Source organism: Microbispora sp. H10836 (assembly GCF_012999525.1).
Lineage (GTDB): Bacteria > Actinomycetota > Actinomycetes > Streptosporangiales > Streptosporangiaceae > Microbispora.
Genome location: NZ_JABBWU010000009.1, coordinates 171290 through 286212, shown reverse-complemented (window position 1 = coordinate 286212; position 114923 = coordinate 171290). Strand labels below are relative to the sequence as shown.

The 114923-nt window shown below is 71.3% G+C and carries 93 protein-coding genes, 8 tRNA genes, 3 pseudogenes and 1 riboswitch (2 of these 105 running past the window's edge); of the genes and pseudogenes, 55 read left to right on the top strand and 49 right to left on the bottom strand.

What is annotated here, in order from left to right; translation table 11 throughout:
* Positions 1-1856, bottom strand: partial view of a LuxR family transcriptional regulator gene (locus tag HHX30_RS19000; RefSeq protein ID WP_169983298.1) — the 5' portion only. Its footprint begins 1078 nt before the window's first position; 1856 of the gene's 2934 nt are visible here — the first part of the coding sequence; its start codon is at positions 1854-1856; its stop codon lies beyond the left edge, outside the window.
* Positions 1857-2085: 229 nt separating this feature from the next.
* Between HHX30_RS19000 and HHX30_RS18995 the strand changes: the two genes are divergently transcribed.
* Both HHX30_RS18995 and HHX30_RS18990 read left to right on the top strand, forming a co-directional pair.
* The gene (locus tag HHX30_RS18995; RefSeq protein ID WP_169983297.1) at positions 2086-4554 is read left to right on the top strand and encodes a molybdopterin oxidoreductase family protein; all 2469 of its coding nucleotides are present in this window, start codon (positions 2086-2088) and stop codon (positions 4552-4554) included.
* 115 nt (positions 4555-4669) lie between these two features.
* Positions 4670-5389 (top strand): hypothetical protein, encoded by a 720-nt coding sequence (locus HHX30_RS18990; RefSeq protein WP_169983296.1) that lies wholly within the window; start codon positions 4670-4672, stop codon positions 5387-5389.
* Positions 5390-5799: 410 nt separating this feature from the next.
* On the opposite strand, the gene HHX30_RS18985 is transcribed toward HHX30_RS18990, so the two are convergent.
* Together HHX30_RS18985 and HHX30_RS18980 are read right to left on the bottom strand one after the other, a co-directional pair.
* Positions 5800-5874 (bottom strand) — tRNA-Val (locus tag HHX30_RS18985).
* 25 nt (positions 5875-5899) lie between these two features.
* Positions 5900-5971, bottom strand: a tRNA-Gly gene (locus tag HHX30_RS18980).
* Between the two features lie 187 nt (positions 5972-6158).
* On the opposite strand from HHX30_RS18980, the gene HHX30_RS18975 reads away from it, so the two are divergent.
* Positions 6159-6722 (top strand): DJ-1/PfpI family protein, encoded by a 564-nt coding sequence (locus HHX30_RS18975; RefSeq protein ID WP_169983295.1) that lies wholly within the window; start codon positions 6159-6161, stop codon positions 6720-6722.
* Positions 6723-6897: 175 nt separating this feature from the next.
* The gene (locus HHX30_RS18970; protein WP_169983294.1) at positions 6898-7536 is read left to right on the top strand and encodes a class I SAM-dependent methyltransferase; all 639 of its coding nucleotides are present in this window, start codon (positions 6898-6900) and stop codon (positions 7534-7536) included.
* A gap of 69 nt (positions 7537-7605) precedes the next feature.
* On the opposite strand, the pseudogene HHX30_RS18965 reads toward HHX30_RS18970, so the two are convergent.
* Positions 7606-8446: pseudogene (locus tag HHX30_RS18965) on the bottom strand (IS5 family transposase).
* Positions 8447-8974: 528 nt separating this feature from the next.
* Between HHX30_RS18965 and HHX30_RS18960 the strand changes: the two are divergent.
* From HHX30_RS18960 to HHX30_RS18925, 8 genes are all read left to right on the top strand, one after another.
* Positions 8975-14134 carry a LamG-like jellyroll fold domain-containing protein gene (locus HHX30_RS18960; RefSeq protein WP_211592189.1) on the top strand — a complete coding sequence of 1720 codons (5160 nt, stop codon included), beginning with the start codon at positions 8975-8977 and terminating at the stop codon, positions 14132-14134.
* A gap of 583 nt (positions 14135-14717) precedes the next feature.
* Entirely contained in the window at positions 14718-15077 is a 360-nt protein-coding gene (locus tag HHX30_RS18955; RefSeq protein WP_169983292.1) for a hypothetical protein, read from the top strand.
* A 1306-nt stretch (positions 15078-16383) separates the two neighbouring features.
* Positions 16384-16659: a hypothetical protein gene (locus HHX30_RS18950; RefSeq protein WP_169983291.1), complete on the top strand. Its 276-nt coding sequence runs from the start codon at positions 16384-16386 to the stop codon at positions 16657-16659.
* Between the two features lie 8 nt (positions 16660-16667).
* Entirely contained in the window at positions 16668-18485 is a 1818-nt protein-coding gene (glmS, locus tag HHX30_RS18945) for a glutamine--fructose-6-phosphate transaminase (isomerizing) (protein WP_169983290.1), read from the top strand.
* Between the two features lie 180 nt (positions 18486-18665).
* Positions 18666-19604 (top strand): tripartite tricarboxylate transporter substrate binding protein, encoded by a 939-nt coding sequence (locus HHX30_RS18940; RefSeq protein WP_169983289.1) that lies wholly within the window; start codon positions 18666-18668, stop codon positions 19602-19604.
* 45 nt (positions 19605-19649) lie between these two features.
* Positions 19650-19890, top strand: a riboswitch (cobalamin riboswitch).
* Between the two features lie 141 nt (positions 19891-20031).
* The gene (locus tag HHX30_RS18935) at positions 20032-22284 is read left to right on the top strand and encodes a ribonucleoside-diphosphate reductase subunit alpha (protein WP_169983288.1); all 2253 of its coding nucleotides are present in this window, start codon (positions 20032-20034) and stop codon (positions 22282-22284) included.
* Positions 22281-23285 (top strand): ribonucleotide-diphosphate reductase subunit beta, encoded by a 1005-nt coding sequence (locus HHX30_RS18930; protein WP_249350183.1) that lies wholly within the window; start codon positions 22281-22283, stop codon positions 23283-23285. The genes HHX30_RS18935 and HHX30_RS18930 overlap by 4 nt, the downstream gene beginning before the upstream one ends.
* A gap of 43 nt (positions 23286-23328) precedes the next feature.
* Entirely contained in the window at positions 23329-24384 is a 1056-nt protein-coding gene (locus tag HHX30_RS18925) for a mechanosensitive ion channel family protein (RefSeq protein ID WP_169983287.1), read from the top strand.
* 47 nt (positions 24385-24431) lie between these two features.
* On the opposite strand, the gene HHX30_RS18920 is transcribed toward HHX30_RS18925, so the two are convergent.
* A complete protein-coding gene (locus tag HHX30_RS18920) occupies positions 24432-26000 on the bottom strand; it encodes a hypothetical protein (RefSeq protein WP_169983286.1) in 1569 nt (522 codons plus the stop codon).
* A gap of 95 nt (positions 26001-26095) precedes the next feature.
* On the opposite strand from HHX30_RS18920, the gene HHX30_RS18915 reads away from it, so the two are divergent.
* Positions 26096-27136: a P1 family peptidase gene (locus HHX30_RS18915; RefSeq protein ID WP_169983285.1), complete on the top strand. Its 1041-nt coding sequence runs from the start codon at positions 26096-26098 to the stop codon at positions 27134-27136.
* 28 nt (positions 27137-27164) lie between these two features.
* On the opposite strand, the gene HHX30_RS18910 is transcribed toward HHX30_RS18915, so the two are convergent.
* Positions 27165-28415, bottom strand: coding sequence for a DUF5685 family protein (locus HHX30_RS18910; RefSeq protein ID WP_169983284.1), 1251 nt, complete (start codon positions 28413-28415; stop codon positions 27165-27167).
* A gap of 114 nt (positions 28416-28529) precedes the next feature.
* Here HHX30_RS18910 and HHX30_RS18905 point away from each other — a divergent pair, with 114 nt between their 5' ends.
* The 3 genes from HHX30_RS18905 (at position 28530) to HHX30_RS18895 (ending at position 35723) form a co-directional block, all read left to right on the top strand.
* Positions 28530-29294 (top strand): enoyl-CoA hydratase/isomerase family protein, encoded by a 765-nt coding sequence (locus HHX30_RS18905; protein ID WP_169983283.1) that lies wholly within the window; start codon positions 28530-28532, stop codon positions 29292-29294.
* 44 nt (positions 29295-29338) lie between these two features.
* The gene (locus tag HHX30_RS18900; protein ID WP_169983282.1) at positions 29339-29929 is read left to right on the top strand and encodes a hypothetical protein; all 591 of its coding nucleotides are present in this window, start codon (positions 29339-29341) and stop codon (positions 29927-29929) included.
* Positions 29930-30416: 487 nt separating this feature from the next.
* Positions 30417-35723 carry a non-ribosomal peptide synthetase/MFS transporter gene (locus tag HHX30_RS18895; protein WP_169983281.1) on the top strand — a complete coding sequence of 1769 codons (5307 nt, stop codon included), beginning with the start codon at positions 30417-30419 and terminating at the stop codon, positions 35721-35723.
* A gap of 55 nt (positions 35724-35778) precedes the next feature.
* Here HHX30_RS18895 and HHX30_RS18890 read toward each other — a convergent pair whose 3' ends face one another.
* Both HHX30_RS18890 and glgC read right to left on the bottom strand, forming a co-directional pair.
* Positions 35779-36633 (bottom strand): phosphotransferase, encoded by an 855-nt coding sequence (locus HHX30_RS18890; protein WP_169983280.1) that lies wholly within the window; start codon positions 36631-36633, stop codon positions 35779-35781.
* A 94-nt stretch (positions 36634-36727) separates the two neighbouring features.
* On the bottom strand, positions 36728-38035 hold the full coding sequence (gene glgC / locus HHX30_RS18885; RefSeq protein ID WP_310741920.1) for a glucose-1-phosphate adenylyltransferase: 1308 nt from the start codon (positions 38033-38035) through the stop codon (positions 36728-36730).
* A gap of 4 nt (positions 38036-38039) precedes the next feature.
* On the opposite strand from glgC, the gene glgA reads away from it, so the two are divergent.
* The gene (gene glgA / locus HHX30_RS18880) at positions 38040-39224 is read left to right on the top strand and encodes a glycogen synthase (protein ID WP_169983278.1); all 1185 of its coding nucleotides are present in this window, start codon (positions 38040-38042) and stop codon (positions 39222-39224) included.
* On the opposite strand, the gene HHX30_RS18875 is transcribed toward glgA, so the two are convergent.
* Positions 39208-40248, bottom strand: coding sequence for a zinc-dependent alcohol dehydrogenase family protein (locus tag HHX30_RS18875; protein ID WP_169983277.1), 1041 nt, complete (start codon positions 40246-40248; stop codon positions 39208-39210). The two genes, glgA and HHX30_RS18875, sit on opposite strands and share 17 nt — an antisense overlap.
* A gap of 58 nt (positions 40249-40306) precedes the next feature.
* Between HHX30_RS18875 and pgeF the strand changes: the two genes are divergently transcribed.
* Both pgeF and HHX30_RS18865 read left to right on the top strand, forming a co-directional pair.
* Entirely contained in the window at positions 40307-40996 is a 690-nt protein-coding gene (gene pgeF, locus HHX30_RS18870) for a peptidoglycan editing factor PgeF (protein ID WP_169983338.1), read from the top strand.
* A gap of 31 nt (positions 40997-41027) precedes the next feature.
* Positions 41028-41309: pseudogene (locus HHX30_RS18865) on the top strand (VOC family protein); the annotation flags it as partial.
* Here HHX30_RS18865 and HHX30_RS18860 read toward each other — a convergent pair.
* The gene (locus HHX30_RS18860) at positions 41303-42226 is read right to left on the bottom strand and encodes an LLM class F420-dependent oxidoreductase (protein ID WP_169983276.1); all 924 of its coding nucleotides are present in this window, start codon (positions 42224-42226) and stop codon (positions 41303-41305) included. The pseudogene HHX30_RS18865 and the gene HHX30_RS18860 sit on opposite strands and share 7 nt — an antisense overlap.
* A gap of 87 nt (positions 42227-42313) precedes the next feature.
* On the opposite strand from HHX30_RS18860, the gene HHX30_RS18855 reads away from it, so the two are divergent.
* The 5 genes from HHX30_RS18855 (at position 42314) to HHX30_RS18835 (ending at position 46509) form a co-directional block, all read left to right on the top strand.
* Positions 42314-42862 carry a TetR/AcrR family transcriptional regulator gene (locus HHX30_RS18855; protein ID WP_169983275.1) on the top strand — a complete coding sequence of 183 codons (549 nt, stop codon included), beginning with the start codon at positions 42314-42316 and terminating at the stop codon, positions 42860-42862.
* A 167-nt stretch (positions 42863-43029) separates the two neighbouring features.
* Positions 43030-43752 carry a hypothetical protein gene (locus tag HHX30_RS18850; RefSeq protein ID WP_169983274.1) on the top strand — a complete coding sequence of 241 codons (723 nt, stop codon included), beginning with the start codon at positions 43030-43032 and terminating at the stop codon, positions 43750-43752.
* Between the two features lie 234 nt (positions 43753-43986).
* Complete coding sequence (locus tag HHX30_RS18845; protein WP_169983273.1) at positions 43987-44991, top strand: YihY/virulence factor BrkB family protein; 1005 nt, start codon at positions 43987-43989, stop codon at positions 44989-44991.
* Complete coding sequence (locus HHX30_RS18840) at positions 44988-45761, top strand: phosphatase PAP2 family protein (protein WP_169983272.1); 774 nt, start codon at positions 44988-44990, stop codon at positions 45759-45761. The genes HHX30_RS18845 and HHX30_RS18840 overlap by 4 nt, the downstream gene beginning before the upstream one ends.
* Positions 45745-46509 (top strand): phosphatase PAP2 family protein, encoded by a 765-nt coding sequence (locus HHX30_RS18835; RefSeq protein WP_169983271.1) that lies wholly within the window; start codon positions 45745-45747, stop codon positions 46507-46509. The genes HHX30_RS18840 and HHX30_RS18835 overlap by 17 nt, the downstream gene beginning before the upstream one ends.
* Positions 46510-46570: 61 nt before the next feature.
* Here the strand turns inward: HHX30_RS18835 and HHX30_RS18830 are convergent, their stop codons facing one another.
* The 5 genes from HHX30_RS18830 to HHX30_RS18810 all read right to left on the bottom strand — a co-directional run bounded on the left by HHX30_RS18830 (position 46571) and on the right by HHX30_RS18810 (position 49869).
* A complete protein-coding gene (locus tag HHX30_RS18830) occupies positions 46571-47332 on the bottom strand; it encodes a hypothetical protein (protein ID WP_211592188.1) in 762 nt (253 codons plus the stop codon).
* 206 nt (positions 47333-47538) lie between these two features.
* Positions 47539-48786, bottom strand: a complete 1248-nt coding sequence (locus tag HHX30_RS18825) for a serine hydrolase (protein ID WP_169983270.1) — start codon at positions 48784-48786, stop codon at positions 47539-47541.
* Between the two features lie 193 nt (positions 48787-48979).
* Positions 48980-49050, bottom strand: a tRNA-Cys gene (locus HHX30_RS18820).
* A gap of 30 nt (positions 49051-49080) precedes the next feature.
* Positions 49081-49152 (bottom strand) — tRNA-Gly (locus tag HHX30_RS18815).
* Positions 49153-49206: 54 nt separating this feature from the next.
* On the bottom strand, positions 49207-49869 hold the full coding sequence (locus HHX30_RS18810; protein WP_169983269.1) for an ACT domain-containing protein: 663 nt from the start codon (positions 49867-49869) through the stop codon (positions 49207-49209).
* Between the two features lie 102 nt (positions 49870-49971).
* Here HHX30_RS18810 and dusB point away from each other — a divergent pair, with 102 nt between their 5' ends.
* The 6 genes from dusB to HHX30_RS18780 all read left to right on the top strand — a co-directional run bounded on the left by dusB (position 49972) and on the right by HHX30_RS18780 (position 56575).
* Complete coding sequence (gene dusB / locus HHX30_RS18805; protein ID WP_169983268.1) at positions 49972-51084, top strand: tRNA dihydrouridine synthase DusB; 1113 nt, start codon at positions 49972-49974, stop codon at positions 51082-51084.
* A gap of 3 nt (positions 51085-51087) precedes the next feature.
* Entirely contained in the window at positions 51088-51225 is a 138-nt protein-coding gene (locus HHX30_RS18800; RefSeq protein ID WP_169983267.1) for a hypothetical protein, read from the top strand.
* Positions 51226-51292: 67 nt separating this feature from the next.
* Complete coding sequence (gene ccmA / locus HHX30_RS18795; RefSeq protein WP_169983266.1) at positions 51293-51919, top strand: heme ABC exporter ATP-binding protein CcmA; 627 nt, start codon at positions 51293-51295, stop codon at positions 51917-51919.
* Positions 51916-53433, top strand: coding sequence for a DUF6297 family protein (locus tag HHX30_RS18790; RefSeq protein ID WP_311922580.1), 1518 nt, complete (start codon positions 51916-51918; stop codon positions 53431-53433). Before ccmA ends, HHX30_RS18790 begins: the two co-directional genes overlap by 4 nt.
* A 257-nt stretch (positions 53434-53690) precedes the next feature.
* Positions 53691-55622: a TRAP transporter fused permease subunit gene (locus HHX30_RS18785; protein ID WP_169983265.1), complete on the top strand. Its 1932-nt coding sequence runs from the start codon at positions 53691-53693 to the stop codon at positions 55620-55622.
* Positions 55619-56575, top strand: coding sequence for a TAXI family TRAP transporter solute-binding subunit (locus HHX30_RS18780; protein WP_211592187.1), 957 nt, complete (start codon positions 55619-55621; stop codon positions 56573-56575). The genes HHX30_RS18785 and HHX30_RS18780 overlap by 4 nt, the downstream gene beginning before the upstream one ends.
* 88 nt (positions 56576-56663) lie before the next feature.
* On the opposite strand, the gene HHX30_RS18775 is transcribed toward HHX30_RS18780, so the two are convergent.
* Complete coding sequence (locus HHX30_RS18775; RefSeq protein WP_169983335.1) at positions 56664-59153, bottom strand: RNA helicase; 2490 nt, start codon at positions 59151-59153, stop codon at positions 56664-56666.
* A 138-nt stretch (positions 59154-59291) separates the two neighbouring features.
* Between HHX30_RS18775 and HHX30_RS18770 the strand changes: the two genes are divergently transcribed.
* On the top strand, positions 59292-60440 hold the full coding sequence (locus tag HHX30_RS18770) for a sensor histidine kinase (protein ID WP_169983264.1): 1149 nt from the start codon (positions 59292-59294) through the stop codon (positions 60438-60440).
* A gap of 75 nt (positions 60441-60515) precedes the next feature.
* Here the strand turns inward: HHX30_RS18770 and HHX30_RS43300 are convergent, their stop codons facing one another.
* The 4 genes from HHX30_RS43300 to HHX30_RS18750 form a co-directional block, all read right to left on the bottom strand.
* Positions 60516-60938, bottom strand: a complete 423-nt coding sequence (locus tag HHX30_RS43300; RefSeq protein WP_310741922.1) for a M15 family metallopeptidase — start codon at positions 60936-60938, stop codon at positions 60516-60518.
* Between the two features lie 401 nt (positions 60939-61339).
* Positions 61340-62014 (bottom strand): rhomboid family intramembrane serine protease, encoded by a 675-nt coding sequence (locus tag HHX30_RS18760; protein WP_211592186.1) that lies wholly within the window; start codon positions 62012-62014, stop codon positions 61340-61342.
* Between the two features lie 246 nt (positions 62015-62260).
* Positions 62261-62662 (bottom strand): nitroreductase family deazaflavin-dependent oxidoreductase, encoded by a 402-nt coding sequence (locus HHX30_RS18755; RefSeq protein ID WP_169983262.1) that lies wholly within the window; start codon positions 62660-62662, stop codon positions 62261-62263.
* A gap of 27 nt (positions 62663-62689) precedes the next feature.
* A complete protein-coding gene (locus HHX30_RS18750; protein WP_169983261.1) occupies positions 62690-63250 on the bottom strand; it encodes a TetR/AcrR family transcriptional regulator in 561 nt (186 codons plus the stop codon).
* Positions 63251-63355: 105 nt separating this feature from the next.
* On the opposite strand from HHX30_RS18750, the gene HHX30_RS18745 reads away from it, so the two are divergent.
* Positions 63356-64951 (top strand): MDR family MFS transporter, encoded by a 1596-nt coding sequence (locus HHX30_RS18745; protein WP_169983260.1) that lies wholly within the window; start codon positions 63356-63358, stop codon positions 64949-64951.
* Between the two features lie 75 nt (positions 64952-65026).
* Here HHX30_RS18745 and gndA read toward each other — a convergent pair whose 3' ends face one another.
* Positions 65027-66448 (bottom strand): NADP-dependent phosphogluconate dehydrogenase, encoded by a 1422-nt coding sequence (gndA, locus tag HHX30_RS18740; protein WP_169983259.1) that lies wholly within the window; start codon positions 66446-66448, stop codon positions 65027-65029.
* An 827-nt stretch (positions 66449-67275) separates the two neighbouring features.
* On the opposite strand from gndA, the gene HHX30_RS18735 reads away from it, so the two are divergent.
* On the top strand, positions 67276-68064 hold the full coding sequence (locus HHX30_RS18735) for a hypothetical protein (protein WP_311922566.1): 789 nt from the start codon (positions 67276-67278) through the stop codon (positions 68062-68064).
* Positions 68065-68182: 118 nt separating this feature from the next.
* Here HHX30_RS18735 and HHX30_RS18730 read toward each other — a convergent pair whose 3' ends face one another.
* The 5 genes from HHX30_RS18730 to HHX30_RS18710 form a co-directional block, all read right to left on the bottom strand.
* Positions 68183-69232, bottom strand: a complete 1050-nt coding sequence (locus HHX30_RS18730; RefSeq protein WP_169983257.1) for a sulfotransferase — start codon at positions 69230-69232, stop codon at positions 68183-68185.
* 96 nt (positions 69233-69328) lie between these two features.
* Complete coding sequence (locus HHX30_RS18725; protein WP_169983256.1) at positions 69329-69823, bottom strand: ATP-binding protein; 495 nt, start codon at positions 69821-69823, stop codon at positions 69329-69331.
* Between the two features lie 339 nt (positions 69824-70162).
* Positions 70163-71338 carry a hypothetical protein gene (locus tag HHX30_RS18720; protein ID WP_249350182.1) on the bottom strand — a complete coding sequence of 392 codons (1176 nt, stop codon included), beginning with the start codon at positions 71336-71338 and terminating at the stop codon, positions 70163-70165.
* 201 nt (positions 71339-71539) lie between these two features.
* On the bottom strand, positions 71540-72532 hold the full coding sequence (gene add, locus HHX30_RS18715) for an adenosine deaminase (protein WP_169983254.1): 993 nt from the start codon (positions 72530-72532) through the stop codon (positions 71540-71542).
* A gap of 50 nt (positions 72533-72582) precedes the next feature.
* A complete protein-coding gene (locus HHX30_RS18710) occupies positions 72583-74073 on the bottom strand; it encodes an LLM class flavin-dependent oxidoreductase (RefSeq protein WP_169983253.1) in 1491 nt (496 codons plus the stop codon).
* Positions 74074-74116: 43 nt separating this feature from the next.
* Here HHX30_RS18710 and HHX30_RS18705 point away from each other — a divergent pair, with 43 nt between their 5' ends.
* The 3 genes from HHX30_RS18705 to HHX30_RS18695 all read left to right on the top strand — a co-directional run bounded on the left by HHX30_RS18705 (position 74117) and on the right by HHX30_RS18695 (position 75927).
* The gene (locus HHX30_RS18705) at positions 74117-74812 is read left to right on the top strand and encodes a DNA polymerase beta superfamily protein (protein ID WP_311922562.1); all 696 of its coding nucleotides are present in this window, start codon (positions 74117-74119) and stop codon (positions 74810-74812) included.
* 203 nt (positions 74813-75015) lie between these two features.
* Complete coding sequence (locus HHX30_RS18700; protein ID WP_169983252.1) at positions 75016-75249, top strand: hypothetical protein; 234 nt, start codon at positions 75016-75018, stop codon at positions 75247-75249.
* 102 nt (positions 75250-75351) lie between these two features.
* Positions 75352-75927: a DUF488 family protein gene (locus tag HHX30_RS18695; RefSeq protein ID WP_169983251.1), complete on the top strand. Its 576-nt coding sequence runs from the start codon at positions 75352-75354 to the stop codon at positions 75925-75927.
* Between the two features lie 65 nt (positions 75928-75992).
* On the opposite strand, the gene HHX30_RS18690 is transcribed toward HHX30_RS18695, so the two are convergent.
* The 3 genes from HHX30_RS18690 to HHX30_RS18680 form a co-directional block, all read right to left on the bottom strand.
* Positions 75993-76067: transfer RNA gene (locus HHX30_RS18690), tRNA-Val, on the bottom strand.
* 14 nt (positions 76068-76081) lie between these two features.
* Positions 76082-76152: transfer RNA gene (locus HHX30_RS18685), tRNA-Cys, on the bottom strand.
* Positions 76153-76194: 42 nt separating this feature from the next.
* A tRNA-Gly gene (locus HHX30_RS18680) sits at positions 76195-76266 on the bottom strand.
* A 145-nt stretch (positions 76267-76411) separates the two neighbouring features.
* Between HHX30_RS18680 and HHX30_RS18675 the strand changes: the two genes are divergently transcribed.
* Both HHX30_RS18675 and hutH read left to right on the top strand, forming a co-directional pair.
* Positions 76412-77182, top strand: a complete 771-nt coding sequence (locus HHX30_RS18675; RefSeq protein ID WP_169983250.1) for a helix-turn-helix transcriptional regulator — start codon at positions 76412-76414, stop codon at positions 77180-77182.
* Positions 77183-77241: 59 nt separating this feature from the next.
* On the top strand, positions 77242-78789 hold the full coding sequence (gene hutH, locus HHX30_RS18670) for a histidine ammonia-lyase (RefSeq protein WP_169983249.1): 1548 nt from the start codon (positions 77242-77244) through the stop codon (positions 78787-78789).
* A gap of 14 nt (positions 78790-78803) precedes the next feature.
* Here hutH and HHX30_RS18665 read toward each other — a convergent pair whose 3' ends face one another.
* Complete coding sequence (locus HHX30_RS18665; RefSeq protein ID WP_169983248.1) at positions 78804-80024, bottom strand: NAD(P)-binding domain-containing protein; 1221 nt, start codon at positions 80022-80024, stop codon at positions 78804-78806.
* Between the two features lie 85 nt (positions 80025-80109).
* Here HHX30_RS18665 and HHX30_RS18660 point away from each other — a divergent pair, with 85 nt between their 5' ends.
* From HHX30_RS18660 to HHX30_RS18650, 3 genes are read left to right on the top strand one after another with little or no spacing between them, the layout of a single operon-like run.
* Positions 80110-81000: a LysR family transcriptional regulator gene (locus HHX30_RS18660; RefSeq protein ID WP_169983247.1), complete on the top strand. Its 891-nt coding sequence runs from the start codon at positions 80110-80112 to the stop codon at positions 80998-81000.
* Between the two features lie 35 nt (positions 81001-81035).
* Complete coding sequence (locus HHX30_RS18655; RefSeq protein WP_169983246.1) at positions 81036-82049, top strand: chorismate-binding protein; 1014 nt, start codon at positions 81036-81038, stop codon at positions 82047-82049.
* A gap of 15 nt (positions 82050-82064) precedes the next feature.
* Positions 82065-82895: an aminotransferase class IV gene (locus HHX30_RS18650; protein ID WP_169983245.1), complete on the top strand. Its 831-nt coding sequence runs from the start codon at positions 82065-82067 to the stop codon at positions 82893-82895.
* A gap of 3 nt (positions 82896-82898) precedes the next feature.
* Here the strand turns inward: HHX30_RS18650 and HHX30_RS18645 are convergent, their stop codons facing one another.
* Complete coding sequence (locus tag HHX30_RS18645) at positions 82899-84278, bottom strand: hypothetical protein (protein ID WP_311922557.1); 1380 nt, start codon at positions 84276-84278, stop codon at positions 82899-82901.
* 83 nt (positions 84279-84361) lie between these two features.
* On the opposite strand from HHX30_RS18645, the gene HHX30_RS18640 reads away from it, so the two are divergent.
* Positions 84362-84970 carry a DUF305 domain-containing protein gene (locus HHX30_RS18640; protein WP_311922555.1) on the top strand — a complete coding sequence of 203 codons (609 nt, stop codon included), beginning with the start codon at positions 84362-84364 and terminating at the stop codon, positions 84968-84970.
* 3 nt (positions 84971-84973) lie between these two features.
* Here the strand turns inward: HHX30_RS18640 and HHX30_RS18635 are convergent, their stop codons facing one another.
* A complete protein-coding gene (locus HHX30_RS18635; protein WP_139575157.1) occupies positions 84974-85390 on the bottom strand; it encodes an SsgA family sporulation/cell division regulator in 417 nt (138 codons plus the stop codon).
* A 465-nt stretch (positions 85391-85855) separates the two neighbouring features.
* Between HHX30_RS18635 and HHX30_RS18630 the strand changes: the two genes are divergently transcribed.
* Positions 85856-85927: transfer RNA gene (locus HHX30_RS18630), tRNA-Val, on the top strand.
* Here HHX30_RS18630 and HHX30_RS18625 read toward each other — a convergent pair.
* From HHX30_RS18625 to HHX30_RS18615, 3 genes are read right to left on the bottom strand one after another with little or no spacing between them, the layout of a single operon-like run.
* Complete coding sequence (locus HHX30_RS18625) at positions 85901-87256, bottom strand: site-specific integrase (protein WP_169983242.1); 1356 nt, start codon at positions 87254-87256, stop codon at positions 85901-85903. The genes HHX30_RS18630 and HHX30_RS18625 overlap by 27 nt on opposite strands.
* A gap of 1 nt (position 87257) precedes the next feature.
* Positions 87258-87500: a helix-turn-helix domain-containing protein gene (locus tag HHX30_RS18620; RefSeq protein ID WP_169983241.1), complete on the bottom strand. Its 243-nt coding sequence runs from the start codon at positions 87498-87500 to the stop codon at positions 87258-87260.
* On the bottom strand, positions 87497-88153 hold the full coding sequence (locus HHX30_RS18615; protein WP_311922602.1) for a replication initiator: 657 nt from the start codon (positions 88151-88153) through the stop codon (positions 87497-87499). Before HHX30_RS18615 ends, HHX30_RS18620 begins: the two co-directional genes overlap by 4 nt.
* A gap of 669 nt (positions 88154-88822) precedes the next feature.
* On the opposite strand from HHX30_RS18615, the gene HHX30_RS18610 reads away from it, so the two are divergent.
* Positions 88823-89335: a hypothetical protein gene (locus HHX30_RS18610; protein WP_169983239.1), complete on the top strand. Its 513-nt coding sequence runs from the start codon at positions 88823-88825 to the stop codon at positions 89333-89335.
* 657 nt (positions 89336-89992) lie between these two features.
* Positions 89993-90319: a hypothetical protein gene (locus HHX30_RS40700; protein ID WP_211592185.1), complete on the top strand. Its 327-nt coding sequence runs from the start codon at positions 89993-89995 to the stop codon at positions 90317-90319.
* 206 nt (positions 90320-90525) lie between these two features.
* Here the strand turns inward: HHX30_RS40700 and HHX30_RS18600 are convergent, their stop codons facing one another.
* The 9 genes from HHX30_RS18600 to accB are packed head-to-tail and all read right to left on the bottom strand — an operon-like array spanning position 90526 to position 101389.
* Positions 90526-91308, bottom strand: coding sequence for an IclR family transcriptional regulator (locus HHX30_RS18600; protein ID WP_169983238.1), 783 nt, complete (start codon positions 91306-91308; stop codon positions 90526-90528).
* Positions 91309-91316: 8 nt separating this feature from the next.
* A complete protein-coding gene (locus HHX30_RS18595; protein ID WP_169983237.1) occupies positions 91317-92213 on the bottom strand; it encodes an amidohydrolase family protein in 897 nt (298 codons plus the stop codon).
* Complete coding sequence (locus HHX30_RS18590) at positions 92210-94234, bottom strand: acetoacetate--CoA ligase (RefSeq protein ID WP_169983236.1); 2025 nt, start codon at positions 94232-94234, stop codon at positions 92210-92212. The genes HHX30_RS18595 and HHX30_RS18590 overlap by 4 nt, the downstream gene beginning before the upstream one ends.
* Complete coding sequence (locus HHX30_RS18585) at positions 94227-95330, bottom strand: PEP/pyruvate-binding domain-containing protein (RefSeq protein WP_169983235.1); 1104 nt, start codon at positions 95328-95330, stop codon at positions 94227-94229. Before HHX30_RS18585 ends, HHX30_RS18590 begins: the two co-directional genes overlap by 8 nt.
* Positions 95327-97171 (bottom strand): PEP-utilizing enzyme, encoded by a 1845-nt coding sequence (locus HHX30_RS18580; protein WP_169983234.1) that lies wholly within the window; start codon positions 97169-97171, stop codon positions 95327-95329. Before HHX30_RS18580 ends, HHX30_RS18585 begins: the two co-directional genes overlap by 4 nt.
* Positions 97168-98019: an HAD-IIA family hydrolase gene (locus HHX30_RS18575; RefSeq protein WP_169983233.1), complete on the bottom strand. Its 852-nt coding sequence runs from the start codon at positions 98017-98019 to the stop codon at positions 97168-97170. The genes HHX30_RS18580 and HHX30_RS18575 overlap by 4 nt, the downstream gene beginning before the upstream one ends.
* Positions 98016-99488: a pyruvate/oxaloacetate carboxyltransferase gene (locus HHX30_RS18570; protein ID WP_169983232.1), complete on the bottom strand. Its 1473-nt coding sequence runs from the start codon at positions 99486-99488 to the stop codon at positions 98016-98018. Before HHX30_RS18570 ends, HHX30_RS18575 begins: the two co-directional genes overlap by 4 nt.
* Positions 99489-100871 (bottom strand): acetyl/propionyl/methylcrotonyl-CoA carboxylase subunit alpha, encoded by a 1383-nt coding sequence (locus tag HHX30_RS18565; protein ID WP_169983231.1) that lies wholly within the window; start codon positions 100869-100871, stop codon positions 99489-99491.
* Positions 100868-101389 carry an acetyl-CoA carboxylase biotin carboxyl carrier protein gene (gene accB / locus HHX30_RS18560; RefSeq protein WP_169983230.1) on the bottom strand — a complete coding sequence of 174 codons (522 nt, stop codon included), beginning with the start codon at positions 101387-101389 and terminating at the stop codon, positions 100868-100870. The genes HHX30_RS18565 and accB overlap by 4 nt, the downstream gene beginning before the upstream one ends.
* A 210-nt stretch (positions 101390-101599) precedes the next feature.
* On the opposite strand from accB, the pseudogene HHX30_RS18555 reads away from it, so the two are divergent.
* Positions 101600-101962 (top strand): annotated as a pseudogene (locus HHX30_RS18555) (transposase); the annotation flags it as partial.
* Between the two features lie 399 nt (positions 101963-102361).
* Here HHX30_RS18555 and HHX30_RS18550 read toward each other — a convergent pair.
* Positions 102362-102658, bottom strand: a complete 297-nt coding sequence (locus HHX30_RS18550; RefSeq protein ID WP_169983229.1) for a hypothetical protein — start codon at positions 102656-102658, stop codon at positions 102362-102364.
* A 166-nt stretch (positions 102659-102824) separates the two neighbouring features.
* On the opposite strand from HHX30_RS18550, the gene HHX30_RS18545 reads away from it, so the two are divergent.
* The 3 genes from HHX30_RS18545 (at position 102825) to HHX30_RS18535 (ending at position 104117) form a co-directional block, all read left to right on the top strand.
* Complete coding sequence (locus HHX30_RS18545) at positions 102825-103046, top strand: type II toxin-antitoxin system HicB family antitoxin (protein WP_169983228.1); 222 nt, start codon at positions 102825-102827, stop codon at positions 103044-103046.
* Complete coding sequence (locus tag HHX30_RS18540; RefSeq protein ID WP_169983227.1) at positions 103043-103276, top strand: type II toxin-antitoxin system HicA family toxin; 234 nt, start codon at positions 103043-103045, stop codon at positions 103274-103276. The genes HHX30_RS18545 and HHX30_RS18540 overlap by 4 nt, the downstream gene beginning before the upstream one ends.
* A gap of 274 nt (positions 103277-103550) precedes the next feature.
* Entirely contained in the window at positions 103551-104117 is a 567-nt protein-coding gene (locus HHX30_RS18535; RefSeq protein ID WP_169983226.1) for an SMI1/KNR4 family protein, read from the top strand.
* Positions 104118-104329: 212 nt separating this feature from the next.
* Here the strand turns inward: HHX30_RS18535 and HHX30_RS18530 are convergent, their stop codons facing one another.
* Positions 104330-104860, bottom strand: coding sequence for a YbhB/YbcL family Raf kinase inhibitor-like protein (locus tag HHX30_RS18530; protein WP_169983225.1), 531 nt, complete (start codon positions 104858-104860; stop codon positions 104330-104332).
* A gap of 330 nt (positions 104861-105190) precedes the next feature.
* Between HHX30_RS18530 and HHX30_RS18525 the strand changes: the two genes are divergently transcribed.
* Both HHX30_RS18525 and HHX30_RS18520 read left to right on the top strand, forming a co-directional pair.
* Positions 105191-105457 carry a WGxxGxxG family protein gene (locus HHX30_RS18525; protein ID WP_169983224.1) on the top strand — a complete coding sequence of 89 codons (267 nt, stop codon included), beginning with the start codon at positions 105191-105193 and terminating at the stop codon, positions 105455-105457.
* A gap of 139 nt (positions 105458-105596) precedes the next feature.
* Positions 105597-107858 carry a catalase gene (locus tag HHX30_RS18520; protein WP_169983223.1) on the top strand — a complete coding sequence of 754 codons (2262 nt, stop codon included), beginning with the start codon at positions 105597-105599 and terminating at the stop codon, positions 107856-107858.
* Between the two features lie 253 nt (positions 107859-108111).
* On the opposite strand, the gene HHX30_RS18515 is transcribed toward HHX30_RS18520, so the two are convergent.
* The 3 genes from HHX30_RS18515 to HHX30_RS18505 all read right to left on the bottom strand — a co-directional run bounded on the left by HHX30_RS18515 (position 108112) and on the right by HHX30_RS18505 (position 111565).
* Positions 108112-109293 carry a cytochrome P450 gene (locus HHX30_RS18515; protein WP_249350201.1) on the bottom strand — a complete coding sequence of 394 codons (1182 nt, stop codon included), beginning with the start codon at positions 109291-109293 and terminating at the stop codon, positions 108112-108114.
* A gap of 145 nt (positions 109294-109438) precedes the next feature.
* The gene (locus HHX30_RS18510; protein WP_169983222.1) at positions 109439-110530 is read right to left on the bottom strand and encodes a M20 family metallopeptidase; all 1092 of its coding nucleotides are present in this window, start codon (positions 110528-110530) and stop codon (positions 109439-109441) included.
* Positions 110531-110548: 18 nt separating this feature from the next.
* On the bottom strand, positions 110549-111565 hold the full coding sequence (locus HHX30_RS18505) for a LacI family DNA-binding transcriptional regulator (protein WP_169983221.1): 1017 nt from the start codon (positions 111563-111565) through the stop codon (positions 110549-110551).
* 202 nt (positions 111566-111767) lie between these two features.
* Between HHX30_RS18505 and HHX30_RS18500 the strand changes: the two genes are divergently transcribed.
* The 4 genes in view from HHX30_RS18500 to HHX30_RS18485 are tightly spaced (at most 17 nt apart) and all read left to right on the top strand, a layout consistent with a single transcriptional unit that may run on beyond the window.
* Entirely contained in the window at positions 111768-112748 is a 981-nt protein-coding gene (locus tag HHX30_RS18500) for a substrate-binding domain-containing protein (RefSeq protein ID WP_169983220.1), read from the top strand.
* Between the two features lie 17 nt (positions 112749-112765).
* Positions 112766-113545: an ATP-binding cassette domain-containing protein gene (locus HHX30_RS18495; protein WP_169983219.1), complete on the top strand. Its 780-nt coding sequence runs from the start codon at positions 112766-112768 to the stop codon at positions 113543-113545.
* Entirely contained in the window at positions 113542-114567 is a 1026-nt protein-coding gene (locus tag HHX30_RS18490) for an ABC transporter permease (protein ID WP_310741926.1), read from the top strand. Before HHX30_RS18495 ends, HHX30_RS18490 begins: the two co-directional genes overlap by 4 nt.
* On the top strand, positions 114564-114923 hold the 5' end (the start) of the coding sequence (locus HHX30_RS18485; RefSeq protein WP_169983218.1) for a phosphotriesterase. 699 nt of this gene lie beyond the right edge of the window; 360 of the gene's 1059 nt are visible here — the first part of the coding sequence; it begins with the start codon at positions 114564-114566; the stop codon falls past the right edge of the window. The genes HHX30_RS18490 and HHX30_RS18485 overlap by 4 nt, the downstream gene beginning before the upstream one ends.

The window sequence follows — 114923 nt, the reverse complement described above, 5'->3', positions numbered from 1 at the left end:
CGCAGCGCCTCGCCGTACCGGCCGAGGTGGGACTCGGCCCAGCACAGCCAGGCGATGGCGTCCAGCCATTCGGACAGATGCTCGTCCGGCGCGTCCGCGAGCAGCTTGCCGGCGATCTCGGCGTAGCGCAGCGCGTCGTCCGTACGGCCGGCGGCCAGGGCCGGCATCGGGCGCAGCGCCGCGACCGCGACCGCGAGGCCGGGCTCCCAGTCGTCGGCGTTGTCGGGCATCAGGTCGAGCACGGCCTGCGCGGCCCGGAAGTCCACCCGCATCATGCTCTCGGCGACCAGGCGCATCCGCATCGGCACGGCGGCGGCCGCCCGCGGGTTGGGCATCCGGCTCAGCTCGTCGAGCAGCAGCGCCCGCGCCTCGTGCGGGCGGTCGAGCTGGCGCTCCATCAGCGCGCACACGCGGGCCGCCCGGCCCCGGCGGGGATAGTCGTCCTCGGGCAGCATGCGCAGCAGCTCGCGGGCGGTGTCGCGGCCCTCGGCCAGCCTGCCGCTGATGCCCTGCGCCCAGCTCAGCTCCATCATCAGGGCGAGCCGGCCCTCCCGGGCGGCGGCGTCGTCCGGCATGAGCCGCAGCGCCGCCTGCAGCCAGTGCGCCGAGGTGGCCGGCGCGTGCGCCGTGACCGCGCGGGCCGCCGCCACCAGCACCTCCACCGCCCGCTGGTCGCCGAACGACCCGGAGTGCTCGACGTGGTGGGCCTGCACCGTCGCGGGAGCCCCCAGCCCCGCCAGGTGGGCCACGATCCGCGCGTGCGCGCCCAGGCGCCAGCCCGCCGCCGCGGACTCGTAGACCGCGCGGCGCACGAGGGGGTGGCGGAAGCGGAACCGCCCGCCCGCGCTGCGGACGATGTCACGCTCGACCAGCTCGTCCAGCGCGGCGAGCGTGGCCTCCGGCGGCACCTCGGCGGCCACGGCGGCGATGGCGGGCTCGAACTCGTCGGCGGCCACGGCGGCCGCCTGGGCCACCAGCAGCGCCCCTGGGGACAGGTCGCCCAGCTCGACCTGGAGGGCCGCGAGCATGGTCGGCGGCAGCTCGGTCACGTCGGTGCCGCCCATCCGGGCCAGCGCCTCGAGGTAGAACGGGTTGCCCCCGCTGGCCTCGTACAGCGCCGTGCCCCGCCCCCGGCTGACGCCGGGGCCGAGGAACTGCCGGACCTCCGCCGCGCTGAGCGGGCCGACCGCGAGCTCGTGCCCGCGCGGGCCCGCCGCCGCGGCCAGCCTGGCGACGCGCGGGGCGGCCTGGGCCGGACGGTAGGCCACGGCCATCAGCACCGGCCCGGCGGGCGGATGACGCACGACGTGGTCGAGGAACTCCATCGTGCCGTCGTCGGCCCAGTGGACGTCGTCGAGGACCAGCAGCAAGCCGGAAGGCCCGGCCAGCGCGCCCACGAGGTGACGTACGGCCCGGTAGAGCCGGTAGCGGGCCAGGCCGCTGCGGTCGTCGGCCAGGGCCGGTTCGTCCCCCGGCGGGCCGCCGCCGGAGGCCAGCCCGGGGAAGACGCCGGACAGCAGGGCGGCCTGCCCGGTCCCCACGGCCCGGGTGACCTCGTCGCGGCGGGCGTCGAGGTGGTCGTCGAGCGCGTCCACCAGGGCGCTGTAGGGCAGTATCTGCTCGTATTCCGCGGCGCGTCCCCACAGCGGGGTGAAGCCGTCCCGGCCCGCCATCGCCATCAGCTCGCCGAGCAGCCGCGTCTTGCCCGCACCCGGCTCGCCGACCAGCGCGAGGAACTGGAACCCGTCCCGCCGGCTCGCGGCCATCGCGCCTCTCAGCGCGGTCAGCGCGTCCTGTCGTCCGACGAGCGGCGCGGCAGTGCCCGAGACGACCGGCCCGGCCGCGCGTCCATCCATCCGCACCCCACACGCGAATACGCGGGCCGCCCCTCACCAGCCGCGCGGACAACTCCCAGTAAATGCACTTTACAGATCAACAGAGCGTACAGGGGCGGCAGCTCGGCATTAACCCCTTCTGGAAAGTATTCGAAAAGGAACCGGTCAGTTCGGGCGATTCCGGGATCGGGGGAGCACGGCACCGGGTACGGGACGCGTCGTTCACACATCGCCACCGCGGAGGTGCCAGGTGCTGGACCGGATCGCCGATCCCAGGGGACGGCGCACGCCGTACGGACCTCCCGACGCGGTGGAGCGGCTGGCGGCGGCCCTGCCGAGCCACATGCGCGACGCGCTCCCTTCGGTCATCCGTCTCGGCAGCCCCTGGCCGGTGCGCGTGGACGTGTTCCTGGAGGACGGCCTCGCCGAGCAGCAGGTCGAGCACTGGGTCCGCGCCGTATCGGCGGCGGGCTGGGGCGGTGACGCCATCGACCTGGCGGTACGCGGCGGCCGGGTGGCCGGCGTACGCGGCCGGGCCGGCGACCGCGTCAACCACGGCAGGCTCGACCCCCGGGAGTGGCACGCCTGGCAGCCGCACGCGGAACGCCTGACCCGCCCGTTGGTTCGTGAAGACGGGAGGCTGGTCGAGGCCACGTGGGAGACCGCGATGGACCGCGTGGTCGCGAGGTCGAGGGAGCTGCTCGCCCGCCCCGGTGGCTGGGGCCGTCTCGCCTTCCACACGGGCACACGGCTGTTCCTGGAGGAGCACTACACGCTCGCCGTCATCGGCAAGGCGGGGATCGGCACCCCGCACATGGACGGCGACACCCGCTGGGGCGCGGCGGCCGCCGCGGCCGCGCTCGCGGCGAGCTTCGGCGCCGACGGACAGCCCGGCTCCTACACCGACGTGGACCACTGCGACGCGCTCGCGCTGTGGGGGCACGACTGCACCGCCTCCCATCCCGTGCTGTGGGAGCGGATGCTCGACCGGCGGCTCGGGCCCGGGCCGCCCGCCATGATCGTGGTCGGGCCCGAGGGAACGGCGGCCGCCGGGGAGGCCGACGTCCACCTCGCCGTACGTCCCGGCACCAACGTGGCGCTGCTCAACGGGCTGCTGCACGAACTGATCGCGGGCGGCTGGCACGACGCGGCGTACGTCGCCGCGCACACCGTCGGCTTCGAGCGTCTGTGGCGGGTCGTCGAGGCGTACCCCGCCAAACGGGCGGCGGAGATCTGCGGGGTGCCGGTCGCGCTCATCGAGCAGGCCGCCGAGATCCTGGGCGCGGCCGAGCGGCTGGTGTCGACGGTGGGCCAGGACTTCCTGGGCTCCAACCAGGCCACCGCCGCTGCCTGCCAGGTCAACAACGTCCACCTGCTGCGCGGCATGCTCGGCCGTCCGGGGGCCGGGCTGTTCCAGCTCGGCGGGCCCGGGTGCGACGCGCTGGAGGCGGGCTCGGCCGCGGACCTGCCCGGACTGCGCAACTGGGCCGACACGGGGCACGTGCGCGAGCTGGCGGACCTGTGGAACGTCGACCCCGCCGTCATCCCGCACTGGGGGCCCGCCACGCACGCCGGCCAGATCCTCAGGTACGCCGAGGAGGGGTCGGTCGGGCTGCTGTGGATCACCGCGTCCGATCCGGCGGCCACGACGCCCGGTCTCGACCGGATCCTCGGCCGGGAGGACCTGTTCGTCGTCGTCCAGGATCCGTACCTGACCGAGACCGCGCGGCTGGCCGACGTGGTGCTCCCGGCGGCGGCCTGGGGCGAGAGGACCGGCACCGTCACGGGCGCCGACCGCACGGTGCACCTGTGCGAGAAGGCGGTCGAACCGCCGGGGGAGGCCAGGACGGACCTCGGCATCCTGCTGGACTACGCGCGGCGGATGGACCTGCGCGACCGGGACGGCCGGCCGCTCGTGCACTGGACGGACGCCGAGTCGGCGTTCGAGGCGTGGAAGGCGTGCACCAGGGGCCGTCCGTGCGACCACACCGGGATCACCTACGAGCGGCTGCGGGCCGGCGGCATCCAGTGGCCCTGCGCGCCCTCCAGCTCCCACGGCGTCGAGCGCCTGTACGCCGGAGGGCGCTTCGCCACCAGCCCCGGGCACTGCCAGACGTTCGGGGCCGATCTCGCCACGGGGGCCGAGTACGGCGAGGAGCGGTACCGCACCGGGGACCCCGGGGGACGGGCCTTCCTCCACGCCGCCGAGTTCGAGCCGTCCCCGGAGGTCGCCGACGACCAGCACCCCCTGGTCCTCACCACACGCCGGGCGCCGCGCCGCTTTCCCGCCCGGCTGGCGCGGCTCGGGGACGCCGTGCCCGAGCCGTGTCTGGAGGTCCATCCCGGCGACGCCGCGGTGCTCGGCGTCGAGGACGGCGACCTCGTGCGGGTCGAGTCGCGCCTGGGCGTGCTGGAGGCCGTCGCGCGCCTGTCGGGCGGACGCCCCGGAGCCGTGGTCCTGGTGCTCGACGGGCAGGCTGAGGCCGTGACACGGGCGGCGGAGGAGCTCACGCTCACCGCCTGGGACGCGGTGTCCCGCCGGCCGCTGCGCACGGCCGTGGCGGTCCGGCTGCTGAAGGCCGGGCGGCGCGGGGACGCCTCTCTGGACGAGGGCCTCTGCTCCGCCGCCGCGCACCTCGGCCGCGGTGCGGCCGTGCGGCCCGAGGTGACGGCCGCAGCGGGAGGAGGGGAGGCGCCGGAGCGGTACGAGGAGGTCTGACGTCCGCATTCGCCGGAGACGAGGTGGGTCGGCCTACCGGAAGGAAGCGACGAGAGATGGTCCCTGCGCGCACACGCACCGCTGGGGGGGACGCGGCCCGCGGGTGGGGCGCTCCGTGAGCGAGCATCTGGCGCGCTACCTGGAGACGCTCTCCCGCACGCAGCACGAGCTGTCGTCGGGGTTCCGCGCCCTGCGGCGCGGCCATCCCCGCGAGCCCGACCTGTGCGGCGTGTGCGAGCGGCTGGCCGCGCAGTGCCGCGATCACGCCGAGCGGCTGAAGCCCTTCCTGCGGCGGTACCGTTCCGGCGGACCGCGCGACCCGCGTGCGTTGGGGGCCGAGACGAGGACGGCGGGGCTGAGGCCGCCGGGCTTCGAGGCGCCGCGCCTGGAGACCGCGAGTTTCGACGCCGGGGCTCTCGACGGCGGAGGGTTCGACGCGGGGGGTTTCGATGCCGCGGGTCTGGAGACGGCCGACCTCCAGCGGGTCGTCCGCGCGGCCGCGGAACGGGAGCGGGCGGGCGTCGAGGGCGCGGACCCCGGAACGGCGCGGCGCCCGCGTGTGACACCGGGGCGGGGCGGTGGGGACGGCGGCGGCCTCGTGCTGCTGCGGGACCTGCACGGGCTGTATCTCCTCGCGACGGAGTGCGACCTGTCCTGGAGCGTGCTCGCACAGGCCGCCCGCGGGCTCAGGGACGACGACCTGCTCGACCTGACCCGCCACTGCGCCCCCGAGACGGCCGTTCACCTGCTCTGGCTGCGTACCCGGATGAGCCAGGCCGCGCCACAGGTGCTCGCCGTCCCGCGTTCGGAAAACGACGACAAAGTCCGTCATTAAGAAGAAATCTAGATCTGAGTCGTAAGATTTCCGACGTAAATTGATTGTGCACGCACGGGGCAATTGGTAGAAGATTATCTCGGTGCTGGAACCGGCAGACCGGCCGCGCCCATCGTGACACCGGTGCTCAATGGCGGGGGCCGTACCGGTAGCGGCGGAAAGGTTTTGTCCCGGGAATCGGGCTGCCGCGATTTCGCCGGCGGCGCCGGCCGCATGTCAGCGGCCGGCGCCGCCACAGGTGGAGGCTTCCACGGGAGCGGAGAGGCGGCCGGTCCACGGCTCCATTTCCATCACCCCGCCGGTCTACGGCTCCACTTTCATCACCCGGCCGGGCCGGATCACTTCACGGCCTCAATGGCCCGGAACGCCGAAGGCCGGATCCGCTGATCGCGGATCCGGCCTTCGAGCGGTGGTGGACGATACTGGGATTGAACCAGTGACCTCTTCCGTGTCAGGGAAGCGCTCTCCCGCTGAGCTAATCGTCCGTGCCCGGATATGGTCCGGGCTCCGAGCGGAAGACGGGATTCGAACCCGCGACCCTCACCTTGGCAAGGTGATGCTCTACCACTGAGCCACTTCCGCAGCCATCGCTCGGGTTTCCCCGGCGACGCGTGAACAACTCTAGCGGATTCCCGGGGGTGCCGGTGCCAACCGCCGCCGATTCCGTACGCGGACTCGCGGCTGTGACCGAAGTGGGGCGAGACGTTGACCCGCCGCGGAGGCGGCGCGCAGGATGAGGCCGCGACCGTACACAGGAGGGGGTTCCGTCATGGCGAAGGTGCTCATCGTCACCGGTGACGCGGCCGAGGACCTGGAGGTGATGTATCCGTACCAGCGGCTTCTGGAGGAGGGCTACGAGGCGCACATCGCGGCGCCGTCCGCCAAGAAGCTGCAGTTCGTGGTGCACGACTTCGTCGAGGGCTTCGACACCTACACCGAGAAGCCGGGCCACACCTGGGCGGCCGACGTGGCCTTCGCCGACGTGGACCCCGACGAGTACGCCGCGCTGGTGATCCCGGGCGGGCGCGCCCCCGAGTACATCCGCGGCGACCGGGACGTCCAGGAGATCGTCCGCCACTTCGCCGGCGCAGGTAAGCCGATCGCCGCGCTCTGTCACGGGCCGCTGGTGCTCGCGGCGGCGGGAGTGCTCAAGGGCCGGGAGAGCAGCGCGTACCCCGCCTGCGCGACCGACGTCGAGAGCGGCGGCGGCACGTGGGTCGACAGCGAGGCCCACGTCGACCAGAACCTCGTGACCGGGCGGGCCTGGCCGGACCACCCGGCGTGGATGCGCGAGTTCATGAAAATCCTGCGCGCCGCGGCCCCGGCGACCTGATCAGCGCACCGACCGGCCGAGGGGCGGATCGGGGCTCCTGATCCGCCCCCGGCCGGGCTCGCACCCCGCGACGAGGCGGCGGACGATCACGACCGGGAGCATGGTCGCCGGCGGCTCCGCGGGGCCCCTTCGGCCCGTGCGCGCGGCGTGAGCCGAGGGGCTAGAGTCGCCCGCCGTGACCGAATCCGCTTCCTACCTCACCGCCACGGCGGAGGCGTACGACGCCGTCGCCGTCCTCTACGCCGAGCTCTTCCGGGACTCGCTCGACCGCCTGCCGCTGGACCGCGCGATGCTCGCCGCGTTCGCGGAGTCCGTACGGGCCGCCGGCGCCGGGCCCGTGGCCGAACTCGGCTGCGGCCCCGGCTATGTGACCGAGCACCTGCGGGGCCTGGGACTGGACGTCTTCGGCGTCGACCTGTCGCCCAGGATGATCGAGCTCGCCCGTGAGGCCTATCCCGATCTGCGCTTCGAGGTCGGGTCCATGCACGCGCTGGACCTCGCCGACGGCGAGCTGGCCGGCATCCTGTCCTGGTATTCGGTCATCCACACCCCGCCGCGGGAACTGCCGCCGTACTTCGCCGAGTTCCGCCGCGTCCTGGCCCCCGGCGGCGTCCTCCTGCTCGGCTTCTTCCAGTCCGAGGGCGATCCGGTCTCGGAATTCGACCACAAGGCGGCGCCGGCGTACCGCTGGCCGATCGACGACCTCGCCGAACTGGCCCGCGAGGCGGATTTCCTCGAGATCGGGCGGATGCAGCGTGAGCCTCTAGAAGGCGAGCGCTTCCGCCAGGGCCGTCTGCTGATGCGCCGACGATAGATCCCAGCGGACAGCCGGTGCGGGAGGTCTGAGAGGGTGTTTGATCCCATAGGTTCCGTTTGCTTCGGATTATGCGCCCCGCCAGGTGGGGGTGGATTCGCCGGTGAGGCGGCGGGCCATGAGGTCGATCATGGCGAGGTGGATCATGGCTTCGGAGCGGGCAGGCAGGGCTTCGTAGTCGCGGACCAGGCGGCGGTGGAGCATCAGCCAGCCGAAGGTGCGTTCCACGGTCCAGCGGCGTGGCAGAGGAGTGAATCCTCTGGTGGCGGGGTCTTTGCGGACGACTTCCAGGTCGATGCCGAGGGTGGCGCTGTGTTCGATGACGCTGGTGCGGTAGGCGCTGCCGGCCCAGGTCTTGGTGATCGTGGGGTGGGTGGCGGCGGCCTGGGTGAGCAGGTGGCGGCCGGCGGTGGGATCGGACACGCTGGCGGCGGTGACCAGTACCGCGAGCAGCAGTCCGAGGGTGTCGGTGACGATGCTGCGTTTGCGGCCGACGATCTTCTTGCCCGCGTCGATGCCCTGGGTGGCGGCGGGGACGTTGGTCGAGGTATTGACGCTCTGGGCGTCGATCACGCAGGCGGTCGGTTCGGGATCGCGGCCCTCGGCGCTGCGGACTAATCGCCGTAGCATGCCGCTGAGCTGGGTGAATACGCCGTCTTTCTGCCAGTGGGCGAAGTAGCCGTAGACGGTGGCCCAGGGTGGGTAGTCGTGGGGCAGGTAGCGCCAGGGGATGCCGGTGCGGTCGACATAGAGGATGGCGTTGAAGATGGCGCGCAGGTCGTGCTCGGGTGGGCGGCCGATGTCCAGGCCTCTGCCCCGGCGTTCGGCGCGCCAGGCGGTCAGTACGGGTTCGATCAGCTTCCAGCGGGCGTCGGACAGATCGCTGGGGGTACGGTCGCTGTTCGGTCATGCCCGTGGCGTAGCGCTGCGCGGGGGCTTCGCCCAGATGCGTGGAGGCCAGGTCAGGCAATTGGGGCCGTGGCGGTCAGGTGCCGTCATGCGTACATGGCGGGCGTCTCAGGATCAAACAGAAGAACATGCCCATAAAGGCACTTGAGGATGTCCCATCCGAACCGTGGGGCGCACAGCCGCTCTGACGCCTCGACGGCGGCCGTGGTGGCACTCACAAGAAGTGGTACTTTTCGCCATCTTTCGGGCTGAAACACCCTCTGAGCGCAGAAGCCACGCTGGATCTCTTCGTGGCCCTCGCCTGGCGCGCCGCGCCGCCAGGGCCCGTGAGGCCGAGTTCGCCGCCGTTATGGTGCGGCGTCGGTGTCATCCCGTGCGTGAAGCGCTCTCTGCAAGCCCGCTTGGTGACCATTGTTGACGTCTGTGGGAAATTTAGATTTCCTAATTCGCCGACATTCACCGTCACCTAGAGTCCATCTCGATTATTCGTCAAAACTTTCCACTCGTCGGAGTTGTGTACGTCTTTGCGATGCTGACAGAAGATCACGTGACATCCCACATCCTTTCGAACGGGGTATTTGTGAGAAAGTCACGTAGCGTTCTTCCGGTATCACCGGGGGTTCCCGCGCGATGGCCGGGGAGTAACAACGCCCTGGTGGCGTCCCTGGTTGTGGCGGTGCTGGCGGCGGGGGTACCAGCGGCGGCGGAGGGCAACGAGTCCGAGCCCGGTGCGGCCGCGCAACAGGCGACTCCACCGGTGACGCAGTTTCCGAAACCAAAGGATCCGGACGCCCCTTTACGTGAGGCGATCGCGGAGGCGAAAAAGCAGGGCAAGCCGGTGCCGGTGCCGTCGAAGGACACCGAGACGAGCTGGACCTGGGCATATCCCGACTCTCATCTCACCACGGAGACCTGGGCGGGGCCCGCGCGCGTCAAACAACCGGATGGCACGTTCCGCTGGATCGACACGACGCTTGAGGAGCGCGACGGCGCACTCCGGCCAAAGGTGTCGAAGGCGGACGTACAGATAAGCGACGGCGGTGACACGCACCTGGCGTCGCTGGAACGCGCGGACAAGGGGCAGTCGTTCGCGCTCGACTGGCCGACCATGCTCCCCAAGCCACGTGTCGAGGGCAACAAGGCGATCTACGACATCTCCGCGTCCGGCGTGAAGGCGGATCTGGTCGTCACGGCCCTGGCCACAGGCTTCCGGCACGACGTGGTGCTGCGCGAGCGGCCCACGGGCCCCGTCGAGTTCCGCCTTCCCGTCCGCGTCAAGGGCCTCAAGCTGGGAGAGACGGAGTCGGGCGGGCTGAAGCTCACCGACGCCAAGGGCAAGGTCGTCGCCTCCGCGGCCGAGCCGTTCATGACAGAGGCGCCGAGCACAGACGCGAAGTCCGCACCGAACACGCGCGGCCGGATCGACGCCGAGCTGGTCGGCAAGACCGGCGCCCAGACCCTTGTGATCAAACCGGATGCCGAGTTCCTCGCGGACAAGGACACCACCTACCCCGTCACCGTGGACCCCACGGTCTCCCTAACGCTGGCGAGGGACGTCTCGGTGCAGTCCTCCAGCTCGAGCGCCGGGGACGCGACCGGGTCGACTCTCTACGTTGGCAGCGGCACCTACTTGCAGGCGGAGCGCCGTTGCAGCGGCAGCGTGTGCACCACCACCAACAAGCTCTACCCGGACTTCTTCCGGTCCTATATCGACTTCGGCAGTGACACCGGCGCCCTGGCCGGCAAGTATGTCGACTCCGCGACCCTGCAACTGCTCGGCTCCTACACCGGTCCCTGCACGGGCCGTACTATCACCGCGTCGCCGATTACGTCCTCCTGGCTGTCCGTGTCGTACCTCCGGCGGCCGTCCACCTCGGACACGGGCACGGTCACGGTCACACCGAGCTGCGGGTCGAACGCCGTCACCAGCTTCAACGTCAGCCAGATGGTCAAGGACTGGGTGGCCGGGAGCGGGTTCTACGGCGTGGAGCTGAAGTCGGCGGAGGACTCTCGCAGCAGCTGGCCCGACGACCCGAACCCCATCACGGCCCAGTACTGGTCGTTCAACTCCACGGAGTCGGGTCAGACTCCGCCGAAGCTGAGCGTCAACTACCTGCTGCCGCCGGAGATCCCCACCGTGACAGGGGAGTCGATCGACTCGATCGCCGGCAACGACGCCATCTCGCGCACCAGCGACGTGAAGGTCAACTACTCGTCGACCTCCGTCGACGGTAAGAAGATCGACTACCTCGTGTCGATCTCCGACCCGACCACGCCCATCCCGGTGCCCACGACCAGCCCGTCACCCGACGCCAGTCCCAGCCCGAGCCCCACTCCCTCGCCGTCTCCGTCGACCACGCCCTTCCCCGGCCTGGTCGCGGCGTATGGGATGAACGAGGGCACCGGGACGGCGGTGGGCGACCAGTCGGGCACCGGCAACGCCGGTACGACGAGCGGCACGAGCTGGGCGGCCGGCAAGTTCGGCCAGGCGTTGTCGTTCAACGGCAGTTCCAGCATGGTGACCGTGCCGGACTCCCCCTCCCTGCGCCTCACGAACAAGATGACGATCGAGGCGTGGGTCAAGCCCTCCATCGCCACGAGCTGGCGCTCGGTGCTCATGAAGGAGACGTCCAGCAGCACGTCCTACGGCCTCTACTCCAACACCACCGTCGGCCGCACGTTCGTCGGGCCGACGAGCTACCTGCAGATCGGCGGCAGCGTCACCAGTGTCAGCGGCCCGAGCGCGCTGCCGACCGGCACCTGGAGCCACATCGCCAGCACCTTCGACGGCAGTGTCGTCAAGACCTACCTCAACGGCAGCGTGGTCGCCCAGAGCAACGTCAGCGGCACCCTCGCCACGAGCACCGGGCCCCTGCACATGGGTGGGAACGGCATCTGGGGCGAGTACTACGGCGGGCTGATCGACGAGGTGAGGATCTACAACGGCGTCCTCACCCAGGGGCAGATCCAGTCCGACATGAACACCGCCGTCGGCAACACGTCGACGGTGGACGACCCGCCGTCCGCTCCGGGGACGCTGAACGCAGTCGCCGGTCCCGACACCGTTGATTTGTCCTGGGGCGCGGCCAACGACGACCGCGGTACGGTCACCTACCAGGTGCACCGTTCGACGACCGCTGGCTTCACCCCGTCGGCTGCCACCCGGGTCGCCACGGTGAACGGGCTGACCTACAGCGATAGCGGTATGGTCCAGGGCCAGTACTACTACCGGATCGTGGCGGTGGACGCCGCCGGGCAGGCCGGCGCTCCCTCCAACGAGGCGGCGGGCAGGACGTCGGCGCAGCTCTTCCCGCCCGTCACCGGGTCGCCGTCCGGCCAGGTGGTGAGCAACGAGTTCAAGCTGGGCAGCCCGGACAGCTTCAAGTTCAAGGTCAAGGCCTGTCTGAGCGGCATCACCCCGCGCATGTGCAACGAAACCCCCTATTACCGCATCACCACCGATGCGCCCTACGTGCCCACGGATACGGACACTGGACTGGCGGACCCAGCCAATCCGATCCTCACCGGCATGGTCTCCCGCCCGTCCGGCGGGCCCGTCACCGCGAAGTTCTACCTGTACGAAAACGGGAATCCGGTAGGTGCGAGCCCTATCGGCAAGGTCACAGTCAATGGCGGCAATCGCGCATCGATTCGGCTCGCTGACGGTGTTGTGCAGACGGGTCACACCTACACCTGGCAGATGCAGTCATGCGTTGGTGATGAAACAGCGGCCCCCGTCTGTACCTCTAAAACCTCGCCCCTCAGTCTCGCCCTTCCGGGCGAAGGTCCTCCTCCCACCTACGCCACCACTCCGGTCACTCTTCGGCAGGACCACTTCACGGTCAAGACGGCGAAAATCGCGTCGGACGCCTGCGCTGGAACCGCATGCACGTGGGCGGACGACACCGCCATCCGCGTCGGTGGGACTAGCGGAGACAAAATGGCGAGCGTAATCAAAGTCAATCTCAGCGAAATTCCGGACGCCGCGACGACTATCGAGTCGCTTCTCGATTTCGGCACTCCCGTATGCTCGGGAGGAGTATGTCCCGCAGGCGCCACAGTCAAGATCACTCGCTTGACTGACGGCATATCGAGTGGGAGTAGCACAGCGAGTGTGGTACGTACCGCCAACCCCGCATCGGTGTACAACAAGCCTGCCGCTGACGCACGGGCGGACATCACAGGGGACGAGTATGCCTGGTTGCTCCTTGAGTCGGACATCGACCAGATCATGACCTACGGCGATACGGGACAACTGGCGCTGACGGTGAAATACCTACCGCCTGGGCCGCCCAGCAAGGTGAAGCACCTCAGCGCGCAGGCAGGTGACGGAGGCGTGATCGTCACCTGGGGCCTGCCCGACGAGACCGGATCGTTGTCCATGATTGATGGATACGACATCGAAGCCGTCGACCAGATGGGCCGCACAGTCTGGAGCGGCAAGTCCGACTTCTCGTCTCAGACGATCACAGGCCTGGACAATGGTGCGACATACACAGTTCGCGTGCGCGCTCGTACGCATGTCGGTGCAGGCGATTGGGAGACCGCCATCGCCACCCCCGTCACCCTGACGCCCGTCGGTGGGAACTGTACGGCGACCACTGCGTCACTAGTCAACCGGGTTAAGTCGTACTACAACATTCAGAACTCTGTCCTGCAAGGCGATCAACCGGATGTTTGGTCGGCGGGCGCTACTCCGGATAACCCTCTGAGTGCCAAACTTGCGTTGACCAACTCAACTCTCGTCAATACGAAGGCTGCGATGGATGCGGCGGGGGCGAGCCGGGCCGATGCCGATGTTACTGTCACTGATGCGGTGGCGTACAACGCGGTCGACGGCATGATTCATCTTCGTGCGCACGTTGAGCAGCGCTGGACCACCGTGAACACCGACAACTCCGGGAACGCCAGGGAAAGGCAGGAGAGCAGCGAGGGTGACTACGAATACGTCGGAGGATCATGCGGAGACACCAAGCTCGTCTCGGTCGTGCCCGAGGTAGACCTACAGGCCGGCGACCTGGTGCTGGACGGCGGGTGCAACTATCAGGGCGAGTGCACAAGCGGCGGTAGCCCGCAGGTCGCCGGTGCGGCAGGCGTTTCACCGGAACCGAACGTCCTGGACAGCTACCAGCATAACTGCACCAATAGCTCGTGCTGGATCAGCGTCTATGGCAAGGATACAAAGATCAAGGGTCTGAAAATCGAAGTGGTCGGCAACCTCCGCTGGCACTCCTACGGACAAGGGCAGGGTATGAATCCGCTGCCCGAACGGCTGGATCTCTTCGATCACAATGCGACTGCTATGATCACCGCAACAGAGGCCTTTAAGAAGAACAACAAGGCAATGCTTAAATCTATAGAGCTAGGACTCACGAGTACGGCCAGCTTCCAAATCGTTCAGGGGAGTCTGTCCGTCTCCTGGCCGCCGGGAGGAAGTGCGAGTGAGAGTCGGGACGCGGAGTCCTATTCCGTGTCGAGCTCCCCAGGAAAGCTGATGGTCAGGTTCCCTGCGGTTCCGCCCTACGGCGTGGTGCTCGATTGCGACACGACCGCCGGCATTCAATGCGGATTCTCCAAGGTGATGCAGCTGGTACTGGCCACGGTCACCATAAATGGGAAACAGGACCGTGCAATGCAGCCGGTCCGAGCTCACTCGCCATGGCAGTGGGCCTGGACCGGGTGGGACTGAGATGGTCGGCCGCGCCGGGCGGAGAACCGTCCGGCGCGGCTTCCTGGCCGATTTAGTGAGAGATTTGAACGTAATGACCAATTATGGCGATTCCGGAATATTTATGCCCGATACATCCAATCGCACAGTGCGGCGCCGGGCTCGGGGGCTCCGGCTGGTTGGTGTCCTGATGATCGCTCTGGTCGCCCCTGTGCTCCTTTATTCTATTCAGGATCCAGCACAGATTCGTCTCAGATGGGGAAACGCGTTGCAAGTGGCATATCCGGAGTATCGAGTATGCGTTGACGGAATAGACGACGTCGGTAGATCTCCACTCTCCATGTCACTCACCGCCTACGTTGAACCCGTCTCACCTGTCTTCGGTCCTGGGCGGCCTCATGAGATCACGCAGATCTTCTGGGGTGATGTCGTTGGCGGTTCCGTACTCCCGGGTACCCGCATGACTCCCGCGCTTCGCGGGTTTCGCGGTGGAGACGGTCCCAGTCCAGCGGCGAAGGTTGACTCCAGGGCTAGGCTCCGGGAACTGGCTGAGAAGGGCGATTCCGTCGCTTTGGTTTCACTCACCTATCCACTGACGGAGTCGGTGCTGGAGTCCGAAGTAACGGATTTCTCCGCGCCGGCGGCCAGATCGTTCGTGTTCTCCGGCCTCCCCGCGCCAGGAAGTAAGCCGGTTTTCTGGCGCGCCGGTTTCGTAGGCTGTTTCCCTCCTGGTCTGTCGTCAGCCCAGTCCGGCTCCGTCACCAGTCAGCTTCGCGAATGGGTGGGCAGTCTGGGGAAAGGTGACGAGAGATCCTTGAGCCGCTTTGGTCTCAACCTCACCGCGCTCCAAAATGCCGCCCGCGAAGGAAGGATCTATGGCCTCATCCTCACGGGATGGCGTATGGATCAGTTACTCAGCCTGCTCGACAAACCAAGCGTCCGCAGCATCGATGTCGTCGGCTGATGTCACGGAAAAGGAGGGCGCGGCGACGCGGAAGTTCGGCCTCGCTCCGGGGGATCGGTTACAGGGCCGTTGCGTTCTCGGATCATGAGATGACAGGACGGCATAGCGGGGTCCTGGCCGCTGATTTCGCCTTTTGAACGACAAGTGCGATCCCTGATGATCGTGGGTGCCATCGTCACGATCTATGCCATCACCGACCTGAACCCTGTGAAGGCACCACAGTGCAGATCGCCGCGCTCATCCGCGGCCACTGGTCAGTGGAGGCTCTGCACCACACCCGCGACGCCGCCTACCGTGAAGACCACTCCAAAGTCCGCACCGGTACCGCCCCACGGGCCATGGCGACCTTCCGCAACCTCGCGATCGGCCTGGCCCCGAATGATCGGCTGGGACAACATCGCAGCAGCCGTCGACCACTACCGCGCCCATCCCGACGACAGCCTCCAACTCATCTGTCTCGCCAACCGGGAAGGGGAGAACGCGGGCCTGTCCAATCATCAACGGCTCTGTCTCTTTCGGTGGTGACGGAGCGTTGACAGTTGGAGGACAAGACCCCTGTACTGGCCCAGCGGCGTGACCTGCTATAAGCGTGATCGACCCCAATGTGACGACGACGACCAGCTGTCGCAGTTCCGCAGCTGGGTAGCCGCCCTGAGGGTCGACGATGGCACCATGCTCAAATCGATGGGTCTCGATCTGTCGCGGTTACGATCCGCTGCCTCCGCGGGGCTCGTCGACGGATGGATCGCGTACGGCCAGCCCGAGGTGGTGCGGCCCAGCATCGCGGGGCCGTTGGTGAAGGCCGCCGACATCGCTGACATCACACCTGTTCGCGACAGGGATCAGGTGGTCGTGCGTGCCCGTTGCCGGACCGTCGCTGACCAGCATGTCCCCCGGTTCTTGGAGCGGTGGGACCCCGCTGCCTCTGTGATCGAACGAGGATTTCACGGCCTTCCACCTATCGGAGTTCGGCTAAGTGGCTCGGGGTGAGAACTCCCCGGGCAACGCGGTGGCGACGCCACCGCGTGGCGGGCGCGCCACCACCGTGATGCTGGGCCTGCGGTTCTCGACCGCCGAGGCACGGGCCTCATGCGTCGTCGTCGACCGCGCCCTGCGCACTGGGCGCGGCCTCCTTCGCCCCGCTGCTGAAGGCGTCGACCTGACGTGTGCCGGGTCTTGATGTGGCACTGCCGGTCACCGAGGGGCCGGAAAGACGCCGGTGCAGGGCGGGCTTCGGACTGATCCTGCCCGAAAACGGGCAGGAAACTTGTTAGTCGGCATCAGCACTGCGTTAGGGTCCTGCTCTGTGTCCACGGCACGGAATCCCTTCGAGGATCTGATCGGCCACCTCACCCGGACCACGTCGCTGGGACCGGGGGAGGCGGCCCGCGTGGTGGCCGACGTTCTGGCGTACTTCGGCGAGCCCGCGGAAGAGTACGTGCGGCGCCGCCACGGCGAACTCAAGTCGAGGGGGCTGACCAACGACCAGATCTTCCCCAGAATCTCCGCCGAGCTCGCGGGAAGACGTGTCGCGGCACCGGAGCTGACCCTGCGTCAGCTCCGGCGGATCGTTTACGGATAGGAGCGGTTATGTGCGGAATCGTCGCTTACGTCGGGCCGAAGGATGCGGCGCCCATCCTGCTCGAAGGTCTCCAGCGGCTGGAGTACCGGGGCTACGACTCGGCCGGCCTCGCCGTCGTGAACGCCAAGAGCCTCAAGACGCGCAAGGTCAAGGGCCGGGTCGCCGACCTGGCGGCGGCGGTGCCCGCCAAGTTCAAGGGCACGATCGGCATCGGCCACACCCGCTGGGCCACCCACGGCGCGCCGAGTGACGTGAACGCGCACCCGCACCTCGACCAGGAGCAGCGCATCGCCGTCGTGCACAACGGCATCATCGAGAACGCCGACGAGCTGCGCCGCCGCCTGGAGGGCGAGGGCGTGAAGTTCGAGAGCGAGACCGACAGCGAGGTGCTCTCGCAGCTCATCGGGCGGATGGTCAAGGAGACCGAGTCGCTGCGGGAGGCCGTGCTGCGGGCGCTGAAGAGCGTGGTCGGCACGTACGGCATCGCCGTGATCGACGAGCAGCGCCCCGGCGAGATCGTGGTGGCCCGCAACGGCAGCCCGATCGTGCTCGGCCTCGGCGAGAAGGAGATGTTCGCCGCGTCCGACGTCGCCGCGCTCATCCGCTACACGCGCCAGGTCGTCCACCTGGAGGACGGCGAGCTGGCGGTCATCAAGGCCGACGGGTTCAACACGTTCACCAGTGACGCCAGGGAGACGGCCAAGGAGCCGTTCACGGTCGACTGGGACGCCGGGCACTACGACAACGGTGGCTACGAGCACTACCTGCTCAAGGAGATCTCCGAGCAGCCCGACACGGTCGCCCGCACGCTGCGCGGCCGCATCGACGACCGGTTCCACATCGCCCACCTCGGCGGCCTCAACATGGACGCCCGCGAGATCCGTTCCTTCCGCCGCGTGAAGATCATCGGCTGCGGGTCCGCGTACTACTCGGGGCAGATGGGCGCGCAGCTCATCGAGGAGCTGGCCCGCATCCCCGCCGACGCCGAGCCCGCCTCCGAGTTCCGCTACCGCAGCCCCGTCGTGGAGCCCGACACGCTGTACGTCGCGATCAGCCAGTCGGGTGAGACGTACGACACGCTCGTGGCGGTGCAGGAGCTCAAGCGCAAGGGCGGCCGGGTGCTCGGCATCGTCAACACCGTCGGCAGCGCCATCGCCAGGGAGACCGACGGCGGCATCTACCTGCACGCCGGTCCCGAGGTCTCGGTGGCCTCGACCAAGGCGTTCACCTCCACGGCCGTGGCGTTCGCGCTGCTCGCCCTGCACCTCGGCCGCGTACGCGACCTGTCGCCGGCCGACGGGCGCAGGATCTGCGAGGGCCTGCGCCGGCTGCCCGAGCAGATCAAGGAGATCCTCACGCTGGAGGACCGGATCAGGGAGCTGGCGAAGAAGTACGCCGACTCGCCGGGCATGATGTTCGTCGGCCGGGTGCGCGGCTACCCGGTGGCCCGCGAGGGCGCCCAGAAACTCAAGGAGATCTCCTATGTCCACGCCGAGGCGTACCCGGCGAGCGAGCTCAAGCACGGCCCGCTCGCGCTGATCAGCCCCGAGCTGCCGACGGTCGCGATCGTCCCGGACGACGAGCTGCTGGACAAGAACCTCACCACGCTGGGCGAGATCCGGGCCCGGCACGGGCGCATCCTCATGGTCGGCCACCGCACCTCCGAGGCGGCCGACGACTGCATCGTGGTGCCCAAGAACGAGGTCGAGCTCGACCCCATCCTGCTCACGATCCCGCTGCAGCTGTTCGCCTACCACGCCGCCGTCGCCCTCGGCCGCGACGTCGACCGCCCGCGCAACCTCGCCAAGAGCGTGACGGTCGAGTAGGACCCGTTCATCCCGTACGGCCCGCGCCCGCCCGGCGCGGGCCGTACGGGCGTGCGTGCGCGAGTGTCCGGCGCGGAGGGGTATCGATCGCCGCAGCCCTAACGTCCGTTATGTGGTGACATGGTGTAGTTACTCATAGTCTGTGCGTGTAAGGGACTCTTCGGGCAGGAGGGTGCCGACATGCGACGCCGTACGGTCCTCGCGCTGGGGGTCCTGGCCCTCGCGGGCGCGTGCGGCGTCCAGGCGCCGCCGCGCCGGTGGGGGGAGTTGTCCCTGACCGTCCCCCGTCCGCCGGGCGGGTGCGGGGACGGCGTCGCCGCCGGGTTCAAGGCCCTCGTCGAGGGGCGGGGCTGGGCCCGGGCCGTCCAGATCAGGTGGGAGGCCGGCGGCGGGGCGGCCCTCGCCCGGCCGGCCGGGCCGCGGACCGGCCTGGTGGTCGCCGATTCCGCGTTGCTCGCCGCCTGCGCGCTGGCCCGCGACCCGCTCCTGGTCGCCAGGGCCGTCCCGCTCGCGCGGCTGGCGGGGGAGTGGGAGGTGCTCGTCGCCTCGCCCGAATCGGGCTACCGCACGTTCGAGCAGTTCGCCGCCGCGCTGCTGCGCCACCCGGGCGGCCCCAGGGTGGCCGGCGGCGCCGACCGGGGGCCGGAGCACCTGCTGCTCGGTATGACCGCGCAGGGCCTGGGGGCCGACCCGCGGCTGCTCGACTACGTCGCGTTCGGCAGCAGAGCGCAGGCCGTCGCCGCGGTCCTCGACGGGCGGGTCGCGCTCGGGTTCGGCAGCAGGCGCGAGGTCGCCCCCCACGTCCGCGCCGGACGGCTGCGGCCGCTCGCCGTCTCCTCCGCCGAACGGCTGCCCGGGGTGGACGCGCCGACGCTGTCGGAGTCGGGCGTACGCGTCGTGTACGCCGACTGGACCGGGCTGGTCGCTCCGCGCGGCACGCCCGGGCAGGACGCCCTGCTCGACCTGTGCCGGGCCGTCACCGCCACCCCGGGGTGGCGGAGCCTGTGCGAACGCAACGACTGGACGCCGATGTGGCTCGACGGCGACGACTTCCGGCAATGGCTGACCGGCGAGGCGCGCCGAACGGCCCTGCTGCTCAATGATCTCGGACTCCGCTGAAAAGCACAACTTGTGGGGGCAGTTGCGGGAAGGGCCACAAGATGTAGGATCCATCGCGTCGCTGGTTCACCTTGGTGAGGCAAGAGGGAACCCGGTGCGAATCCGGGACTGCCCCGCAGCGGTGAGCGGGAACGACCGCCGTCACACGGCACGGTGTCTGCATGCACCATGTCGTGAAGCACTGGGCGCCGGCGCGCCCGGGAAGCGACGGCCAGTAGGACCGGCGGGCGCGAGCCCGGCCGGACGCCCGCGAGTCCGAAGACCTGCCGGTGACGCGCGCGCATGGGCGCGCGCCCCGCGCCGGGCCCCGAGGGAGGGCTCGCCGCCGTCCGCCACGGGCCACCTGCTGGCCTCTCGTGCGCGTGCGCCGCGGCATGCCCCTCCTCCGGTCCGGCCGGGCCAGGAGACGACGAGGAGAGGGCATCTGATGACGATCACCGACCCGGTCTCCGCGTCCGCGGACCCCGTGTCAGGGGAAGGCGGCGCGCGGGACGCGGCGGCCGTGTGGCAGGCCATCGAGGAGGCGGCGGCCGGGGTCATCGCCGACCCGGAGAACTCGCGCCGGGCGGCCCGGCTGCTGAGCGGGCTGATCGCGGAGGAGGCGGCGGCCGAGGGGGTGCGCGCGTTCTCCGAGTCGGTCGCGGCCGCCCACGCGGCCGGGCTGCTGGGCGACGCCGTCGCCGCGTTCGTGGCCGACGAGGCCGGGGCGCTCGACGCGTTGATCGACACGGCGGCCGACGACCGGTTCGAGTACTTCGGGCTGCGCACGGTCTACGACCGCTACCTGCTGCGCCACCCGGTCACCCGGCGCGTGCTCGAACGCCCGCAGCACTTCCTGCTGCGGGTCGCCTGCGGCCTGTCGGCCACGGTGGCCGAGGCGGCCGAGCTGTACGGCCTGATGTCCACGCTGGCCTACCTGCCCAGCTCGCCGACGCTGTTCAACTCGGGCGCGCGTCGGCCGCAGTTGTCGTCGTGCTTCCTGCTCGACTCGCCCCGCGACGAGCTGGAGAGCATCTACGAGCGGTACGGCCAGGTGGCCCGGCTGTCGAAATACTCCGGCGGCATCGGCGTCGCCTGGACGCGGGTGCGCTCGCGCGGCTCGCTGATCCGGGGCACCAACGGCCTGTCCAACGGCATCGTCCCCTGGCTGCGCACGCTCGACGCCTCGGTGGCGGCCGTCAACCAGGGCGGCAGGCGCAAGGGCGCCGCCTGCGTCTACCTGGAGACCTGGCACGCCGACATCGAGGAGTTCCTGGAGCTTCGCGACAACACGGGCGAGGAGTCGCGCCGCGCCCACAACCTCAACCTGGCCAACTGGGTGCCCGACGAGTTCATGCGCCGGGTCGAGGCGGACGGCACGTGGTCGCTGTTCGACCCCAAGAAGGCCCCCGAGCTGACCGACCTGTGGGGCGAGGCGTTCGACGCCCGCTACCGCGAGCTGGAGGCCGCCGGGCGATACGTCCGGCAGGTGCCGGCCCGGGCCCTGTACGCCCGGATGATGCGTACGCTCGCCCAGACCGGCAACGGCTGGATGACGTTCAAGGACGCCGCCAACCGCACCTCCAACCAGACCGCGCTGCCCGGCAACGTCATCCACCTGTCCAACCTGTGCACCGAGATCCTGGAGGTCACCAGCGACGGGGAGACGGCCGTGTGCAACCTCGGCTCGGTCAACCTCGCCGCGCACCTGACCCCCGAGGGCGACGCCGTCGACTTCGGCAGGCTGCGCGCCACGGTCCGCACCGCCGTACGGTTCCTGGACCGGACGATCGACCTCGGCTTCTACCCGACGCCGGAGGCGGAGGCGGCCAACCGGAAGTGGCGGCCGGTGGGGCTCGGCGTCATGGGCCTCGCCGACGTGTTCTTCGCGCTGCGCCTGCCGTTCGACTCACCCGGGGCACTGGCGCTGTCCACCCGCGTCGCCGAGGAGATCGCGCTCGCGGCGTACGGCACCTCGGCCGACCTGGCCGTCGAGCGCGGGCGCCACCCGGCGTACGAGCAGACGCGGGCGGCGGGCGGCGTCCTGCACCCGGACCACTACCCGTGCTCCCCGGCGCACCCGGAGGAGTGGGCGGCGCTGCGGGCCAGGATCGCGGAGACCGGGCTGCGCAACTCCCTGCTGGTCGCGATCGCGCCGACGGCCACGATCGCCTCGATCGCCGGCTGCTACGAGTGCGTCGAGCCGCAGGTGTCCAACGTCTTCAAGCGGGAGACGCTGTCGGGAGAGTTCCTCCAGGTCAACCGGTATCTCGTCCGCGACCTCCAGTCGCGGGGCCTGTGGACCCGGCCGACGCGCGACGCGATCAAGCTCAACGACGGCTCGATCCAGGACATCCCCGCCATCCCCGGCGAGCTGAAGACGCTCTACCGCACCGCCTGGGAGCTTCCCCAGAAGGCGCTGATCGACATGGCCGCCGCGCGGCAGCCGTACATCGACCAGTCGCAGTCCCTCAACCTCTTCCTGGCCGCCCCCACCATCGGCAAGCTCTCCTCGATGTACGCCTACGCCTGGCGGTCGGGCCTGAAGACCACCTACTACCTGCGCTCCCGCCCGGCGACGCGGATCGCCCAGACGACCGTGCCGGCCGTCACCCCCGCCGTGCCCGATGAAGGGGCCGTCGCCTGCTCCCTGGAAAACCGCTCCCTTGAGAACCCGGAGATCTGCGAGGCATGCCAATGAGAACGATGCTGCTCGACCCGGGCATGGATCTGACCCTGCGCCCGATGCGCTACCCCGGGTTCTACGAGAGGTACCGCGCGGCGATCAGGAACACCTGGACGGTCGAGGAGGTCGACCTCGCCTCCGACCTCGCCGACCTCGCGACCCTCGACGAGGGGGAGCGGCACCTGATCAACCGGCTCGTGGCGTTCTTCGCGACCGGGGACTCGATCGTGGCCAACAACCTGGTGCTGAACCTCTACCAGCACGTGAACGCCCCGGAGGCGCGGCTCTACCTGAGCCGCCAGCTGTTCGAGGAGGCGGTGCACGTCCAGTTCTACCTGACCCTGCTGGACACCTACCTGCCCGACCACGACGAGCGGGTCAAGGCGTTCGCCGCGGTCGAGCACATCCCGTCGATCCGCGACAAGGCCGAGTTCTGCTTCCGCTGGATCGACTCGATCAGCGAGCTGAGCCGGCTGGAGACCCGGGAGGACCGGCGGGCCTTCCTGCTCAACCTCATCTGCTTCGCCGCCTGCATCGAGGGGCTGTTCTTCTACGGCGCCTTCGCGTACGTCTACTGGTTCCGCTCGCGCGGCCTGCTCGGCGGCCTGGCGACCGGCACGAACTGGGTGTTCCGCGACGAGTCGATGCACATGGAGTTCGCCTTCGACGTGGTGGACACCGTACGCCGCGAGGAGCCGGACCTGTTCGACGACGAGCTGGCGGCCCGGGTGACGCGGATGCTGGAGGAGGCGGTCGCCGCCGAGCTCGCCTTCGCCCGCGACCTGTGCGGCGACGGGCACGGCGTGATGAGCGCCGGCAACATGCGGCGCTACCTGGAGTACGTCGCCGACCGCAGGCTCGCCCGGCTCGGCCTGCCCGTCCGGTACGGCACGGACAACCCCTTCCCGTTCATGGAGTTCCAGGACGTGCAGGAGCTGGCGAACTTCTTCGAGCGCCGGGTCTCGGCCTACCAGGTGGCCGTCGAGGGTGACGTCAGTTTCGACGAGGCCTTCTGATCTGTCTGTTTTCGGCGCTCCCGAAAAGGGCAAAGGGAACCCCATGACGACGACAGGGGGCGCCGTCACAGCGGCAGCGTGGAACTGGGCGACCTTGGCGATCGCCGTGACCGCCGCGATCGTCGCGGTGGAACTGGTCCGGCGGGTGCTGAAATCACGCCTCATAGGGGAGCGATGGGCGCTCGCCGGGCCGTTCGCGCGCCGGTGCACCTGGCCGGGGTTCGCCTCGGCCGTGGTGGGCACCGTCAAGGCCGCCTACGACCCGGACATGCCCGGGTCGGACTCGCGCGGCTTCCAGCAGATGCTCTCGCTGCTGCTGATCGCCTGCGTGACCTGGCTGCTGATCCAGGCGGCGTACGCGGTGACCGACGTCGTCCTCGACCGGCTCACGCGGGTCGAGGGCGAGCGCAACCGCCGCGCCCGGCGCATCCGCACCCAGATCGCGCTGGTGCGCCGGGTGTCGGCGGCGGTCGTCGTGGTGCTCGCGCTGGGGGCGATGCTGTTCACGTTTCCGCAGGTGCGAGCCCTGGGCGCGGGGCTGCTCGCCTCCGCGGGGATCGCCGGCGTGGTGGGAGGCATCGCGGCCCAGTCCACGCTCGGCAACATGCTGGCCGGGCTACAGCTGGCCTTCAGTGACGCGCTGCGGCTCGACGACGTGGTCGTGGTGGAGGACGAGTGGGGCCGCATCGAGGAGCTGACCCTCACCTATGTGGCGCTGCGCCTGTGGGACGAGCGGCGGCTCATCCTGCCGGTGTCCTACTTCACCGCCAACCCCTTCGAGAACTGGACGCGCCACGAGAGCCGCATCCTCGGCAGTGTGTACCTCCGCGTGGACTGGTCGATCCCGGTCGAGGAGGTCCGCACCGAGCTCTACCGGGCGCTGCGGGAGAACCCGCTGTGGGACCAGAAGGACTGGACGCTGCAGGTCACCGACATCACCCCGGAGGGACTGGTCGAGCTGCGCGCGCTGATGAGCGCGGCCGACTCGGCGAGCGCCTTCGACCTGCGCTGCGACATCCGGGAGCACCTGGTGAAGTTCATCCGCGAGAAGTACCCCGAGAGCCTGCCACGCCTGCGCCTCGAAACCCCGGCACGCTGAGCGTCTCGTCCGGTCTCTCGAACCGGGCCGTGCGACTGGCGGCGGTGTCAGGGGGTGCTGGACGGGCGCAGGAGCCTGCTCGCGCCCGCGATGAGCGCGGTCGCGAGGATCCACCCGGCCGCGACCAGCCCGTTCGCCAGCCACTGGGTCCATCCGGCCGGCTCCCAGGCGCCCCGCTGCTCGAACACGCTCACCGGCACGAGCAGGTCGAGCGTGTAGACGAACGCGTTGAAGTGGCGCGACTCGTCCAGCCCGATCTGATGCGGTGGCCACCGCGTGAAGATCGCCGTGCCCGTCGCGAGGAGCAGCGCGGCCCACAGGCCGGCGAGCCAGGGCCGGTAGCCGTACCCGACGAGCCCGTCGAGCAGGCGGCCCCACAGCCGCCCGGGCAGCCGCAGCGTACGCCGCCGCGCCCGCTGCCGGGCCAGCAGCACCCGGCGCGCGTCCGGCTCGTGCCCGATGCGCCGGCAGTAGGCCGCCAGCTGCTCGTACGGCTGGGGCAGGTAGCCTCCGGGGTCGCGCCGCAGCCAGGAGAGCCGGTCCGCGAGGGTCGCGGGCCCGCGCAGCGACTCGTACGTCAGCCCGTTGAGCCGCACGTCGCCCGGGTAACTCTCCGGACGGTCGAACAGCACCCCCAGACGTGAGTAGCCGAGGTTGACCTCGCCCTCGATCGACTCGGGTAACAGGATGAGCTCGTCGGCCTGCATGTGGCTCAGGTGCAGCACCCGGCCCGGCGCCCGCAGCACCGCGCCGTGGAACGACAGGACCCCGCCGATGCGCGCGCCGCGCAGCCGTACGGTGCCGTCGGCGGTGAAACCCGCGCCGAGTTCGGCCGCGGCGGCCTGCAGGTGGTCGGCGTGGACGGCGGGCGTGCCGCCCACCGTCACGACGGCGCCTTGGAGGTAGAGCCCGCTGGAGAAGCGTGCGCCGATCAGCCGCAGCCCGCCGGTGGCCCGCATGTCGCGCAGGAAGGCGCTGCCGTCCACCACGAGCCCGCCGGCCCACAGCGCGACCGACTCCCAGGTCCGCGGCTCCTCCGATCCCTCCGGCCCGTTCCAGCCGCCCAGCTCCCACGGCGCCGCCGCCGGCGCCCGGTACGGCATGGCGCCGGGGGTGCCCAGCCGGGTGCCGGAGAGCCGGAGCTGCCCGGTCACGTGGGCGTTGTCCAGGCGCACCCCCGCGTGGACGACCGATCCGTCGAGGTCGAGGAGCCCGTCGACCGTGGCGCGGCTGGCGCGGAAGTGGAGGACGTCGCAGCGTCGCAGCCGTACGCCCCTGGTCTTGGCGTCGGCGAGCGAGACCGTTCCGGCGATGTGGCAGTCGAGCAGATGGACCTTCGTCTCGATCGTGGCGTCGGACAGGTTGAGATCGCCGGCGATCCGGGCCCCGGCGAGCCGGACACCCGGCACCGAGGACGATCCGCCGGCGGTCCGGTCGAGCACCAGGGCGGAGATCACCTCGGCGCGGACCACCCGGGAGCGGCCCCACGTGCCGCCGGACGAGGAGTCCGTCTCCCGGCCGTGGCGGAGGTCGACCCAGGCGCCGGTGGGGTAGGCGTCCCACAGGCGTCGCTCGGCGGGGGTGAGCCGGCGGAAGGGGGGCCGTGATCTTCCCATGGGCCGACGATACCGTCGATCTTCGCGAGGGCCGGCGCCGCGGCGGACCGGCCCGCCTGCCGCGGAGAGCGTGACACCGGGGAAGAGGGAGCGTCATGGGCAACCATCCGAACGGGCGCGTGCGGGCGCGCTCGCTGGGCGTCGTCGTCGGCCCGTCGCCGACCGGCCCGCTGAACGCGATCACCGACGTCGACGGGGTCCTGGTGGGTCACACCACGATCGACGACGGCGCCGACCTCCACACCGGGGTCACCGCCGTCGTCCCCCACCAGCTGATCGCCGGGCGCCGGGGGCTGCCCGCGGCCGTCTACGCCGGCAACGGGTACGGCAAGCTGGTCGGCTCGACCCAGATCGACGAACTCGGCGTGCTGGAGTCACCCGTCGTCCTGACCGCCACGTTGTCGGTGTTCCGGGCCGCCGACGCGCTGCTCACCTATCTCATGGACCGCCGCCCGGACGGACTCTCCTTCAATCCCCTGGTGGGAGAGACCAACGACGGCTTCCTGTCCGACATCCGGCGCCGCCCGATCACCGAACGGCACGTTCTCGACGCGCTGGAGGGAGCGTCCGGCGGGCTGCCCGGGGAGGGCTGCGTGGGGGCGGGGACCGGGACGACGGCCCTGGGGTTCAAGGCCGGCATCGGCACCTCCTCCCGGCGGCAGGTGGTGGACGGGGCTCAGGTCACGGTCGGCGTGCTCGTCCAGGCCAACTTCGGCGGCGTGCTGACCGTCCGCGGTGTCCCGATGCCGGTCGGCGAACTCATCCCGGGGGCCGTTCGGCACGAGCAGACCGGCGGCTCCTGCATGATCGTGGTGGCCACCGACGCGCCGCTCGACGCGCGCCGGCTCGGCCGCCTCGCCCGCCGGGCGGTCTTCGCGATGGGCCGTGTGGGCGCGTCGTACTCCAACGGCAGCGGCGACTACGCGATCGCCTTCACCACGGCGTCGCCGCGGCTCCCGCTCGTGCCGGACGAGGCGCTGAACCCCGTCTTCGCCGGGGTCATGGACGCGGTCGAGGAGGCACTGCTCAACTCCCTGTTCACCGCGACCACGACCACCGGTTTCCGCGGCCGGACGAGCCATGCGGTCCCCTACGACCGGCTCCCGGGCGCGGCCGGCCGGACCACGCCCGCCTGAGCGCCGCCGGCACGGCCACGCGGAGCGGTTAGGAGCCGCAGTCGCAGCAGCACCCGTCCCCGCAGCAGCAGCCGTCTCCACAGCAACCGTCGCCGGAGCAGCAGTCGGAGCATGCCGAGCAGCCGTCGCAGCATCCCGAGCAGTCGGGGCAGCAGTCGCACCGGTCGCAGAAGCAGCGGTCGTGCCACGGCGCGCTCCGGTAGGTGCTCCACGGAGGGCGGTAGAGCCCGCAGGTCAGGAAGATCGCCGCTCCGGCGGCGGCCGTCAGCGCGATCCCCGGGGGTACGCCCGGCGGCCGCCCGAGGGGTTCGGGCGGCCCGTCGGGCGGGGCGCCGGACGGCGCCGTGGGGGATTCCCCGGCCGGCGCGTGGCGCGTCGAGCAGGCGGCGCCGTGGGCGCGCGTCCCGAAGGCCCGGTCGACGGCACGCCGGGTCTCGCCGCACAGCAGCGCCTCGACCAGGTGCCGCTCCTCCAGATCGAGGTCGCGTACGGCGAGGCGCAGGCCGTGCAGCGCCTCCTCGCACACGCGCCGCGCCTGTGCGGGGGAGGTGCCGGTCGCGTCGAGGGGGTTGTACGCCCCGCGCGCCCGGTCCTCGGCGAGGTCCTCCACCGCGTCGATCACGTGCGCGATCCGGCCGAAGAAGCGCCCGGCCTCGCGCAGGCTCTCGGCGTTGCCGGGCCGGCCCGCGAGCACGGCCGTGTGCGCGAAGGCCGCGGCCACGGCGGTCTCGGTGGGCTCGGTGACGTCGAGCAGGGCGCGCCCGGGGGACGCCTCCAGCAGCGCCTGGCGGGCGGAGACCTCGGTCAGGACGGTCGTGTCGAAGCCGATCGCCTCCGCGCCGCGCCGGGCGGCGGAGGCCCAGGCGGCGGCCGTCGCGCGCATCGGGACGCCGGCCACGCGCCGGGCCGCGATCCCGTCGCCGTCGGACGCGTGGTCGCGGATCTTGCCGGCGGCCAGGGCCAGCGAGACCACGGCGGCCAGGCGGGCGCCCCGGTCGTCCGACCGCACCACCTCCGCCGAGCGGAAGCCGCGCAGCGCGCAGGGCCCGGCGGTCCGCCGGTTCGGCCCGCCCCCCGTCCGTGGCTGTGTTCGTGGTTGGGCCCGCGATTGGGCCTCGGTCAGCACGGACAGGATGAGGCCGTCGTAGTTGGTCGCCATGCGGGCCAGCTGCCCGTGCCGGTCCCGCAACGTCAGGCAGAGCCCGCACAGGTGCGCGCGCCAGGCTTCGTGGACGGACGGGCAGGAGTGGCGGGCACACGGCCGGAGGATCCCGAACACCCAGAGACTCCTTGGGGGTCATGCGTACGGGATCATCCCGTTGCGCGGCGATTATGCCATCAGGGGCCGGGACCCTGCCGGAGGAGCCGGGCGGGCGGCCTGCACAATCGAGGAATGGAAGTTACCGACGGGTTCGAACTGACCATCGAGCAGTACGTCGCCACCCTCACCCTCAACCGGCCCGCCAAGCGCAACGCCGTGACCGCGGCCATGTGGCGGGCCCTGCCGGGCATCCTGGCGGATCTCGCCGCGGACCCGAAGGTACGTGTCCTCGTCCTTACCGGAGCCGGGGAAACTTTCTGTTCTGGTGCCGATATTTCGGAAATTCATGAGCTTGGGGATAACAACGATGACACCGGTCTCACCGTTGTCGCGGAGCGCGCGCTGGTGACCTTTCCCAAACCCGTGATCGCGATGATCGAGGGATACTGCGTCGGCGGCGGATGCCAGCTCGCGCTCGCGTGCGATCTGCGCGTCGCGGCGGCCGGGGCCCGCTTCGGCGTCACCCCGGCCAAGCTCGGGATCGTCTACCCGCTCAGCTCCACGCGGCGGCTCGCCGAGATCGCCGGGCCCGCCACGGCGAAGCTCCTGCTCTTCTCGGCCGAGCTCATCACCGCAGATCACGCCTTGCGTACCGGCCTCGTCGACGAGGTGTGCCCGCCGGAGGATCTGCGCGAGCGCGTGTACGGCCTGGCGGCCACGATGGCCGGCAGGTCCCGGCTCACGCTGGCGGCCGCCAAGCAGATCATCGACGGCCGGGCCGGGGAGGCCGAGGTGCGCGCCTGGCAGCGGGAGGCGCGGGAGAGCGGCGAATTGGCCGAAGGCGTCCGGGCATATCGGGAGGGGCGTTCCCCTGGATTCTCTTGGGATGCAAAATAGGCATAAACGGGACTCGCAGTGGTAATGACCCTGTGAGGTGTGAGATGTCGCAGAATCTATTCGCCAGGCTCGCTCGCTGGCTGGGACTAGACAGGAATCCGCTTCGGCGCCGGTGCGACCGGGTCGAAGCGGTGGTCCGGCTTGCCGCGGTGCTGGGAGTCGTGGTCGCGATCGTGTTCGGCGTGATGCTCGGCATCCGCGAGTACGGCAAGGGCCTGAGGACCGAGGCCCAGCAGGCGCACGACCGGCATCAGGTCGTCGCCACGCTGACGGGCGATGTGACGGCGCCCCGGCTGTCGGTGGCCGGAGCGGCGGTGGGGCACGCCCAGGCCGCCTGGGTGGCCCCCGACGGCACGGCGAAGGCCGGGGTCATCGAGGTCCCTCCCAGCAGGCGGGCGGGCGACACGGTGCGCATCTGGACCGACGACGACGGCGTGATCGCGCCCCGGCCACAGGACCGGGAGACCACGGTGGTCGCCGCGCTGACCGTCGGCACGGGCGTGCCGCTGGCCGCCGCCGCGATCCTCGCGCTGCTGGCCACCTGCACCCGCCTGGTCAACCAGCGCCGGGCCCGCAGGGTGTGGGAGGCCCAGTGGACCGTGGTCGAGCCCATGTGGCGGATCAACGGCCGCTGAGCGCGCTCACGACGCAGGGCCCACGACGCAGGGCCCACGACGCAGGGCCCACGACGCAGGGCCCACGACCGACGCAACGCTTCGTGACGCCCTGGCAGGCGCACGTGATCCTCGTGGGTGACGTGGAAGATGCCGGCCGGGTCTTCGGCCGCCTCGACGGTGCCTGAGCGACCGCTGTGGGGCTCGTATTCCTCCCACCCCCGCACAGGGGTCTCAGCGGGCAGGCCGTAGGTCGCCTCGTAGGCGCGCGCGGCCGGAGGTCCCGCCGGGTGAAAGTTTCAGCGACAAGACGTGCGGCGAGCGCCGATCGTCACCGGAAACCGCTCTGACCACCACCACCTACGCCCGGACACGGTGCCGTCGCCGTACGGTGACGCATAACGCCTGGATCGCCAAACGGGGCCTACGTGATATGAAGCCGAAAATCAAAATCATTTCACTGCGTGCGTGACTTGTCCGCCTGTACGCCATCGAAGGGCCGTGTCACATGTCTGTGGCTGACCTGTCAGACGCCAAGCGAGAACTGCTGCGACGCAGGTTGCGGGCCCGCTCCGCACGCGATCCCATTCCCCGGCGCCCGGAGGGCGTCGAACCCCCGATGTCCCCGGCCCAGGAGCCGCTGTGGTTCATGGAGCAGTTCACGCCGGGCACCACCACCTACACCCTGGTACTCGCCGTACGGTTACGTGAGCCGCTGGACGAGGACCGGCTGGCCCGCGCGCTCGCCGCGCTGCCGGCCCGGCACGAGGGCCTGCGCCAGCGGTTCCCGGCGACCGAGGAGGGCAGGCCCGCCGTCCACGTCGTGGACACGACGGAGGTGCCGCTGAACCGCACCACGGCGGTCACGGACGAGGAGGCGATCGCGCTCATCGGCGCCGAGACCGCCATCCCGCTGGACCTCACCCGGGGCCCGCTGCTCAAGTGCGTCGTCGTCAGCAAGGGCGAGGACGAGCACATCGTCGCCCTGCTGGTGCACCACATCGTGGCCGACGGCCAGTCGTTGCACCTGCTCATGCGCGACCTGCTCGCGCTCTGCCGCGGCGAGGAGCCGCCCGCGCCCGCCGTACGCTTCGGCGACGTCGCCGTGTGGCAGCGTGAGCGGTCTCTCGACCGGGAGCTGGACTACTGGTGCGGGGAGCTGGCCGGGCTGCCGCGCCTCGAACTCCTCACGGACCGGCCCCGTCCGGCGCTTCAGACACTCGACGGCGCGACCCACGTACGCTCCCTCGCGCCGGATCTGGTGGACGGCGTCGCCTCGTTGAGCCGGGACCACGGCGCGAGCACGTTCATGACCCTGCTGGCCGCGTACCAGGTCCTGCTCTCCCGGCTGACCGGCCAGGACGACTTCGCCGTCGGCGTGCCGGTGGCCGGGCGGAGCAGACCGGAGTTCGAGGACGTCGTGGGCATGTTCGTCAACGTGCTGGCGATACGGGCCCGGCTGGACGGCGAGCCCACGTTCGCCGAGCTGCTCGCCCGGACCAGGGGCACGGTCCTCGCCGCGCTCGATCACGAGGAACTGCCCTTCGCCCAGCTCGTCGACGCCCTCGGCGTGCCGCGGGACACCAGCAGGCCGCCCCTGATCGACACGATCTGCACGATGCACGAGTTCGCCCCCGGCGACGGGACCGAGGTCCTCGCGCTGGCCCCCACGTCGACCAGGCACGACGTGGAGCTGTACGCCGTGCCCACCGACGAGGGGGGCCTGCACTGCGCGTTCACCTACCGGCCCGAGCTGTTCCGCGAGAGCACGATCGCCCGGATGGCCGGGCAGTTCGAGGACCTGCTGCGCGCGATCGTGCGCGACCCGCACGTCCCGATCAGCCGGCTGCCGCTGACGGGCGACGACGCGCTGATCGCCGGCTGGAACGCGACCGGCGCGGACTACCCGGACACCGCCACCCTGCACGGCCTGATCGAGGAGCAGGTCGCCCGCACCCCCGAGGCCGTCGCGGTGACCTTCGCCGGGCAGTCGTGGACGTACCGGCAGCTCGACGAGCGGGCCAACCGGATCGCGCACCGCCTCGTGGGGCTCGGCGTGGAGCCGGGCAGTCTGGTCGCGGTCTGCGCCGAACGCTCGCTCGACCTGGTCGCCGCACTGCTCGGCGTGCTCAAGAGCGGCGCGGCGTACGTGCCGCTCGACCCCGGCTACCCCGCCGACCGGCTGGCGTTCATGCTGTCGGACTCGGGCGCGCCCGTCGTGCTGACCCAGCAGGACCTGGCCGAGCGGCTGGTCACCGGCGGCGCCGTCATCCTGCCGCTCGACCTGGACGCCGTATGGGACGGGCTGCCGGCGACCACACCCGGGGTGAGGGGCGGGCCCGGCACGGCCGCGTACATGATCTACACCTCCGGTTCCACCGGCCGGCCGAAGGGCGTGCCCAACAGCCACCGTGGCATCGTCAACCGGATCGACTGGATGCAGAAACGGTTCCGGCTCACCGACGCCGACGTGGTGGTGCAGAAGACACCGGCCGGGTTCGACGTCTCGGTGTGGGAGTTCTTCTGGCCGCTGCTCACCGGCGCGCGGCTTGTGCTGGCCGAGCCCGGTGGCCACCGCGACCCCGCGTATCTGCGTGACCTGATCAACGCCGAGCGGGTGACCGTCCTGCACTTCGTGCCGTCCATGCTCGGCGCGTTCCTCGCCGAAGAGGGCGTGGAGACCTGCACCTCGCCGCGCGTCATCGTGTGCAGCGGGGAGGAACTGCCCGTCGACCTGGCTGAGCGCTGCCTGCGCACGCTCCCGGCCGAACTGCACAACCTGTACGGCCCCACCGAGGCGGCCGTCGACGTCTCCGCCTGGCAGTGCACGCTGTCCGCGCTGGCGGGCCGGGCGAGGGTGCCGATCGGCTCACCCATCCAGAACATCACGCTGCACGTGCTCGACCGCCACGGCGAGCCCGTGCCCGTGGGGGTGCCCGGCGAGCTGTACATCGGCGGCGTGGGCGTCGCACTCGGCTACCACGCCCGCCCGGAGCTGACCGCCGAGCGGTTCGCCGGAGGCCGCTACCGCACCGGCGACGCGGCCCGCTGGCTGCCGGACGGCACGATCGAGTTCCTGGGCCGCCTCGACGGCCAGGTCAAGCTGCGCGGCCTGCGCATCGAGCTCGGCGAGATCGAGGCCGTGCTCCGCGAGAAGGCCGGTGTGCGGGACGCCGCGGTGATCGTGCGCGAGGACGTGCCCGGCGACCCCCGGCTGGTCGCCTACCTCACGGGCGACGCCGTGCCCGAGCCGGCACAGGTGCGCGCGGCGATCAGGGGCACGCTGCCGGAATACATGCTGCCGTCGATGTTCGTCCTGCTCGATGCCCTTCCGCTCACGCCGAACGGCAAGCTCGACCGGGCTGCCCTGCCCGTCCCGCAGGTCCAGGCCGACGTGCCGTACGCCGAGCCGGAGACCGAGACCGAGCGGGCCGTCGCGGCCGTCTGGGCCGACGTGCTGGCGGCCGAGCGGATCGGGGCCGACGACGACTTCTTCGATCTCGGCGGGCACTCGCTGCTCGCCGTCCAGGTCGTCGCGAAGCTCCGCAGGGCGCTCCCCGCCGGGTCGGCGCAGGTGGGGCTGGTGGACATCTTCACCTACCGGACCGTGCGCGAACTGGCGGCCTACGCCGGTTCCGGCGAGGACGGCCCGCGCCCGCTGCTCCAGCGGCTCACCCCGGCACGTACGGCGAGCGTCACCTACGTGTGCGTGCCGTACGGGTCGGGCAGCGCCGTGGTCTACCAGCCGCTGGCCGACGCCCTGCCGGCCGACCAGGCACTGTACGCGCTCGCGATCCCCGGCCACGACGTGGGCCTGGACGAGGAACCGATGGAGTTCGCCGAGCTGGCCGCCCGCGCCACCGAGGAGATCCTCGCCATCGAGGGTCCCCTGGTGATCTACGGCCACTGCGGGGTCGGCGCCGCGCTCGCGGTCGAGCTGGCCGCCAGGGTCGAGGCGGCGGGCCACGCGGTGGACGCCGTCTACGTCGGGGCGATCTTCCCGTTCGCCCGGCCGCGCGGGCTCATGCGTGCACTGTCGAGAATCGGGGAGTTCGACCGCCTTCGAAGCAGCCAGACCGATATCAACCGTCTCAAGGCCCGTGGGGTGGACCTTGAGGAGCTTGATCCCAGCGTGGCCGACCGCATCATCCGTACGATGCGCCACGACTCCAAGGCCGCGGAGAAGTACTTCACCGGGCTGTTCGACGCGCCGGACCGGCCACGGTTACGCGCTCCGATCATCTCGGTGGTCGGCGAGCGCGACCCCGCCACCGACTTCTACACGGAGCGCTACCGCGAGTGGGGCTTCCTCACCGACGTCACGGCGCTCGTCGTACTGGACGAGGGCGGCCACTACTTCCTGCGCTACCGCGCGGAGGAACTGGCCGCCGCCCTGCGCACCCACACCCACATGGAGGTTTCCGACCGCTCGGGCAACCCCTCGTGGTGGGTGCACGCGGTCTCGCGCGGGTCCGCCCCGCCCGGGGTACGGCCCAGCATGGGCCGCTTCCTCACGATCTCCGCCGGGCAGCAGCTCTCGATGATCGGTTCGGCGCTCACCGGGTGGGCCCTGCCGCTGACCGTCCTCATGGACTCCGGTTCGATCGGGCAGTTCACCACGCTGGCCGTGCTCAACCTGGCCGGGCTGCTGATCTCCCCGCTGGCCGGGGCGATCGTGGACCGGGCGGACCGGCGGCGCGTGATGCTGTTCGCCGACTGCGCCTCGGCCGGGATCCAGGCCGTGCTGGCCGGGCTGCTCCTCTTCGGCGACGTACGGATCTGGCAGATCTACCTGCTGATCGTCAGCCTGTCGATGGCGACGAGCTTCCAACGTCTGGCCTACCAGTCGGCGGTGCCGCAACTCGTGCCCAAGCACTATCTGGGTCACGCCATCGGCGTCACCCAGATGACCAACGGTGTCGCGCAGCTCGTCGTCCCCCTCGTCGCGGCCGGGCTGCTGGCCTGGATCGGGCTCGGCGGCATCGTGGCGATCGACATGGCGAGTTATGCGTTCGCCATCGTCACGGTGCTGCTGGTCCGCTTCCCCGACACGCTTCCCTGGCGGCCGCGCGAGCCGCTGGGCACGGAGATCGCCAAGGGCTTCACGTACACGTGGCACGACCGGGGCCTGCGCTCGACGCTGGTGTTCTTCGCCGTGCTCAACGTGTTCCTGTCCCCGCTGCTCCTGCTGGTCTCGCCGCTGGTGCTCTCCTTCGCCACGCTCAAGGACGTCAGCGTGATCTCGCTGGTGTCGGGGCTCGGCGTCATGCTCGGCGGGCTGACCATGTCGCTGTGGGGCGGTCCGCGCCGCGGGCGGTTCCGCGGTGTGCTGGCCTTCGCCGCTGCCATCGCGGCAGGCGGCGTCGTCACCGGCCTCGCCCCGTCGCTTGTCGTGGTCGGCGTGGGGGCGTTCGTGCTGACCTACTTCCTCACGCTGATGAACGGCATCTACGTCACGATCGTGCAGATCAAGGTGCCCGCGCGGTTCCATGGGCGGGTCTTCGCGCTCAACACGCTGGTCGCCTGGTCGACGCTGCCCGTCGGCATCGGCCTGGTCGCCCCGCTCGGCACCGCGCTGTTCGACCCGATGCTGGCCCCGGGAGGGGCGCTCGCCTCGACCGTGGGCGCCCTGATCGGGGTGGGCCCCGGCCGTGGGATCGCCTTCCTCTATCTGGTGTGCGCGCTGGGCATGCTCCTCGTGGCGGCCAGCGCCCTGCGGGTGAGGCGGCTGGCCCGCCTCGACACCGAGATGCCGGACGCGCTGCCCGACGACCTCGTCGGGGTCGAGGCCATCCAGCGTCGCACCGCCGCCTAAGTCGTGTCTGGCAAATCAAGCCCTGCTGCGACGGGCGGCATTTGCCAGACACTCCCTAGAGGCGCCGGGTCAGCGCGTCGAGGTTGGCCTCGACCCAGCGGAGCCGGGCGAGCGTGCCGGTGGGCTCGTTTCGCCCGGCTCCGTTGAGGAAGGCCAGATAGCCGCGCACCCAGCCGCCGAAGACCCAGGGTTCCGCCGGGATGTCGCCGCCGGCTTTGCGGTAGCCGTACACGGCGGCGTCGAATCGGTCGAAGTCGACGCTCCCGTCGAGGCGGGCCGCCCAGTCGAGGGCCATGCCCGCGGCCTCCTGCTCGGCGACGTACGGACCGGCGGTGTCCCAGTCGATGATCGCCAGGCTGCCGTCGAACCGGAGCAGGGCGTTCTTCGGGTGCAGATCGCCGTGGGACATGGTCAGGGTGCCCACGCCGGCCGGTCGCGCGGTCGCGGCCTCGAGGCCGGCCAGTCCGGACGCCGGATCCGTGGCCGGGTCGCCGCCGGAAGGGTCCGCCCGCGGTGGCTCCTGAGGAGCGATGGCACGACCGGCCGTGTGAACGGCGGCCACCAACTCGCCCATCGCGGCCGACAGCTCGGGGCTGAGATCGTCAAGGGCGGGCGCCTTCCCGTCGAGCCAGCGGTGGACCCTGACGGAGCCGTCCCCGATGGGGATCACGTACGCTCCCGTCGCGGGCGACGGGACCGGCTCGGGCACCGGGATGCCCGCCCGCCAGGCGGAGGCCTCGATCTCCACGGCGGGCGCGGCCGACGGCGGCAGCCGCTTCACGGCGTACGCGCCGGTGATCGTGTCGAGCCGCCACACCTCGTTGTGGTAGTAGCCGGCCACCCGCAGTCCTCGCGTCACCGCCAGGCCGAGGCCGAACGCATCACAAACCGCGCTGATGTCGAGATCCATCCGCACATTTTGCCGCGCTCAGGGAGGATGCGGGGAAAGTCGGGCCGACTGCCCACAGCTCACGACCGACGCAGGGCGGACGCGTCCGGAGGGCTCAGCGGTCGATGATCTCGTTCTTCCCGATGACGACGACGCCGCTGCGGGTCACCGCGAACCGCTGGCGGTCGTACTCCAGGTCGAAGCCGATCCGGGCGCCGTCGGGGATCACCACGTTCTTGTCGATGATGGCCTTGCGGACGATCGCCCCCCTGCCGACCTTGACCGAGCCCATCAGCACCGAGTCCTCGACGTGCGAGTGGGAGTGCAGCACCACGCCGGGGGACAGGATCGAGCGCAATGCCGTGCCGCCCGACACGATGACCCCGGGCGACACGAGCGACTCCAGCGCGTGCCCCACCCGGTCGCCCTCGTTGTGCACGAACTTCGCCGGCGGCAGCGGTTCGTTGCCCGTGTAGATCGGCCACCGGTCGTTGTAGAGGTTGAAGACCGGCTGCACCGAGATGAGGTCCATGTTGGCCTCGTAGTAGGCGTCGAGCGTCCCCACGTCGCGCCAGTAGCCCCGGTCGCGCTCGGTGGAGCCGGGCACCACGTTGTCCGCGAAGTCGTACACCTCGGCGCCGCCGCTCTTGACGAACATCGGGATGATGTTGCCGCCGAGGTCGTGCTTGCTGCTGGGGTCGAGGGCGTCCTCGCGCAGGGCCTCGATCAGCGCCTGGGTCCTGAAGACGTAGTTGCCCATCGAGGCGTAGATCTGGTCGGGCGCGTCGGGCAGCCCCACCGCGTCCTTCGGCTTCTCGCGGAACGCGACGATCCGGCGGCCCGAGGGGTCGGCCTCGATGACGCCGAACTGGTCGGCCAGTTCGAGGGGCTGGCGGATCGCCGCGACGGTCACGTCCGCGCCCGAGGCGACGTGCTGGTCGACCATCTGGCGGGGATCCATCCGGTAGATGTGGTCCGCGCCGAAGACGATCACGTGGTCGGGCATCTCGTCGTAGATCAGGTTCAGGTTCTGGAACAGCGCGTCGGCCGATCCGGCGAACCAGCGCGGCCCGAGCCGCTGCTGCGCGGGCACCGGGGTCACGTAGTTGCCGAGCATCGACGACAGCCGCCACGTCCGGGAGATGTGCCGGTCCAGGCTGTGGTTCTTGTACTGCGTCAGCACCACGATCTGCCAGTAGTGCGCGTTGGCCAGGTTCGACAACACGAAGTCGATGAGCCGGTAGATGCCCCCGAAGGGCACGGCGGGCTTGGCCCGGTCCGCGGTCAGCGGCATCAGCCGCTTGCCCTCACCACCAGCGAGCACGATCGCCAGGACCTTCATAGGCAGGACCTTAACCCGCGAAATGGCTAACAAACACCAGGGACACCGGCAAACAGTGCGGATCGGGGACTCTAAGCTCACTCGTATGCGTGTCGATCTGCTGAGCCGTGAGTATCCGCCCGAGGTGTACGGCGGCGCCGGAGTCCATGTCGAGTACCTCGCGCGGGAGCTTCGCCGGCTGGCTGACGTGCGCGTTCGCTGCTTCGGCGCCCCGCGCGACGAGCCCGGAGTGCGGGCCTACGCGGTCCCCGGGGGGCTGTCGGGCGCGAACGCCGCCCTGCAGGTGCTCGGCGTCGACGTCGAGATGGCCGCCGGCTGCGAGGGCGCCGACGTCGTGCACAGCCACACCTGGTACGCGAACTTCGCCGGCCACGTCGCCAAGATGCTGTACGGCGTGCCGCACGTCGCCACCACCCACAGCCTGGAGCCGCTGCGGCCGTGGAAGGCCGAGCAGCTCGGCGGCGGCTACACGCTCTCGTCGTGGGCGGAGCGGACCGCGCTCGAGTCGGCCGACGCGATCATCGCGGTGTCCGAGGGCATGCGCCGTGACGTGCTCACGGCCTACCCCGAGATCCCCGCCGAGCGCGTACGGGTGATCCACAACGGCATCGACACCGAGGAGTACGCGCCCTCCCGGGGCACCGAGGCGCTGGTGCGGCACGGCATCGACCCGGCCGTGCCGTACGTCGTCTTCGTGGGGCGGATCACCCGGCAGAAGGGCCTGGTGCACCTGCTCCACGCGGCCCGCTCGTTCGACCCGGCGGCGCAGCTCGTGCTGTGCGCGGGCGCGCCCGACACGCCGGAGATCGCCGAGGAGGTCACGGCGCTCGTGCGCGAGCTGTCGGCCTCCCGCAAGGGCGTGGTGTGGATCTCCGAGATGCTGCCCAGGCCCGAGGTGATCCAGATCCTCACGCACGCCACCGTGTTCGTGTGCCCCTCGGTCTACGAGCCGATGGGCATCGTGAACCTGGAAGCGATGGCGTGCGAGACCGCCGTCGTGGCGACCGCGACCGGAGGCATCCCCGAGGTCGTCGCCGACGGCGAGACGGGCCTGCTCGTCCCGATCGACCAGGGCGGGGACGGCGAGCCGCACGACCCCGAGGCGTTCGCCGGAGCGCTGGCCGAGCGGGTCAACACGGTGCTCGGCGATCCCCGCCTGGCCGCCGGGATGGGCGAGGCCGGACGGGTGCGGGCGATCGAGCACTTCTCCTGGCGGCGGATCGCCGAGCGCACCCACGAGCTCTACGCGTCGCTCACCCGCCAGGGATGATCATGGTGACGCCGGCGGACGCGCCCGGCCGGGTGAGCGCGTCCGGCGCGTCGTCCAGGCCGATGGTACGGGTGACGAGCAGGTCGGGGCGGAGCACGCCCGCCGCGATCAGCTCCAGCATCGGGGGATAGGCGTGGGCGGCCATGCCGTGGCTGCCCACGATCTCCAGCTCGTGCGCGATCACCCGGCCCATCGGCAGGGAGGTCTCCCCGGGGAGCAGGCCCACCTGCACGTGGCGGCCCCGCCTGCGCAGGCCGCCGATCGACGCGGCGCAGGTCGCGGGGTCGCCCAGCGCGTCGAGGGAGACGTCGGCGCCGCCTCCGGTGGCCGCCCTGACCCGCGCGGCCGCCTCCTCGGGAGAGCCGCCCTCGCCGAGCAGGACGCAGTCGGCCGCGCCGAACCGCTTGGCCAGATCCAGCGCGGCGGGGGACACGTCCACCGCGACCACCCGCGCGCCCACGGCGGCGCCGATCATCACGGCCGACAGCCCGACCCCGCCGCAGCCGTGCACGGCGAGCCACCGGCCCGCCCGGACCCGTCCCTGCTCGACGACGGCCCGGAACGCGGTGGCGAAGCGGCAGCCCAGGCTCGCCGCCGTGGCGAACGCCATGCCGTCGGGCAGCCGCACGAGGTTCACGTCGGCGTGGTCGATCGCGACGAGCTCGGCGAACGACCCCCAGTGGGTGAAACCGGGCTGCGTCTGGCGCTCGCACACCTGCTGGTTGCCCGCGGCGCACTCATGGCAGCTCCCGCAGGCGCAGATGAACGGCACCATGACCCGGTCGCCGGGCCGCCAGCCGGAGACCCCCGGCCCGGCCGCGTGCACCACCCCCGCCAGCTCGTGCCCGGGCACGTGCGGCAGGACGGTGATGTCCGCGTCGTGGCCCATCCACCCGTGCCAGTCGCTGCGGCACATCCCGGTCGCCTCGACCCTGATCACCACGCCGTCCGGAGGCGCCACCGGGTCCGCCACCTCGCGCACCTCGGCCCGCCCGCCGAACTCCTCGTACACCACCGCGCGCATGTCACGCTCCTTTCCCTGGCCGTACGCTAATCGGGTGATTGCGATCGACCGGATACGGATGGCCTTCACCGACCGGCACGGCGGCGTGAGCGCCGAGCCGTACGGCACGCGCAACCTCGGCGGGGCGGTAGGGGACGACCCCGCGGCGGTCGCCGAGAACCGGGCGAAGACGGCCGCGGAGTTCGGGCTCGACCAGGTGGTGTTCATGCGCCAGGTCCACGGGACCGACGTCGCCTACGCCACAAGGCCGTTCGGGGACGACCCGCCCGCGCTGGACGGGGTGTTCACCGACCGTCCCGGGCTCGGCCTGGCGGTCCTGGTCGCCGACTGCGCGCCCGTGCTGGTGGCCGACCCGGTGGCCGGCCTGGTCGGCGGCGCGCACTCGGGACGGCCCGGCACCGAGGCGGGCGTGGTCCCCGCCCTGGTCGAGGCGATGGCGGCCCGGGGGGCCGAGCCGGGGCGGATGGTCGCGGTGATCGGGCCCTCGGCGTGCGGGCTGTGTTACGAGGTGCCGGAGGACCTGCGCGAGCGCGTGGCGGCCCGGGTGCCGCAGACGTGGTCGCGCACCCGGCGGGGCACGCCCGCGCTCGACATCAGGGCGGGGATCGCGGCCCAGCTCGCCGGGGCCGGCGTGGCCGACGTCCGGCACGACGACCGCTGCACGATCGAGACGGCCGACCTCTACTCCTACCGGCGGGAACAGCGCACCGGGCGCTTCGCCGGCTACGTCTGGCTCACCGCCGGCTGAGACCGCTCCGCGACGGCCGCCGGGCGCGGAGGACGGGCCGTACGCCAACTGGGACCGGGAGGCCGAGGCGCTGCTGGCGCTGCTCGACCGGTCGATGCCGGAACGTGTGACCGGCATCGGCCTCGACGGCTCCGGCGGCGCGACGATGCGGGTCCTGACCGTGGACGACGTCGAGTGCGCCGCGGCCGTGGCGGCGGCGTGCGGCGGCCGGGTCGTGGTGCCGCCGGGCGACCGGCCCGAATGGGGACCGACCTGCCGCACCGCCCACCTGCGCGACCCCGACGGCAACCTCGTCGAGCTCCAGTCCTACTGAGCGCGGCCTGCTGGCCGCCCACGCAGCGCGGCCAGCAGGCCGAGGGTCCGTGCCCGCTCGCGCTCGTCCCCGAAGGGGCTCACCAGGAGTTCGGTCGCGCCCGCCTCGGCATAGGCGCGGACGGTGCGTTCGACCGCCGACTCGTCCCCGGCGACGACCGTCTCCTCCACTCCCGACCGGCCCTGGCGGTCCAGGATCGCCCGATAGCTGGGCAGGTCGCTCGCGGCTCCGAGGGACTCCGCGACCCGCCGCCGTACGCCCTCGGGGTCGGCTGTCACGCTCACGATCACACCGGCCACGACGCGCGGCCGCGGCCGTCCGGCGGCCGTGGCGGCGCGGGTGACCGCCGGCGTCACATGGTCGGCGATCGTCTCCGGGCCGGTCCAGACGGTCACCACGCCGTCGGCGAGTTCGCCGGCCATCCGCAGCATGACCGGCCCGAGGGCGGCCAGCAGGACCGGCGGCGGCTCGGCGCCGGGCACCTCGACCCGCCCCGCCGCCGTCAGCGTCTCCCCGTGGTAGTCGACCTGCTCGCCCCGCAGCAGCGGGACCAGCGCGGACAGGTACTCGCGGATGTGCCGGGCCGGTCGGTCGTACGAAAGGCCGAAGTGCTTCTCGATGAGCGGCCCGTGGCTCGGCCCGATGCCGAGCGTGAAGCGGTTGCCGCTGGCCGCCTGGGTGGTGAGCGCCTGCCCGGCGAGCGCCAGCGGATGTCTCGGGTAGGTCTGGGTCACCGCCGTGCCGACGGCGATCCCGGGCACCTCGCGGGCGGCGAGCGCCGCGAGCTGGACGGCGTCCCACGACAGGATCTGGTTGAAGTAAGCGCTGTCGAGGCCGGCCTCGGCCGCCTCGCGTACCTGCCCGATCACGTCGTCCAGGCTCAGGCCGATCCCTCCGGCGGCCACTCCGAGTTTCATCGTGCCTCCTAATATGAACCGGAGATTCCGATTCCGTATACGCACTCTACAATAAGGTGAATTCTGAATTCCGGTTGGGGGAGACCTGTGCGAGCCGACGCCCGGCGCAACCGCGCGCTCATCGTGGACGCGGCCGTCGACCTGTTCACGGCCCGGGGCCCGGAGGCCTCGATGGAAGAGATCGCGCAGGCGGCCGGGCTCGGCGTGGGTACGCTCTACCGCCACTTCCCGGACCGGCGGGCGTTGCTGGAGGAGATCGCGGCCGGCGCGCTTCGGATCCTGATCGAGGCCGCGCGGGATCACGCCGCCCGCCCGGTGAGCCGGTGGGACGCGCTGCTGGCGTGCGTCCGGCGCGGCGCCGACCTGCCGCTGGCTCTGACCAAGTCGTTGTCGGACGGTGCCGAGGCCCACCCGGAGCTGGGCCCGCTCGTACGCGACCTCGACGCCACGCTCGAAGACCTTGCCGCGGGAGCCCAGCGGGAGGGTGCCGTCCGCGGCGACATCACCCCGCGCGAGGTCGTCGAGCTGCTCAGCGTCGCCGTGTGCCGCCCCGGAGCCCGGCCGGACGACGCGCTGACCACCGTCATCCTCGACGGACTCGCCCCACGGGTGGCCTCGCGCGGGGCCGGGACCTGACTGACGCTCGACGCGACCGGCGGCGGGCTTGCGGGCGGCTTGCAGCGGTTGCGGTAAGCCTGCGGCAAGGGGCGTGCAGGCGAGCGGGCCTATCACAAGAGGTGTACCGACCCGGCGGCGACGGCCAGACCGGGAAGCACCCTCACCCGCACCTTCAGGAGACAGTCATGAAGCGCACCCTGCTCGGTCTGGCCGCCGCCGCGATCTCCGGTCTGGCCGTCACGGTCCCCGTCACCCTCATGGCCGGGCCGGCCTCCGCGAGCGGCGACTACGGCCCGGACACCTGCATCGAGGGCTACGTCTGGCGCGAGGCCGGCCCCGGCGACCACGTCTGCGTGACCTCCGCGACCCGCACCCGGACCCTCGCCGACAACGCCGCCAAGGCGTCCCGCTGGACCTCGGGCCCGTACGGCCCGCACACCTGCACGACCGGCTACGTGTGGCGTGAGGCGTTCACCGGCGACGACGTGTGCGTCACCCCCGCCGTCCGCGCGCAGGCCAAGCTCGACAACGGCAAGGCGGCCGAGCGCAAGGTCTCGGCCAGGCTGTGGATCACCCGCTACACCGTCCCGCCGGTGGACAACGGCGACGGCACCTCCACCAGCACCTCCGTCGACGACATCCCGCGCCTCAAGATCAACGGCGACCACTTCAATCTCGGCCAGGTCAGGCTCTACATCCGCTACACCAGCGGCAAGCTCTACTGGAGCGGCACGGTGACCGCGAGCGCGCACAGCGGGTACGTCGCCGGGAGCTTCGGCAAGAAGACCGGCGTGTTCGACTGCGCCTTCGGGGGCAAGCCGGCCAACGCCTACGCCCAGGCGCAGGACGTCGTCTCCGGCCGCTGGTCGGCCAAGGTCCCCGTACGCGTCGGCTGCGCCGTCCTCTGACTCCGAGGGCAGGAAACCTCCCATAACCGGCGAACACGGAGGACCGGCCCGGTCGGGCCGGTCCTCCGGCGCGTCTCGGGAGCGCCGCGGCCGGGGCCAGGGGATCTTCTGGTAGGCCTGGCGTTCCAATCGTCGTGATCGGGGTAGTCGGTGGGCCGGCGGGGACCTACCGGAGGCCGGCCCGCGACCCGGCCTCCGGCGGGTCCCCACCCCCCCGACCTGTGAGGGACTGACATGGGAACCGCGACCCCGGTGCCGGAGACCAGGAGCATGAGCGGCGACGAGCTGTCGGCCGACGACGCCTACGCCGCCATACGGCGGTACGGCGGCTGGCACCTCATCCGTGACGCGTACGTCCGGTTCAGATACGGCGACGGCGTGAGCAACGCCCGCGCCCTCGCCTTCCAGACCTGCCTCGCGATCATCCCGGGAGCGATCGCCGTCGTGGGCCTGAGCTCGGTGCTGAACCAGGAACGACTCGGCCGGCTTCTGGAGCTCACCCTGCGGCGGCTCACCCCCGGCGCGGGCTCGCAGGTGATCCAGGAGACGCTCAGCCAGAGCCACCACGCCTCGGGCGCGGGAGGGAAGCTGGCCCTGTGGCTCGGTCTGCTGACCGCGCTGGTGTCACTGACCACCGCCATGGGCCAGTTCGAACGCGGAGCCAACCGCATCTACGGCATCGAGCGCGACCGCCCCTTCACCGCCAAGTACGGCAGGGCGCTGCTGATGGCCGTCACGGCGGGCCTGCTCATGAGCATCGGGTTCGTCATCCTGGTCGGCGGCGGCGCGGTCGGCGAGGCCGCCGCGCACGCCTACGGCTGGAGCGACACGACCGAGCGGCTGTGGGGCTGGCTGCGGTGGCCGATCGGCTTCCTGCTGGCCGTCCTGTCGATCTCGGTGCTGTTCCGCTCCTCGCCCCGGCGCAAGCAGCCCGGCCACACCTGGCTCGCGGTCGGGGCGACGGTCGCCGTGCTGCTGTGGACGCTGTTCACCTGGCTGCTCGCGCTCTACACGGCCGGCAGCGGCACGTTCGGCGCGACGTACGGACCGCTCACGGCGATCGTGGCGTTGCTGCTGTGGTCGTTCCTCAGCTCGATGGCGCTCTTCCTCGGCCTGGCCTTCTCGGCGCAGCTGGAGGCCTGCCGCGCGGGGCGCGGCGAACCAGCGGAACCCGACCCCGGCCCCGCCCCGGCCCCGGCCGCGGCGCGAGAGCACCAGCCCGTCGGGAGTGGCCGATGAGCTGGTGGCGCAGGCGGTTCGACCCCCAGCACGGACTCGGTCTGCGGCTGACGGTGGCGGTGGCGGCGGTGACGCTGATCGGGGTGCCGTTCACGGTGCTGCTGGTCTTCGTCAAGACCTCCTTCGGCCCGCTCACCGAGATCGACGAGGGCGCCGCGCGGGACCTGCACGTCTACGCGGTCGGCAACCCGGTCTTCGCCCGGCTGATGGAACTCGTCAGCGACGTCTTCGCGCCGCTGACGTGGCGGATCGCGGTCGGCGCCGCGGTCGCCTGGCTGGTCTGGCGCCGCGCCTACCACCTGGCCCTGTGGGCGGCCACCACGCTCACGGTCGGCGGACTGCTCGGCCTCGCCCTGAAGGTCGTCGTCGCGCGGGCCCGGCCCAGCCTGCCCGACCCCGTCGCCATCGCTCCCGGCGCGTCGTTCCCCTCGGGACACACGGTCAACGCCACGCTCGGGGCCGGGATCCTGCTGCTGCTCGTCCTGCCCCTCGTACGCGAGCGGGGGCGCGCGCTCGCCTGGGCGCTCGCCGTGCTGATCCCGCTGGCGGTCGGCTTCAGCCGGATCGCGCTCGGCGTGCACTGGTTCAGCGACGTGGCGGCGGGCCTGGTGTTCGGCGTGGCCGTGGTGGCCGCCACGGCCGCCGCGTTCGAGACCTGGCGCCGCCGGGATGTGGGCCGCCGCCCGGCCCAGCCGTTACGCGAGGGCGTCGGGCCGGAGGCGAAGAGGGAAATCACCCCCCAAGGAGGACGAATTGGCCACCGTTCGTGAACGTCCGGCACGCGGCGGACGGGAGTCGTCCGCCGCGCCCCCTCACGGAGTCGCCGCGGAGGCGGGCCGGCGGATCCTGCTCCCGCTCGCGCTCATGGCCCTGGTGACCCTCGGGCTCGGCCTGCTGATCACCAAGGTCCTGGAGCACTCGACGCTCGTCGCGCAGGACGAGGCGGTCAGCCGCGAGATCGCCCAGGAGCGCACACCGTTCTGGAACGAGGTGACCCACTACGCCTCGATGCTGTCCGACACCCCTGTGATCATCGTGGTGACGGCGATCATGGCAGTACTCTTCCGGCTCGTCTACCGGCGCTGGCGGGAGTCGGTCTTCCTGGTGGCCGCCGTCTGCGCCCAGTCGGCGATCTTCCTGCTCGCGACCGTGTTCGCGCAGCGAGCCCGCCCGCACGTGCCGCACCTCGACCCCGCGCCGCCGACGTCCAGCTATCCGTCGGGGCACACCAGCGCCGCCGTGGCGTTCTACTGCGGCACCGCGCTCGTCCTGACGCTGCACACGCACCGCCACGCGATCCTGAAGGCGCTGTGGTGGCTGCTCGGCGCAGGCGCGGCCCTGGCGGTCGGCCTTTCGCGGCTCTACCGGGGCATGCACCATCTGACGGACGTGAGCTGGGGCTACGTGCTCGGGATCTTCTGCGTGGTCGTGCTCGCCCAGGCCCTGCTGCTGCGGCCGCTCACGGCGTCGCGACGCGCCGCTTCGAGGCGGGCCGTACGCGGCGCCGCGCGGGCCTGACCGGCTCCCACCTCCGGGCTCGACCGGCTCCCGCCAATGGGGGAGCCGGTGGCCGGGGCGGTCAGGCCGACACGCCGGTGAGGCGGCAGGCGTCCGCCCAGCGAGCGGGGTCGACCGTGGCCGGAGCCGGTTCGGCGGCGGTCCCCGTGCCGGCCCCGGAGGCGCTGCCCACGATGGTTCCGGCTGTGCTTCCGGCGGCGGTTTCGGCGCTGGTTCCGGCGGCGGGGCGCAACAGGGCCCAGCAGTCGTCGATCGCGTCGGCCAGCAGATCCCGCAGCAGCGGATCGGGGTCGGGCACGCACGCCTGGGCGATGCCCCGGACCGCGAGCTGCACGGTGTTCGGCGCGGCGTACCTGCGGAAGCCCTTGGGTGAGACCCGTACGCCGCGCCCGAAGGTGTAGGCCCAGCGGGTGGCGTCCGGCACCTGGGCCAGCGCCTGCCTGCTGCGCTCGCTCAGGTCGCGGACCGGGCGGCCCTCCAGTTCGGCGAGCACGTGCTCGCCCGAAAGGATCGAGACCGCCATCGCGAGCTGGCGCTCGTGCGCGACGACCGGCAGCGCGGCCCTGGCCGAGCACAGGGCGATCCGCGCGTCGAGGCGCGGATCGTCTCCCGTCAGCCCGATCACCGACGGGATCAGCTCGGCCAGCCGGGGCCGGGCGGCGTCGGAGGTGTGGTCGTTGACGAGCCGGGCGAGCCCGGCGAGCAGCGGGTGCGTGCACGACGGGTGGTCGCTCCACCGCTCACCTGCGAGGTAGGACGCGAACTCCATGAAGCAGGCGCCCTTGCTGGGATTGCGATGCTTGCCACGAGACAGCATGGGCATCGCTGGGGGCATGTGACCGTGCACGAGCTACTCCACGCTAAATCGCCTATGGTGTCCCTTTCAGTGTGCGCCCGGTACGGGGCATTGAGAAGAACCCTTACTCCGACTTGTCCTCCGTATGGCGGAACACCAGTGGCGGCCGTACGAATCCGTCACCGGCGCGCGGTGCGGACGTCGCGGGGGATCTCAGGAACGTCGCGGGGATCTCAGGAACAGAGGGCGGCGTCGACGGCCTTGTCGACGTGGCCGAGCGCCTGGAGGCTGTCGGGCAGCCGGGTGACGGCGGCGGCGGCGGCCCGCCCGTCCTCGGTGACGGCATTGCTCATGTGGTAGCCGAAGATGTCGCCGCCGTGGCCCCAGGCGAGGCCGCCGCAGCTCAGCGGTGTGCTGACCAGGCCGAGGCCGTAGCGCGCGCCCTTGCCGAGGCCATCCGCCCTCACCGTGGTCCGCATCTCCCTCAGCTGATCGGGTTCGAGCAGTTCGCCGCCGAGTACGGCCCTGAAGAAGCGGTTCACGTCCCTCGGTGTGGAGATCATCCCCCCGGCGGACCAGGCCTGCGAGGGGTCCCAGGCGGTGACGTCGGTGAACGGCTCGTCCCGGTCGTCGCGGTGATAACCCTTCGGATGCGGCGCGCGGACACGCCGGTCGCCGGCGTCCGGGAGGTAGGTGTGGCGCAGCCCGAGCCGCTTGACGATCCGCTGATCGATCTGCTCGGCCAGCGGGCGGCGGGTGACCCTCTCGATCAGCAGCCCGGCGACCAGGTAGTTGGTGTTGCTGTACTCCCACTTCGCGCCGGGCGTGAAGTGCGCCTTCTCCTTCAGCGCCAGGTCGAGCACCTCGCGGGGCTGCATATAGGTGTTCCGGTGGGAGAGCGGGTCCTTGACGAGGAAGGCCGTGTAGTCGGGCAGGCCGCTGGTGTGCTGGAGCAGCCGCCGCACGGTGATGCGGCGGCCGTCGTTGCCCCTGCCGCGGATGAGCCCGGGCAGGTAGGTCTCGATCGGCTCGTCGAGCTTCACCCTGCCCTCGCCGGCGAGCTGCAGCACGACGACGGCGGTGAACGTCTTGGTGTTGCTGCCTATGCGGACGTAGCCGTCGACCGGCGCCTTCGCCCTGGTGCGGAGGTCGGCGACCCCGGCCGTGTAGTCGCGCACACGCCCGTCACGGCCGCGTACGGAGGCTAGCGCGGCGGGGAACCCATCGGACCGGACAAGGGTGTCCAGCGACGCCTGCACGGTGTCATCGGGCCGCGCGGTATCCCCGGCCTTCACGGTGTCCCCGGCCCGCGCGGTGTTCTCGGCGTCGGCGGTGTTCTCGGCGTCGGCGGTGTTCTCGGCATGGGCCGTGCCCTGGGGGGCGGCGAGGCCGTACGTCAAGGCGAGCACGGCGGCCGACAGGTGGATCCATCGGCGGGAACGGACGCGGTCGGTCGTGTGATCGGTCGTGTGATCGGTCATGGCGACGATCCTGCTGGGGACGGGAGCCCGCATCGAGAGTGCAGGCACGCCTTTCCGTGGTGGTGCCAGCTCTACCATCGACCGGCACATGCGCGTCGGCACAGCCCGGAGCGAGGGACGACAATCGTGGAGGTGTAGATCCCGTGCGTCCAATGACATACGACGCCGACCCCGGAACCGGATCGCAAAAAAGAGGTGGAGACGGGATTTGAACCCGTGTACGCGGCTTTGCAGGCCGCTGCCTCGCCTCTCGGCCACTCCACCAGAGCGAGGCCCGCATTCGTGACCTCTCGGAGCGGAAGACGGGATTCGAACCCGCGACCCTCACCTTGGCAAGGTGATGCTCTACCACTGAGCCACTTCCGCGTCCGCCTCGCGGCGACGTGGCTACTGTACCGGGTTTTCGCCCCCAGTGTGTACTCAGAACGGCCGGGCGGTCGCTCTGCGGAAGACGCGGTCGGCTCCCCGCTCGATCGCGGGCAGAGTCAGGAAGATCTCCAGGATCCGGGTGAGCCGGTGCACCTCGTTGCGGTGGAAGGCCGGCCCCTCCGCCCTGGCGAGCATCAGCGCCAACGCCAGCGGCGGCAGCGGTGCGACGATCACGTGCAGGCCGGACGGCAGCGTGGTGGACGTCGGCCTGGGCGGGGTCTCCTTCGGAAACGGGATGTCCTCGGGGGCGCGCCAGCTCGCGTACACGGTGACGCGCGGGTCCTTCTCGGTCGCCGCCGCGGCCCAGTCGGCGCTGAACAGCACCGGCATGGAGTCGATCAGCGTGCCGAGCGCGCGGTCGCCCGCAGTGGCGAGGAACTTCAGGATCTCCAGCTCCGGGTAGGTGCCGGGCGCCTCCCTGGTGCCCCAGATGCCCTCGATCTGGACCCCGTCCATGTCCTCGAGGGCCCGTACGAGATCCTCGCGGGGCGCGGAGTCGGGCCAGTAGACGGTGAAGTCGTCGAGGGCGCGGCCGTCGCCCCGGTCGAGCACCGTCACCTGGGTGATGTCGGCGCCCGCGGCCCCCAGGGCCCCGGTCACGTGGCTCAGCGAGCCCGGACGATCCGGCAAGGCGATTCTCAGCCGCAACAGCATGACGACCTCCCCCACCGTTGGTCCAGGTCAGATTATCCGGGGCAAAAGCTCCACGTCCACGATCTTGTACGGTTCACAGCCGGCAGCGGGGAAAATGAACGTGTGAAAGTCGGCGCGCTCGAGGTCTGGCCCCCGGTGGTGCTCGCTCCCATGGCGGGCATCACGAACATCGGTTTCCGCACGCTCTGCCGGGAACAGGGCGGCGGCCTGTTCGTGTCCGAGATGATCACCTCCCGGGCGCTGGTCGAGCGGGTGCCGCTGACGTTCCAGATGATCCGGTTCGGCCCGGAGGAGTCGCCCCGCAGCATCCAGCTGTACGGGGTCGACCCCGCCGTGATCGGCAAGGCCGCGCGGATGATCGCCGAGGAGGACCTGGCCGACCACATCGACCTGAACTTCGGCTGCCCGGTGCCCAAGGTCACCCGCAGGGGCGGCGGGTCGGCCCTGCCGTACAAGCGGAACCTGCTGCGCGCCATCCTGCGCGAGGCGGTGGCCGGCGCCGGGCCGCTGCCGGTCACGATGAAGATGCGCATGGGCATCGACGAGGACCACCTGACCTACGTCGAGGCGGGCAGGATCGCCGTCGAGGAGGGCCTCGCCGCCGTCGCCCTGCACGCGCGTACGGCCCGCCAGCACTACGGCGGCACCGCGCACTGGGACGCGATCAAGCGGCTGAAGGACGCGGTGCCGGAGATCCCGGTGCTCGGCAACGGCGACATCTGGAGCGCCGACGACGCGCTGCGCATGGTCGCGGAGACCGGCTGCGACGGGGTGGTGATCGGCCGGGGCTGCCTGGGCCGGCCGTGGCTGTTCCGCGACCTCGACCTGGCCTTCCGCGGCTCGGCCGAGCGCACCCGTCCCCGCCTCGGAGAGGTCGGCGCGATGATGCTGCGCCACGCCGAGCTGCTCTGCGAGGTCATCGGCAGCGAACGCCACGGGCTGGCCGACTTCCGCAAGCACGTCGGGTGGTATCTCAAGGGCTTCGTCGTCGGGGCGGAGACCCGCCGCGCCCTCACCTCCGTCACCGGGCTGTCCGAGATGGCCGAGCGGGTCGCCGAACTGGACGCGGACCAGCCCTGGCCGGACGAGGCCGACGGCCCCCGCGGCAAGAGCGGCGAGCGGTCCAAGGTGTCGCTGCCGCACGGCTGGCTCGACGACCCCGACGACATGACGATCCCCGGCGCCGGAGCCGAGGACCCCACCTCCGGCGGCTGAGGCGTGTCCACCCCACGGGTCCGCAGGATCGCGAGCCTGGTGCAGAGCGGGCAGGCGGCGAAGGCCCAGCGGCTGCTGCCGCCGGAACGGGTCTACCCGGTGCCCCAGGGAATCGGACGACGGCTGCTCATCCACCCGTGAGGACGGACCTTACGGCCGCTCCCGTCCCCCGCGACCGCGTGTGAGCGCGCGCACGTAGGCTCTGGGCATGGCGAACGCGATCATCACGGCCCGCGGGGTGGGGCTGGACCTGGGCGGAGTGCCCGTGCTGCGCGGCGTCGACCTCACCGCGGCTCCGGGTGAGATCGTCGCCGTCATGGGGGAGAACGGCGTCGGGAAGTCCACGCTGCTGCGATGCCTGGCCGGTCTGCACCCCTCGCCGCGCGGCGAGATCGACGTCCTCGGCGGGCCGCCGGCGGACCTGCCGGACTTCTGGCGGCACGTCGTGCAGGCCGGCGACGAGCCCGCCTGGTATCCGGGCCTGAGCGTCCGCGAACACCTCGAGCTGATGGAGGCCGTGCACCGGGACGCCCGCCTGACGGTCGGCGAGGCGCTGGAGACATTCGAGCTGACCGCCAGGGCCGATCTCGCCCCGTTGTCGCTGTCCACCGGCCAGCGGCAGCGGCTGTCGCTGGCGATGGCGCTGCTCCGGCCGAGCCGCCTGCTCCTGCTCGACGAGCCGGAGCGCGGCCTGGACGCCGGGTTCAGACGGCGGCTCGCGGCGATCCTGCGCGGCTACGCCGCCGCGGGCGGCACGGTCGTGATGGCCACCCACGACGCGCTGCTCGCGCGGGACACGGCAGCCCGAGTGATCACGCTGCGAGCGGCGTCGTGATCCCGGCGACCGCACGGACGCATCCCGCCTTCGCCTACCTGCGCGCTCACCGTGGGCGGCCGGCGACCTGGTCGGACCGGTACACCAGCGTTTTCGGCCTGCTCGTCGCCGCCGCGGTGCTCGGCCGCCCGGTCGCCGAGGCGCTCGCGGGGCTGGCCCGGCACGCCGATCCGGCGCGGCTCGGCGCCGGGCTCGCGCTGGTCGCGGCGGCGTACGCGGGGTTCCTCGCCCTGGCGCGGGCGTTCGGCCCCGTCATGCTGCCCGCCGCGGACGCCGCATGGCTGGTGACCTCGCCGCTGCCCCGCCGGGCCGTGCTGAGCCGTACGGCGCTGCTCCTGCTGTCGGCGGCGGTGCTCGCCGGGGCGGCGCTCGGGCTCGCGGCGCTGTCGGTCTTCGGAGCTCCCGGCGAGCTCGGCGTGCGCCTCGCGGCGGCGCTGGCGCTCGGCGTCGCCGCGGGCGTGGGCGGCATGGCCACGGCGGTGCTCGGCCAGCAGTCCCCGGCGGCGGACACCCGGCTGCAGTTCCTGATCGCCGGAATGTTCTCGGTGGCCGTGCTCACGGCCGTGTCCGGCTCGGGCCCCGGCCGGCGGATCCTCGCCGCCGTCGCCGAGGCACCCGCGTCCCTGGGCGCGGCGGTCGCGGGCGTCGCCTCCGTGGTGGCCGCCTTCCTGGCACGGCGGGCCTGGGCGGCGCTCGACCGCATCCCCGCCCGCCGGATCCTGGCCTCCTCCACCCGGACGGCGCGGGTGACCTCGGCTGCGACCATGCTGGATCCCGGGATGCTCACCTGGGTCGCGGAGGACGTCCACTGGCGCGGCCGGGCACTGCGCTCCCGCCCCTGGCCCCGTCTGGTGTCGCGGCTCGGCCCGGCGGCCGCGCTGGCGTGGCAGGAGTGGCTGCGGGTGGGCAGGCGACCGGGCCGGCTGGCGGCGCTGTTTGGTGTGGCGGCGCTGCCCGCCCTCTGCGCGGACGCCGTCGGCGGCTCGGCGCCGGCCGCCGGGGTGCTGCTGTGCGGGGCGCTGACCGCCGCCGCGATGTGCACCGGAGGGGCCCGGCGCGATGGTGGCGACCCCGCCCTGGCCCGGATGCTGGCCGTGGACGGCAGAGCCGCGACAGCCGCCCGGGCGGTGCTGCCCGCGCTGCTGGCCGCGGCCTGGTCGGCGCTCGCCCTGGCGGGCCTCCAGGCCGCGGGCGCACTGCCCGCCGGGGCATGGTGGGCGCTCGGCCCGGCGGCCGCGCCCGCGCTGGCGGCGGGGGCGCTGCGGATGGCCCGGCGCCGGCCCGTCGACCATTCCATGCCGGTCATCGACACTCCCGGCGGCGCGGTGCCGACCGGCCCGCTCGTCTGGGCGGCGACGGGGCCGGACGTCGCCCTGCTGGGGTCCCTGCCCGCGCTGGCGGCGCTGGTCACGCGGCCCGCCGACGTCGTGCCGTACGTCGCGGCGCAGGCCGTCGCCGGGGCCGCGGTGCTCGCCGCCTTCGTCCTGCGGTCCGTCAGGAGAGCCCGCGGGTAGTCACCGGTTCCGGCCCACGAGCCCGGACTCGTAGGCGGCGATGACCAAGCAGCCGCGTTTCCTGCCGGCGGGCGCGGCCTTCGCCGTGTGCACGGCCTACGCCGTGCTGCCCTGGCACTGGCCCTCCTCGTGACCGGCAGGCGTGGGTGAGAAGGGTGCTACGGTCCGTGACCGGACTGTGATCTGAATTGTGACAACAAGAAGTCAACATCGGCGTACCTTGCGGTCAAGGGCTTGCCGCACCGCAGGGGAGGCGCGTGACCGAGACCCGGCACGAGACGTCGGCGGAGGACCTCGTCGCCGAGTTCGACGCGGAGCGTCCCGCCCGGCGCCTTGCGGGCCGCCCGGCGGCACTCGTCACGATCGTCGCGCTCGCCCTGTCGCTCTACGCGCTGTACCAGACCTTCCGGCCGGGGCCGGTCCTGCCGTACCGGATGGTGTTCCTCGCTGTGGTGCTGCCGCTGGCGTTCGTCTGCTACAAGGCGCGGCGCGGGGGCCGGGACCGGCCCGGCGTGCTCGACTGGGTGCTCGCGGCGCTGTCCCTGGCGGTCTGCGCGTATCCGCTCGTGGTCTTCGACGACCTCATCCGCCGGGCGTACGCGCCGACGCCGCTCGACGTGGCGGCGGGAGCGCTGCTCACGCTGCTGCTCCTGGAGGCGTGCCGGCGGACCGTGGGCTGGATCATGCCCGTCGTGTGCGCGGTCTTCGCGGCGTACGCCTACTACGGCGGTTACCTGCCCGCCGACTGGGCGCTGGGCCACCGGGGCTACGACCTGGACCGGATCGTGGCGGCGTTCACGATGGGCACGGAGGGCGTCTACGGCGTGCCCCTCGACGTCGCCGCGACCTACATCATCCTGTTCACGATCTACGGCGCGGTGCTCGACCACTCGGGGGCGGGACGGTTCTTCGTGGACGTCTCCTTCGCGGCGTTCCGCCGTTCGCGCTCCGCACCGGGGCGCACCGTCACGCTCGCGGGGTTCCTGCTCGGTACGGTGAGCGGTTCCGGCGTGGCCACCACGGTGAGCGTGGGCAGCGTGGCCTGGCCGATCCTGCGCCGGGCCGGCTATCCGCGGGAGCAGGCCGGGGGAGTGCTGGCCGCGGCGGGCATCGGCGCGATCCTGTCGCCCCCGACGCTGGGCGCGGCGGCGTTCATCATCGCCGAGTACCTGCGGGTGAGCTACCTGACCGTCCTCGTCTACGCCACGATCCCGACGGTCCTGTACTACCTGGGCGTCTTCCTCGCCATCGAGATGGACGCCCGCAGGTACGGCACGCACGCGGTGCCGGTGGACGCGGGCCGTCCCTGGCCGCTGATCAGGCGCTTCGGCTACCACTTCAGCTCGCTGTTCGTGATCATCATTCTGATGGCCCTCGGCCAGTCGCCGTTCCGGGCGGTCGTGTACGCCACGCTGCTGGCCTTCGCGCTGTCCTTCCTCGACAGGGAGAACCGGCTGACGCCGCGCCGTGCCGTACGGGCCCTGGCGGCGGGCGCGACGGGGGTGCTGCCGGTCGCGGTCACCTGCGCCGCGGCGGGGACGATCGTCGGCGTGGTCACGCTCACCGGGCTCGGGCTCAAGGCCGGCTCGCTGATCGTCGGCCTGTCCGGAGGGAACCTCGCGGTCACCGCCGTCGCCTGCGCGCTGGCCGTGCTGCTGCTCGGGCTGGCCGTGCCGGTCACGGCGTCCTTCGTCATCGCCGCCGTGATCATCGGACCCGCGCTGCTGAACCTCGGCGTGACGGCGGCCGAGGCGTACATGTTCATCTTCTATTACGCCGTGCTGTCCGAGGTGAGCCCGCCGACGGCGCTGTCGGCCTTCGCCGCCTCGGCGATCACGGGCGGCAACGCGCACCGCACGATGTGGGCCACCTGGAAGTACACGCTCCCGGCGTTCCTCGTGCCGTTCGCGTTCGTGCTCACGCCGCCCGGCGCGGCCCTGCTGGCGCAGGGCCCGATCGGCGAGGTCCTGCTCGCCGCGGCCGTGTCGGCGCTCGCAGTGGCCGCTCTCGCGGTGACCACCGGCGGCTGGATCGCCGGCCCCGCCGGACCGGTCGAGCGGGGCCTGTGCGCGATCGCCGCGGTCCTGCTGCTCGTCCTTTCGCCCGGGCCCGTGCTGGCCGGGCTGGGCGCCGCGGTCCTGGCGCTCGCCGTTCACCTCGTCCGCGGACACAGGGAGGCGCGACTGTGAGGTTCAGGCTCGTGACGGTGCTGGCCGTCACCGCGGCACTGCTGGCCGGCGGTTGCGGGGGCGACCGGTCGGCGCAGCGGGAAGGCGGCGGCACCCGCCTGTCGATCGCCACCGGCAACACCACCGGCGTCTACTACGTGCTGGGCGGCGGGTTCGCCGAGCTGATCGACAAGCACCTGCCGGGCCACCGGGCGACCGCGGAGGCCACCGGCGCCTCCGTGGAGAACATCCAGCGCGTGGTCAGGGGACAGTCGGACATCGCCTTCACACTCGCGGACACGGCCGCCGACGCGGTCAAAGGCACCGGCGCCTTCACCGCGCCGCAGCCGATCCGCGCGCTCGCCCGGCTCTACGGCAACTACACCCACGTGATCGCGCGGACCGACGCCGGGATCGAATCCGTCGCCGGCCTGCGCGGCAAGCGCGTGTCCACGGGATCGCCGAACTCGGGAACGGAGGTGATCGCGCTGCGGCTGCTCGCCGCCGCCGGGCTCGACCCGGACAAGGACGTCGAACGTCAGGCGCTGTCGCTGCCCGAGACCGTGCAGGGGCTCAAGGACGGCACCCTCGACGCGCTGGTGTGGTCGGGCGGCCTGCCCACCTCGGGCATCACCGACCTGGTGACGAGCATGCGTGACGAGGTGATCTTCGTGCCGTTGGACGACGTGCTGCCCGCCGTGCGCGCCGCCCACGGCCCCGTCTACGCCGAGGGCGCGATCCCCAAGGGCGCGTACGGCACGCCGTCCGACGTGCCGACCATCGTCGTGCCGAACCTGCTCGTGGTGAACGCGGCGATGGACGCGAAGCTCGCCGAGGATCTCACCCGGCTGATCTTCGACCACAAGGCCGACCTGGAGAAGGTGCACGTGTCGGCCAAGGAGATCACCCTCGCCGACGCGCCCAGGACCGACCCCGTGCCGCTCCACGAGGGCGCGAGGAGGTTCTACGGCTGAGGGCGGTCGGGAGGGAGCCCTGCCTCCGGTCGGCGAGCGGCGTCCACGGCGCCCGCCGAGCCCGTGACCGGGGACCGCGCCGGTCCGCTCACAGGCGGGTGAGGCCGGTGACGTGGAGGACGGCGTGGCCCTCCTCGTCGGAGGCGGCCAGGTCGACCTCCGCGCTGATGCCCCAATCGTGGTTGCCGGCCGGGTCGTCGATGATCTGACGCACCCGCCACAGCTCCTTCTCCTCCTCGATGAGCAGGAGGGCGGGGCCGCGGGCGGCCGGGCCGGTGAGGACCTCGTCGTGCTCCTCGTAGTAGGCGTCCATGGCCGCGCCCCAGTCGACGTCCGGGTAGAGCTCGACCAGCTCCTCCTCCCGGTCCAGCGCGATGAGCTCCACCATGCGGAACATCGCGTTGCGGACCAGCACCCGGAAGGCGCGCGCGTTGGCGGTGACCGGACGGGCCCTGGTCTCCAGCTCCTCCCCGGCCGCCAGCGCCTCGGCGGGGTTGGCCAGCTTCTCCCACTCGTCGATGAGGCTGGAGTCGACCTGGCGCACCAGCTCGCCGAGCCATTCGATGAGGTCCACCAGGTCGTCGGTCTTCAGGTGCTCGGGCACCGTCTTCGACAGCGTGCGGTAGGCGTCGGCCAGGTAGCGCAGCACCGTCCCCTCCGAGCGGGCCAGCTCGTAGGACTGGATGTACTCGGTGAAGGTCATGGCCCGCTCGTACATGTCCCGCACGATCGCCTTGGGGCTGACGACGTGGTCGCCGACCCACGGGTGGCCGCGCCGGTAGGTCTCGTACGCGCCGAAGAGCAGGTCGGCCAGCGGCATCGGGTGGGTGATCTCGGCGAGGCGCTCCATCCGCTCCTCGTACTCGATGCCGTCGGCCTTCATCTGCGCGACCGCCTCGGCCCTCGCCTTGTTGAGCTGGGCGTGCAGGATCTGGCGGGGGTCGTCCAGCGTGGACTCGACGATCGAGACCATGTCCAGCGCGTACGTCGGGGAGCCGGGGTCGAGCAGCTCGAAGGACGCCAGCGCGAAGGTGGACAGCGCCTGGTTGAGCGCGAAGTCCTCCTGCAGGTCGACGGTGAGCCGGGCCATCCGGCCGTGCTCGTCGGGCTCGGCGAGCTTCTCCACGATGCCGCCGGCCAGCAGCGAGCGGTAGATCGCGATGGCGTGGCTGATGTGGCGGCGCTGCGCCTTGTGGTCCTCGTGGTTGTCGGTGAGCAGCCGCTTCATCGCCTGGAAGCAGTCGCCGGGCCGGTTGATGATCGACAGCAGCATGGCGTTGCTGACCTTGAAGCGGGAGGTCAACGGCTCGGGCTCGGCCGTCTGGAGCTTCTCGAACGTGTCCTCGCTCCAGCCGACGAACCCCTCCGGCGGCTTCTTGCGCGCGTAGCCGCGGCGCCGCTTGGGGTCGTCACCGATCTTCGCGAGCGCCCGTTCGTTCTCGATGACGTGGTCGGGCGCCTGGCAGACGACGTACCCGACCGTGTCGAAGCCGGCCCGGCCGGCCCGCCCGGCGATCTGGTGGAACTCCCGCGCCCGCAGGCGCCGCACCTTGGTGCCGTCGAACTTCGACAGCGCCGTGAACAGCACGGTGCGGATCGGGACGTTCACCCCCACGCCGAGCGTGTCGGTGCCGCAGATCACCTTCAGCAGGCCCGCCTGGGCCAGCCGTTCCACCAGACGGCGGTATTTCGGCAGCATCCCGGCGTGGTGCACGCCGATGCCGTGCCGTACGAGCCGGGACAGGGCCCGGCCGAAGCGGGTGGTGAAGCGGAAGTTGCCGATGAGGGCGGCGATGGCCTCCTTCTCGGCCTTGGTGCACATGTTGATGCTCATCAGGGCCTGGGCGCGCTCCATCGCCGCGGCCTGGGTGAAGTGCACGACGTAGACCGGGGCCTGCTGGGTGGACAGCAGCTCCTCCAGCGTCTCGTGCAGGGGAGTGGTCCGGTAGGAGTAGATCAGCGGCACCGGCCGCTCGGCGTGCTTGACGACGCTGGTGGGGCGGCCGGTGCGGCGGGTGAGGTCGGTCTGGAACCGCTCGACGTCGCCGAGCGTGGCCGACATCAGCACGAACTGCGCCTGCGGCAGCTCCAGCAGCGGCACCTGCCAGGCCCAGCCGCGGTCGGGCTCGGCGTAGAAGTGGAACTCGTCCATGATCACGGTGCCGACGTCGGCGTCGGCGCCGTCGCGCAGCGCGATCTGGGCGAGGATCTCGGCGGTGCAGCAGATGACGGGCGCGTCGGCGTTCACGGTGGCGTCGCCGGTCATCATGCCGACGTTCTCGGTGCCGAACAACGCGCACAGGTCGAAGAACTTCTCCGACACCAGCGCCTTGATCGGCGCGGTGTAGAAGCTGATCTCGTCCCGGGCCAGCGCCGCGAAGTGCGCCCCGGCGGCGACGAGGCTCTTGCCCGAGCCCGTCGGCGTGGACACGATCACGTTGTTGCCGGAGACGACCTCGATCAGCGCCTCCTCCTGGGCCGGGTAGAGCGTGAGCCCCCGATCGGCGTTCCACGACGCGAACGCGTCGAACAGCGCGTCGGGTTCGGAGTCGGACGGAAGACGACGGAGGAGGCTCATGCTTTCGCTCACGCCTCTTATCCTGCCCAAGACGCATGACTGTTTCGACCGCCCCGTCGTACGGCAAGGTGTGGCACAGCTACGTCAAAGGGGTGTGGCGCTGCACGAACCCGCAGGTCAAACCCACAAACTAGCGGTATGGGGGAGAAGTGGGCCGGGCTCGCCGCGCGCCGGGAGGCGGCGGCCGACGTGCTGCTCGCCGTCGCCGTCCTCGCCTTCACGGTCCCGGCGGTCCTGTTCGGCCGCTCCTTCCCGGCCCTGCCGTCCCTCGCCGTGCCGTGGTGGGCGCAGATCGCCGCGGCGGTCACGGCGGCCGCGTCCATGCTGGTGCGGCGCAGTGTGGCCTGGCCGATGCTCGCGGCCACCGTCGCCTGTGCCCTGCTCGCGGGCCAGACGATGCCGCTGATGCTGGCGGCGTACTCGATGACGTCGCGGGACACGGTGCGCCGATGGCCGTGGACGTCCGCCGCGCTCGCGGGGGTCTACGCGCTGGCCGACTGGGCGAGCCCCTACACCGACCGGCTGCCCGTCGCCGTGGCGGTGCGGGCGGTCACGCTGATCTTCCTGCCCGCGCTGGTGGGCACCTGGGTGTGGCGTTACCGCTCGATGATCCGGGAGCTGCGGGCGGGCGTGCGGGCGCGGGAGGAGCGCGCCGCCGCCCAGGAACGCCGCCGCATCGCGGGCGAGCTGCACGACACGGTGACGCACGCGGTCACCGTGATGGTCCTCAACGCCGGTCTCATCCAGGACGCCGACGAGCTCGACGAGATTCGCAAGCTGGCCAGGAACATCGAGGACAAGGGCGTGCGGGCGCTGACCGAGCTGCGCGAGCTGCTCACGGCGCTGCGGCGTAAGGACCTGCCGCCCTCGGCGGAGAGCGTCGAGGGGATACCGCGCCTGGTCGAGGAGAGCAGGGCCACCGGCCTGCGCGTCGCCCTGCACTACGACGTGCCGGAGGCGGCGCTGCCGCGGCAGGCCGGCCACGCCTGCTACCGCGTGGTCCAGGAGGGCCTCAACAACGTGCGCAAACACGCGCCCGGGGCCGACGTGCAGGTGGTCTGCGAGGCCCACGGGGACGTGCTGAACGTGTCGGTGGTCAACAGCAGCAAGAGCCGGGCCGTGCCGGTCCGGGTGCCCGCCGGCGCGGGGGGCGGCTACGGGCTGCCCGGCCTTCGCGAGCGCGTCGCGCTGGTGGGCGGACGGCTCACGTACGGGCCGACCGCCGAGGGCGGGTTCGCGCTCACCGCCAGCGTCCCCTTCCACCCGCCCGACCCCGGCGAGCCCTGATCCCGTCGCCCGGCAGCGGCGCCGGCGCCGCGAGCACCGGGCCGCGCTTCCAGGGGCACGGCCGGGAGGGGGCGGTCACTGCTGCATCCTCGGGTCCTGGGTGGGGTCGGCATACATACGCGGGCAACCACGGTCGATCGCATCGGTGCGCAGTTCGTAGTGCCAGGGTTCGTTCCTGTAGATCTGACACAAGCCGTACTCGGCGCCATGGCCGGACAGCCACGCCGTCGCATCGGAGGGCCCGATGTCGACCGCGTCGCCCGTCACGTGAGAAGACGTCGCCGGGGTGGCCACCCATCGCGCGGCCTCGTCTTCGGACCCGTACTTGGAGACCGCCTCGCGAAGAAGCCGGTTCTGGTACTCCGGAGAACGCCAGCCGCTGTTGACGTGGAACTCGACTCCGTCGTCCGCGGCGTCCGTCGCCGCCTGGCGGAGGGCCTTGAGCAGATCTCGGTCGAGGTTGGCCACGCCCGGGATTCGGTCGTCGAAGACCGTCACGCCGTCCGGGACGACACCGTCGGCTTCGTCAGGCGCACCGCGGCGCTCATCGTGACAAGCGTCCGATGACGATGCCGGGGAGGTCGTGGCAGGCGGTGGCGCCGGGGAGCGCTTCCGGAGTGGTGCGGCCGTGGAGGACTTCGCGAGCGGTGCCGCCGAGGGGTGCTCCGCTGGGGATCCGGCCGAGAGGGACGAGCAACACTGCGAGCGGTGGCCGAGGACGGTGATGACGGCCGCTGCGACGACTATTAGGCCGGTGACCAGGAGCCGGCGCGTCCGGCGGGTCTTCGTCGCTGACGGTGGGGTTTGAGCCATGCGGCCAGTCAAGGCAGTGAGCCGTTGCCGGCACGTATGGGGTTTTCGATATGCCGACGACATGCGCCGGCTCTAGAGATCAGGGATCAGAGACCGAGGTCTTCGATCTCCTTGAGCAGGGCCGACCGGGAATCGGGCGGGGCGGCCCTGTCGGGGGCGGCCGCGCTCCCGGTCGTGCCCTTGGCCCCCCGGTCGCGGAACAGGTAGCCGCCGAGGATGCCGCCCGCGAAACCGAAGACGTGGGCCTGCCAGCCGATGCCCTCGGCCGGCAGCAGCCCGGCGAACTGGTAGGCGAAGCACAGTCCCATGACCAGGCCGATGACGATGTCGATCAGGTGCCGGTCGAAGGCTCCGCGCACGAGGACGTACCCGAAGTAGCCGAACACCAGCCCGCTCGCGCCCGCGCCGACCGTGGAGGAGTCGGCGGTGAACCACGAACCGAGCCCGCTGGCGACGGCGATCAGCCCGGTCACGCCGAGGAAGCGCCGCACGCCCCGGTAGGCCGCGAGGAACCCGAAGATGAACAGCGGACCGGAGTTGCCCTCGATGTGGGCCCAGCTCCAGTGCAGAAGTGGCGCGGAGACGACCCCGGGGAGCCGCTCGAGGTCCCACGGCCTGATGCCGTAGCTGTAGCTGAGCGAGTAGTCCGCGGCCCAGTTGGCCACCTGCACGACCCAGATCAACCCCAGGAAACCGACCATGACCCAGAAGGCCTTGCGGGCCTCGGCGATCATGATTTCGGCGGTGCGGCCGTCGCTCACGGGACCTCCCTGTGCCTGAAGGCCACGCGGTCGCCGAAGACGGCGCGGCTCCTGAGGATCACCCGGGAAAGATACCGCCGACGGCCGCACGAGTCACTGAGCGCCGGCGCCAGGAGCGCGGCACCGCGGTGGTGCCGCGCGGCGGGACCGGGCTTTAGGGGCGGCGAGCCGGCCGGCGGCGGGGTGAACCGGGCGCCGGGCGGCTCCTGACCGCCGGCGCCCGGCATCCTCACGCGGCGCGGCGCCCTACACGCGTTCGATGACGACGACCGGGATCTCCCGGTCGGTCTTGGTGACGTACTCGTCGTAGGCGGGCCAGGTGGCGGCCATCGTCCGCCACATGTCCGGACGCTCCTCCGGGCTCGCCGTACGGGCCCTCGCCTTGAACCTGTCCCCCCTGATCTGGAACTCCACCTCGGGGTCCGCCTGGAGGTTGAGGTACCACAGCGGGTGCTCGTCGGCCCCGCCCTTGGAAGCCACCACCAGATAGGCGTCGCCGTACGGCTGGTAGATCAGCGGGGTGCTGCGGGGCTGTCCCGACTTGCGGCCCCGGGTCGTGAGGATGGCCACGGTGGTGCCCTGCCAGTCGTGGCCCTCCTCGCCGTCGGTCTCGATATAGCGCTTGACGTGTTCCTGTCCGAAAAGCATGTCGATCACCTTCCCATCAGAGGGGGATCAACCGCCTGAACCCTCGGCCAATTCCAGGGCGACCTGCAGCCCCGCCGCGGCCCGCTCCTCCTCGGACGTCGACTCGTCCCTGACGAAGAACCACGCCGCGTGCATCGCGAACAGGGCCATGGACCGCCTGAGCTTGACCGGCAGCGGATCGTCCGGCTCGTACAGCGCCCGCATCAGCTCGCTCATGCGCTCACGCATGAGGTCCACCTTGGCGTGGCCGCGCAGCGCCGTCTTGTTGCGGTCCATGAAGTGCATGACCTCGTGGGCGCGCCCGCGGGTCATCAGGGCGGAGTAGCGGGTGATCAGCTCCCCGCGGGTCTCGGCGTCGCGGGGGTGCCGGTTCGCCCACGCGATCAGCTCGTCCAGCGCCTTGATGCGGTCCTCGACCAGGCTGGCGACGATGTCCTCTTTCGTCCGGAAGTGGTAGTAGAGGGCCGCCTTGGTGACGCCGAGGGCCTCGGCTATCTCCCGGAGCGACGTCGCCTCGTACCCCTGCTCGGTGAAGAGCCTGATCGCGACCTCCTGGATGCGGCTGCGCGTGTCGGTATGAGCACCCATTTCCAGCTGTTTCCTAATTGACTTGACGGCCGGCAAGTAAGGACAATACCGTGCCCCGGGCACTAGCCTGTCGGCAAGTAAGTAAATTCCTTCAAGGGGGCACCCATGACTACGGAGACCGCGGCCGCGCCCGGCCGGTCCCGGGAAGTGATGATCGTCTTACCCGGTCTGATGCTCGCCATGATGCTGGCGATGCTGGACAACATGATCGTCGGCACGGCCATGCCGAGGATCGTCGGGGAACTCCAGGGCCTGGACTACTTCACCTGGGTCACGACCTCGTACGTGCTGGGCACCACGGTCTCCACGCCGATCTGGGGGAAGCTCGGCGACCTCTACGGCCGCAAGAACATCTTCCTCGGCTCGATCGTCATCTTCCTGGTCGGCTCCGCGCTGTGCGGCATGGCGGGCTCGTCGCTGTTCGGCGGCACCGGCGACGGCATGATCGAGCTGATCGCCTTCCGCGCGCTGCAGGGCCTCGGCGCCGGCGGGCTCATCGTCGGCGTGATGGCGATCATCGGAGACCTCGTCCCGCCGCGTGAGCGTGGTCAGTACCAGGGCATCATGGCCGCGATCATGTCGCTCGCCATGATCGCGGGACCTCTGGTCGGCGGGTTCATCACCGACAACCTGAACTGGCGCTGGGCCTTCTACGTGAACCTCCCGCTCGGCGGCGTGGCGCTGATCTGGCTGATCCTCAAGCTGCACCTGCCGAAGAACCGGACCCAGCACCGCATCGACTGGCTCGGCGCGGCCGTTCTCACCGTGGCCATCACCGCGATCGTGCTGATCACCTCGTGGGGTGGCCAGAAGCACGGCTACCCCTGGGACTCCTGGCAGATCCTGGGGCTGGCCGCCCTGGCGGTCGTCGCGCTGGCCGTGTTCATCCCGATCGAGCGGCGGGCCGCCGAGCCGATCCTGCCGCTGCACGTGTTCGCCAACCGCAACTTCACGCTGATCAACGTGCTCGGCTTCCTTCTCGGCTTCGCGATGTTCGGCGCGATCACCTTCCTGCCGATGTTCCAGCAGTTCGTTCAGGGCTCCACGGCCACGAACTCCGGGCTGCTCCTGCTCCCGATGATGGCCTCGTCCATGGTCGTGTCGCTGTTCGTCGGCAAGGCGATCACCCAGACGGGTAAGTACAAGAGCTTCCCGGTGATCGGCGGCGTGATCATGGCCATCGCCATGTGGCTGCTGTCGACGCAGGACGTGCACACCCCCGCCTGGCGGACCGGCGTCTACATCGCCGTCCTCGGCCTCGGCATGGGCTTCCTGATGCAGACGACCATGCTGATCGCGCAGAACAGCGTCGAGCAGAAGGACATCGGCGTGGCCAGCAGCGCCTCGACGTTCTTCCGCTCCATCGGCGGTTCGTTCGGCATCTCGCTGTTCGGCGCGATCTTCAACAGCCGGCTCGGAGACGAGCTCGCCGCCAAGTTCGGCCCGAAGTCGGCCGAGATGGTCGGGTCCGGCGGCGCTCAGATCAACCGGGAGATGCTCAGCCAGCTCCCGCCGGCGGTCAAGGGGGGCTTGCTGGAGGCGCTCGCCACCGCGATCGGCTCCGTCTTCCTGTGGTCCGTCGTGTTCGCCGCGATCGTCCCGGTGATCGCCGCCTTCATCAAGCACGTCCCGCTGCGCGGCGGCGCTCCCGGCGCCGCCGGCGGCGAGAAGGCGGAGCCGGTGGCCGCCGCCCTCGACTAGCCGTAGTAGACGAACCCACGGCCGGTACGGCGCACGCCCCCGCGCGGGCGTGCGCCGTACCGCGTTTCCGGGAGGTCAGGCGGGCCGCTCGGCCCGGTCCGCCGACCAGTCGGTGTGGAAGGAGCCCTCCCGGTCGACCCTCCGGTAGGTGTGGGCGCCGAAGAAGTCGCGCAGCCCCTGCAGCAGCGCGGCCGGCAGCCGGTCGCGCCGCAGCCCGTCGTAGTAGGCGAGCGCCGAGGAGAAGCCCGGCGTGGGCACCCCGATCGTCGCCGCCGTCGCCACGACCCGGCGCCACGATTCCTGGGCCTCCTCCAGCGCCTGGGCGAAGGTGGGGTCGACCAGCAGCGTCGGCAGGTTCGGGTCGGCGTCGTAGGCCGCCCTGATCCGGTCGAGGAAGCGCGCCCTGATGATGCAGCCGCCGCGCCAGATCGTGGCCATCGAGCCCAGCTTCAGGTTCCAGCCGTACTCCGCGCTCGCGGCGGCCATCTGGTCGAATCCCTGGGCGTAGGCGACGATCTTCGAGGCGTACAGCGCCCGCCGCACGTCCTCGACGAGGCCGGAGTCGCCGGCCGTGCCGGACGGCCCGGCGAGCGAGCGGGCGGCGGCCCGCTGCTCCGGGTGGCCCGACAGGGCCCGGGCGAACACCGCCTCGGCGATGCCGGTGACCGGAACGCCGAGGTCGAGGGCGCTCTGCACGGTCCAGCGACCGGTGCCCTTCTGCTCGGCCTGGTCCACCACCACGTCCACGAACGGCCTGCCGGTGGCGGCGTCGGTGTGGCCCAGCACCTCCGCGGTGATCTCGATGAGGTACGACTCCAGGTCGCCTCGGTTCCACTCGCGGAAGATCTCGGACAGTTCCTTCGGGTCCAGCCCGAGGGCCTGCCGGAGCAGGTCGTACGACTCCGCGATGAGCTGCATGTCGGCGTACTCGATGCCGTTGTGCACCATCTTGACGAAGTGGCCGGCGCCGTCGGGGCCCACATGGACGCAGCAGGGCACCCCGTCGACCTTCGCCGCGATGTCCTCGAGCAGGGGGCCGAGCGTCTCGTACGCCTCGGGGTCGCCGCCGGGCATGATGCTCGGGCCGTTGAGCGCGCCCTCCTCGCCGCCGGAGATGCCGGTGCCGACAAAGTGGATGCCCCGCTCACGGAGCGCGGCCTCGCGGCGGCGGGTGTCCGCGTAAAGGGCGTTTCCGCCGTCAATGATCATGTCGCCGGGCTCCATGACGGCGGCGAGCTCCTCGATCACCGCGTCGGTCGGCGCCCCGGCCTTGACCATGATGATCGCCTTGCGGGGACGTTCGAGGGAGGCCACGAACTCCTCGATCGTGCTCGCCGGCAGGAACGCGCCCTCGTCGCGGTGCTCCTCCATGAATCGGGTCGTACGGCTTTCCGAGCGGTTGTGCACCGCGACCACATGGCCGTGGTGGGCGAAGTTCCGGGCGAGGTTGCGTCCCATGACGGCCAGGCCCGTCACTCCGATGTCTGCCTTATCCATGTGCACAGTCATACCGCTTCCCGGGAACCGGCGACCGGCCGAGGGTGGGTGTTTCGGCGGCCGGTCGCGCTGAGCCGCGCGTTCAGTAGCCGTGGCCGCCGGCAGGGCGGGAGGCAGGATGCGAGTGCGACGGCGCCGGCCTGGCCGAAGCCGCGGGTGTGGGCGTGGCGGTACCCGTGGCCGTGGCCGGGCGGATCAGGCCGAGCAGGCCGTGCCGGGCGCCGGAGACGCCGGCCGAGGTGACGCCCGGTCCGCGGGTCGTAGGCGTTGATCCATCCGTCGCCGAAGTTGCCGGCCAGCAGCGCTCCCGCGTACGCGCCGAACCCCGGCGGGCGAGCGTCATCGCCCAGGGTGCGTTCAGCGGGCCCCGGGAGACGAGACGGCGCACGAACCGGCCGCATGCCGTGAACTGGCTGACGAACCCGTTGCCCCGGCCCGCCACCGGTCTGCCGGTCCCGGGGTCGCGCTCGGCGTACGCCACGAGGACCGAGGTCCCGGCGATCTATACGCCGCCGCGCTGCTCCGGGTTCGGCCCACTTCTCCGCAGGTAGGGGAGGCGAGCACGGCCCATCTGCCTTATCCTGACAAAACCCGCAAAGCAAGCGGGTTTTATATAGACATGGTCGCCTGATGGCGAGGACGCTTGGCCTCCTGCCGGGCCGCTGATAAGTCACTACAGCCAAGAAGTGCCGGCACCCAGCCGGCAGCCCACCGTCGTCGCGCACCTACGGAGAAGAGACGTGTTCGCACCGAAGCCGGAACGGTCAGTCGTCGCGGTTCCTCCGCCCGGAGACGGGCCCGGATGCTGGGCGGGCGCGCCCAGCGCCGTGAGCCGGGACGGATGGATCTACCTGGCCTACCGGCTGCGCCGGCCGCTCGACGAGGGGCGCGGGTACGCCGTGGAGATCGCCCGCTCGGCCGACGGCGAGCGGTTCGAGAGGATTCTCACGATCACCAAGGAGGAGATGAAGACCGAGTCGCTGGAGCGCCCCACGCTCGTGGTGACTCCGGAGGGCAGGTGGCGCCTGTACCTGAGCTGCGCCACCTACGGCACCAAGCACTGGCGGGTGGAGATGATCGAGGCCGCCGGACCGGCGGAGTTCGACCCCGCTGACGCGCAGGTCGTGCTGCCCGGCGACCTCAAGACGGGCGTCAAGGACCCGGTGATCCTCCACCACGGCGGCGTCTGGCACCTGTGGGCGTCGTGCCACCCCCTGGAGGACCCCGACGAGGCCGACCAGATGGTGACCGACTACGCCACCAGCGCCGACGGCGTCGAGTGGGCCTGGCAGGGGACCGCGCTCGACCGGCGGCCGGGCGAGTGGGACTCGCGCGGCGTGCGGGTGAGCGCGGTCACGTTCAGCGGCGAGACCGTCATCGCCTACTACGACGGCCGCGCGTCGGCGGAGGAGAACTACGAGGAGCGCACGGGCGTGGCCATCGGCCCCGGCCCGTCCACGCTCACCGCCACCGGGACCGCCCCCGTCGCCCGATCGCCGTACGCCGGGGGAGGGCTGCGCTACCTGTCGATCGTGCCCGTGCCGGGGGGCCACCGCCTGTACTACGAGCTGACCCGCGCGGACGGGTCCCACGAGCTGCGTACCGAGCTGCGCTGACCTCGGCCCGGCCGGGCGGCGCCGGGCCTTCGCGGGGGACGGCCGGCAGGGGAACGCCTGGCCGGGAGGCGAGGGACCGGGGGACGAGGGACCGGAGGACGAGGGCTGGGCGGCGCGTTCAGGTGGCGTCGGGCGTCAGGTCGTCGTCGTCCGCCGCCCGGCTCCGCGAGGCCGCCCGGAGACGGGCTCCGTCGCGGGAGCGGCCGTTGCGGGCCTGCCGCTGGCCGGACGGCCGGGCGCCGACCAGGCCGCCGGACCGCTCCCGGGGGCGCAGCCAGTCGCCGAAGTCCTCGCCGAAGGAGTCGCGGTCCAGCACGTCGCGCAGCAACGCGATGTCGGCGGCGAAGTAGGCCAGCAGCTCCTGGCGCTGCTCCCAGGTGAGCGGCCGCCGGGGCTGCGCGTCGCGCTGCAGCAGCCGCTGGAGCGGCGCGGTGAGCCGCTGGCCCAGCACCGGGTCGCCGAGCCGGACGAGCCGGGCCAGGACGCGGTGCGTGCGGCTGTGCGGCGGATGGGCGGTGACGTTCTCCCTCGGCACCTCGCCGACGAGCCCCTGCTCCACCCCGAGGAACGCGCAGATGCGGTCGAGCGTGGCCGCGGGGCGGTCGACCAGGTCCCGGTAGCGGAAGACCAGCACCTGCTCGCGGGGGAACAGCGTGAACAGGTGCGCCAGCTGCTCGCCGTACCGGCCGAGGCCCACGTAGTGCCAGAACGGCGACCAGCCCTCGGCGACCCGGCGTTTCTCGGCCGCGCAGGCCTCGATGACGTCCCCGATCGGCTCCAGGCCGGCCGACCACAGGTGGGTCCAGTTCGAGTGCGCGCGCTCCACGGGGTCGCGCAGCGAGACGATGAGTTTCGCGTGCGGGATCGCCTCCCGGATCCGCCGCTGGGCGTCCCGGTCGTACAGGTAGAAGGGGGTCGACTCGCCGCGCAGCGCCCCCGGCGGGGCGTCCGCGAACAGCGCCTCGTAGTCGGCGCGCCGCCACACGTGCTCACGGTAGGTCTCGGCGTCCCCCGGCCCGCCCCTGTCGGGCGGCGGGCCGTCGGTGAGGAAGAACTTCGGCTCCTTGACGGGCGACATGAAGAGCCGGGGGTGGCGGGCCAGTGCCGCGTGCAGGGCCGTGGTGCCGGCCTTCGGCACCCCGATCACCAGGAAGTCGGGCAGGGCCATGCGGGAGTCCTCCTACTTTCCCGATTTATTTAATAGGTTTTGCCCCTTCCGTGCGAGAAATCACCCGTAGGTGGTGTACCACTCATCACGCTTGTGTCACTTCGCGGCGTGGCTCGCGGATGTGGCCCCCGGCCGGACCCACGCGGCCGTTCGCGAGCGGGCGAGCGCCGCGCGGCGGCGGTCGCCTTCGGACCAGATCTCGAACCACACCTCGTTGCGGCCGCCCTCGCGGACCAGCCCCCAGCGGTCGGCCAGCAGGTCCAGCAGCGGCAGGCCGCGACCGCCCTGGCTCGACCCGTTCGGCAGCGGATGACCGGCGCACGGCGGTCCGGCCGAGCCGTCGTCCTCGACGCAGACCCGCACGCGGTCGGGCAGGCACGAGACGGTGACGGTGAACGTGCCGCCGTTCCCCGAACGGGAGTGCACGACCGCGTTCGTCGCGATCTCGCTGGTCAGCAGCACGCAGTCGTCGTGGCGGGGATGGTCTCGCCCGAGTGCGGCCGACACGAGCCTGCGCGCCCGCCCCACCTGGTCGCGTCCCCCCGCGAGGCGGGCCACGCGGTTCCCCGCGCCGTCCCCCGAGATCTCCATGAGCCCTCCCGTGCCTGAGCGGTGTGGCCGTCCAGGAGAGGACGTCCGCCCCCGCGCCCGCGATGTCACGGGAAAGTAGGAGTGTCCTTGCCTCGCTATGTCAGGAAAACGAACCGCGTCGAAGGGCGGAGTCCGGCGCCGGGTACGCGTGTGCGGCGGTGCGACGTGAGCGGGCGCTTGCGGAGCGCGGAGCGCGGCCGGATGCTGGCGGAGGAACGCGAGCACGACCGGGGGCGGGCGCCGGAGAAGGCACGCAGGTACGACGGGGGCGGCGGGTCCGGTCCGTCCGGGCCCGCCGCCCCCGTTCGTCCCGCCGTCGGCCGGGCGGGGCCGCCTCGGTCAGGAGTCGTGCGCGGCCGCTCCCGCAGCGGAACCGTTCACGACGAGCACGCGCTCACGCTCGGGCACCTCGATGGCCGGGAACGTGCCGGTGTCGACGATGCCGTGCTCCCGGTACGCCGCCTCGATCAGCGCGTACGCCTGGGGTTCGAGCTTCCACAACGCCCGCCACTCCCTCGCCACGAGGAGCGGGATGCCCACCTCCTGGGCGATGTCGGCGGCCCGGGGGACGTACTTGCGCGCGATCTGCTGGTCCCAGTACTGCCGGGCGGTCCGCAACTGGGCCGCGCGCTGGGCGGTGTCGACGACGGGCGCGGGCTCGGCCGCGACGTCCTCCTCCTCGTCGTCGATCAGCTCGGCGATGGTCGCGGCGGGCAGCGCCGCGGCAGCCGGGGGCTGCTCGGGCTCGGGCGCCCAGGGCACCGGCGGAGCGAGGTCGATCAGCGCGGAGGTGTTGTAGAGCGCGCCGATCTGGGACAGCAGGGCCTCCTGCCGCTTCTCGTCCACCGCGAGGCCGGTGTACTCCACGGCCTGGTCCATCGCCTTGTCGAGCCTGGCCATCGCGGTCCGCAGCTTGCGGCCGGACGCCCCCGCCTCGCGCAGCGCGCGGACCCGCTTGGCGGCCAGCGCCACCTTGGTCAGCCTGCGGTGGGCGTCCACCTCGCTCGCCGTACGGTCGCTCGCCTCGGCCAGGCCGACCCGGACCAGCACCCGCTCGGGGGTGAGCCGCCAGTTGATGCGGCCCCTGCCGGTGATGCGGACCCGCTCGATGGCCATGCCGCGCTCCCACAGCCAGGCGGCCACGAGCGGGGCGGCGAGACGGAAGACGGCCTCGGCGACGCTGCGGGCGTCCATGCTCGACAGGACGGCCGACAGGGAGGTGAAGACCCACACGGCGATGCCGTCGATGCCGGCCGAGTAGTTCTCCCGCATGTTGCGGCGCGCCCGTACGGCGCTCGTGATGACGGCGACCTCGATGAAGGCGAACAGCAGCAGCCGCAGCGGCCCGTCGAACCCGAGGACGTCGCCGGAGAAGCGCCACATGCCCTGGGCGGAGACGCCCGTGGCGATGCTGGCGGCGACGATGGTGAGGATGTCCTCGGTGGGCCGGCCTGCCGCCCAGCGGCGGAACAGGCGGATCAGGGCGCGCAGGGCGAAGAAGGTCAGGACCAGCAAGACCAGGGCGATGACGCTGATGATGACTGTTCCGACCGGATGGGCCGACGCAAAGGCGGTTATTTGGTCAATGGGGGGCATCAGTCACGGTCTCTCGACGTCCGATGGTTTTCCTCGGGATCATCCCAGAACCGCGTCGTCCTGTGGTGCCAAACACCCCTCCCTGTGAGCAGTCCGCGTCACTACGGTCACACCCGCTCGTCATCGCGCGGGGGCGGCGAGCCAGGCGTCCACCTCCTGCCGCAGCGCGCGCTTGGTCTCCTCGGGGGCGAACGACGCGTCGATCGAGGCGCGGGCGAGCCCGGCCAGCACCGCGTCGTCGTAGCCGAAGGCGTCCCCGGCCCGGGCGTACTCGTCGGAGAGGGTGGCCCCGGTGATCGACGGGATGTCGGTGTTGAGCGTGACGGTCAGGCCCGCCTCGATCAGCCGGGGGAGCGGATGGGCGGCCAGGCCGTCCACGACGCCGAGCGCGACGTTGGACGACGGGCACACCTCCAGCGGGATGCCCCGATCGCGGACCTCGGCGGTCAGGTCCGGGTCCTCCAGCACCCGGACGCCGTGGCCCAGACGCTCGGTGCGTCCCGTCGTGATCGCCTCGCGGACGCTGGCCGGGCCCTCGCACTCGCCCGCGTGGTGCACGACGTGGACGCCGGCGCCGGCCGCGGCGGCGAAGACCTCGGCGAACGGCGCCAGCGGGTAGGACTCCTCCCCGGCCAGGCCGACACCGATCACGCCGTCCTCCGCGTACCGGGTGGCGAGCTCCACCGTGCGCCGGGCGCGCTCGACCGAGCGCCGCCGCGAATGATCGAGCAGCACCCGGCACTCGACGCCGTACGCCGCGCCGCCCTCGGCGAGCCCGGCCAGCACGGCCTCCAGCGGCATCTCGATGTCGCCGAGCCGCTCCCCGTGCGCGGCCGCGGTGAAGGTCACCTCCGCCCACCGGGTGCCCTGGGCCGCCTCGTCCGCGCAGAACTCCACCGCGATCCGGTGGAAGTCCTCCGGCCTGATCAGGCACTCCCGTACGAGCGCGTTGTGGTCGGCGAACTGGCGGAAGCCGTCGAAGGGGGCTCCGGGGGCCGAGTCCGGGACCGGCCTGCCGTTGGCCGCCGCGATCTCCGCCAGCGTGTCCGGCCGCACCGTGCTCTCCAGGTGGACGTGCAGATGGGCCTTGGGCAGCAGGGTGAGATCGCGCACGGCCGCGAGCCTAGAAGCGAGGCCCGGGCCGGCGCACCCGATTATCGGGCTCAGATGTCCAGGTTGAGGCGGGCGATGGGCTCCACGAGCTCCTCCTCCTCGTAGCTCAGGTGCGACAGCAGCACGTCCGACAGCAGGTCCACCTGGTCGCGTACGCCGTCGAGCCGGTCCGGGTCCTCGATCATGGCGACGAGGGCGGCGTCCAGCTCCGTCAGCACCCCGGCGATGACCTCGTGCTCCTGCTCCAGCCGGGCCACGACCGGCGCCAGCGACTCCTGCGCCGAGGCCAGCATCGGGAACATGTGCTCGTCCTCGATCGTGTGGTGGGTGGTCAGCAGCCGGCAGTACGACGCGCAGAACGTGCCGAGGGTCCAGTAGTTCTGCCGCATGGTGAGCTCGTTGATCATCGAGCGGAGGGCGGCGGCGTCGGAGCGCCCCGCGGCGACCTGCTCCAGGGCGTCCTTGATCTGGGTCAGCTCCCGGCGCAGGTGGTCGTGGATGAGGACGAGCCGCCGGCCGTTGGCCTGCTGCTGGGGCGTGAGCGCGGCGATGTCCCGCTTGGGCAGCCGGGGCCGGGTGGACTCGTCGAGCACCGCCCCCGCCGGTGTCCCGCCCGCGACCCGGATCGGAGCCTCGGCGCCCGCCTCCGGCGGCCGCCCGCGCTCCCGCGTCACGGCCTCGCGTACGGCGGGGGCGACCTCCTCGGCGAAGACCTTGAGGTCCCTGTCGTCGTCCACGGCGAGCACGAACACGCTCATGCCGTGGCGGAGCGCGAGCTCGGTCAGCTGTTCGGCCCAGACGGCCGGCGGCCCGTCGAGGAAGCCCTCCCTGGCGGCGGCGGAGAAGCGGCCGTCGATGTTGTAGACGCGGCGGATCTCGCCGGGGTCGCGCCCGGCCCGCTCGGCCGCGGCGTCCAGGATCTCGCTCATCGCGCCCAGCTCGCCCGGCGCGGCGTATCCGGACGAGGGCACCCACCCGTCGCCGAGCCGCCCGGTCAGCTCCAGCATGCGCCGCTTGTACGCGCCGATCCACAGCCCGATCGGATGCGGGGGGAACGGCCCGGGACGCGCGCCGTCCAGCCGGTAGTGCCTGCCGTCGAGCCGTACGCGCTCGCCCGGCGTCCACAGCGCGCGAAGGACCGCGACGGCCTCCTCCAGCGCGTCCACGGCCTCGCCGGGACTGCGGCGCGGGCCGCCCATGGCGGCGATGCCGTCCCAGAACGCGCCGGAGCCTAGCCCCAGCTCGACCCGGCCACCGCTCAGGATGTCGAGGGACGCTGCGGCCCGGGCGAGCACCGCCGGCGGCCGCAGCGGCAGGTTCACCACGTCGGGGAACAGCCGCACCCGCTCGGTGCGCCCCGCGAGCGTGGCCAGCAGCGTCCAGGTGTCCAGGAACGACGGCTGGTACGGGTGATCCTGGACGCCGATGACGTCGAGCCCGATCTCGTCGGCCAGCACGGCCTGCCGGACGATCCGGTGGTGTCCCGCCGCGTCCGGCGTGAGAAACGCCCCGAACCACAGCTCATGTCCGAAGTCGGCCATTAATTCGCTACCTTTCCGCGTCCCGGACCGGGAGCCTACCTTCGTGACGAGATCTGGCGACATGACCCTGGCGGCCCCCGCCGGCACCGTCCTGTCGGTCGTGATCGGCTCGCGCGCGTACGGGTTGGAGACCGACGAGTCGGACGTCGACAGGCGGGGTGTGTTCGTGACGCCCACCCCGATGTTCTGGCGGCTCGACAAGCCGCCGGATCACGTGGAGGGGCCGCTGCCCGAGCAGTTCTCGTGGGAGGTCGAGCGGTTCTGCGTGCTCGCGCTGGAGGGCAACCCGGTCGTGCTGGAGTGCCTGTGGTCACCGCTGGTGGAGCTGGCCACCCCGCAGGGCGAGCGGCTGCTGGCGCTGCGCCGCGCGTTCCTGTCCGGGAAGGCGGAGCGGGCGTTCGCGGGGTCGGCCGAGCGGCAGTTCCGCCGTCTCGGGCCGCAGGACCCGCCCCCGCCGGGCGGCGACGTCAGGCGGTGGAAGCTGGCGATGCACATGATCCGGCTGCTGCTTGGCGCCGTCCACCTGGCCCGGCACGGGGAGCCGCTGGTCGACGCGAGCGCCTGCCGCGACCGGCTGCTCGCCGTACGGCGGGGCGAGACGCCCTGGCGGGAGGTGCTGGAGTGGCGCGGGCGGCTGCTGACCGAGCTGGACGAGCGGGCCGGGAGTGCGCTGCCCGGCCGGCCGGACCGGACGGCCGTCGAGGAGTTCCTGATCGACGTGCGGAGGTCGGCCCTGTGACCGCGCGTGCGCGGCGTGCACGTGCTGCCCGCCGAGGAGGTCGCCGGCCCGCGAGGCCCTGCACGACCTCGTCGTACGCGCCCGCCTGACGGGCCGCTGATCCGGTCAAACGGGACGGGACACGCGAACAACGCGGGTGCCGCCCCACGTCGCGACGCCATCGCGGATAATGGTGCGACGCCGCCACATCCCAGGAGAACGCTTTGACCACTCAGTTCGGCAAAGACAACCTCGACCTGGCCGCGAGCGCGCAGGCACTGGCCGACAGCGCGCCCACCGGATCGCTGCGCCACGCGGCCGCCAAGTCGGTCGCGATCACCTTCGCCACGACCCGCGACGCCGCCCAGGCCCGCAGCACCCTGAACGGCATCTCGCCCGACGACGTGCGCCGGGCCGCGCTGGAGCTCTTCGACGAGCTCTCCACCCGCGCCGACTGACCCGCGCGCCGTCCAGGAGACGGCCGCTCCGGGTGCCCGGACGGCCGTCCCGCCGCCGTGTCTTCACCGGGCCGACGAGGATCACCCGGGAAGGAGCGCGGGATGAGCGGGCCGGTGCCTGAGGGCGTCGCCGAGGGCGAGAACGCCGATGCCCGCGTGACGCTGCTGACGTTCGGGCACGGCACCGCGCCGCGCGGGCACCTGATCCCGCTGCTGCACGCTGCCGATGTGCGGGAGGTGGTCGACGTCCGGACCGCTCCGGGCAGCAGGCGCAACCCCGACGCCGGCCGCGCGGCGCTGACGGCCTGGCTGCCCGAGGCGGGGATCGGCTATCGATGGGACAGGCGCCTGGGCGGGTTCCGCAGGGCGGCTCCCGACTCGCCCGACGTCTTCTGGGAGAACGCCTCGTTCCGGGAATACGCCGGTTACACCCGGCATCCCGACTTCCTGACGGCCATGGACGAACTGCTCGCGCAGGCGCGCGCCGCCCGGACCGCCGTGATGTGCGCGGAGGCCGTGTGGTGGCGCTGCCACAGGCGGATCATCGCCGACTTCGCCGTCCTCGCGCGGGGAGCGCGCGTGCTGCACCTGTCGCACGACGGAAGGCTCGCAGAACACGCGCCGACCTCCGGCGCCCGCCTGCGCGACGACGGGCTCCTCGTCTACGACCGGCTGTGAACCTGGCGGGCCGGACGAGCGAAAGGCCGGACCCGTGATCTCGGGCCCGGCCTTCCGGTGGTGCGTGGTGGGCGATACTGGGATTGAACCAGTGACCTCTTCCGTGTCAGGGAAGCGCTCTCCCGCTGAGCTAATCGCCCTTGGACGAACCAAGAGGTGGAGACGGGATTTGAACCCGTGTACGCGGCTTTGCAGGCCGCTGCCTCGCCTCTCGGCCACTCCACCGTGTCACCTGCACAGTGACAAGCTGCACAGTGTCAAGCTCCGAGCGGAAGACGGGATTCGAACCCGCGACCCTCACCTTGGCAAGGTGATGCTCTACCACTGAGCCACTTCCGCGTCCCGGCTCTCGGCCGGACTCACGTGGAGCACTTTATCCAATCTCCCGCGACTCCCCAAATCAGCGGCGTTCTCCCTGCTCACGTCGCGAGTCGCGGCCGATGCTTCCAGCTCCGTCGAACCGTCCCCGGGTTAGCGTCGGAACATGTCCGTGACGCACGACCGCACCCACGCCGCGATTCCCGGCGCCGCGGGGGGCACTCCGCAGCCCACCACGGCCGAGATCGAGGGCGACGCCGACATCGCCCCCGTCGCGGCCCTGATCGCGGACGGCGCCCGCGCCGCCATGCTCACCGCGCTGCTCGACGGCAGGGCGCTGGCGGCCGGGGAACTGGCCAGGATCGCCGGCGTGAGCGCCCCCACCGCGAGCTCCCATCTGGCCAGGCTCCTCGACGGGGGCCTGGTGACCGTGGTCAAACAGGGACGGCATCGCTATTACCGCCTCGCCGGCCCCGACGTGGCCGGCGTCATCGAGGTGCTGGCCCGGGTCAGCGGGCGCCTCGCCGTGCGGTCCCTTCGGCAGTCGCGGCGGGCCGGGCTGCTGCGGGAGGCCCGCAGCTGTTACGACCACCTCGCCGGACGGGTGGGTGTCCAGCTGTACGACGCGCTGGTGCGCGAGGGGCGTCTGGTCGTGGCCGACGGCGGCTGCATGCTCACCGCGAGCGGCGCCGAGGCGCTGACGGAGCTGGGCGTGGACGTGGAGCGGGTGCGCCGCGCCCGCCGCAGGTTCGCCCCCGACTGCCTCGACTGGCTGGAACGCCGGCCGCACCTGGGCGGGGCGCTCGGCGCCGCGGTCCTGGATCGGCTCCTGGCCCGGGAGTGGCTGGTGCGCGGCACGGTGCCCCGGGCTCTCCGGGTGACCGCCGTGGGGCGCGAGGGGCTGGAGAGGACCTTTGGATGTAAGGACCTAAGCTGAGATACGCTGGTTACCCACCATGCGCGTGCACGCGCGTACCGACGTGAAAGAGTGGGACGATGCACGACAACGAGGTCGTGGCCGTCGGCCCCGGGCCGCTCGCCTTCGACGACGTGGTCCGGGTCGCGAGGCACGGCGCACCGGTCCGCCTGACGGACGACGCGATCGCCGAGATGGCGGCCTCCCGGGGGCGGATCGAGGAGCTCGCGGAGGCCGACACCCCGGCCTACGGCGTCTCCACCGGTTTCGGCGCCCTCGCCACCCGGCACATCGACCCCTCGCTGCGCGCTCAGCTCCAGCGCAGTCTCGTCCGCTCGCACGCGGCCGGTTCCGGGCCCGAGGTGGAGACCGAGGTCGTGCGGGCCATGATGCTGCTGCGCCTGCGCACGCTCGCCACCGGGCACACCGGTGTGCGCCCGGCCACGGCCCGGGTGCTGGAGTCCCTGCTCAACGCCCGGCTCACCCCGGTCGTCCACGAGTACGGCAGCCTCGGCTGCTCGGGAGACCTCGCCCCGCTCGCCCACGTCGCCCTGACGGTCATGGGCGAGGGCGTCGTGCGGGACGCCGAGGGACGCCTGCGTCCCGCCGCCGAGGCGCTCAAGGAATGCGGCGTCGAGCCCGTCGAACTGGCCGCCAAGGAGGGGCTCGCGCTCATCAACGGCACCGACGGCATGCTCGGCATGCTGGTGCTCGCGCTGCACGACCTGTCCCGGCTCCTCACGACCGCCGACATCAGCGCCGCGATGAGCGTGGAGGCGCTGCTCGGTACCGACTACGTGTTCGCGGCCGACCTGCAGGCGCTGCGGCCCCATCCCGGCCAGGCCCTGGCGGCGGCCAACATGCGGACGCTGCTGGCCGGCTCGGGCGTGATGGCCTCGCACCGCGACGGCTCCTGCACCCGCGTCCAGGACGCCTACTCCCTGCGCTGCGCCCCCCAGGTCGCCGGGGCCGCCAGGGACACCCTCGCCCACGCGTCCGCCGTCGCCGCCCGCGAGATCGTCAGTGCCGTGGACAACCCCGTCGTGCTCGCCGACGGGCGCGTGGAGTCCAACGGCAACTTCCACGGCGCCCCGGTGGCGTACGTCCTGGACTTCCTGGCCATCGCCGTCGCCGACCTCGCCTCGATCGCCGAACGGCGCACCGACCGCATGCTCGACGTGGCGCGCAGCCACGGGCTCCCGGCCTTCCTCGCCGACGACCCGGGGGTGGACTCCGGGCACATGATCGCGCAGTACACCCAGGCCGCGATCGTCTCCGAGCTCAAGCGGCTGGCGGTGCCGGCGAGCGTCGACTCGATCCCCAGCTCCGCCATGCAGGAGGACCACGTCTCGATGGGCTGGTCGGCCGGCCGCAAGCTGCGCCGCGCCGTCGACGGGCTCACCCGCGTGCTCGCGATCGAGCTGCTGACCGCCGCCCGGGCGCTCGACCTACGCGCGCCGTACGCACCGGCGCCGGGGACCGGCGCGGTCGTGGCGGCGCTGCGCGAGTCCGTCGAGGGGCCGGGGCAGGACCGCTTCCTCGCCCCGGAGATCGAGGCGGTCGTCCGGCTCGTCGGGAGCGGCGCCGTGGTCGCCGCCGCCGAGTCCGCCGCCGGCCCCCTGGCGTAGGGCTTCAGCGGGCTTCAGAGGGCGGCGACCACCTCGACCTCGATCATCAGTCCTGGCCGGAACAGCCGTTCGACCTCCACGGTCGTGCTGGCGGGCGGCTCGCCGATGATGAAGCGGCCGCGGACCTCGCCGTACTCGCGCAGCCGGTCCATGTCGGTCAGGAACGTCCTGATGTGCAGGATCCGGCCGAACGAGGAGCCCTGGTCCGCCAGGATGCGGCCCAGGTTCTCCATCACGACCTCGGACTGCCGGGCCAGATCGCCCTCGCCGACGACCTTCCCGTCCTCGTCCAGCGCCACCTGCCCGGACACGAACAGCAGATCCCCGAAGCGCACGGCGTGGGAGTAGTAGCCGTTGGTGGCCGGCACCGAGGGCGGGTTCACCGCGCGCACGTCCTTCGAACCGGGTGTCCGCGCCGCCCGGGACGCCGCGAACGGGACGACGGCGGTGAGATCGTGCCCCGCCAGCCCGGCCGCGACCGCCCCCGTGAGCAGGTCGCGGGCGGCGGCGGTCACCGTCTGGCGACTCCCCGGCCCCTCGGTGGCCAGCCGCAGGTCCTTGGCGGCCAGGCCGAGGGCGTACCGCGTCTGCGACGGGCCCGACTCGGCCACGGGCCGCAGGCGCTCCGCCAGCCCGGCCAGCGGTGTGGCCCCGAGGACGTCCAGGAGGGCGGTGCGGCCCACCCCGAGCGCGTCCGCGTAGGCCAGCGTCTCCGCCAGCCCCACCTGGGCGGTCACCATCGCGCTCATCACGGCGAGCTTGGTCGCGGCGCCCGCTCCCGGCCCGCCCGCCTCGTGGACCGTCCCGAAGACGCGCAGCACGTCCGACACCCGGTCGAGGTCCTCCCTGCGGCCCCCGGCGAGCACGACCAGCGTGCCCTCGGCGGCCGGGCCCACGCTGCCAAGCACGGGCGCGTCGACCAGGCCTGCGCCCGCGGGGAGCAGGCCGCGCAGCCGCCGCACCGCGTCGGGGCCGATCGTGGACATCTCCACCAGCACCGACTCCGGCCGCAGCCCCGGCAGCGCCGCCCGCACCACCCCGGACACCGCGTCGGGATCGCTGAGCATCGTGATCACGATGTCCGCGCCGGCGACGGCCGCGGCGGGGGAGGGGGCCGCCTCCGCGCCCGGCACGTCCCGTGGCGTACGGTTCCACACGGCCACCTTGTGGCCGGCGGCGACGAGGCGGCCGGCCATCGGAACGCCCATGCGCCCCAGGCCAAGAAAAGCAATCATGTCCCTGGACGTTATGGGAGGAAAAAACCATTCCACCAGCGACTAGATTGCATGACACTCATTCCCCTCGCTCATGGATCGGAGCATGTTCGACACCGACGCGCTTGTGCTGCTCGACGTCGTGGCCCGTACGGGGTCGTTCACGGCCGCCGCGGTGCAGCTCAACTACACCCAGTCGGCGGTCTCCCGGCGCATCGCGTCCCTGGAGGCCCAGGCGGGCGGCCCGCTGTTCGCACGGCTGCCCAGGGGGGTGCGGCTGACGCCCGCGGGCCGGACGCTGCACCGCTACGCCCGCGAGGTGCTGGAGCGGCTCGGCCGGGCGGGGGAGGAGCTCGCCGCCATCCACCAGGGCACCGGCGGGCGGCTGCGGGTCGGCGCGTTCGCCACGGCCAACGCCGTGCTGGTCCCGGCCGCCCTGCGCGAGCTGCGGGCGACCCGCCCGGAGGTGGCGGTCAGCATGGTGGAGGGCCTCAGCACGGCGCTGATGGACGGCCTCGGACGCGCCGAGATCGACATCGCGGTGGTGAGCGACTACCCCTCCGGCCTGGGAGCGGGTCCGGAGGTGGAGGTCACCCCCCTGCTGGAGGACGAGCTGCTCGTCGCCCTCCCCGCCGACCACCCGCTGGCGGGGTGCGAGAAGGTGGACCTGCGCGACCTGCGCGACGAGAGCTGGATCGAGGGCGCCCCTCCCGGCACGGTGACCATGCTCGGCGCCGCCTGCGCCCGGGCCGGTTTCGCGCCCAGGGTCGACCTGCGGATCGGGGAGTGGACCGGCAAGCTCGGCTACGTGGCCGCCGGGCTCGGGGTGACGCTGGTGCCCGCCATGGCCGCGCCCGCCGTACGCAGGGACGTGGCGCTGCGGTCGCTCGGCGAGTTCGCGCCGCGCCGCACGGTCTACGCGGCCCTGCCGCGCACGGCGCCGCTCCCGGCCGCCCGCGCGCTGCTCGGCCTGCTGTCCCGATCCGTCCCCGGCTGACCTTCCGGCCCCGGCGGGGGAGCGACAATGGACACGTGTACGACGCCTTCGCCCACATCGGGGGCCGCCTGGCCACGGGCCTGAGAGAGGTGACCACCGACCTGGCCGCCCTCGACGGCTCCGGCTGGTGGGCGGTGGTCGTGTCGTACGAGGGAAAGGTGGTCTGCGCGCGGTTCGACCAGGTGCGGCCCGCTCCGCTGCCCCCGTCGCGCGGCCCGTGGCGGGGACCCGCCCGCGACGCCTGGGCCACGTCCCTGGACCGGGAGGGCTACGAGCGGGGCGTCCGGCGGATCAGGGACTACATCGAGCGGGGGGAGGTCTACCAGGCCAACCTCTGCCGTGTCCTGTCCGCGCCGCTGCCCTCCCCGGACGTGGACCCCCTCGCGCTCGCCGTACGGCTGGCCGAGGGCAACCCCGCGCCGTACGCGGCGGTGGTCGGCGTGCCCGGGCTGACCGTCGTGTCGGCCTCGCCGGAGCTGTACCTGTCCAGAAGCGGCGAGGTGGTCGAGTCCCGGCCGATCAAGGGCACCGGCGTGACGGCGGACGATCTCCTCGACAAGGACTACGCCGAGAACCTCATGATCGTCGACCTCGTTCGCAACGACCTCGGCCGCGTGGCGGAGGTAGGCTCGGTGACCGTGCCCTCGCTGTTCGCGGTCGAGGAGCATCCCGGGCTCGTGCACCTGGTGTCCACGGTGCGGGCACGGCTCGCCGGCGGCGCCGGCTGGCCGGAGCTCTTCGCCGCCACCTTCCCCCCGGGTTCGGTGACCGGAGCGCCGAAGTCGTCGGCGCTGCGGATCATCAACGAGCTCGAACCAGAGCCCCGGGGGCCGTACTGTGGGGCCGTGGGCTGGGTCGACGCCGACCGGCGCGAGGGGGCGCTGGCGGTCGGCATCCGCACCTTCTGGATCGAGCACGACACGATCCGGTTCGGTACGGGAGCGGGCATCACCTGGGGGTCCGACCCCCGGAGGGAATGGCACGAGACCGAGCTCAAGGCCGCCAGGCTCATCGGCCTCGCGTCCGGGGACGGCCCGCGACATCGGTAACGAACGGAGCAGGAGATGTCTGTACCCATCTGGGTGAACGGGGAGCTGTACGAGCCCGACAGGGCCGTGGTCTCGGTGTACGACCACGGGCTCATGGTCGGCGACGGCGTGTTCGAGACGGTCAAGGCGGTGAACGGGGAGTCCTTCGCGCTGACCCGCCACCTCGACCGGCTGGCGCTGTCGGCCAAGCGGATGGACCTGCCCGAGCCCGACCTCGCCGCGATCGCCGACGGGGTGGGCCGCTGCCTGGCGGCCGCGCCGAAGTGGCCGCTGGCGCGCGTCAGGATCACCTACACCAGCGGCCCCGGCCCGCTCGGCTCCGACCGGGGGTCGGCCGGCACGAACGCGATCGTCATCGTGGGCGAGCAGGCGCCGTTCCCCGCCACCGCCGACGTCGTCGTGGTGCCCTGGCCGCGCAACGAGCGCGGCGCGCTGGCCGGCGTCAAGAGCACCTCCTACGGCGACAACGCCAAGGCCCTGGCGTACGCCAAGGAGCGCGGCGGCGCCGAGGCGATCTTCGAGAACCTGGCCGGGCACCTGTGCGAAGGCACGGGGAGCAACATCTTCATCGTCACCGGCGGGCGCCTGATCACCCCGACGCTCGCCTCCGGCTGCCTGGCCGGCGTCACCCGCGCGCTCACCCTCGAATGGTGCGGCGGCGATGAGGCCGACGTGCCGATCTCGGCGCTGTACGAGGCCGAGGAGGCCTTCCTCACCTCCACGACCCGTGACATCCAGCCGATCAGGGCCGTGGACGGGAAGGCGCTGCCCCAGGCGCCCGGGCCGGTCACGCTGGAGGCCATGAAGGTCTTCGCCGAGCGTTCGGCGGCCGACGTCGACCCGTGATCCTCAGTAGGAGCGCTGGCTCTGGGCGTTGAGCTCCTTCATGCGTACGGCCTTGGCGGGATCGGTGCGGGGGTCGTCCACGCGCAGCACGTCGAGTCCCTTGGTGATGTCGCTGGAGTAGATGTAGCCGTTGTAGTAGTAGGCCGACCAGGAGCCGCCGAGGTGGAGCTCCGGCGCCAGCGGCCCGCGCTCGAAGTAGGCGATCTCCTGCGGGTGGGCGGAGTCGGTGAAGTCCCAGACCGAGACTCCGCCCATGTACCACCCCTGGACCATCACGTCGCGGCCCGGGACGGGCACCAGCGCGCCGTTGTGGGCCACGCAGTTCTCCTCGGCGTCCTGGGCCCGGGGAATCTTGAAGTAGCCCTGCCGCACGAGCCTGCGCTCCGGCGTCAGCGTGTAGATCGCGTCCGCGCCCTTGGTCGCGCTCACCGAGGGCAGGCAGGTGGCGGCCACCCCGCCGCCCATCTCGTCGCTGAAGACGACCTTGGTGCCCTCGTTGTTGAACGTGGCCGAGTGCCAGATGGAGAAGTTCTCCTCGTCGCGCACGGTCTGCAGCAGCTTCGGGCGCACCGGGTCGGAGATGTCGAGCAGGACGCCGTCGCCGAAGCAGGCGCCGGCGGCCAGGTCCTTCTCGGGGTAGACGGTGATGTCGTGGCAGCCGCCCAGGCCGTCCTCGCCCGCCGCCCTGCCCGCGAACAGCTCGGGCTTGGCCACGACCCGTGCCTTGCCGGGGTCGCCGACGGGAACCTCCACGATCGAGATGTTCTGGTGGGGCGGTCCGCAGTTCGTCGTGTCCGGCTCCGGGCCGGGGGAGGACACGTACAGGTAGACCGTCCCGGCGTCCTTCCCCGGCACGACCGCGTGCGTGTGGGAGCCGCACTCCGTGCGTACGGACTTCAGATAGCGCGGGTGGGCCTTGTCGGAGACGTCGAAGACGCGGATGCCCTCCCACGCGCCCGCGGCCGCCGGGTCCCCGGCCTCGCTCGCACAGGTGTCGTCCGTACGGGGCTCGTCGACGGACAGGAACAGCAGGTCGCCGGAGACCGAGATGTCGTTCTGCCCGCCGGGGCACTCCACCCGCGCGACGGCCTTCGGGTGCTCGGGGTCGCCGATGTCGTGCACCGTGAAGCCCCCGTAGTTGCCCACGAACGCGTAACGGCCCTGGAAGGCCATGTCGGTGCCCCAGTCGTCCGGGCCGTCGAACGGTGCCGCCAGAGGGACGTTGGCGACCACCTTCATGTTGGGGCTGTGCCTGATCTGGTCCTGGGCCGGAATGCCCTCCGCGGCGGCCGTCGGCGACGGCGCGGGCTCGGCGGGGGCACATGCCGGGGCCAGGAGGACAACCGTCGCCACCAGCGCGGCCTTCAGCCTCGGTCTGCTCACATCGCCCCCATGTCCGCGGATCATCGCCCACTATGGAAGTTATGTCGAGCCCGCGGCCGGTGCGGACCGGTTTGGTAACGGTTGTGCTGGCAGTTGCGCCCGCGCTGGCCGCCTGCTCGTCCGGCGCCGCTCCACCGGCGCGCGCCGACGCCCCGGTGATCGTGCCCGGCGCCCCCGGGCAGTCCGGTTCCCCTACGGCCCGTTCAGCCGCGCGGACAGGGCCGGTGGCCGCGGACGTCCGGTTCGCCGAGGCGATGATCCCGCATCACCGGCAGGCGCTGGAGATGTCAGGGCTGGCCGCGGCGCGTACTGATGATCCGCTGGTGACCGCGGTGGCGAACCGCGTGATGGACGGGCAACGCCCGGAGATCGCGGTGATGGAGTCGTGGCTGCGAGGGGTGGGCCGTACGCCGCCGTCCGGCCACGACCACGGCACGAGTGATCTCGGGAGGGGCGGCTACGGCATGGCCGGTGAGGAGGAGCTCAGCCGGCTGCGCACGGCGCGGGGGCACGGCTTCGACAGGCTCTTTCTGGCGCTGATGATCCGGCACCACGAGGGCGCGGTGAGCATGGCGGCGGAGGAGCTGCGCCGGGGACGGGACCGCACCATGCGGACGATGGCCCAGGACGTCGTCTCCGGCCAGCAGATCGAGATCGCGCGTATGAGAGGGATCCAGCGGAAGCTGGGCTGATCCCTAGGAACTCCAGAGCATGTTGGTGAGCTCCTCGTCCAGGTCCATGAAGTCGGTCTCACGGCCGGCGGAGACGAGCTCGTAGGTCCGGTGCAGGAACTCGGTGAGAGGGGCCAGCGGCACCTCGAACAGGGCCTGGCCGAAGGGTGAGGTGAGGCTGATGTTGAGCGTGCGCTCGCCGTCCGACCGGGCCGGCCACACCTGGACGTCGCCGTCCCCGACGCGCCGCACGATGCCGACGGTCAGCAGCTCACGGGCGAAGATCCACTCGACCGGTTCGTCATTCCCCACGTGGAAGGCCATCCGGATGGCGTACGGATCCTCGGCCGTGTAACTCAGGCCGGCGAGCAAGGGGACGGTCGTACGGTCGGGGACCACAAGCCGAAGGCCTAGCTCGGCAGAGACGGTGGTGCTGTTCATCGTCAGCCAAACCTTTTCGTCGTCGGGTCCCCTGTCAGGGGCTTTCACTGCGTCTTCACTGTCCGGTCGGGCCTCGCCGGGCTCTCGCGCTACGAGACGAACGAAGAGACCCGTAGGAAAGATTCCGCCTCCAGGCCCTTCTGTAACGCACATCACAGCTTGACATTCGGTCATCTACCAGCTCAAACATCACCAACAGGCTTGTCCTTACCTCTGCTTTGCGTGTCGGCGGGGCCGCGTCGGCGATGCCATTGCGGGCGAATGATCTCAGGTCGTGCGTATAGGTCGAGCATGGAGCATCACGATGCTATGACACCACACCCCCACGCCGGGGACGGTCTGGCGAACCTTTCGAAGGTGTTGACGAAGGCGGGACGATCGAGCCGACCGGGCCGTGCTTTCGCCATCACCCCCTCGGGTGCGGTATGGTTTTCCCCGTCGGCGCCGCGAGGCGCAGACGATCCCGGGCGATTAGCTCAGCGGGAGAGCGCTTCGTTCACACCGAAGAGGTCACTGGTTCGATCCCAGTATCGCCCACACGATCAAGGCCCGTCGGAAATCACCACTCCAACGGGCCTTTTCGCTGTTCAAAGCTTTGGCTCTAGCTCGGGTCCTCCTCGCCGTGGAGATCAGCGGCGGGGCGGATTGTCTGGTTTCTGGGGCAGGAGTCAGCGAAAAGTCAGCGAAGACCGCCCGAGCCCTGCCGTAGCGGTCGCGCGAGGAGTGCGTGTAACGGTTGAGCGTCGTGGACATCTGCTCGTGCCCGAGGAGGCGCGCCACGTCGTTCACGGGGACGCCGTCGGAGACGAGCCACGTGGCGTAGCAGTGGCGCAGATCGTGGAACCTCAGCCCCTCGGCCGCGTGCTTGGCGACGTGCATCACGGCCTCCCGGTGGGTCGGGAACTCCTGGCGGTGCTCCAGGCCCTCCTTGTCCTGCCAGACGCCGAGGAAGACACCCGGCCCGGCCTCCACGACCTTGCCCAGCAGTCCGGCCCGGACGAGCGATGGGCGCCAGTCCCGAGACCGGAAGAGCGTGCGGCGGAGAGGGCCGCCCGCCGCGTTGGTGAACACCTCTCCGACCGGTCCGGCTGGGTAGCGCTCACGGTGCGCGGCGAGCAGCTCGACGACGAAGGGCGGAAGGGGGACTTCCCGCCGTCCGGCCTTGGACTTGGGGTAAGGCTTGTGCGTCACCGTGCCCGCTACCTCGACGGCCACCCGCTCCACTCGTACGGTTCCGGCGTCGAGGTCGACGGCATCCCAGCGCAGGCCCACGCACTCACCCCAGCGGAGGCCGGTGCCGGCGGCCAGGCCGACGAGCGCCCGGTAGCGTCCAGGGACGTGGGGGAGCAGCACGGCCAGGTCCTCACGGCTGATGATCCGATCGTCGCCCGCCTTGCGCCGCCGCTTGGGCAGCCGTACACCCTCGCACGGGTTGGCACCGACGATCCGGTCACGAACGGCCGACTTGAGCACGGTCGACAGCAGCCGGTGGCACTCGGCCACGGTCGCGGGGGCGAGGCGCTTGCTCAGGTCGCTGACCCACGTCTGCACCGCGCTGTGGTCGATGCGCCCGAGGGGGACGTCCCGCCAGCGCGGCAGCACATGGGTCCGCATTATCGAGTCGTCGCGGGCCACGGTGGTGATCTCGTGGTTGCGCGACAGCATCCACTTGGTCACGTACGGCCCGAACTTGGTCTTGCCCGCGTGGGGGTCGACGTAGGTGCCGCGGTTGAGCGAGCTGCTGATCTCGGCGAGGAAGGCGGTGCCCTCCTTCTTCGTGGCGAAGGTCTTGGACCGCTGGCGGTCGGTGTGGTCGCGCCAGTTGGCCCGGTAGGTGCCCGCCTTGGTCTTCACGATGTGCCCCATGTCAGCGGCGCCCTTCCTCGGTCAGGCCGTCCAGCCAGGCGTGGAACCGCCGCTTCGGGGTGATCCACCGGCCGCCCATCCGCAGGGCCGGGATCGTGCCCTCCCGGACGAGGGTGTAGGCGCTGCCCCGCGACAGCGACAGGAGCCGTGCGACCTCCGGCACCGTGTAGACGGCCCGGTCGTCCTCGGCGGCCTGGGCGGCAGGAGCGTCCTGCCGGGGAGCGAGCGAGATCACGTTGTTCATGACGAGTTACCTCCTGCTGTGTCGTCAGTGAGCTGCATGGCGAGCGCCGCCTCGCCGGGAGTGAAGCCTTGGCCGGCATAGGCCCAGGAGCCGACGACGAGGGTGCTGCCGGGGTCGTAGGGCAGCCGGGCGAAGGTCATGCGCAGGCGGAAGTCGGCCCGGGCCTGGCGCAGCCGGGTGAGGGTGGTCGAGTAGGTGCGGCTCTTGGTGGAGAAGTGGCCGCGGAAGCCGCGCATGTGCGCCCAGTCCCGCAGCCGCAGCCCCGTGAGCACCGGGTACGTGTCGGGGTCACCGAGGTCCCAAGCGGTGCGGATGAGCCGGGCCGCGTGCTCGGAGACGCCCTGCTTGTGGAGCGTGGGCAGGTCGTGTGGCTTGACCCGCCGGTCGAGGGTGCCGGAGGTCTCCGCCGCCTTGGTGGCGTACTTGGCGACGTAGGCCGCCACGGCACGCTCGGACAGGTGCTGTCCGTCGTGGAGGTCGCCGGGGTCGATGGGCCGTATGTCGATCTGCTCGCCCCATACGAGATGCCGGGTCGGCTGGCCGAGGTCAGGAGCATCAAGCCGCCGCCCGTGCCGGGCGGCGGTGGCGCGGCGCGTCCGGACGCGGCCGGGCGTGCGACCTCTTCGGGCCGGTCCCGTCCGCGCCGACGCCAGTCGCGCCCGATCCCAGGCAGACGCATGACGCCCGCAGGAAACGGGACCACCAGGACGAGCACGAGGCAGACCGCCGCGACCAGACGGACGCGCCGCAGTTGGCCGAGGTCCTTCTTTGCCTCCGGCGGGGGATCTCCGGCCCCGAGGTGATCACGGCGCTCAAACCGAGGTCCGTAGGTGGCTGGGGAGCCTGATCGCCTCGCCCGCCATCGACCCAGGCAAGCCCAGCAGACCGGCTCCTCCGGCTCAAGGCCGGCCGTGACCCATGGCATCCGATGATCGAGGAACCGCGACCAGGTTGATGTACACGCAAGGCCGGCCTTGCCCCTCCGTCCCCGGCCCGCTGCCGCTCCGCGGTGGGTCGACGGCGTACGAGGTGATCAGTGCAGGGGATGCGTGCGGGGCCGCACAGGGCACATCGAGGGCACATGCCCGTGAAAACCGGCCGAGACCGATGAAAAGCGCTGCAAGCACGAAAGCCGCCCTCACCCGCTCAACGAGAGTGAGCGCTGGTCAGAGCGGAGCCGTGCGCGTTACATCAACAAGCGCGGCCTCTACCGAGACCCGGCGTACTGACCGGCCCCCACGTCTGCCGCGATTTGGACGGCGGACAAGCGCAACCTCCCTGAAAGCCGATTGCAAGAGGCCCGTCCCAAACTGCCCTCGCCGGTGAACGCGGCGAATGCGGGTTTCTCAGGAGAGGTGTATCCCATGGCCATCAAGTCTTCCAGTGGACGCACGATCGCTGCTTTGACCGTCGGTGTGCTCGCGGGGTCCCTCTTCGCGGCGGGCGGCATCGCCGCCGCGTCCTCGGACTCCGATGTCATCCACGCTTGCGTCAAGAACAGGTCGGGCGACGTACGCATCGTCGCCGAGACGACCACGTGCAGGGCTGGCGAACGCCAGCTTTCGTGGAACGAGAACCTCTCGCAGGGACCGGCCGACTCGGTCAAGGCGAGCGTCAAGACTGCGGACTTCAACTTCCCCGGCTCGGGGAACAAGTTCGTCTACTGCCCCGACGGGAAGACCGCGACGGGTGGAGGATTCTTCTTCGACGAGCTTGGGGAGAACGGCCGGGAGATCATCGCGAGTGTTCCTTTCGTGGCCAAGGAGGGCACGCCGACGGGCTGGCTGGTCGTCGCCAGGAAGGCCAGGGGCAAGGTCTACGTGATCTGTGTCTGATGTCGCTCGGCAGGGCTCGGGACCGCAGGAGCCCAGGGCGCAGGCCGCGGCACGACGTTGGTCCAGACGAGCACGGGCCGGGAGCCGAGGACGTCGACCAGCGCGCTGAGCACCGGCCCGGCCGCCGTCGGCGCCCTCGGTGTTGTGGCGAGTCGAGCGGTCGCCGCGCGCGGAGGGAAGGCCGGGCCGATGGCGCAGGAGTCAGCGAAAAGTCAGTGAACAGTCTGATCGCGGACCGTCTCACGGCGTACCAGTAGAGACCGCACGCGAAATGAGCGACACGGAACGGCAGTCGCAGAATCGCAGGCGGAAGCGCAACCCGCGTTCGCACCGAAGAGGTCACTGATTCGATCCCAGTATCGCCCACCACGTTAGCGCAGGTCAGGAGCCGGATCCCGAGATCAGGGGCCCGGCTTTTTGATCGTCTGACCCCGATCTGACCTCGGATGAGCCGTCACTGCCCGTCCCAGACCGACGAGCGGCCCTGCGCGAGTATCTGGTCGCCCGGATCACTCCCGACGCCGCGCAGCGCCATCAGGCCGCCGGCTAAGCGACCGCCGTCGCACACACCACCCTCGTGAGCATCGGCGGTGTGCGGTCCAACCACACCCGTCAGGTGGCCGCGGTCGCGGCACGGCTCGGGCTGAAGCCGTTTTGGTGCAGGAGAGCTGGGTCGACTGGCCGGACGCCGTCAACTACAAGGTGGGCAACATCCTGCTGTCGCGCGTCATGGGCGCCGAAGTCCGGCTGGTGCAGGCGGAGTTCGGCATCGGGTTCGAGGACAGCTGGAACCGGGCGATCGACCACGTCCGCGCCGCCGGCGGCACGCCGTACGCCATCCCCGCCGGTGCCTCCGACCATCCGCTCGGCGGCCTGGGATTCGCCAACTGGGCCTACGAGGTGGAGCAGCAGGAACGCGAGGTCGAGTGTTCTTCGACACCGTCGTGGTGTGCAGCGTCACCGGCAGCCCCCAGGGCGGGATGATCGCCGGTTGCGCCGGCCAGGACCGCCCGCGCAGGATGCTGGGCATCGACGCCTCCGCCGACGCGGCGGCCTGGCCGGGCCGATCGGCCTCGTCCGTAATGGCGACATCCCCAAGGGCTCCAAAGTGCTGTACGCCCACCTCGGCGGCCAGCCTGCTCATAGCGCAGCCGATCGGCGCGGCCGATGGTCGGGGCATCGCGCTGGGATCACTGCGGGGCGCGGCGGGATAGGTCGCTGATCTGGGCCTGGGTCAGCTCGACGGCCTCGCGTAGCGAGGCCACGTACGCCGAGACGCCGGAGCGATCGAACCGGACCGAGGGAACGGCGACGGTGAAGGCGGCGACGGCCTTGCCCGCCGGGTCGCGGATGGCCACGCCGACGCCGCTCACTCCCTGCTCGGTTTCCTCGTTGTTCATGCCGTAGCCGCGCCTGCGGACGGTCATGAGCTGGGTCTTCAGCGCGGCCAGCGTGGCGATCCTGGCGGTGGGCCAAGGCGGTAGGCCGCCCCTGTGCAGCATCTCCAGGTCGGTGTTGCTCAACTCGGCAAGCAGGGCCTTGCCCCCGGCCGAGCAGTACGCGGGCATCAGGTCGCCGACCCGCACGCCGACCCGGAGCGGGGCGTCGCACTCGATTCCGTCGATGAACTTGATGCTCCATCGTTGCAGCACCATGAGCTGGACGGTCTCGCCGACGGCGGCGTGCAGGTGGTCGAGCCCGGCCCGGGCCGTCGCCCTGAGCTCGCTCGTGCTCAGGGCGGTGTCGTGCTGCTGACTGATCGCCGGGCCCGCGCGGTACCGGCGTTCCCGGTCCTGTACGGCGAAGCCGCGGTAGATCAGCGCGCCGAGCAGCCGGTGCGCGGTGGAGGGTGCGACGGCGAGGCGTTCCGCCGCGGCCTTGACGGTCAGCAGTTCGCCGTGACGCAGCATCTCGACCAGGCGTAGCGCCCGGTCGACCGATTCCAGCGGCGACCCCGACTCGAGGGTTTCCATCGCTCCCTCTACGCTGTGAGCCGAAGCAGCCGGATCGCGTTGTCCTTCATGATTAGCGACCGTACCTCGTCCTTGATCTCCAGCTTGCCGAAATCGGACAGCCACCGGTCCGGGCTGAGCAGCGGATAGTCGGAGCCGAACAGCACCTTGTGCTTGAGCAGCGAGTTCGCCTGCCGGACGAGCTGCGGCGGGAAGTACTTGGGCGACCAGCCACTGAGGTCGATGTAGACGTTCGGCTTGTGCGTGGCGATCGAGATCTGCGCGTCCACCCAGGGCACGGCCGGGTGGGCCATGACGATGTCCAGGCCGGGGAAGTCGGCCGCGACGTCGTCGATCAGCATCGGGTCGGCGTACCGCAGCTTGATGCCCCGGCCGCCGGGGAGCCCGCTGCCGATGCCGGTCTGGCCGGTGTGGAACAGCGCGACCACCCCCAGCTCCTCCAGCGCCGCGTACAGCGGGTAGAACTCGGTGGAGTTCGGCTCGAACGCCTGCATGCTGGGATGGAACTTGAAGCCGCGCACGCCGTACTCCTCGACCAGGCGGCGGGCCTGGGCGACGGCGGCCGAGCCGCGGCGCGGGTCCACGGACCCGAACGGGATGAGCACGTCGGCGTGCTCCGCGGCCTGTTCGGCGATCTCCTCGCTGGATAGCGCCGGGTGGTTCATCCCGGTTGAGGCGTCCACGGTGAAGACGACGGCGGCCATGTTCCGCTCGCGGTAGTAGGAGGCCAGCTCGTCGATGGTCGGCGTGCGGTTGTCGCCGGACTTGAAGTACTTCGCGGAGGCGGCGAGCAGTTCGTCGTCGAGCGCGAAGTGCCGGTGGTCGCGGTCGGCCTCGATGTGGGTGTGCACGTCGATGGCCACGACGCCGGCGACGTCGATGGCGGGTTCGTAGCGGGTGGTCATGCTTCTCCCTGCGGGTGAGTGCGGTGCCGGGCGAGGTCGGCGAAGGCGGTGAGCGTGTCGGGGTCGGCGACCGCGTCCATGTTGACCACGGCCTGAGGCGCCTCGCCGCGCAGGATCCGCTTCACCGGGAGTTCCAGCTTCTTGCCGGTCCGGGTGTACGGGACCTTCGCCAGCCGAAGGATCCGGTCCGGGACGTGCCGGGGCGAGAGCCCGGTGCGGATCGTCCGGACGATCGTGTCCCGCAGCGTTTCGTCGAGCGGCCCGCCGGCGGAGGGGACGACGAACAGCAGCAGCTCACCGGTGCCGCCCTCCGGGTCTTCCAGGTGGACGACGAGGCTGTCCGCGACGCCGTCGATCTCCTCCACCGCCCGGTAGAACTCGGCGGTGCCGAGGCGTACGCCGCCGCGGTTGAGCGTGGCGTCGGATCGGCCGGTGATCACGCTGCTGCCCAGCTCGCTGAACCTGATCCAGTCGCCGTGCCGCCACACCCCGGGGTAGGTGCCGAAGTACGCGTCGCGGTAGCGGCTGCCGTCCCGGTCGCCCCAGAAGCCGACCGGCATGGACGGCATCGGCGAGGTGATCACCAGCTCGCCCAGCTCGCCGACCACGACGTCGCCCTTCTCGTCGTACGCCTTGGCGTCCACGCCGAGGCTGGGGCCGGACATCTCGCCGAGCCAGACCGGCTGCTCGGGGCTGCCCTGCACGATGCCGGTGCACACGTCGGTGCCACCGCTGCCCACGTTGAGCAGCACGTCGTCGCCGAACTGCTCGTGGATCCACCGGTAGCCCTCCGCGGCCAGCGGGCTGCCGACCGCGCCGATCTGCCGGATGCTGGACAGGTCGAAGTCGCGGCCCGGGTTGAGCCCGGCCTTGCGGCACGCCATCAGGTACGGCGGGCTGATGCCCATCAGCGTCGTCCGGGTGTGCTCCGCGAGCCGCCACTGGAAGTTCAGGTCCGGATATGTCGGATCGCCGTCGATCAGGACGACCGAGCTGCGGGTCAGTAGCGCGGAGACCAGCATGTTCCACACCATCCACGCTGTGGTGGAGAACCACAGCAGCCGGTCGCCAGGCTGGAGATCCCACTGGAGCGCGTGGTTCTTCAGGTGCTCCAGCAGCACGCCGCCGTGCCCGTGCACGATCGGCTTGGGCCTGCCGGTCGTCCCGGAGGTGAACAGCACACACAGCGGGTGGTCGAACGGCACCGGCTCGAACGCGGGCTCGCCCGGCGCGTCGCCCGGATCGCCGAGCAGCTCCGCCCAGGACAGCGTCCCCGGCAGGTCCTGTGTGCCGTTCGGCACGTGCACGACGTGCTTGAGCGTCGGCAGCCCGGCCCTGATCTCCTCCACAGCCGCCCTGCGGTCGATGTGCTTGGCGCCGTAGGTGTATTCGGAGACGGTGAGCAGCACAGTCGGCTCGATCTGCTCGAACCTGTCCACGATGCCGGCTGGGCCGAACTCTGGAGAGCAACTCGCCCACACCGCGCCGAGACCGGCGGTGGCCAGGAACGCCACCATGGTCTCCGGGATGTTCGGCAGGTAGGCCACGACCCGGTCGCCCCGGCCTACACCCAGCCGGCGCAGGCCCGCCTGGGCCCTGGCCACCTGGGCGCGCAGGTCGCCGAATGTCAGCTCCATGGGCGGCCGGTTCTGCGAGTGGGCCACGATCGCGACCGTGTCCGCGTCCTCCGGCAGGCCGAACGCGTGCTCCGCGTAGTTGAGCGTGGCCCCGGGGAACCATTCGGCACCGGGCATCTCCCTGCGGCCGAGCACCTTCTCGTACGGTGTGTGCGCCCGGACCCCGAAGTAGTCCCAGATCGACGCCCAGAACCCTTCGAGGTCGGTGACCGACCAGCGCCACAGCTCGTCCCACCCGGAGAACCGCAGCCCGCGCTCGGTCTCCAGCCAGCGCAGGTAGCGCTGCACGCCCGACTCGCGGGAGGAGTCGTACGGTGGGGACGTCAGCGGTTCGAGACCCGCGGCGGCGGAGCGGGCGGCCAGGTCCACCGTCGGGTCAGCCATGACGGTGACCTCCGTGCCCGTGACCGTCGCCCGCCCCGGCGGGCGTCCGGGCTCCCGCTCCGATCGAACCGACGATCCACGACATCAGGCCCGTGCCCGCGTCGAACGCCGGGGCGCGTTTGACCGAGCTCCACACGGTCTCCGGGCGGCACTGGAGCAGCACCAGGTTGGCGTCCTGCGGCAGGTCCTCGTCGATGGCGAACTCGATGTCCTGCGGCCTGCCCTGGAGCTGTTCGAGCTTGCGGCCGAGCGCGGCCAGGGCAAGCACCTCGTGGTCCTCCAGGCAGAGCCGTTCCCTGCGGTCCTCCGGTACCGGCACCGGCCGGTCGCCCCTGCGGTACTCCACCCGCTTGTCGCCCAGGACACGCTGGTCCAGGCTGAGCCCCACCTTGTTGACCACGTACCGGTCAGGGGTGACCTCGCCGCCGACGACGGACAAGCCGAGGCCCCAGCTCGATTCGAGGACGATCCTGGACCGGTCGCCGGTGATCGGGTCGAGCGTGAACATGACGCCCGCCGACCTGGCCCGGACGGTCTTCTGCACCACGACCGCCATCTCGACGGTCCGCAGGTCGATGCCGCGCTCCACCGCGTACGACAACACCCGGCCGGTGAAGACGCTCAGATAGCAGCGGTGCACGTGGGCCAGCACGTCCTCAGCGCCGACCACGTCCACCCAGGTCTCGAACTCCCCGGCGAAGCTGTCGCCGCCGGAGTCCTCGGCGGTGGCGCTGGAACGGACGGCCACCGGGACATCGCCCCCGCCGATCCGCGCGTTCAGCTCGGCGTACGCGCGGCGCACCTCGTCGGCGACCCGCGCAGGCAGCGGCGCCCGGCTCAGCCGCTCGGTCAGCGCCCGCTCCGCCGCGTCGTACGTGGACCGGTCGTCCGGATCCACCTGGCCGAGGATGCGCCGGACGTCATCACGCAGCCCGTTCTCGTCCAGGAAGTCGCGGTAGGCGGCGGCGGTCACCGTGAAACCGGGTGCGACCGGCAGCCCGGCGGCGGTCATCTCGGCCAGGCCGAGCGCCTTGCCGCCGACCTCGCGCACGTCGCGGCACGCCTCGGAGTCGAACGGAACCGTGTAGACCGTCATTCGCCCGCCTCGGTCAGGATCGTCACGACACCGGTTTCGCCGTCCACCCGGACCCGCTGACCGGTCTTCAGCCTCGCCGTGGCGAAGCCGGTGCCCACCACGGCGGGCAGGCCGTACTCACGGCAGACGATGGCGGCATGGCTCATCATGCCGCCGATGTCGGTGACCACGCCGACCGCGACGGAGAACGCCGCCGCCCAGGACGGCGCGGTGATCGGCGCGACCAGGATCTCGCCGGGCTGCAGCAGCCCGAGGTCGTTCTCGGTGCGCAGCACCCGCACCACGCCCTCGACCGTGCCGGGGCCGCCGGGGATGCCGGTGAGCCGGGCGTCGCCGCCGCTCGCCGCGCCTAGCCACTCCTGCACCCGCTCCGTGGTGACGCCGTAGTTCATGACGGCGAACGGGTCGGTCACCTGCTCGGGCGGGATGCCGTAGGCGGGGGGCGCCACCTGGCTTTGCAGGGCGGCCATGATGCCGCGGCGGCGGTCGATCTCGGCCTGCCAGCGCTTGGAGCCACGGGCCGGGACGCCGATCGCCCAGGACTCGACGACGTCGAACAGGACGGTGTCCAGCTCGAAGCGGTTCAGGTAGAACACGTCGTCACGCTCCCGGGTGAACCCGGCCGACACCAGCAGGCCGCCCAGCTCCCAGGCCTTCTCCCAGAAGACCGCGTGCGCCCAGTGCTCGACGTAGATGTTGTGCTCCTCGATGTACGGGAACACCGTCCGGGCCAGGTTGAGCAGCTCGTCGAACTGGCGGGCCTCCTCCTCGGTGAGCAGCGCGCGATACTCGGCGACCAGCCGGTCCCGCTCCTCGCGCAGCCTGGCCACCGGGCGGCTGATGTCCTCACCGGCCTGGAGCTTCGCGACGTAACGCGCGATTCCGGTGAGCGGAATGGACAGGTTGCCCGCCCAGGTGTCCTGGTCGTGGGTGAAGCCGTACTCGGCGAAGTAGTTGAACCAGGGGTCCTTGGCCTTCTCGAACGCCTTCAGCCAGACCTGGCCGTTCTCGGTCTCGGCCAGCGCGTCCAGCAGCGCGTCGGCGGCCGACGTGGCGGTGAACCCGGCGAACCGGTCGGCCAGGTCCAGCTCACCGGCCAGCACGGCCAGTCGGCGTAGCTCGTCGTCCGGCCGGAACGCCAGCACGTCCACGCCCGCGACCATCCGGGCCACGTCCTGCTCACTGATCTGCGGGAACGCCTGGCGGCAGAACTGGAAGAACGTGATGTAACCGCCGTAGCCGAGGTTGAGGAACTCGAAGTGGTACTGCCAGACCAGGAAGAACTCGTCGATCAGGCGGTGGTAGTTCTCGATCAAGTCCCACGACACCGACCGGCCGCGGGCCTCGGTGACCACCTCGACCGGGTCCAGCTCGGGCAGCGGCGTGAACTTCAGGGTCCGCATGGACTCGATCGCGGCCAGCATCTTCTCTTTCCAGCGGCCGTACAGCTCGTCCCAGTTGGCGTAGTAGTAGCCTGCTCGCTCCTGGAAGAACGAGGCCCGCCGCCCGATCTCCTCCGGGTCGGTCACCGCGATCGGCGAGATGTACACATAGCCGTTGACAACCCGCACGTCCAGGCCGAGCGAGGTCGGCAGCACGAAGATCCGGGTGCTGTTCTGGCCGGCCCCCAGGTAGACCGCCTCGGCGCCGATGCTGTCGAACGGGTGGACCCCGCGCGACCAGTGCATCGTGTCGGCGAACCAGAACCGAGAGTTCTCCTCCTCACGGGTCTCCTCGCTCGGCACCAGGAAGTACGGATACATCGACTCCCAGCCCGCAGCGCCGTCGGGGGCCTGGGCCTCGTTGAAGAAGGGGAACCTGGAGTTATCGTTGGCGGTCATGCCGTGACTCCTTCGGACATGGTGAGGTGAGGGGTGAGGAGCCGGTAAAGCTCCGCGACGTCGGCGTATACCGCGTCCGGTCGTTCTTCCTGTGACACGCCGTCGAGCTGTTCCGGTGTGGTCGCCCCGCTGAGGACGAGAAGGGCGTGCGCTCCCATGTGCCGTGCCAGACGTACCTCGACGAGGGCGTCGCCGACGACGGCGACACGGCCCGGCGGCCGGCCGAGCCGGTGGGCCAGAGTCGCGGCCAGGGCGGGCGAGGGCTTGCCGAGCACCCGGGGCTCGGCGCCGGCCACCCAGCCGATCGCGTTGGCGATCGCCGCGGAGGCGCAGATGGACTTGCCGAGCCCGCCGTGGAACCAGCGGACGTCCACGGTGGTGTAGAGAGGGGCGCCCGCGTCCACCGCGAGGCCGGCCGCGTTCAGTTCGGCCGTCCCGTACGACCGGGCCGCGCCGACCACGACCACGTCGGCCAGGTCGCCCGGGTCGGCCAGCGCGACGCCCAGGCGGCGCAGCGGGTCGCGCAGGCCCTCCTCGCCGACGACGAGCACCCGGGCGCCGGGGTGCTCCCTGGCGATGAAATCGGCGGCAGCGCTGCCCGCGGTGACGAAGTGGTCGTCGGCGATGTCGAAACCGTGCGCGCGCAGGTGCTCGGCGTACGTCCCCGGCGGCTGCTCGGAGGCGTTGGTGCATATCACCACCTCGTGGCCGGCCGCCTTCAGTGCGGACACGAACCGCACGGCGTCCGGCATCGGCGTGCCGCCCGCGCCGCCCGCGTGGGCGGTACGCATCAGGCAGCCGTCCACGTCGAGCACCCAGGCGTCGATCGCGTGCAGCGGGCCGGTCATCGGGCCTCCTCGGGGGCGTTCCTGGTCAGGTCGAGCCGGGTGTCGCCGAGCTGGACGGAGACCGTGGTGAGTCTCGGCCGGTCCTCCACCGACCGCAGCAGGTTCCGGAGCGTGGACGCCGGTGAGGAACCACGCGCCGCGACCATGGCGTCCACCTGCTCGGCGGGCATGACCGCGCGGAGCAGCAGATCCTCGTCGCTGGTGGTCTCGCCGAACCGCTTGCGCAGTTCGGCCAGCGTGATGTCGGAGCTGCCGTCGTCGGCCGGCCGGCTGCCGCGCTTGGTGCTGAGCGCCCGGTCGAGCAGGTCCTGGTTCACCGGGCCGGGCAGCGGACCGAAGTCGCCGCGCAGCAAGTCCACGACCTCGTCGGAGATCTGCCGGTACCGCTCACCGGTGATCACGTTCAGCGTGGCCTGCGTCACGATGTACTGGGCGAACGGCGTCATGACGATCGGCCAGCCCAGGTCCTCCCGGACCCGTACGGACTCCTCGATCACGGCGGGGACCAGCTCGGGGCGGCCCAGCTCGCCGAGCTGGCGCGCCAGGGTGGACTGGACACCGCCCGGGATGGTGTGCCGGTAGTAGTCCTGGTCGTACTCGGCCGGGACTCCGGCGGGCAGCCGCTTGATTTTGGCCTGCCTGGTCAGGTAGGCCGACGCTCGGTCCATCGCGTCGAGGTCCACGTCCAGCCGATGGCCGCGGGCACGCAGGTTGCGGACCAGCCGCTGCGCGGCGGGGTGCGAGTTGCCGTTCGCGAGCGGCGGCAGCGCGCAGTGGATCGTGTCGATCCCGTGGTCGGCGGCGGTCAGTGCGGTCAGCGGGGACAGCCCGGTCGTGCTGTGGCTGTGCAGCTCGTTCAGCCGCAGCCGCGACAGCTTCGACTGGAGCATCGGCACCAGCGTGGACAGCCGCTCGGGGGTGAGCAGCCCGGCCGGGTCCTTGAGGTAGACGTTGTCGATGTCGGGGCAGCCGTCCAGCTCGGCGATCCGCTCGGCATAGTAGACGTCGGTGTGCACCGGGCTGGTCGTGTAGCAGACGCCGCCCACGATCTCCTCGAACCCGGCGCGCCGCGCCATCGCGGCCATCCGCTTGGCGCCGGCCATGTCGTGCATCGGGTCGATGATCCACAGCCTGGTCACCCCGTTGCGTACGAGCAGCCGGAAGGCCAGCTCGAACAGGGCGTCCGGGGTGCGATAGAAGGTGATGAACCGCTTGCCGGTGGTGAGGAAGCCGAGCCTGGTGTTCGGCATGCGGTCGCGGGCGGCGCGCAGCCGTGCCCACGGGTCCTCCTTGTGGAACCGCACGGCGACCGCGAGCACCGTGCTCGATGCGATCTCCACCGCCCGGTAGCCGACCTGGTCGAGCAGGGGCGCTACGCCCTCGACCATCCTGGTCGTCACGCCGACGGCGCCCCAGAGGCTCTGGTTGCCGTCGCGCAGCGATACGTCGATGAGATTGATGTCCGTCATTCACTCGTTCCGATCGCCGAGCAGATCGTTGTACCGGTCGTTCAGCCAGTGCGTGGTCACGGTCCCGGCCAGGAAGTCCCCGTGCCGGGTGATGCTCCGCAGCAGGTCGCGTGACGTGGTGACGCCGCCGATCTCGAAGGCGGCCAATGCGGCGTTCAGCCGGGCCGCTGCGGCGGCCCGGTCGGTGCCCCAGGCGACGAGCTTGCCCATCAGCGCGTCGTAGAAGGGCGGGAAGGCGTAGCCCTCGTAGATGTGCGAGTCGAGTCGCAGGCCGCCGCCAACGGGGGGCCGCCACCGCGTGACCGTCCCGGGGGAGGGCCGCAGCAGGTCGTACGGGTCCTGGGCGGTGATCCTGGCCTCGATCGCGTGCCCGGTGAGCCGCACGTCCTCCTGGCGGACCGAGAGCGGCTCGCCCAGCGCGGCGAGGAGCTGCTCGCGGACCAGATCCACTCCGGTGACGGCCTCGGTGACCGGGTGCTCCACCTGGAGCCGGGGGTTGACCTCCAGGAAGTTCAGCTCGTCGCGGCGCACGTCGTACAGGAACTCGACCGTGCCGAGCCCGACGTAGTCCAGCGCGCGCGCGATGCGCAGCGCGCTGTCGTGCAGCCGCTCCCTGGTGGCCTGCGGCAGCGCCGCGCAGGGCGCCTCCTCGACCATCTTCTGGTAGCGGTACTGCACCGAGCACTCGCGCTCGCCCAGGTGGATCCGGTTGCCGTGCCGGTCGCCGAGGATCTGCACCTCGACGTGCTTGGCGTCGGTGACGTACCGCTCCAGGAAGACCGTGCCGTCGCCAAAGGCGGCCTCGGCCTCGGCGGAGGCCAGCGCCCATGCCTCGGCCAGCCCGGCGTCCGACTCGACCAGCTTCATGCCGCGCCCGCCGCCGCCGTGCGCCGCCTTGATCAGCACGGGGTACCCGATGCGGGCGGCCAGCTCGGCCGCCTCGGCGATGGAGGAGGCGTAGCCGCCGGCGGAGACCGGGACGCCGAGGGACTCGGCCAGTTCGCGGGCCGAGAGCTTGTCGCCGAGCGCTTCGAGCGCCTCGGGGGACGGCCCGACGAAGGTCAGCCCGTTCGCCGCGCACTCCCGGGCGAAGTCCGGCCGCTCGGACAGGAACCCGTACCCGGGGTGGACGGCGGTGCAGCCGGTGGAGACGGCGGTGTGTAGCACGGAGGGGATCGACAGGTAGCTGCCGGTGGCGTGCGGGCCGCCGAGGACGACCACCTGCCCGGCGCGGCGCGCGGCCAGCGTGTCGCGGTCGGCGCTGGAGACGCCGAGCACGGTCTCGAAGCCGAGCCGGTCGCACGCCTCGATGATGCGCAGGGCGATCTCCCCGCGGTTGGCGACGAAGACCCGCTGCCGCGTACGGTCGGCCTGACGGCTCATGCTGCCGGCCTGACGGCGAACAGCGGGCTGCCGTACTCGACGAGTTCGCCGTCTCCGGCGAAGACCTTGGTCACCTCGCCGGAGACCCCGGCGGGCACGGAGTTCATGAGCTTCATGACCTCGACGATGCACAGCACCGAGTCAGGCTCGACCTTGTCGCCGATCTCGACGTACGGGGGCTCGCCGGGCTTGGGGGAGCGGTAGAACGTGCCGAGCAGCGGGGCCGTGATCACGATCTCGCCCTCGTCCGGTTCAGCGGCCGCCTGGGCCGGGGCCTTCAGGGGGGTCTTCGCCGGGTTCTTCAGTGGGGCGGGGGCCGCCGACGCGGGCGCGGCCTGCACCGGAGCGCCCGGCACTGCGGCGGGCGGCGGGACGGTCGGTGCGGCGAGGTCGAGCGGAACGTTCCCGTCACGGCTGACTGTGATGCGAAGGTCGCCCTTCTCAAACCTGAAGTGCCGGAAATCTGCCTTGTCCAGCAGCTCGATGATCGAGGCGAGCTCTTCAAGATCAAAGTCCATCGGTGCCGACTCCATTGCCCGAATTGTCGTCGTAGTTACGGTGAAGTTACGTTTGCTCTCCATCAGGCGCAACGAAGTATCGGTAAATTCTCCTGAGCGGAATCTGCAGCCTAAGAAATGATCTCCGTTGTGGTTTGATCTCTCGTGGTAGTCGGCGAGAGGAGTGGCAGGTGGCACGGCTGAAGCCGTGGGAGGTCAGCGACGAGTTATGGGCGGTCATCGAGCGACGTCACCCAGCTCGTCTCCCTGCTGGAGGCCATCCCGCCGGTCCGAGGCAAGCGCGGCCGGCCCCGCCGACGCCCTGACGTCGTCCTCGGTGACCGCGGCTACGATCACGACAAGTACCGCAGGCTCCTTCGGGCACTGGGCGTCCGCCCACAGATCGCCCGACGCGGCACCGAGCACGGCTCCGGCCTGGGCAAACAGCGCTGGGTCGTCGAGCAGGCCATCGCACTGCTGCACAGCTTCCGCAGACTGCGCATCCGCTGGGAAGTCCGCGAGGACATCCACCGCGCCTTCCTCAGCCTCGGCTGCGCCCTGATCTGCTGGCGCCGCCTCACCTCATTGTGTTAGGGGCTCTAAGCGCCGGGCCATGATTCCCCGGCCAGGGCAGACTCGATTCGGCTCACCGGGCCGTGTGACGTGGGCCGCTGTCCAGCAGGTCGGCCTTTCGCATTCCCTGGGTGACGCCCTTCCTCAGTGCGTGGGCGTCCGCCTGGATCGGTTGCGCTCTATCAGTGGGACAAGGCCGGTCGGCCGAGGAGGCGAGGGCCGACGAGAGTGATGCCATGTCGACGCAGGACCTGGGTGATCTGTCCGCCGCCTTCCTCCCATCCGGGGATCGGCATCTCGGTGACGGCATCGAGGTATGGCATGGAGTGGTACTCGCGACCGTCGGGGTGATCTGAGCGCTCGTCAGGTGACAGGATGCATGCGATCGGGGCGAGGCGGCACAACGCCACTGACAATCCTTCAACCGTCGTATAGCCGTCTGGATCGACGCGACGGGCGGATCCGTCTCGCCGGGTCAGCGTCGACAAACGACGCGTAGCCGGAGCCGTAGTGTCCGAACTCCGCGTGCTCAACGACCAGTTCGGGAACTCGATTTAGATCGGCGACCACCCGGCGCAGGTAGCCCTCCGCGGCCTCAGTCCCACCCGCCCAGGCACCCTCACGGCCTACCAACTCGTCCCGGGAGGCGCGGATTTGCGCATCGCGATCGAGGAGGAGGGCCTCGACGGCCGCAGGTACGTGATCGTCATTGGGCATGCCGATAGTCTGCCCGTCGACGCGAGTTGATCGTTGTGGCGGAACATGCCGCTTCTCGCGTTGGAGGAGAGGTTTCTTTCGTGTCGGTGGAGAATCTGGGAGATCACGAGGGGTGGCTTGGCCCTACTGCCGGGTCCGGCGAAGCACGCTGGCGTACGCTAACGGCATGAGCCAGACCGTCTCCTTGACCGCGACCGTCACCCCCGACGAAGAGGGTTGGTACGTCGCGCGCTGCGTCCAGGTTGAGGTGGCCAGTCAGGGCCGGACGGTTGACGAGGCCCTGGCCGGCCTCCGCGACGCTCTGGAGCTCTACTTCGAGGACGAGCCTCTTCCCCAGACCCCGCAGCAGCCGATCGTGGCGCCGATCGAGATCCGTCGCTCGGCATGAGCCCGCGCCAGTTTCCGGTCTGCTCCGGCACCGACGTCGTGCGCGCGCTGGAGAAGTGTGGCTTTGAGGTGGTGGCCACCAGGGGCAGCCATTGCAAGCTGCGCCAGGTCGCCGAAGACGAGACTCGCACAGTGATCGTGCCATTGCACGACACTCTGGCCGTCGGTACGCTCGCCTCCATCGTGCGGCAGGCTGGCCTTACTTCCGAGCGCCTACGCGACCTGCTGTGATCACGAGGCCGTGCCGCGTTCCGTCGGCAGTCCCTGTCACCTGTGCACGACGGACCATTGGGTGACGAACTGAGTGACAACGACCACGGACGCGCCTAGATCGGTACGGACGTCCGTAGACGGCCGGCCCTGGTCAATGCCGCTTTCGCGGCACGTCGGCGATACGGCCAAGTGGACATCTGCTCGTGCCAGAGGATGCGCGCCACGCCGTAGCTGGGATTGTGATGCCCTACGTCGGATGAAACGTCAGTCGTGAGGGCTACCTTCACTCACTATGAGTGCCCAGTACGCATGGCCGGAACTTTTCACTGCAAGGCATCAGGTGACCGACGGTTCTGACCGCCCGGCGGTCAGCCCACTCGGCGATCTGTTCTCCCCGGCTACCGAAGCAGAGGTCCGCGAGCTTGAAGAGCGGCTGGGTGTGGAGCTGCCACCGAGTTACCGGCAGTTTCTCCTGTCCGCCAACGGGTGGGGCAGCGACGATGACTGCTGCCTGCTGCGTGTCGAAGAAGTCGGCTGGCTCCGCGATGTCGATCCCTCGATCGCCGAGAGTTGGTCTGCACCCAAGCCGGAGAACTCATGGAGCGTGCCCGACGAGCTCTACTTCGTCTACGGACTGGAGCAGGACTCCATCCATTTCAGAGGGGAGTATGTGCCCGACACCCTGCTGCTCGGATACTGGGATGACGGAGTGGCTCTCCTCAATCCCCACGTCAGCGTCGTTGAAGATGAGTGGGAAGCCTGGTATCTCGCGCCATGGCTGCCCGGCGCCAGGCGCTACAGGTCCTTCTGGAACCTCGCTATGGACCAACTGAGGATGGGCGTCTACCAGATTCGCTAGTGCTGGACAGGGCGGCCTCGTTCACGACGTTGCCCCTACGAGCAGTGTCGGGAACTTGATTCGCGCGGTGGTGATTCTTTCGTGCCGGTGGAGAACCTAGGAGATCGCGAGGGGTGCCCTGTTACTACCAGCAGTACCTTTCGTACAGCCTGTCCGCGTCGTGGTGTGACCCTGGTATCGGCCTCGGCCCGCGTCGACGAAGGCCGGCCCGCTCAGCTTCCCCAGACGCCGACGGTCTCGCCAGAGGCGACGGCGGCGTCCTTGATCTGCTGGTGCGTCGACTTCGCGTCGCCGCTCGGTGCGACGGGACCGCGCAGGGCGTACACGATGAAGTGGTAGTGGTGTACGCCGCTCGGCGGGCAGGGGCCCGCGTAGGCGGCCTGGCCGTCGCTGCCCGGCAGCACCTTCCCCTGGGCCTGCCCCTCGCTCACGCTCGTCGCCGAGACCGGGATGCCCGTCACGATCCAGTGGATGTACGTCCCGCCAGGGGCGTCGGGGTCGTCCACCACGATCGCCAGCTCGCGTGCGGACTCGGGAACGCCGGTCCAGGTCAGCGGAGGTGAGACGTTCTCACCGCCCTGCTGCGTGCACACGTACTTCTCGGGGATCTCGGCGCTCTCGGCGAACGCCGGGCTGCTCACCTTGAGACCGTCGGTGGGTGAGGCGTCTCCGGCGTCCCCGGGCGCGCACCCGGTCAGCAGAAGGATGACGGCGCCGGCCACCACGCGCTTGCCGAGCTTCACCCGCCCAGGATAAGCGGCCGGAGGCCGGCAACTACGGCGTTCGTCCCCCATGTCGGCGAACTCATCCGGCACGCCGAGAGCGGGCGGCGCGGCTGAGCGGCCGGTCTGGCCGAGCTGTCAAAGGTCGGCCTTTTCAATCCCTCCCTTCGGTATTTATCAGCATCTTGGGCGCATTGATCAGATATGCGCGGTGAGGATCGGGGTGCAAGCGCCGTCGCGTAGGTGCGCCCGGGAGGGATGACGGGGGTCAACCCTCGCACGACAGGGCTTCGTCCGGAGGGGACAGAAGGCGGTCTCCCGATCGCGAGACCGCCGGATCGGGGGAAACCAATGCGCAAGATGCTCACGAGCCTGGGGCTGGCCTTCCTGCTCACGCTCGCCCCGGCCGCGGCAGCCACGGCGGAGACGCCCGTCGCGCCGGCCACGTACAGCCAGCCCAATCCGTCACCGCAACCCGGCCAGGGTAGGGACGATGGCGGCAACGGAGGCCTGTGGGGTCTGCTGGGCCTGCTCGGTCTGCTCGGTCTCGCCGGTGTGCGCAAGCAGAAGCACCGCGTGGGCACGTCCGAGCACATGTCCAACCGTCCGTACAGCTGAGGCCCTCCGTGGCGCGTGTCCCCGCGGCGGCCCGCCGCGGGGACACCGCCGCGTTTGGCGGCCCGCTGACAGGTTTGGCCCTCCTACCAGCGGGTATGCGCGCGGACTGCTCGTAACCGCTTGATGGAGGAATCGCACGATGGATGCCAGCAAGCCCGCCAAGACGGTCAAGGAGGTCGTGGAGAACGCAGCGGAAAAGGTGACCGACTTCCTGACGCCGGACGTGCCCGGCTCGCCGGGCAGCGCCCCGGCGACCGTGGAGGAGCCGACGACGCCGCGTGACCCGCTGCCCCCGAAGAAGGAGCAGGGCGCTCCCGCGACCGTCACGCCGACCGGAGCGGAGACCGGCGCGCCCGCCACGGCCAAGGGACAGCAGGGCGCCCACCTCACCACCGCGCAGGGGGCGCGGCTGCGCGACACCGACCACTCGCTGAAGGCGGGCGAGCGCGGCCCGACCCTGCTGCAGGACCACCATCTGCGCGAGAAGATCACGCACTTCGACCACGAGCGCATCCCCGAGCGTGTCGTCCACGCCCGGGGCGCCGGCGCCCACGGCGTTTTCGAGGCGTACGGCACCGCCGAAGCGGTGACCAGGGCCGGTTTCCTGAAGAAGGGGAAGAAGACCGACGTCTTCGTGCGGTTCTCCACGGTCCTCGGTTCGCGGGGATCGGCCGACACGGTCCGCGACACCCGCGGGTTCGCCACGAAGTTCTACACCGACGAGGGCACCTTCGACCTCGTCGCCAACAACATCCCGGTCTTCTTCATCCAGGACGGCATCAAGTTCCCCGACGTCATCCACGCGGGCAAGCCGCACCCGGACCGGGAGATCCCGCAGGCGCAGAGCGCGCACGACACGTTCTGGGACTTCGTCTCGCTGCACACCGAGGCGCAGCACCACACCATGTGGAACATGTCCGACCGCGGGATCCCGCGCTCCTTCCGCATGATGGAGGGCTTCGGCGTCCACACCTTCCGGCTGGTCAACGAGGCCGGGGAGACGGTGCTGGTCAAGTTCCACTGGAAGCCCAAGCTCGGCGTGCACTCCCTGACCTGGGAGGAGGCGCAGATGCTCGGCGGCATGGACCCCGACTTCCACCGCCGCGACCTCTACGACGCGATCGAGGCCGGCGCCTACCCTGAGTGGGAGCTCGGCATCCAGGTCCTCCCCGACACTCCTGACCAGACGTTCGAGGGCATCGACCTGCTCGACCCGACCAAGATCGTGCCTGAGGAGCTCGCGCCGGTGCAGCCCATCGGGAGGATGACGCTCGACCGGACGCCCACGAACTTCTTCGCCGAGGTCGAGCAGGTCGCCTTCCACGTCGGGCACCTGCCGCCGGGCATCGACGTCACCAATGACCCGCTGCTGCAGACGCGGCTGTTCTCCTATCTCGACACGCAGATCACGCGGCTGGGCGGCCCGAACTTCGCGCAGATCCCGATCAACCGTCCGCACTGCCCGGTCAACGACATGCTCCGCGACGGCTTCCACCAGCACGCCGTCCACGCCGGCGTCGCGCCGTACCGGCCGAACTCCCTGGACGGCGGCAACCCGTTCGTCGCCGGCGACGGTGAGAAGGCGTACACCGACGTGCCGGTCGAGGTCGCGCAGGCGAGGAAGGTCCGTGCCAACCCCGTGTCCTTCGACGACCACTTCAGTCAGACGCGCCTGTTCTGGCTGAGCATGACGCCGGTGGAGAAGGAGCACATCATCCGCGCCTACACCTTCGAGCTGGGCAAGTGCTACGAGCAGGCGATCAAGGAGCGTCAGCTCCAGTGCCTGGCGAACATCGACCCGGTCCTCTGCCGGGAGGTCGCCACCGGGCTGGGCCTTCCCGCGCCGGAGCCGGCCCTGCCGCTTGCCGACCCGGCGCCCAGCCCCGCGCTCTCGCAGGTGGGCAAGGAGTGGCCGGGTGACGGCCGCATGGTCGGCATCGTGGTCGACGACGGCGCCGACCTCGACGGCGTACGCGACCTGCGCAAGGCCGTGTTCGCCGCCGGGATGGTGCCGCTGCTGATCGCGCCGCACGGCGGAATGCTGGGAGACATGCCCGTGCAGCGGACCTTCGCCACCGCCCGGTCGATCGAGTTCGACGCGCTGCTGCTGGCGGCCGCGCCCGTGCCGGCGCCCGACGCGCTGCCCGCGCGCGACGCCAAGGCGGGAGCGGGCGATGCCACGGTGGTGGACCCGCGGGTCATGCTCATGATCGACGAGTGCTGGCGGCACGCGAAGGCGATCGGCGCGTGGGGCGGCGGCGCGAAGTTGCTCGCGCAGGCCGGGATCACCGGCACGCCGGGCGTGGTCTCCGGTGACTCCGCCACCGAGGTGTTCACCGCAGTGCAGCGGTTGATGGCCGCCCACCGCGTCTGGGAGAGGTTCCCCGCCTCGGTCGCCTGACGGGTCCGCGTCAGGCGGCGAGGCGCGGGTCGCCCTCTCCGCGCAGGCCCCACACGGCCTCCTCCCTTGATCGCCGCCGGGGGAGGAGGGCGTGGTGAGGAGCCGGCGGATGGGTAGTGGGAGACAGTGCACCGAGGTCGCGAATCCGGACGGTCGACGAGCTCGTGATTCACGGTCGCGGCCGTTGTGAACGAGAGCCGGCCCTCCGGCATCGCGTGCCGGAGGGCCGGGTGCTCGGCGGTGAGCCGGACGCCTACCAGGTGATCGGCATCGTCGTCAGGCCGTGTACGACGGTGAGGGAGCGGAACAGGGGCTCGCCCGCCAGTCGCAGGCCGGGGAACCGGCGCAGCAGGGCGGGGAACGCGATGTGCATCTCCATGCGGGCCAGGGGAGCACCGAGACAGTGATGGACGCCGTGTCCGAACGCGACGTGGCCGATGACATCCCGGCGGATGTCCAGGTCGTCCGGGTTCGCAACGAGCCCCGGGTCGCGGTTGGCGGCGGGCAGGGAGCAGATGACGGTCTCGCCGGGGCCGAGGGTCCGATCGCCCAGCCGGACCTCGGACGTAGTGATCTTGACCGTCCCGGAGTGCACGATGCTCAGCCACCGCAGCAGTTCCTCGACGGCGGCGCCCACGCGGTTCGGCTCGTCGCGCAGCAGCGTGAGCTGGCCGGGGTGCCGCAGCAGGGCGAGTGTGCCCAAAGACAGCATGTTGGCCGTGGTCTCGTGCCCGGCGAGCAGCAGCAGGGTGCCGATGCCGGTGAGTTCGGCGTCGCTCAACTCGTCGCCGTGCTCGCGTACGAGCATGCCGAGCAGGTCATCACCGGGATCGGTCCGCATCCTCTCGATCAGGCCTGCGATGTACGCCCGGGCCTCCGCCGCCGCGGCCGCGCGTTCGTCCGGAGACAGGGACACGTCCAGGATCCGCTTGGACGTCCCCTGGAAGCCGGCCCGGTCGGCGTACGGCACGCCCAGCAGTTCGCAGATCACCAGGGAGGGAACCGGGAGGGCGAAGTCCGTCACCAGGTCGGCGGGTGGTCCGCCGCGCTCCATGGCGTCGAGATGGTCGTCGACGATCTGCTGGACTCTGGGCTCCAGCCGCCGCATCCGGCGGATGGTGAACTGGGCCGTGAGCATCCGGCGTAGCCGGGTGTGCTCGGGCGGGTCGGAGCCGAGCAGGTTGCCGGCGCGCATCGCGGCGGCCTCCTCCGCACTGGGCGGCGGCGCGCCGGGCGGCCGGAGCGGAGGCACGAGCGCGTTGCTGTACAGCTCGGGATGGCTCAGCACCGTACGGACATCCTCGAACCTGGTGACCAGCCAGGCGTCGGTGCCGAACACGGTGCGGATCCGGGCGACCCCCTCGTCGTTCCGCAGCGCGGAGAGCTCTGGGACGGGATGGAATCCGTCCCTTCGCATGTGCAGGGGCGGGGACATGTCGCGCACGCGATCTCCTCGAGTCACCGGCAGTCTGATGATCACCTTGCCATGATCCGACGATAACCGTCAGGTGCCCGCCGTGGACGGTCGTGACGCGATTTCGGCGGCGGTGCCCCATGCCGTTCGGCCGGGCGGCCGCGTGTCAGGGCGCGAGCCCGGCCAGGGCGGCGGTGTAGATCTCGACGGCCTCCTCGATCCGGTGGACCAGGCAGTATTCGTCGGTGACGTGCGCCTGCTCCGGCTCGCCGGGGCCGCAGATGACCGTGGGACCGCCGCCGCAGGCGGTGGCGAGGACCGAGGCGTCGGTGAAGTAGCTGGCCGCCGGCTGGTCGCCAGGAGCGCCCGCCCCCGCGTCGACCAGGGCCCGCACGAAGGGGTCGTCCGGCTCCGTCCAGATCGCGGGCAGGTCCACGAGCACGTCGAGGGTCGCCTCGTCGCCGAGCGCGGTCTGCAACCGCTCGCGGAGCCGTCCGTGGTCCTGGCCGGCGACGGTCCGCAGGTCGATGGTCGCGGCGGCCAGGTCGGGCACGGAGTTCACGTTGATCCCGCCGCGCACCGTCCCCACGTTCACCGTGGACGGGCCGAGCCAGGGGTGATCGGGCACCCCGGGATCGAACCGCTCGACGGCGCCGATCACACGGGCGAGCTTGTAGATCGCGTTGTCGCCGAGGTGCGGCATCGAGCCGTGCGCCGTCCTGCCCCGCGTGGTGGCCTCCAGCCAGAGCGCGCCCTTGTGCCCGAGCAGCACCCGGTTGGCGGTCGGCTCGGCCACCAGCAGCGCGCGCGACCTGCCCACCAGGCCCGCGGCCGCCATGCCGGCCGCGCCGTCACAGCCGGTCTCCTCGCCGGCGGTGAGGACGACCTCCAGCGCGACCTTCGCCCCGGCGCGGCGTACGTGCCGCTCGGCGGCGACCACCAGCGCGGCCACCCCGGCCTTCATGTCGCTCGAACCACGTCCGTACAGCCGGTCGCCGTCGATCTCCGCGCCGTGCGGCGCGTGCCGCCACGCCTGCCCGCCCAGCGGCACCGTGTCGAGATGCCCGGTCAGCGTCACCGGCTCGCCCGTTCCCCAACGGGCGACCAGGCCGGTCCGGCCGGGCGCGTGCTCGTGCCGCCGCACCGCGAAACCGGCGTCCGACAGTCGTCTGGCGAGCGGTTCGGCCACCGCGGCCTCGCCCCCGCCCACCGAGTCGATCCTGATCAGCTCGCGTGTGAGCTCGACCGCCTCGTTCACCCGGACTCCTTCCCTGACCTACTCCGCGACGCCGGCCGCCGACAGCCGGCTGGTCTGCCGTACGACGAGCCTGGGCGTGATCGCGATCCGCTGCGCGGGCCGCGGGTCGGCGGCCTTGACCTGGCCGAGCAGGCGCACCGCCTCCGCCGCCATCTCCTCCACCGGCTGGCGCACGGTGCTGAGCGGCGGGTCGCACATCGTCGCGTGTCCCACGTCGTCGAACCCGACCACCGAGACGTCCTCGGGAACGCGCGCCCCGCCGAACCGCAGCGACCGCACCAGGCCCACGGCGATCTCGTCGTTCCCGCAGACCACCGCGTCCGGCAGCCGGCCGGCGTCGAGCAGCCTGCGCCCGGCCTCGACGCCCCATTCCAGTGTGAACTCGCCCAGCAGCGGCGGCAGGACCTCCACCCCCGCCCGCGCCGCGGCGCGTTCGAACCCGCTGAGCCGCAGCCGGGCGGAGGAGCTCACCAGCCGGCTGCCCGCGAAGACCACCGAGCGTGCCCCGCCCGCGAGCACGTGGTCGACCGCCAGGGTCACCCCGGCCTCGTCGTCCACGCCCACCCAGTCGGCCGCGCCGCCCTCGATGTGGCGGTCGAGCTGCACGAGGGGCACCCGCCGGGCCGCGTCCAGCACCGCCGGGACGCTGGCCTCGATGTCGCACGGACTGATGATCAGCCCGTCCACGCGCCGGGCCAGCAGGGTGCCCAGCCTCCGCGCCTCGACCTGGGGATCGTACCGGGACGAACACAGCAGCAGGTCGGTGCCGGAGTTCTGCAGCTCGCGCTCCACGGCCTCGACGATCGTGGTGAAGAACGGGTTCCCGATGCCCGGCACGACCATGCCGATGGTGCCGGTGGTCTGGTCGCGCAGCGCCTTGGCGACCGCGTTCGGCTGGTAGCCGAGTTCGGCCGCGGCACGCGCGACCCGCTCGGCGACCTCGGGCGTGACCTTGCGCCGCCCCGAGAGCGCGCGGGAGGCCGAGGCCACGGAGACGCCCGCGGCTCGCGCCACGTCGTGGATCGTCACGCCCATCGTGTAATCGATTTCCCTTGATCTTTGCCAACGATCGACCTTGCGGCCCCTTGCGGTGCCGGGATCACACGGAACGATAGAGGTTCAGTGAGGAAACCGCACCTTGACGGTGCTTTTTGGGTCCCACTAGCATGCCCGAAACTCGGGTAATCGATTACCCGCCGACCACCCCTACCCGGCCCCCCCGAAAGGCTCATCTCTCATGGCTCGATCCACGAGACTCATCCGCCTGACAGCGGCGACGACGATCCTGGCCACCGGCCTGCTGGCGGCGGCCTGTGGCAGCTCGGACGACTCCGGCGCCTCCGGAGGCTCCGGCGGAGACCGGCCGAAGGTCGGACTCGTCCAGATCAACCAGCAGGCGATCTTCTTCAACGAGATGAACGCCGGCGCCCAGCAGGCGGCGAAGGAGGCGAACGTCGACCTCACGATCTTCAACGCCAACGACGACCCGGCCAAGCAGAACGAGGCCATCGACAACTTCGTCCAGCAGCAGTTCGACGCGGTCATCGTCGTCGCCATCGACGTCGAGGGCATCAAGCCCGCGGTGAAGATCGCCAAGGATGCCGGGCTGAAGGTCGTCGCCGTCGACGCCATCGTCGACTCGCCCGCCGTGGACACCCAGGTGGGCGTGGACAACGCCGCCGCCGCCCAGCAGGCGGGCGACTTCGTCAACAAGTGGGCCCAGGCGCAGGGCCTGACCGCGCCGAAGATCGGCGTGGTGGGCGCGCTCAACTCCTTCATCCAGAACATCCGCAAGGACGACTTCAACAAGACCGTCGAGGGCGCCGGCGCGAAGATCGTGCAGACCGTCGACGGGCAGAACAAGCAGGAGGCCGCGATGTCGGCCGCGGAGAACCTGCTCACCTCCCGCTCCGACATGAACATCGTGTACGCCACCGGTGAGCCGGCCCTGCTCGGCACGGTCGCCGCGGTGAAGTCGCAGAACGCGGCCGACCGGGTCAAGGTCTTCGGCTGGGACCTGACCAAGGAGGCCATCAACGGCATCGACGAGGGGTTCGTCGCCGGCGTGGTCCAGCAGGACCCGAAGACCGAGGGCTACGAGGCCGTCAAGGAGGCCCAGGCCCTGGTCGGCGGCGCCCAGGCGAAGAAGAAGATCGACGTGCCCGTGACGATCGTGACCAAGGACAACGTCGACCCGTACCGCGCCACGTTCAAGTGAGCGGCGAAGGGACTCGCATGACCGACCAGAAGGCGGATCGCGTTGATCGGGTGGTCATGCGCGACATCCGCAAGCGCTACGGAATGGTCGACGCGCTGCGCGGCGTGACGCTGCGCGTCGGCCCGGGAGAGGTGGTGGGGCTCGTCGGCGACAACGCGGCCGGCAAGTCCACCCTCATGAAGGTGCTGGCCGGCGCCGTCGTGCCGGACTCCGGCGAGATCGTCTTCGACGGCCGGCCGGTCTCCTTCGCCACCCCGAAGGACGCCCGCGAGCTGGGCATCGAGATGGTCTACCAGGACCTCGCGCTCTGCGACGACATCGACGTGGCCGGGAACCTGTTCCTCGGCAGGGAGCCGCGCAAGGCCGGCGGCATGATGCTCGACGTGCGCAAGATGCACGCGGACGCCCGTCGCCACCTGGACGCCCTGAACATCCGGATCCCGCTGACGGACATCCCCGTCGGAGGACTGTCCGGCGGTCAGCGGCAGGCGGTCGCCATCGCCCGGGCCGTGACCTTCGGGCCCAAGCTGCTCATCCTCGACGAGCCGACGGCGGCGCTCGCCGTCGCCGAGGTCGAGACCGTCCTCGAACTGATCAAGACCGTCTCGGCCCAGGGCGTGTCGGTGATCCTCATCACGCACCGCCTGCAGGACCTCTTCCGGGTCTGCGACCGGCTGTGCGTCATGTACGAGGGCACGCTCAGGGCCGACCTCGACGCCCGGAGCACCAGCCTCGAACGGCTCGTGTCCGAGATCGTCGCCCACGACGAGGAAGACAAGGAGGGGAGGCGACGGTGACCGCCACCAAGACCGGGACCGGTCACGGGACCAGCCAGCGGGTCGTCACCACCAGGTCGGCCCGGGCCAACGCCCACATCGGCCGGCACGCGCAGACGATCGCGATCGCGGTCGTGCTGGTGGTCCTACTGATCTTCTTCGCGTTCTCCGCCGACCGGTTCGCCACGACGGGCAACCTGCTCAACCTGTTGCGGCAGATCGCCCCCACGCTGGTCGTCGCGACCGCCATGACCTTCGTGATCAGCACGTCCGGCATCGACCTGTCGGTCGGCTCCACGGTCGCACTGTCGGGTTCGCTGCTCGCGATCGTGCTGCAGCACGGGTGGAACCCCACCCTCGCCCTGGTCGCGATCCTCGCGCTCGGCGCCCTGATCGGGTTCGTGAACGGGTGGTTCTCCTCCTACCAGAGCATCCCGCCGTTCATCGTCACACTCGCGATGCTGTCGATCATGCGGGGCACGGCGCTGCGCGCCACCGAGGGCTACTCGACCCCCATCGACGGGAACCTCTGGATCGTCCAGATCGGCCAGGGCCGCATCGCCGGGGTGCCCGTCCCGGCCATCATCGCCGTGGTGGTCGCGCTGATCGGCTGGCTCGTCCTCACCCGGACGCCGTTCGGCCGCTACGTCATCGGTCTCGGCTCCAACGGCGAGTCGCTGCGCCGCACCGGCGTGAACACGCGGAAGGTCGGGCTGACCGTCTACGTGCTCGCCGGCGTCGCGGCGGCGGTCGCGGGCGTGCTCATCGCCACCCGCCTCAGCTCCGGCTCGTCCAACGCCGGCACCGGCTTCGAGCTGGAGGTCATCACGGCCGTCGTGCTCGGCGGCACCAGCCTCTTCGGCGGCCGGGCGAGCATGCTCGGCACGATCCTCGGCGCGCTCACGCTCGGCGTGATCGCCAACGGCCTGGTGCTGCTGCACGTCTCGCCGTTCTACGTGCAGATCGTCCAGGGCGGCATCCTGCTGCTGGCCATCTTCGCCAACAGCAAGGTGTGGGCGAAGTTCGGGGCGATCCGGAAATGACGTCCCCGGCCCGGCCCACGGCCGTGACGACCGTGCTCGGCCCGGTGTCCCCCGACGACCTCGGGATCACGCTCTGCCACGAGCACCTGCGCAACGACGGCGCCCGCGCCTGGCACCCCGCGCCCGAGGGCGACGCCGAGGGCGAGCTGATCGCCCGCGACCGCCTGCGGTTGGAGTTCCTCGGCAGGCTGCGCAACGACCCGTACCTCTCCCGCGACAACGTCTCGCTGGACGACACGGGGACCGCGATCGACGAGGTGCGCAGGTTCGCCGAGCGCGGCGGGCGCACGCTGCTCGAAGTGACCCCCGAGGGGATCGGGCGGGCGCCCGCCGAGCTGGTCGCGATCGCCCGCGCC

Excerpts from the sequence above, each read along its gene's own strand:
- HHX30_RS18975 (WP_169983295.1), top strand. The coding sequence starts at position 6,159 with ATGGCGAAGGTGCTCATCGTCACCGGTGACGCGGCCGAGGACCTGGAG.
- HHX30_RS18960 (WP_211592189.1), top strand. The coding sequence starts at position 8,975 with ATGCTGACAGAAGATCACGTGACATCCCACATCCTTTCGAACGGGGTA.
- glmS (WP_169983290.1), top strand. The coding sequence starts at position 16,668 with ATGTGCGGAATCGTCGCTTACGTCGGGCCGAAGGATGCGGCGCCCATC.
- HHX30_RS18940 (WP_169983289.1), top strand. The coding sequence starts at position 18,666 with ATGCGACGCCGTACGGTCCTCGCGCTGGGGGTCCTGGCCCTCGCGGGC.
- HHX30_RS18935 (WP_169983288.1), top strand. The coding sequence starts at position 20,032 with ATGACGATCACCGACCCGGTCTCCGCGTCCGCGGACCCCGTGTCAGGG.
- HHX30_RS18930 (WP_249350183.1), top strand. The coding sequence starts at position 22,281 with ATGAGAACGATGCTGCTCGACCCGGGCATGGATCTGACCCTGCGCCCG.
- HHX30_RS18925 (WP_169983287.1), top strand. The coding sequence starts at position 23,329 with ATGACGACGACAGGGGGCGCCGTCACAGCGGCAGCGTGGAACTGGGCG.
- HHX30_RS18920 (WP_169983286.1), bottom strand. The coding sequence starts at position 26,000 with ATGGGAAGATCACGGCCCCCCTTCCGCCGGCTCACCCCCGCCGAGCGA.
- HHX30_RS18915 (WP_169983285.1), top strand. The coding sequence starts at position 26,096 with ATGGGCAACCATCCGAACGGGCGCGTGCGGGCGCGCTCGCTGGGCGTC.
- HHX30_RS18905 (WP_169983283.1), top strand. The coding sequence starts at position 28,530 with ATGGAAGTTACCGACGGGTTCGAACTGACCATCGAGCAGTACGTCGCC.
- HHX30_RS18900 (WP_169983282.1), top strand. The coding sequence starts at position 29,339 with ATGTCGCAGAATCTATTCGCCAGGCTCGCTCGCTGGCTGGGACTAGAC.
- HHX30_RS18895 (WP_169983281.1), top strand. The coding sequence starts at position 30,417 with ATGTCTGTGGCTGACCTGTCAGACGCCAAGCGAGAACTGCTGCGACGC.
- HHX30_RS18890 (WP_169983280.1), bottom strand. The coding sequence starts at position 36,633 with ATGGATCTCGACATCAGCGCGGTTTGTGATGCGTTCGGCCTCGGCCTG.
- glgA (WP_169983278.1), top strand. The coding sequence starts at position 38,040 with ATGCGTGTCGATCTGCTGAGCCGTGAGTATCCGCCCGAGGTGTACGGC.
- HHX30_RS18875 (WP_169983277.1), bottom strand. The coding sequence starts at position 40,248 with ATGCGCGCGGTGGTGTACGAGGAGTTCGGCGGGCGGGCCGAGGTGCGC.
- pgeF (WP_169983338.1), top strand. The coding sequence starts at position 40,307 with ATGGCCTTCACCGACCGGCACGGCGGCGTGAGCGCCGAGCCGTACGGC.
- HHX30_RS18860 (WP_169983276.1), bottom strand. The coding sequence starts at position 42,226 with ATGAAACTCGGAGTGGCCGCCGGAGGGATCGGCCTGAGCCTGGACGAC.
- HHX30_RS18850 (WP_169983274.1), top strand. The coding sequence starts at position 43,030 with ATGAAGCGCACCCTGCTCGGTCTGGCCGCCGCCGCGATCTCCGGTCTG.
- HHX30_RS18845 (WP_169983273.1), top strand. The coding sequence starts at position 43,987 with ATGGGAACCGCGACCCCGGTGCCGGAGACCAGGAGCATGAGCGGCGAC.
- HHX30_RS18840 (WP_169983272.1), top strand. The coding sequence starts at position 44,988 with ATGAGCTGGTGGCGCAGGCGGTTCGACCCCCAGCACGGACTCGGTCTG.
- HHX30_RS18830 (WP_211592188.1), bottom strand. The coding sequence starts at position 47,332 with ATGCCCATGCTGTCTCGTGGCAAGCATCGCAATCCCAGCAAGGGCGCC.
- HHX30_RS18825 (WP_169983270.1), bottom strand. The coding sequence starts at position 48,786 with ATGACCGATCACACGACCGATCACACGACCGACCGCGTCCGTTCCCGC.
- HHX30_RS18810 (WP_169983269.1), bottom strand. The coding sequence starts at position 49,869 with ATGCTGTTGCGGCTGAGAATCGCCTTGCCGGATCGTCCGGGCTCGCTG.
- ccmA (WP_169983266.1), top strand. The coding sequence starts at position 51,293 with ATGGCGAACGCGATCATCACGGCCCGCGGGGTGGGGCTGGACCTGGGC.
- HHX30_RS18775 (WP_169983335.1), bottom strand. The coding sequence starts at position 59,153 with ATGAGCCTCCTCCGTCGTCTTCCGTCCGACTCCGAACCCGACGCGCTG.
- HHX30_RS18770 (WP_169983264.1), top strand. The coding sequence starts at position 59,292 with ATGGGGGAGAAGTGGGCCGGGCTCGCCGCGCGCCGGGAGGCGGCGGCC.
- HHX30_RS18755 (WP_169983262.1), bottom strand. The coding sequence starts at position 62,662 with ATGCTTTTCGGACAGGAACACGTCAAGCGCTATATCGAGACCGACGGC.
- HHX30_RS18750 (WP_169983261.1), bottom strand. The coding sequence starts at position 63,250 with ATGGGTGCTCATACCGACACGCGCAGCCGCATCCAGGAGGTCGCGATC.
- HHX30_RS18745 (WP_169983260.1), top strand. The coding sequence starts at position 63,356 with ATGACTACGGAGACCGCGGCCGCGCCCGGCCGGTCCCGGGAAGTGATG.
- gndA (WP_169983259.1), bottom strand. The coding sequence starts at position 66,448 with ATGGATAAGGCAGACATCGGAGTGACGGGCCTGGCCGTCATGGGACGC.
- HHX30_RS18730 (WP_169983257.1), bottom strand. The coding sequence starts at position 69,232 with ATGGCCCTGCCCGACTTCCTGGTGATCGGGGTGCCGAAGGCCGGCACC.
- HHX30_RS18725 (WP_169983256.1), bottom strand. The coding sequence starts at position 69,823 with ATGGAGATCTCGGGGGACGGCGCGGGGAACCGCGTGGCCCGCCTCGCG.
- HHX30_RS18710 (WP_169983253.1), bottom strand. The coding sequence starts at position 74,073 with ATGGCCGACTTCGGACATGAGCTGTGGTTCGGGGCGTTTCTCACGCCG.
- HHX30_RS18695 (WP_169983251.1), top strand. The coding sequence starts at position 75,352 with ATGAGCGGGCCGGTGCCTGAGGGCGTCGCCGAGGGCGAGAACGCCGAT.
- HHX30_RS18675 (WP_169983250.1), top strand. The coding sequence starts at position 76,412 with ATGTCCGTGACGCACGACCGCACCCACGCCGCGATTCCCGGCGCCGCG.
- hutH (WP_169983249.1), top strand. The coding sequence starts at position 77,242 with ATGCACGACAACGAGGTCGTGGCCGTCGGCCCCGGGCCGCTCGCCTTC.
- HHX30_RS18665 (WP_169983248.1), bottom strand. The coding sequence starts at position 80,024 with ATGATTGCTTTTCTTGGCCTGGGGCGCATGGGCGTTCCGATGGCCGGC.
- HHX30_RS18660 (WP_169983247.1), top strand. The coding sequence starts at position 80,110 with ATGTTCGACACCGACGCGCTTGTGCTGCTCGACGTCGTGGCCCGTACG.
- HHX30_RS18650 (WP_169983245.1), top strand. The coding sequence starts at position 82,065 with ATGTCTGTACCCATCTGGGTGAACGGGGAGCTGTACGAGCCCGACAGG.
- HHX30_RS18635 (WP_139575157.1), bottom strand. The coding sequence starts at position 85,390 with ATGAACAGCACCACCGTCTCTGCCGAGCTAGGCCTTCGGCTTGTGGTC.
- HHX30_RS18625 (WP_169983242.1), bottom strand. The coding sequence starts at position 87,256 with ATGGGGCACATCGTGAAGACCAAGGCGGGCACCTACCGGGCCAACTGG.
- HHX30_RS18620 (WP_169983241.1), bottom strand. The coding sequence starts at position 87,500 with ATGAACAACGTGATCTCGCTCGCTCCCCGGCAGGACGCTCCTGCCGCC.
- HHX30_RS18600 (WP_169983238.1), bottom strand. The coding sequence starts at position 91,308 with ATGGAAACCCTCGAGTCGGGGTCGCCGCTGGAATCGGTCGACCGGGCG.
- HHX30_RS18595 (WP_169983237.1), bottom strand. The coding sequence starts at position 92,213 with ATGACCACCCGCTACGAACCCGCCATCGACGTCGCCGGCGTCGTGGCC.
- HHX30_RS18590 (WP_169983236.1), bottom strand. The coding sequence starts at position 94,234 with ATGGCTGACCCGACGGTGGACCTGGCCGCCCGCTCCGCCGCCGCGGGT.
- HHX30_RS18585 (WP_169983235.1), bottom strand. The coding sequence starts at position 95,330 with ATGACGGTCTACACGGTTCCGTTCGACTCCGAGGCGTGCCGCGACGTG.
- HHX30_RS18580 (WP_169983234.1), bottom strand. The coding sequence starts at position 97,171 with ATGACCGCCAACGATAACTCCAGGTTCCCCTTCTTCAACGAGGCCCAG.
- HHX30_RS18575 (WP_169983233.1), bottom strand. The coding sequence starts at position 98,019 with ATGACCGGCCCGCTGCACGCGATCGACGCCTGGGTGCTCGACGTGGAC.
- HHX30_RS18570 (WP_169983232.1), bottom strand. The coding sequence starts at position 99,488 with ATGACGGACATCAATCTCATCGACGTATCGCTGCGCGACGGCAACCAG.
- HHX30_RS18565 (WP_169983231.1), bottom strand. The coding sequence starts at position 100,871 with ATGAGCCGTCAGGCCGACCGTACGCGGCAGCGGGTCTTCGTCGCCAAC.
- accB (WP_169983230.1), bottom strand. The coding sequence starts at position 101,389 with ATGGACTTTGATCTTGAAGAGCTCGCCTCGATCATCGAGCTGCTGGAC.
- HHX30_RS18550 (WP_169983229.1), bottom strand. The coding sequence starts at position 102,658 with ATGCCCAATGACGATCACGTACCTGCGGCCGTCGAGGCCCTCCTCCTC.
- HHX30_RS18545 (WP_169983228.1), top strand. The coding sequence starts at position 102,825 with ATGAGCCAGACCGTCTCCTTGACCGCGACCGTCACCCCCGACGAAGAG.
- HHX30_RS18540 (WP_169983227.1), top strand. The coding sequence starts at position 103,043 with ATGAGCCCGCGCCAGTTTCCGGTCTGCTCCGGCACCGACGTCGTGCGC.
- HHX30_RS18535 (WP_169983226.1), top strand. The coding sequence starts at position 103,551 with ATGAGTGCCCAGTACGCATGGCCGGAACTTTTCACTGCAAGGCATCAG.
- HHX30_RS18525 (WP_169983224.1), top strand. The coding sequence starts at position 105,191 with ATGCGCAAGATGCTCACGAGCCTGGGGCTGGCCTTCCTGCTCACGCTC.
- HHX30_RS18520 (WP_169983223.1), top strand. The coding sequence starts at position 105,597 with ATGGATGCCAGCAAGCCCGCCAAGACGGTCAAGGAGGTCGTGGAGAAC.
- HHX30_RS18515 (WP_249350201.1), bottom strand. The coding sequence starts at position 109,293 with ATGTCCCCGCCCCTGCACATGCGAAGGGACGGATTCCATCCCGTCCCA.
- HHX30_RS18505 (WP_169983221.1), bottom strand. The coding sequence starts at position 111,565 with ATGGGCGTGACGATCCACGACGTGGCGCGAGCCGCGGGCGTCTCCGTG.
- HHX30_RS18500 (WP_169983220.1), top strand. The coding sequence starts at position 111,768 with ATGGCTCGATCCACGAGACTCATCCGCCTGACAGCGGCGACGACGATC.
- HHX30_RS18495 (WP_169983219.1), top strand. The coding sequence starts at position 112,766 with ATGACCGACCAGAAGGCGGATCGCGTTGATCGGGTGGTCATGCGCGAC.